Source organism: Pacificoceanicola algae (assembly GCF_049341065.1).
GTDB lineage: Bacteria > Pseudomonadota > Alphaproteobacteria > Rhodobacterales > Rhodobacteraceae > Pacificoceanicola.
Genome location: NZ_JBMPIX010000002.1, coordinates 229,108 through 339,057 on the forward strand (window position 1 = coordinate 229,108; position 109,950 = coordinate 339,057).

At 61.6% G+C, this 109,950-nt stretch carries 114 protein-coding genes, 2 tRNA genes and 1 other RNA gene (2 of these 117 cut by a window edge); 63 read left to right on the top strand and 54 right to left on the bottom strand.

Annotated features, from left to right (window positions below):
• Nucleotides 1-434 carry the 3' end of an alpha-hydroxy acid oxidase gene (locus ACOYQJ_RS03610; protein WP_422904638.1) on the top strand. 715 nt of this gene lie to the left of the window's left edge, so 434 of the gene's 1,149 nt are visible here — the last part of the coding sequence; its start codon lies off the left edge, out of view; its stop codon occupies nucleotides 432-434.
• Between the two features lies 1 nt (nucleotide 435).
• On the opposite strand, the gene ACOYQJ_RS03615 is transcribed toward ACOYQJ_RS03610, so the two are convergent.
• Complete coding sequence (locus ACOYQJ_RS03615) at nucleotides 436-888, bottom strand: BLUF domain-containing protein (RefSeq protein WP_422904639.1); 453 nt, start codon at nucleotides 886-888, stop codon at nucleotides 436-438.
• 114 nt (nucleotides 889-1,002) lie between these two features.
• Nucleotides 1,003-1,440, bottom strand: a complete 438-nt coding sequence (locus ACOYQJ_RS03620) for a BLUF domain-containing protein (protein ID WP_422904640.1) — start codon at nucleotides 1,438-1,440, stop codon at nucleotides 1,003-1,005.
• Nucleotides 1,441-1,653: 213 nt separating this feature from the next.
• On the opposite strand from ACOYQJ_RS03620, the gene ACOYQJ_RS03625 reads away from it, so the two are divergent.
• The 7 genes from ACOYQJ_RS03625 (at nucleotide 1,654) to ACOYQJ_RS03655 (ending at nucleotide 8,057) form a co-directional block, all read left to right on the top strand.
• Entirely contained in the window at nucleotides 1,654-5,097 is a 3,444-nt protein-coding gene (locus tag ACOYQJ_RS03625; RefSeq protein ID WP_422904641.1) for a pyruvate carboxylase, read from the top strand.
• Nucleotides 5,098-5,191: 94 nt separating this feature from the next.
• Nucleotides 5,192-5,596: a rhodanese-like domain-containing protein gene (locus tag ACOYQJ_RS03630; protein ID WP_422904642.1), complete on the top strand. Its 405-nt coding sequence runs from the start codon at nucleotides 5,192-5,194 to the stop codon at nucleotides 5,594-5,596.
• A gap of 116 nt (nucleotides 5,597-5,712) precedes the next feature.
• A tRNA-Gly gene (locus ACOYQJ_RS03635) sits at nucleotides 5,713-5,787 on the top strand.
• A gap of 87 nt (nucleotides 5,788-5,874) precedes the next feature.
• A tRNA-Gly gene (locus ACOYQJ_RS03640) sits at nucleotides 5,875-5,949 on the top strand.
• Nucleotides 5,950-6,079: 130 nt separating this feature from the next.
• Nucleotides 6,080-6,667, top strand: coding sequence for an imidazoleglycerol-phosphate dehydratase HisB (gene hisB / locus ACOYQJ_RS03645; protein WP_422904643.1), 588 nt, complete (start codon nucleotides 6,080-6,082; stop codon nucleotides 6,665-6,667).
• Nucleotides 6,668-6,750: 83 nt separating this feature from the next.
• Entirely contained in the window at nucleotides 6,751-7,386 is a 636-nt protein-coding gene (gene hisH / locus ACOYQJ_RS03650; RefSeq protein WP_422904644.1) for an imidazole glycerol phosphate synthase subunit HisH, read from the top strand.
• Nucleotides 7,383-8,057 carry a Dph6-related ATP pyrophosphatase gene (locus ACOYQJ_RS03655; RefSeq protein ID WP_422904645.1) on the top strand — a complete coding sequence of 225 codons (675 nt, stop codon included), beginning with the start codon at nucleotides 7,383-7,385 and terminating at the stop codon, nucleotides 8,055-8,057. Before hisH ends, ACOYQJ_RS03655 begins: the two co-directional genes overlap by 4 nt.
• Here ACOYQJ_RS03655 and ACOYQJ_RS03660 read toward each other — a convergent pair.
• A complete protein-coding gene (locus tag ACOYQJ_RS03660; RefSeq protein WP_422904646.1) occupies nucleotides 8,050-8,439 on the bottom strand; it encodes a DUF2147 domain-containing protein in 390 nt (129 codons plus the stop codon). The two genes, ACOYQJ_RS03655 and ACOYQJ_RS03660, sit on opposite strands and share 8 nt — an antisense overlap.
• Nucleotides 8,440-8,561: 122 nt before the next feature.
• Nucleotides 8,562-8,945, bottom strand: coding sequence for a DUF2147 domain-containing protein (locus ACOYQJ_RS03665; protein ID WP_422904647.1), 384 nt, complete (start codon nucleotides 8,943-8,945; stop codon nucleotides 8,562-8,564).
• A gap of 174 nt (nucleotides 8,946-9,119) precedes the next feature.
• Here ACOYQJ_RS03665 and hisA point away from each other — a divergent pair, with 174 nt between their 5' ends.
• The gene (hisA, locus tag ACOYQJ_RS03670) at nucleotides 9,120-9,842 is read left to right on the top strand and encodes a 1-(5-phosphoribosyl)-5-[(5-phosphoribosylamino)methylideneamino]imidazole-4-carboxamide isomerase (protein WP_422904648.1); all 723 of its coding nucleotides are present in this window, start codon (nucleotides 9,120-9,122) and stop codon (nucleotides 9,840-9,842) included.
• A gap of 41 nt (nucleotides 9,843-9,883) precedes the next feature.
• On the opposite strand, the gene ACOYQJ_RS03675 is transcribed toward hisA, so the two are convergent.
• On the bottom strand, nucleotides 9,884-10,327 hold the full coding sequence (locus ACOYQJ_RS03675; protein WP_422904649.1) for a DUF302 domain-containing protein: 444 nt from the start codon (nucleotides 10,325-10,327) through the stop codon (nucleotides 9,884-9,886).
• Between the two features lie 184 nt (nucleotides 10,328-10,511).
• Nucleotides 10,512-10,790 carry an SDR family NAD(P)-dependent oxidoreductase gene (locus ACOYQJ_RS03680; RefSeq protein WP_422904650.1) on the bottom strand — a complete coding sequence of 93 codons (279 nt, stop codon included), beginning with the start codon at nucleotides 10,788-10,790 and terminating at the stop codon, nucleotides 10,512-10,514.
• Nucleotides 10,791-10,979: 189 nt separating this feature from the next.
• On the opposite strand from ACOYQJ_RS03680, the gene hisF reads away from it, so the two are divergent.
• Nucleotides 10,980-11,738: an imidazole glycerol phosphate synthase subunit HisF gene (gene hisF, locus ACOYQJ_RS03685; protein ID WP_422904651.1), complete on the top strand. Its 759-nt coding sequence runs from the start codon at nucleotides 10,980-10,982 to the stop codon at nucleotides 11,736-11,738.
• A complete protein-coding gene (locus ACOYQJ_RS03690) occupies nucleotides 11,735-12,046 on the top strand; it encodes a phosphoribosyl-ATP diphosphatase (protein WP_422904652.1) in 312 nt (103 codons plus the stop codon). Before hisF ends, ACOYQJ_RS03690 begins: the two co-directional genes overlap by 4 nt.
• A gap of 151 nt (nucleotides 12,047-12,197) precedes the next feature.
• On the opposite strand, the gene ACOYQJ_RS03695 is transcribed toward ACOYQJ_RS03690, so the two are convergent.
• The 4 genes from ACOYQJ_RS03695 to ACOYQJ_RS03710 all read right to left on the bottom strand — a co-directional run bounded on the left by ACOYQJ_RS03695 (nucleotide 12,198) and on the right by ACOYQJ_RS03710 (nucleotide 17,386).
• Complete coding sequence (locus ACOYQJ_RS03695) at nucleotides 12,198-12,665, bottom strand: CoA-binding protein (protein WP_422904653.1); 468 nt, start codon at nucleotides 12,663-12,665, stop codon at nucleotides 12,198-12,200.
• 201 nt (nucleotides 12,666-12,866) lie between these two features.
• Nucleotides 12,867-13,913, bottom strand: a complete 1,047-nt coding sequence (locus tag ACOYQJ_RS03700) for a T6SS phospholipase effector Tle1-like catalytic domain-containing protein (protein WP_422904654.1) — start codon at nucleotides 13,911-13,913, stop codon at nucleotides 12,867-12,869.
• Complete coding sequence (locus ACOYQJ_RS03705) at nucleotides 13,894-16,185, bottom strand: xanthine dehydrogenase family protein molybdopterin-binding subunit (protein WP_422904655.1); 2,292 nt, start codon at nucleotides 16,183-16,185, stop codon at nucleotides 13,894-13,896. The genes ACOYQJ_RS03700 and ACOYQJ_RS03705 overlap by 20 nt, the downstream gene beginning before the upstream one ends.
• Nucleotides 16,186-16,225: 40 nt before the next feature.
• Nucleotides 16,226-17,386, bottom strand: coding sequence for a type III PLP-dependent enzyme (locus ACOYQJ_RS03710; RefSeq protein ID WP_422904656.1), 1,161 nt, complete (start codon nucleotides 17,384-17,386; stop codon nucleotides 16,226-16,228).
• A 109-nt stretch (nucleotides 17,387-17,495) separates the two neighbouring features.
• On the opposite strand from ACOYQJ_RS03710, the gene ACOYQJ_RS03715 reads away from it, so the two are divergent.
• A complete protein-coding gene (locus ACOYQJ_RS03715) occupies nucleotides 17,496-17,933 on the top strand; it encodes an Lrp/AsnC family transcriptional regulator (protein WP_422904657.1) in 438 nt (145 codons plus the stop codon).
• Nucleotides 17,934-17,962: 29 nt separating this feature from the next.
• Here the strand turns inward: ACOYQJ_RS03715 and ACOYQJ_RS03720 are convergent, their stop codons facing one another.
• The 3 genes from ACOYQJ_RS03720 to ftsY all read right to left on the bottom strand — a co-directional run bounded on the left by ACOYQJ_RS03720 (nucleotide 17,963) and on the right by ftsY (nucleotide 21,005).
• On the bottom strand, nucleotides 17,963-18,577 hold the full coding sequence (locus tag ACOYQJ_RS03720; RefSeq protein ID WP_422904658.1) for an inner membrane-spanning protein YciB: 615 nt from the start codon (nucleotides 18,575-18,577) through the stop codon (nucleotides 17,963-17,965).
• A 42-nt stretch (nucleotides 18,578-18,619) separates the two neighbouring features.
• A complete protein-coding gene (locus tag ACOYQJ_RS03725) occupies nucleotides 18,620-19,522 on the bottom strand; it encodes an EamA family transporter (protein WP_422904659.1) in 903 nt (300 codons plus the stop codon).
• A 91-nt stretch (nucleotides 19,523-19,613) separates the two neighbouring features.
• Nucleotides 19,614-21,005, bottom strand: coding sequence for a signal recognition particle-docking protein FtsY (gene ftsY, locus ACOYQJ_RS03730; RefSeq protein WP_422904660.1), 1,392 nt, complete (start codon nucleotides 21,003-21,005; stop codon nucleotides 19,614-19,616).
• Nucleotides 21,006-21,116: 111 nt separating this feature from the next.
• Between ftsY and ACOYQJ_RS03735 the strand changes: the two genes are divergently transcribed.
• Nucleotides 21,117-21,989 carry a lytic transglycosylase domain-containing protein gene (locus ACOYQJ_RS03735; RefSeq protein ID WP_422904661.1) on the top strand — a complete coding sequence of 291 codons (873 nt, stop codon included), beginning with the start codon at nucleotides 21,117-21,119 and terminating at the stop codon, nucleotides 21,987-21,989.
• Here the strand turns inward: ACOYQJ_RS03735 and ACOYQJ_RS03740 are convergent.
• Both ACOYQJ_RS03740 and ACOYQJ_RS03745 read right to left on the bottom strand, forming a co-directional pair.
• Entirely contained in the window at nucleotides 21,986-22,645 is a 660-nt protein-coding gene (locus ACOYQJ_RS03740) for a lysoplasmalogenase (RefSeq protein WP_422904662.1), read from the bottom strand. The genes ACOYQJ_RS03735 and ACOYQJ_RS03740 overlap by 4 nt on opposite strands.
• Nucleotides 22,642-24,327 (bottom strand): NAD(P)H-dependent oxidoreductase subunit E, encoded by a 1,686-nt coding sequence (locus ACOYQJ_RS03745; protein ID WP_422904663.1) that lies wholly within the window; start codon nucleotides 24,325-24,327, stop codon nucleotides 22,642-22,644. Before ACOYQJ_RS03745 ends, ACOYQJ_RS03740 begins: the two co-directional genes overlap by 4 nt.
• Before the next feature lie 172 nt (nucleotides 24,328-24,499).
• Between ACOYQJ_RS03745 and ACOYQJ_RS03750 the strand changes: the two genes are divergently transcribed.
• Both ACOYQJ_RS03750 and ACOYQJ_RS03755 read left to right on the top strand, forming a co-directional pair.
• Entirely contained in the window at nucleotides 24,500-25,516 is a 1,017-nt protein-coding gene (locus ACOYQJ_RS03750; RefSeq protein WP_422904664.1) for an alkane 1-monooxygenase, read from the top strand.
• 60 nt (nucleotides 25,517-25,576) lie between these two features.
• Nucleotides 25,577-25,984 (top strand): hypothetical protein, encoded by a 408-nt coding sequence (locus ACOYQJ_RS03755; protein WP_422904665.1) that lies wholly within the window; start codon nucleotides 25,577-25,579, stop codon nucleotides 25,982-25,984.
• Nucleotides 25,985-25,990: 6 nt separating this feature from the next.
• Here ACOYQJ_RS03755 and ACOYQJ_RS03760 read toward each other — a convergent pair whose 3' ends face one another.
• The gene (locus ACOYQJ_RS03760) at nucleotides 25,991-26,839 is read right to left on the bottom strand and encodes a LysR family transcriptional regulator (protein ID WP_422904666.1); all 849 of its coding nucleotides are present in this window, start codon (nucleotides 26,837-26,839) and stop codon (nucleotides 25,991-25,993) included.
• A 125-nt stretch (nucleotides 26,840-26,964) separates the two neighbouring features.
• On the opposite strand from ACOYQJ_RS03760, the gene ACOYQJ_RS03765 reads away from it, so the two are divergent.
• Together ACOYQJ_RS03765 and ACOYQJ_RS03770 are read left to right on the top strand one after the other, a co-directional pair.
• Nucleotides 26,965-27,171, top strand: coding sequence for a DUF1127 domain-containing protein (locus ACOYQJ_RS03765; protein WP_422904667.1), 207 nt, complete (start codon nucleotides 26,965-26,967; stop codon nucleotides 27,169-27,171).
• Between the two features lie 125 nt (nucleotides 27,172-27,296).
• Complete coding sequence (locus ACOYQJ_RS03770; protein WP_422904668.1) at nucleotides 27,297-28,040, top strand: Bax inhibitor-1/YccA family protein; 744 nt, start codon at nucleotides 27,297-27,299, stop codon at nucleotides 28,038-28,040.
• 223 nt (nucleotides 28,041-28,263) lie between these two features.
• Here the strand turns inward: ACOYQJ_RS03770 and rpmG are convergent, their stop codons facing one another.
• The 13 genes from rpmG to ACOYQJ_RS03835 all read right to left on the bottom strand — a co-directional run bounded on the left by rpmG (nucleotide 28,264) and on the right by ACOYQJ_RS03835 (nucleotide 38,795).
• Entirely contained in the window at nucleotides 28,264-28,431 is a 168-nt protein-coding gene (gene rpmG, locus ACOYQJ_RS03775) for a 50S ribosomal protein L33 (RefSeq protein ID WP_050927593.1), read from the bottom strand.
• Nucleotides 28,432-28,530: 99 nt separating this feature from the next.
• Nucleotides 28,531-28,955: RNase P RNA component class A (gene rnpB / locus ACOYQJ_RS03780), an RNA gene on the bottom strand.
• A 197-nt stretch (nucleotides 28,956-29,152) separates the two neighbouring features.
• The gene (locus tag ACOYQJ_RS03785) at nucleotides 29,153-29,863 is read right to left on the bottom strand and encodes an alpha/beta fold hydrolase (protein ID WP_422904669.1); all 711 of its coding nucleotides are present in this window, start codon (nucleotides 29,861-29,863) and stop codon (nucleotides 29,153-29,155) included.
• Nucleotides 29,864-30,037: 174 nt separating this feature from the next.
• Nucleotides 30,038-31,087, bottom strand: a complete 1,050-nt coding sequence (locus tag ACOYQJ_RS03790; protein WP_422904670.1) for a transporter substrate-binding domain-containing protein — start codon at nucleotides 31,085-31,087, stop codon at nucleotides 30,038-30,040.
• Nucleotides 31,088-31,090: 3 nt separating this feature from the next.
• Complete coding sequence (locus ACOYQJ_RS03795) at nucleotides 31,091-32,203, bottom strand: LysM peptidoglycan-binding domain-containing protein (protein WP_422904671.1); 1,113 nt, start codon at nucleotides 32,201-32,203, stop codon at nucleotides 31,091-31,093.
• A 126-nt stretch (nucleotides 32,204-32,329) separates the two neighbouring features.
• Nucleotides 32,330-32,938, bottom strand: a complete 609-nt coding sequence (locus ACOYQJ_RS03800) for a class I SAM-dependent methyltransferase (RefSeq protein WP_422904672.1) — start codon at nucleotides 32,936-32,938, stop codon at nucleotides 32,330-32,332.
• Nucleotides 32,935-33,924: a nuclear transport factor 2 family protein gene (locus ACOYQJ_RS03805; RefSeq protein WP_422904673.1), complete on the bottom strand. Its 990-nt coding sequence runs from the start codon at nucleotides 33,922-33,924 to the stop codon at nucleotides 32,935-32,937. The genes ACOYQJ_RS03800 and ACOYQJ_RS03805 overlap by 4 nt, the downstream gene beginning before the upstream one ends.
• A gap of 127 nt (nucleotides 33,925-34,051) precedes the next feature.
• Nucleotides 34,052-34,828 carry a hypothetical protein gene (locus ACOYQJ_RS03810; RefSeq protein ID WP_422904674.1) on the bottom strand — a complete coding sequence of 259 codons (777 nt, stop codon included), beginning with the start codon at nucleotides 34,826-34,828 and terminating at the stop codon, nucleotides 34,052-34,054.
• Nucleotides 34,829-34,900: 72 nt separating this feature from the next.
• On the bottom strand, nucleotides 34,901-35,509 hold the full coding sequence (locus tag ACOYQJ_RS03815) for a hypothetical protein (protein ID WP_422904675.1): 609 nt from the start codon (nucleotides 35,507-35,509) through the stop codon (nucleotides 34,901-34,903).
• Nucleotides 35,510-35,536: 27 nt separating this feature from the next.
• Nucleotides 35,537-35,965 carry a VOC family protein gene (locus ACOYQJ_RS03820; protein WP_422904676.1) on the bottom strand — a complete coding sequence of 143 codons (429 nt, stop codon included), beginning with the start codon at nucleotides 35,963-35,965 and terminating at the stop codon, nucleotides 35,537-35,539.
• Between the two features lie 49 nt (nucleotides 35,966-36,014).
• On the bottom strand, nucleotides 36,015-36,755 hold the full coding sequence (locus ACOYQJ_RS03825; protein WP_422904677.1) for an alpha/beta hydrolase: 741 nt from the start codon (nucleotides 36,753-36,755) through the stop codon (nucleotides 36,015-36,017).
• 61 nt (nucleotides 36,756-36,816) lie between these two features.
• Entirely contained in the window at nucleotides 36,817-37,488 is a 672-nt protein-coding gene (locus ACOYQJ_RS03830) for a DNA-3-methyladenine glycosylase I (RefSeq protein WP_422904678.1), read from the bottom strand.
• Between the two features lie 62 nt (nucleotides 37,489-37,550).
• Entirely contained in the window at nucleotides 37,551-38,795 is a 1,245-nt protein-coding gene (locus tag ACOYQJ_RS03835; RefSeq protein WP_422904679.1) for an MFS transporter, read from the bottom strand.
• A 167-nt stretch (nucleotides 38,796-38,962) separates the two neighbouring features.
• Between ACOYQJ_RS03835 and thrS the strand changes: the two genes are divergently transcribed.
• From thrS to ACOYQJ_RS03860, 5 genes are all read left to right on the top strand, one after another.
• Complete coding sequence (gene thrS / locus ACOYQJ_RS03840) at nucleotides 38,963-40,909, top strand: threonine--tRNA ligase (RefSeq protein ID WP_422904680.1); 1,947 nt, start codon at nucleotides 38,963-38,965, stop codon at nucleotides 40,907-40,909.
• Between the two features lie 241 nt (nucleotides 40,910-41,150).
• A complete protein-coding gene (locus ACOYQJ_RS03845; RefSeq protein ID WP_422904681.1) occupies nucleotides 41,151-41,453 on the top strand; it encodes a BufA1 family periplasmic bufferin-type metallophore in 303 nt (100 codons plus the stop codon).
• Between the two features lie 60 nt (nucleotides 41,454-41,513).
• Nucleotides 41,514-42,362: an MNIO family bufferin maturase gene (gene bufB / locus ACOYQJ_RS03850; RefSeq protein ID WP_422904682.1), complete on the top strand. Its 849-nt coding sequence runs from the start codon at nucleotides 41,514-41,516 to the stop codon at nucleotides 42,360-42,362.
• The gene (locus tag ACOYQJ_RS03855) at nucleotides 42,359-43,207 is read left to right on the top strand and encodes an HvfC/BufC family peptide modification chaperone (RefSeq protein ID WP_422904683.1); all 849 of its coding nucleotides are present in this window, start codon (nucleotides 42,359-42,361) and stop codon (nucleotides 43,205-43,207) included. Before bufB ends, ACOYQJ_RS03855 begins: the two co-directional genes overlap by 4 nt.
• Before the next feature lie 10 nt (nucleotides 43,208-43,217).
• Nucleotides 43,218-43,796: a DoxX family protein gene (locus ACOYQJ_RS03860; RefSeq protein ID WP_422904684.1), complete on the top strand. Its 579-nt coding sequence runs from the start codon at nucleotides 43,218-43,220 to the stop codon at nucleotides 43,794-43,796.
• Nucleotides 43,797-43,799: 3 nt separating this feature from the next.
• Here the strand turns inward: ACOYQJ_RS03860 and ACOYQJ_RS03865 are convergent, their stop codons facing one another.
• On the bottom strand, nucleotides 43,800-44,168 hold the full coding sequence (locus ACOYQJ_RS03865; protein ID WP_422904685.1) for a hypothetical protein: 369 nt from the start codon (nucleotides 44,166-44,168) through the stop codon (nucleotides 43,800-43,802).
• Nucleotides 44,168-44,485: an arsenate reductase family protein gene (locus ACOYQJ_RS03870; protein WP_422904686.1), complete on the bottom strand. Its 318-nt coding sequence runs from the start codon at nucleotides 44,483-44,485 to the stop codon at nucleotides 44,168-44,170. The genes ACOYQJ_RS03865 and ACOYQJ_RS03870 overlap by 1 nt, the downstream gene beginning before the upstream one ends.
• 231 nt (nucleotides 44,486-44,716) lie before the next feature.
• Here ACOYQJ_RS03870 and ACOYQJ_RS03875 point away from each other — a divergent pair, with 231 nt between their 5' ends.
• Both ACOYQJ_RS03875 and ACOYQJ_RS03880 read left to right on the top strand, forming a co-directional pair.
• Complete coding sequence (locus tag ACOYQJ_RS03875; protein WP_422904687.1) at nucleotides 44,717-44,923, top strand: cold-shock protein; 207 nt, start codon at nucleotides 44,717-44,719, stop codon at nucleotides 44,921-44,923.
• Between the two features lie 170 nt (nucleotides 44,924-45,093).
• A complete protein-coding gene (locus tag ACOYQJ_RS03880) occupies nucleotides 45,094-45,405 on the top strand; it encodes a hypothetical protein (RefSeq protein ID WP_422904688.1) in 312 nt (103 codons plus the stop codon).
• Here ACOYQJ_RS03880 and ACOYQJ_RS03885 read toward each other — a convergent pair.
• A complete protein-coding gene (locus tag ACOYQJ_RS03885; RefSeq protein WP_422904689.1) occupies nucleotides 45,402-46,307 on the bottom strand; it encodes a LysR family transcriptional regulator in 906 nt (301 codons plus the stop codon). The two genes, ACOYQJ_RS03880 and ACOYQJ_RS03885, sit on opposite strands and share 4 nt — an antisense overlap.
• A gap of 87 nt (nucleotides 46,308-46,394) precedes the next feature.
• Between ACOYQJ_RS03885 and metF the strand changes: the two genes are divergently transcribed.
• Nucleotides 46,395-47,261, top strand: a complete 867-nt coding sequence (gene metF, locus ACOYQJ_RS03890) for a methylenetetrahydrofolate reductase [NAD(P)H] (protein WP_422904690.1) — start codon at nucleotides 46,395-46,397, stop codon at nucleotides 47,259-47,261.
• Nucleotides 47,262-47,356: 95 nt separating this feature from the next.
• Here the strand turns inward: metF and ACOYQJ_RS03895 are convergent, their stop codons facing one another.
• Nucleotides 47,357-48,088: an aspartate/glutamate racemase family protein gene (locus tag ACOYQJ_RS03895; RefSeq protein ID WP_422904691.1), complete on the bottom strand. Its 732-nt coding sequence runs from the start codon at nucleotides 48,086-48,088 to the stop codon at nucleotides 47,357-47,359.
• 75 nt (nucleotides 48,089-48,163) lie between these two features.
• Here ACOYQJ_RS03895 and ACOYQJ_RS03900 point away from each other — a divergent pair, with 75 nt between their 5' ends.
• Complete coding sequence (locus ACOYQJ_RS03900; protein ID WP_422904692.1) at nucleotides 48,164-49,858, top strand: thiamine pyrophosphate-binding protein; 1,695 nt, start codon at nucleotides 48,164-48,166, stop codon at nucleotides 49,856-49,858.
• Between the two features lie 75 nt (nucleotides 49,859-49,933).
• On the opposite strand, the gene ACOYQJ_RS03905 is transcribed toward ACOYQJ_RS03900, so the two are convergent.
• Nucleotides 49,934-50,845 carry a LysR family transcriptional regulator gene (locus ACOYQJ_RS03905; RefSeq protein WP_422904693.1) on the bottom strand — a complete coding sequence of 304 codons (912 nt, stop codon included), beginning with the start codon at nucleotides 50,843-50,845 and terminating at the stop codon, nucleotides 49,934-49,936.
• 104 nt (nucleotides 50,846-50,949) lie between these two features.
• Between ACOYQJ_RS03905 and ACOYQJ_RS03910 the strand changes: the two genes are divergently transcribed.
• The 11 genes from ACOYQJ_RS03910 (at nucleotide 50,950) to ACOYQJ_RS03960 (ending at nucleotide 61,610) form a co-directional block, all read left to right on the top strand.
• Nucleotides 50,950-52,071: an enolase C-terminal domain-like protein gene (locus ACOYQJ_RS03910; protein WP_422904694.1), complete on the top strand. Its 1,122-nt coding sequence runs from the start codon at nucleotides 50,950-50,952 to the stop codon at nucleotides 52,069-52,071.
• The gene (locus tag ACOYQJ_RS03915) at nucleotides 52,068-53,327 is read left to right on the top strand and encodes an NAD(P)/FAD-dependent oxidoreductase (protein ID WP_422904695.1); all 1,260 of its coding nucleotides are present in this window, start codon (nucleotides 52,068-52,070) and stop codon (nucleotides 53,325-53,327) included. Before ACOYQJ_RS03910 ends, ACOYQJ_RS03915 begins: the two co-directional genes overlap by 4 nt.
• Before the next feature lie 60 nt (nucleotides 53,328-53,387).
• Nucleotides 53,388-54,365 carry a TRAP transporter substrate-binding protein gene (locus ACOYQJ_RS03920; RefSeq protein ID WP_422904696.1) on the top strand — a complete coding sequence of 326 codons (978 nt, stop codon included), beginning with the start codon at nucleotides 53,388-53,390 and terminating at the stop codon, nucleotides 54,363-54,365.
• 57 nt (nucleotides 54,366-54,422) lie between these two features.
• Nucleotides 54,423-55,229: a class I SAM-dependent methyltransferase gene (locus tag ACOYQJ_RS03925; RefSeq protein WP_422904697.1), complete on the top strand. Its 807-nt coding sequence runs from the start codon at nucleotides 54,423-54,425 to the stop codon at nucleotides 55,227-55,229.
• Nucleotides 55,226-55,747, top strand: a complete 522-nt coding sequence (locus ACOYQJ_RS03930; protein WP_422904698.1) for a TRAP transporter small permease — start codon at nucleotides 55,226-55,228, stop codon at nucleotides 55,745-55,747. Before ACOYQJ_RS03925 ends, ACOYQJ_RS03930 begins: the two co-directional genes overlap by 4 nt.
• Before the next feature lie 6 nt (nucleotides 55,748-55,753).
• Nucleotides 55,754-57,064, top strand: a complete 1,311-nt coding sequence (locus ACOYQJ_RS03935) for a TRAP transporter large permease (protein ID WP_422904699.1) — start codon at nucleotides 55,754-55,756, stop codon at nucleotides 57,062-57,064.
• Nucleotides 57,061-57,975 carry a hypothetical protein gene (locus tag ACOYQJ_RS03940; protein ID WP_422904700.1) on the top strand — a complete coding sequence of 305 codons (915 nt, stop codon included), beginning with the start codon at nucleotides 57,061-57,063 and terminating at the stop codon, nucleotides 57,973-57,975. The genes ACOYQJ_RS03935 and ACOYQJ_RS03940 overlap by 4 nt, the downstream gene beginning before the upstream one ends.
• Nucleotides 57,976-58,063: 88 nt before the next feature.
• The gene (locus ACOYQJ_RS03945) at nucleotides 58,064-58,915 is read left to right on the top strand and encodes a transketolase (RefSeq protein WP_422904701.1); all 852 of its coding nucleotides are present in this window, start codon (nucleotides 58,064-58,066) and stop codon (nucleotides 58,913-58,915) included.
• Nucleotides 58,912-59,961, top strand: a complete 1,050-nt coding sequence (locus ACOYQJ_RS03950; RefSeq protein ID WP_422904702.1) for a transketolase family protein — start codon at nucleotides 58,912-58,914, stop codon at nucleotides 59,959-59,961. The genes ACOYQJ_RS03945 and ACOYQJ_RS03950 overlap by 4 nt, the downstream gene beginning before the upstream one ends.
• Nucleotides 59,954-60,853, top strand: coding sequence for an L-threonate dehydrogenase (gene ltnD, locus ACOYQJ_RS03955; RefSeq protein WP_422904703.1), 900 nt, complete (start codon nucleotides 59,954-59,956; stop codon nucleotides 60,851-60,853). Before ACOYQJ_RS03950 ends, ltnD begins: the two co-directional genes overlap by 8 nt.
• Nucleotides 60,854-60,857: 4 nt before the next feature.
• Nucleotides 60,858-61,610 carry an SDR family NAD(P)-dependent oxidoreductase gene (locus ACOYQJ_RS03960; protein ID WP_422904704.1) on the top strand — a complete coding sequence of 251 codons (753 nt, stop codon included), beginning with the start codon at nucleotides 60,858-60,860 and terminating at the stop codon, nucleotides 61,608-61,610.
• Nucleotides 61,611-61,643: 33 nt separating this feature from the next.
• Here the strand turns inward: ACOYQJ_RS03960 and ACOYQJ_RS03965 are convergent, their stop codons facing one another.
• From ACOYQJ_RS03965 to ACOYQJ_RS03975, 3 genes are read right to left on the bottom strand one after another with little or no spacing between them, the layout of a single operon-like run.
• Nucleotides 61,644-62,621, bottom strand: a complete 978-nt coding sequence (locus ACOYQJ_RS03965) for a LysR family transcriptional regulator (RefSeq protein ID WP_422904705.1) — start codon at nucleotides 62,619-62,621, stop codon at nucleotides 61,644-61,646.
• Between the two features lie 54 nt (nucleotides 62,622-62,675).
• Nucleotides 62,676-63,521 carry a fumarylacetoacetate hydrolase family protein gene (locus ACOYQJ_RS03970; protein WP_422904706.1) on the bottom strand — a complete coding sequence of 282 codons (846 nt, stop codon included), beginning with the start codon at nucleotides 63,519-63,521 and terminating at the stop codon, nucleotides 62,676-62,678.
• A gap of 34 nt (nucleotides 63,522-63,555) precedes the next feature.
• The gene (locus ACOYQJ_RS03975; RefSeq protein WP_422904707.1) at nucleotides 63,556-64,242 is read right to left on the bottom strand and encodes a GntR family transcriptional regulator; all 687 of its coding nucleotides are present in this window, start codon (nucleotides 64,240-64,242) and stop codon (nucleotides 63,556-63,558) included.
• Between the two features lie 228 nt (nucleotides 64,243-64,470).
• Between ACOYQJ_RS03975 and ACOYQJ_RS03980 the strand changes: the two genes are divergently transcribed.
• From ACOYQJ_RS03980 to ACOYQJ_RS04025, 10 genes are all read left to right on the top strand, one after another.
• Nucleotides 64,471-65,493, top strand: coding sequence for a TRAP transporter substrate-binding protein (locus ACOYQJ_RS03980; RefSeq protein WP_422904708.1), 1,023 nt, complete (start codon nucleotides 64,471-64,473; stop codon nucleotides 65,491-65,493).
• A gap of 104 nt (nucleotides 65,494-65,597) precedes the next feature.
• Nucleotides 65,598-66,410 (top strand): TRAP transporter small permease subunit, encoded by an 813-nt coding sequence (locus ACOYQJ_RS03985; RefSeq protein WP_422904709.1) that lies wholly within the window; start codon nucleotides 65,598-65,600, stop codon nucleotides 66,408-66,410.
• Entirely contained in the window at nucleotides 66,410-68,005 is a 1,596-nt protein-coding gene (locus tag ACOYQJ_RS03990; RefSeq protein WP_422904710.1) for a TRAP transporter large permease, read from the top strand. The genes ACOYQJ_RS03985 and ACOYQJ_RS03990 overlap by 1 nt, the downstream gene beginning before the upstream one ends.
• Nucleotides 68,006-68,128: 123 nt before the next feature.
• A complete protein-coding gene (locus ACOYQJ_RS03995; RefSeq protein ID WP_422904711.1) occupies nucleotides 68,129-69,214 on the top strand; it encodes a mandelate racemase/muconate lactonizing enzyme family protein in 1,086 nt (361 codons plus the stop codon).
• Nucleotides 69,211-70,161 carry a phytanoyl-CoA dioxygenase family protein gene (locus tag ACOYQJ_RS04000; RefSeq protein ID WP_422904712.1) on the top strand — a complete coding sequence of 317 codons (951 nt, stop codon included), beginning with the start codon at nucleotides 69,211-69,213 and terminating at the stop codon, nucleotides 70,159-70,161. Before ACOYQJ_RS03995 ends, ACOYQJ_RS04000 begins: the two co-directional genes overlap by 4 nt.
• Nucleotides 70,162-70,217: 56 nt before the next feature.
• Nucleotides 70,218-71,708, top strand: coding sequence for a UxaA family hydrolase (locus tag ACOYQJ_RS04005; RefSeq protein ID WP_422904713.1), 1,491 nt, complete (start codon nucleotides 70,218-70,220; stop codon nucleotides 71,706-71,708).
• The gene (locus tag ACOYQJ_RS04010; RefSeq protein ID WP_422904714.1) at nucleotides 71,708-72,769 is read left to right on the top strand and encodes a Gfo/Idh/MocA family protein; all 1,062 of its coding nucleotides are present in this window, start codon (nucleotides 71,708-71,710) and stop codon (nucleotides 72,767-72,769) included. Before ACOYQJ_RS04005 ends, ACOYQJ_RS04010 begins: the two co-directional genes overlap by 1 nt.
• Nucleotide 72,770: 1 nt before the next feature.
• On the top strand, nucleotides 72,771-73,661 hold the full coding sequence (locus tag ACOYQJ_RS04015; protein WP_422904715.1) for an NAD(P)-dependent oxidoreductase: 891 nt from the start codon (nucleotides 72,771-72,773) through the stop codon (nucleotides 73,659-73,661).
• Nucleotides 73,658-74,380 carry an SDR family oxidoreductase gene (locus tag ACOYQJ_RS04020; RefSeq protein WP_422904716.1) on the top strand — a complete coding sequence of 241 codons (723 nt, stop codon included), beginning with the start codon at nucleotides 73,658-73,660 and terminating at the stop codon, nucleotides 74,378-74,380. The genes ACOYQJ_RS04015 and ACOYQJ_RS04020 overlap by 4 nt, the downstream gene beginning before the upstream one ends.
• Before the next feature lie 48 nt (nucleotides 74,381-74,428).
• On the top strand, nucleotides 74,429-75,340 hold the full coding sequence (locus tag ACOYQJ_RS04025) for a DMT family transporter (RefSeq protein WP_422904717.1): 912 nt from the start codon (nucleotides 74,429-74,431) through the stop codon (nucleotides 75,338-75,340).
• 78 nt (nucleotides 75,341-75,418) lie between these two features.
• On the opposite strand, the gene ACOYQJ_RS04030 is transcribed toward ACOYQJ_RS04025, so the two are convergent.
• Nucleotides 75,419-76,156 carry an SDR family oxidoreductase gene (locus ACOYQJ_RS04030; RefSeq protein ID WP_422904718.1) on the bottom strand — a complete coding sequence of 246 codons (738 nt, stop codon included), beginning with the start codon at nucleotides 76,154-76,156 and terminating at the stop codon, nucleotides 75,419-75,421.
• A gap of 111 nt (nucleotides 76,157-76,267) precedes the next feature.
• Entirely contained in the window at nucleotides 76,268-78,049 is a 1,782-nt protein-coding gene (locus tag ACOYQJ_RS04035; RefSeq protein WP_422904719.1) for an IlvD/Edd family dehydratase, read from the bottom strand.
• Nucleotides 78,050-78,162: 113 nt separating this feature from the next.
• On the opposite strand from ACOYQJ_RS04035, the gene ACOYQJ_RS04040 reads away from it, so the two are divergent.
• Together ACOYQJ_RS04040 and ACOYQJ_RS04045 are read left to right on the top strand one after the other, a co-directional pair.
• Nucleotides 78,163-78,651 (top strand): hypothetical protein, encoded by a 489-nt coding sequence (locus ACOYQJ_RS04040; RefSeq protein ID WP_422904720.1) that lies wholly within the window; start codon nucleotides 78,163-78,165, stop codon nucleotides 78,649-78,651.
• A 1-nt stretch (nucleotide 78,652) separates the two neighbouring features.
• On the top strand, nucleotides 78,653-79,348 hold the full coding sequence (locus ACOYQJ_RS04045; protein WP_422904721.1) for an RraA family protein: 696 nt from the start codon (nucleotides 78,653-78,655) through the stop codon (nucleotides 79,346-79,348).
• A 93-nt stretch (nucleotides 79,349-79,441) separates the two neighbouring features.
• Here ACOYQJ_RS04045 and ACOYQJ_RS04050 read toward each other — a convergent pair whose 3' ends face one another.
• The 4 genes from ACOYQJ_RS04050 to ACOYQJ_RS04065 all read right to left on the bottom strand — a co-directional run bounded on the left by ACOYQJ_RS04050 (nucleotide 79,442) and on the right by ACOYQJ_RS04065 (nucleotide 83,336).
• Entirely contained in the window at nucleotides 79,442-80,338 is an 897-nt protein-coding gene (locus ACOYQJ_RS04050; RefSeq protein ID WP_422904722.1) for a phytanoyl-CoA dioxygenase family protein, read from the bottom strand.
• A gap of 72 nt (nucleotides 80,339-80,410) precedes the next feature.
• Complete coding sequence (locus ACOYQJ_RS04055; protein ID WP_422904723.1) at nucleotides 80,411-81,331, bottom strand: NAD(P)-dependent oxidoreductase; 921 nt, start codon at nucleotides 81,329-81,331, stop codon at nucleotides 80,411-80,413.
• Between the two features lie 14 nt (nucleotides 81,332-81,345).
• Complete coding sequence (locus ACOYQJ_RS04060) at nucleotides 81,346-82,740, bottom strand: FAD-binding oxidoreductase (RefSeq protein WP_422904724.1); 1,395 nt, start codon at nucleotides 82,738-82,740, stop codon at nucleotides 81,346-81,348.
• Nucleotides 82,737-83,336: a LysE family translocator gene (locus ACOYQJ_RS04065; RefSeq protein ID WP_422904725.1), complete on the bottom strand. Its 600-nt coding sequence runs from the start codon at nucleotides 83,334-83,336 to the stop codon at nucleotides 82,737-82,739. The genes ACOYQJ_RS04060 and ACOYQJ_RS04065 overlap by 4 nt, the downstream gene beginning before the upstream one ends.
• Before the next feature lie 173 nt (nucleotides 83,337-83,509).
• On the opposite strand from ACOYQJ_RS04065, the gene ACOYQJ_RS04070 reads away from it, so the two are divergent.
• The 5 genes from ACOYQJ_RS04070 to ACOYQJ_RS04090 all read left to right on the top strand — a co-directional run bounded on the left by ACOYQJ_RS04070 (nucleotide 83,510) and on the right by ACOYQJ_RS04090 (nucleotide 88,154).
• Nucleotides 83,510-84,271: an SDR family oxidoreductase gene (locus tag ACOYQJ_RS04070; protein ID WP_422904726.1), complete on the top strand. Its 762-nt coding sequence runs from the start codon at nucleotides 83,510-83,512 to the stop codon at nucleotides 84,269-84,271.
• Between the two features lie 12 nt (nucleotides 84,272-84,283).
• Entirely contained in the window at nucleotides 84,284-85,435 is a 1,152-nt protein-coding gene (locus ACOYQJ_RS04075; RefSeq protein ID WP_422904727.1) for a fumarylacetoacetate hydrolase family protein, read from the top strand.
• The gene (locus tag ACOYQJ_RS04080) at nucleotides 85,432-86,349 is read left to right on the top strand and encodes a sugar kinase (RefSeq protein ID WP_422904728.1); all 918 of its coding nucleotides are present in this window, start codon (nucleotides 85,432-85,434) and stop codon (nucleotides 86,347-86,349) included. The genes ACOYQJ_RS04075 and ACOYQJ_RS04080 overlap by 4 nt, the downstream gene beginning before the upstream one ends.
• A complete protein-coding gene (gene denD / locus ACOYQJ_RS04085) occupies nucleotides 86,346-87,308 on the top strand; it encodes a D-erythronate dehydrogenase (protein WP_422904729.1) in 963 nt (320 codons plus the stop codon). The genes ACOYQJ_RS04080 and denD overlap by 4 nt, the downstream gene beginning before the upstream one ends.
• A 90-nt stretch (nucleotides 87,309-87,398) precedes the next feature.
• Nucleotides 87,399-88,154 carry an SDR family NAD(P)-dependent oxidoreductase gene (locus ACOYQJ_RS04090; RefSeq protein ID WP_422904730.1) on the top strand — a complete coding sequence of 252 codons (756 nt, stop codon included), beginning with the start codon at nucleotides 87,399-87,401 and terminating at the stop codon, nucleotides 88,152-88,154.
• A 100-nt stretch (nucleotides 88,155-88,254) separates the two neighbouring features.
• Here ACOYQJ_RS04090 and ACOYQJ_RS04095 read toward each other — a convergent pair whose 3' ends face one another.
• From ACOYQJ_RS04095 to ACOYQJ_RS04110, 4 genes are all read right to left on the bottom strand, one after another.
• Nucleotides 88,255-89,199: a 2-hydroxyacid dehydrogenase gene (locus ACOYQJ_RS04095; protein WP_422904731.1), complete on the bottom strand. Its 945-nt coding sequence runs from the start codon at nucleotides 89,197-89,199 to the stop codon at nucleotides 88,255-88,257.
• Nucleotides 89,200-89,210: 11 nt separating this feature from the next.
• The gene (locus ACOYQJ_RS04100) at nucleotides 89,211-90,380 is read right to left on the bottom strand and encodes a pyridoxal phosphate-dependent aminotransferase (protein ID WP_422904732.1); all 1,170 of its coding nucleotides are present in this window, start codon (nucleotides 90,378-90,380) and stop codon (nucleotides 89,211-89,213) included.
• Nucleotides 90,381-90,516: 136 nt separating this feature from the next.
• Entirely contained in the window at nucleotides 90,517-92,118 is a 1,602-nt protein-coding gene (locus ACOYQJ_RS04105) for an acyl-CoA dehydrogenase family protein (RefSeq protein WP_422904733.1), read from the bottom strand.
• The gene (locus tag ACOYQJ_RS04110) at nucleotides 92,115-93,956 is read right to left on the bottom strand and encodes a feruloyl-CoA synthase (protein WP_422904734.1); all 1,842 of its coding nucleotides are present in this window, start codon (nucleotides 93,954-93,956) and stop codon (nucleotides 92,115-92,117) included. The genes ACOYQJ_RS04105 and ACOYQJ_RS04110 overlap by 4 nt, the downstream gene beginning before the upstream one ends.
• Nucleotides 93,957-94,063: 107 nt before the next feature.
• On the opposite strand from ACOYQJ_RS04110, the gene ACOYQJ_RS04115 reads away from it, so the two are divergent.
• The 8 genes from ACOYQJ_RS04115 to ACOYQJ_RS04150 all read left to right on the top strand — a co-directional run bounded on the left by ACOYQJ_RS04115 (nucleotide 94,064) and on the right by ACOYQJ_RS04150 (nucleotide 101,225).
• A complete protein-coding gene (locus ACOYQJ_RS04115; RefSeq protein WP_422904735.1) occupies nucleotides 94,064-94,864 on the top strand; it encodes a crotonase/enoyl-CoA hydratase family protein in 801 nt (266 codons plus the stop codon).
• Nucleotides 94,857-95,336 carry a MarR family winged helix-turn-helix transcriptional regulator gene (locus tag ACOYQJ_RS04120; RefSeq protein ID WP_422904736.1) on the top strand — a complete coding sequence of 160 codons (480 nt, stop codon included), beginning with the start codon at nucleotides 94,857-94,859 and terminating at the stop codon, nucleotides 95,334-95,336. The genes ACOYQJ_RS04115 and ACOYQJ_RS04120 overlap by 8 nt, the downstream gene beginning before the upstream one ends.
• Nucleotides 95,337-95,345: 9 nt before the next feature.
• Nucleotides 95,346-96,221 (top strand): amidohydrolase family protein, encoded by an 876-nt coding sequence (locus ACOYQJ_RS04125; RefSeq protein WP_422904879.1) that lies wholly within the window; start codon nucleotides 95,346-95,348, stop codon nucleotides 96,219-96,221.
• 74 nt (nucleotides 96,222-96,295) lie between these two features.
• Nucleotides 96,296-97,420, top strand: coding sequence for a C4-dicarboxylate TRAP transporter substrate-binding protein (locus ACOYQJ_RS04130; protein ID WP_422904737.1), 1,125 nt, complete (start codon nucleotides 96,296-96,298; stop codon nucleotides 97,418-97,420).
• A gap of 89 nt (nucleotides 97,421-97,509) precedes the next feature.
• Nucleotides 97,510-98,031: a TRAP transporter small permease gene (locus ACOYQJ_RS04135; RefSeq protein WP_422904738.1), complete on the top strand. Its 522-nt coding sequence runs from the start codon at nucleotides 97,510-97,512 to the stop codon at nucleotides 98,029-98,031.
• Complete coding sequence (locus ACOYQJ_RS04140) at nucleotides 98,028-99,329, top strand: TRAP transporter large permease (protein WP_422904739.1); 1,302 nt, start codon at nucleotides 98,028-98,030, stop codon at nucleotides 99,327-99,329. Before ACOYQJ_RS04135 ends, ACOYQJ_RS04140 begins: the two co-directional genes overlap by 4 nt.
• A gap of 24 nt (nucleotides 99,330-99,353) precedes the next feature.
• Complete coding sequence (locus ACOYQJ_RS04145; RefSeq protein WP_422904740.1) at nucleotides 99,354-100,637, top strand: flavin-dependent oxidoreductase; 1,284 nt, start codon at nucleotides 99,354-99,356, stop codon at nucleotides 100,635-100,637.
• A gap of 171 nt (nucleotides 100,638-100,808) precedes the next feature.
• A complete protein-coding gene (locus tag ACOYQJ_RS04150; RefSeq protein ID WP_422904741.1) occupies nucleotides 100,809-101,225 on the top strand; it encodes a CBS domain-containing protein in 417 nt (138 codons plus the stop codon).
• Between the two features lie 2 nt (nucleotides 101,226-101,227).
• Here the strand turns inward: ACOYQJ_RS04150 and ACOYQJ_RS04155 are convergent, their stop codons facing one another.
• From ACOYQJ_RS04155 to ACOYQJ_RS04165, 3 genes are all read right to left on the bottom strand, one after another.
• Nucleotides 101,228-101,971 (bottom strand): Crp/Fnr family transcriptional regulator, encoded by a 744-nt coding sequence (locus ACOYQJ_RS04155; RefSeq protein WP_422904742.1) that lies wholly within the window; start codon nucleotides 101,969-101,971, stop codon nucleotides 101,228-101,230.
• A 78-nt stretch (nucleotides 101,972-102,049) separates the two neighbouring features.
• Nucleotides 102,050-103,996, bottom strand: a complete 1,947-nt coding sequence (locus ACOYQJ_RS04160; RefSeq protein WP_422904743.1) for a PIG-L family deacetylase — start codon at nucleotides 103,994-103,996, stop codon at nucleotides 102,050-102,052.
• 348 nt (nucleotides 103,997-104,344) lie between these two features.
• On the bottom strand, nucleotides 104,345-105,373 hold the full coding sequence (locus ACOYQJ_RS04165; protein WP_422904744.1) for a hydroxyacid dehydrogenase: 1,029 nt from the start codon (nucleotides 105,371-105,373) through the stop codon (nucleotides 104,345-104,347).
• A gap of 109 nt (nucleotides 105,374-105,482) precedes the next feature.
• On the opposite strand from ACOYQJ_RS04165, the gene ACOYQJ_RS04170 reads away from it, so the two are divergent.
• Nucleotides 105,483-106,106, top strand: a complete 624-nt coding sequence (locus ACOYQJ_RS04170) for a nucleoside triphosphate hydrolase (protein ID WP_422904745.1) — start codon at nucleotides 105,483-105,485, stop codon at nucleotides 106,104-106,106.
• A 7-nt stretch (nucleotides 106,107-106,113) separates the two neighbouring features.
• Here ACOYQJ_RS04170 and ACOYQJ_RS04175 read toward each other — a convergent pair whose 3' ends face one another.
• The 4 genes from ACOYQJ_RS04175 to ppk2 form a co-directional block, all read right to left on the bottom strand.
• Entirely contained in the window at nucleotides 106,114-107,091 is a 978-nt protein-coding gene (locus ACOYQJ_RS04175) for an SLAC1 anion channel family protein (RefSeq protein WP_422904746.1), read from the bottom strand.
• A gap of 206 nt (nucleotides 107,092-107,297) precedes the next feature.
• Nucleotides 107,298-108,395, bottom strand: coding sequence for a redox-regulated ATPase YchF (gene ychF / locus ACOYQJ_RS04180; protein ID WP_422904747.1), 1,098 nt, complete (start codon nucleotides 108,393-108,395; stop codon nucleotides 107,298-107,300).
• Between the two features lie 37 nt (nucleotides 108,396-108,432).
• On the bottom strand, nucleotides 108,433-109,803 hold the full coding sequence (locus tag ACOYQJ_RS04185; RefSeq protein WP_422904880.1) for an MATE family efflux transporter: 1,371 nt from the start codon (nucleotides 109,801-109,803) through the stop codon (nucleotides 108,433-108,435).
• 130 nt (nucleotides 109,804-109,933) lie between these two features.
• On the bottom strand, nucleotides 109,934-109,950 hold the end of the coding sequence (gene ppk2 / locus ACOYQJ_RS04190) for a polyphosphate kinase 2 (protein ID WP_422904748.1). It continues 955 nt past the right edge of the window; only the last 17 of its 972 coding nucleotides appear in the window; its start codon lies off the right edge, out of view; it ends in the stop codon at nucleotides 109,934-109,936.

The following is a 109,950-nucleotide window of genomic DNA, read 5'->3' on the forward strand; positions in this document are numbered from 1 at the left end:
CGCTGAAAGCGCTGCGCGAAGATTGGGACGGCGATATGCTGGTCAAGGGCGTGATGTGCCCCGACGCGGCCAAACGATTGGTTTCCGAAGGGGTCGACGGGCTCTGGGTTTCGAACCACTCGGCCCGTCAGTTCGAGGCCGGTCCCGCCGCCATCGACGAATTGCCCAAGGTCAGGGCCGCCGTGGGACCGGAGATTCCGATCCTTTTCGACAGCGGAGTGGCGTCGGGGATGGATATCTTGCGCGCCCTTGCCCTTGGGGCTGATTTCGTGATGCTCGGCCGAGCCTGGCACTACGCCGTGGCGGCCTTGGGTGAACAAGGCCCGGCGCATTTGATGCATATCCTGACGGACGACATGAAGCTGAACATGGCGCAGATGGGCACGCACCGGTTGCAAGACCTCGCAGGGCGGCTGATCCGAGCCACGGGGTGATCTAGCCCGAGATGCGCAGTTCGCGGAAGCTGTTGAGGAAACTGGTCAAGAGCACACCCACCCGGCGATCTTCAATTGCGTCGGGCATACGGTCGGCCATCAGTTCGCGCAGATCGTCAACAGCGCCCGCGTGATCCTCAATCAGATCCTCGGGGCGAGCATAGCCCATGGTCCATTGGCCAAAGACCCGCTCGGACGCCAGCAGCCTCGACAGAACCGTCACGGCGCAATGTCTCGGGTCGCGCGAGATCGCGCCAAAAAGCGCCTCCACATCGCCGATCGGCCCCTCCAGTACCTGAAAAAAACTATCTTCGTGACAAACAAGGAAACCGGTAATCCCAAGCTCCAAATTTTTTTTGCGGGCTTTGGCCAAAAGCACCTCGATGTCCGCAGAACGGAAATGCTCGATTGCGGTGCTCAGATAAACAAGTCGCAAGATTTCTGGTTTCGACATGACTGGCCCCCGAATTTGAAAAGACTCTAGCAGTCAAAGTTTACCGCACTGCTAAAGACGCTCCCCGCTGTCACGGGCGCGGTCTGGCGGATTCCTTTCCGGAAACGATTGGCGTCACGCCGCGATCGAGCAATCGCGCACACCGCGCAGAAAACTTGTCATCAGTACGCGAAGCCCCGGGTCCGAGGTCTGCTTGCACACCATGTTCCGGAGCGCAGCAAGATCCGTTTGCAGCCCCTCGCTTAGCATCGAGGGGTTGGCCCAGCCCATCGCCCAGTCGCCGAACAGGCGTTTGTCGGTGTCGTCACGGACCGCCGTGACAACACTGCAGTGACGTTGATCGCACAAAATCCTGCTGTAGACAGCGTCGACCGCTTCCTTCGGGCCTTCCAAGGTCTGCAGGAAATTTCTGTCGTGATACAACAGCATGCCGGTCACGCCGACCGCCACGTTGTTGCTGCGTGCCTTGACCAAAAGCTCATCCAGTTCCTGAGGTCGAAAGGGCCGTGTGGCCACGCTGAAATAGGTGATCCTGAACAATCGTTGTGACATCGCGTGCTCTGACTAGGAAGTGACACCCGGATTGTTCCCGAAATTTCTTTCAGTTCCGCTAACACCCCTCCCTGCCATGTCTAAGTGGTTGCAGAGCGAACCGTTATCGCTAACATAGCTGCAGCGCGGCATGACTACCCACTCTCCCTAATTTACCCTATGACTGGAAAGATCTATGCCCTGTCCAAACTGCCTAATCGGGGGACGACCCATATGACCAGCTTTAACAAGATCCTGATCGCAAACCGTGGTGAGATCGCCATTCGCATCATGCGCGCAGCCAACGAGATGGGGAAAAAGACGGTGGCCGTCTATGCCGAGGAGGACAAGCTGGGCCTGCACCGTTTCAAGGCAGATGAAGCGTATCGCATCGGCGAAGGGCTGGGGCCGGTACAGGCCTATCTGAGCATCGACGAGATCATCCGCGTCGCCAAGGAAAGCGGCGCTGACGCGATCCATCCGGGCTATGGCCTGCTGTCGGAAAACCCCGATTTCGTCGATGCCTGCGAGGCGAACGGGATCACCTTTATCGGCCCCAAGGCGGCAACCATGCGCGCCCTTGGAGACAAGGCCAGCGCCCGCCGGGTCGCGATCGAGGCTGGCGTGCCAGTCATCCCGGCCACCGAGGTTCTGGGGGATGATTTCGAAGCGATCCGGGCAGAGGCGGACGAGGTTGGCTATCCGCTGATGCTCAAGGCCTCCTGGGGCGGCGGCGGGCGCGGCATGCGCCCGATCGAAGGCCCAGACGAGCTGAAGGAAAAGGTGCTTGAAGGCCGCCGCGAGGCCGAGGCCGCCTTTGGCAACGGTGAAGGTTATCTGGAAAAGATGATCATCCGCGCCCGCCATGTCGAGGTGCAGATTCTTGGCGACAGCCACGGCAACATCTACCATCTGTACGAACGCGATTGCTCGGTCCAACGGCGCAACCAAAAGGTGGTCGAGCGCGCCCCGGCCCCCTATCTGAGCGAAGCCCAGCGCGAGGAAATCTGCGAGCTCGGCCGCAAGATCTGTGCCCATGTGAATTACGAATGCGCCGGCACCGTCGAATTCCTGATGGATATGGACACCGGCGCCTTTTATTTCATCGAGGTCAACCCGCGCGTGCAGGTCGAACATACCGTCACCGAAGAGGTCACCGGCATCGACATCGTGCAGGCGCAGATCCTGATCGCCGAGGGCAAATCTCTGGCCGAGGCCACTGGTAAGGCCAGCCAGTACGACATCCGCCTGAACGGCCACGCCCTGCAGACCCGGATCACCACCGAGGACCCGGCGAACAACTTTATCCCAGACTATGGCCGCCTGACCGCCTATCGCAGCGCAACCGGCATGGGCATCCGTCTGGACGGCGGCACGGCTTATGCGGGCGGCGTGATCACACGCTATTACGATTCGCTGCTGGTCAAGGTCACCGCATGGGCGCAGACGCCGGAAAAAGCGATCTCTCGGATGGATCGAGCCCTGCGCGAATTCCGTATCCGCGGCGTGACCACGAACATCGAGTTCGTCATCAACCTGCTCAAGCATCCGGTGTTCCTGAACAATCAGTACAGCACCAAGTTCATCGACACGACGCCAGAGCTGTTCCATTTCCGCAAGCGCCGAGACCGGGGCACCAAGGTGCTGACCTATATCGCGGATATCACGGTAAACGGACACCCCGAGACCGAAGGCCGGGTGCGTCCCGCAGCCGATCTCAAACCTGCACGCGCGCCAAAGCTGCACGTCGAAACGCCCGTCCCCGGCACTCGCAACCTGCTGGAGGAAAAGGGTCCACAGGCCGTGGCCGACTGGATGCTGGCGCAGAAACAGCTGCTGATTACCGACACCACCATGCGTGACGGGCACCAATCCCTGCTGGCAACCCGCATGCGCTCGATCGACATGATCCATGCGGCACCGGCCTATGCCCACAACCTGCCGCAACTGTTCTCGGTTGAATGCTGGGGCGGCGCGACCTTTGACGTGGCCTATCGCTTCTTGCAGGAATGCCCGTGGCAGCGGCTGCGCGATCTGCGCGCCCGCATGCCCAACCTGATGACCCAGATGCTGCTGCGCGGCGCCAACGGCGTCGGCTATACCAACTATCCCGACAACGTGGTGCAGTTCTTCGTAAAACAGGCCGCCGAGACCGGAGTCGACGTCTTCCGCGTATTCGACAGCCTGAACTGGGTCGAGAACATGCGCGTCGCGATGGACGCTGTGCTGGACACCGGCAAGGTGCTAGAAGGCACGATCTGCTATACCGGCGATATCCTTGACCCTGACCGCGCCAAGTATGACCTGAAATACTATGTTGCCATGGGCAAGGAGCTGAAGGCCGCAGGCTCGCATGTGCTGGGTCTCAAGGACATGGCCGGACTTCTCAAAGCCTCGTCCGCCGGGGCACTGGTCAAGGCACTGAAAGAAGAGGTCGGCCTGCCGATCCACTTCCACACGCATGACACCTCGGGCGCGGCAATTTCGACCATCATGGCAGCGCAGGCCGCTGGCGTGGACGCGGTTGACGCCGCGATGGACAGTTTCTCGGGCAATACCTCGCAGCCGACGCTGGGCTCGGTCGTTGAAGCCCTGCGCTTTACTGAACGCGACACCGGGCTGGACATCTCGGCGATCCGCGAGATCTCGAACTACTTCGAAGCGGTGCGCGGCCAATACGCGGCCTTCGAATCCGGCCTTCAGGCCCCGGCCTCCGAGGTTTACCTGCACGAAATGCCCGGCGGCCAGTTTACCAACCTCAAGGCGCAGGCACGCAGCCTTGGGCTGGAGGAAAAGTGGCACGAGGTCGCCCAGACCTATGCCGATGTGAACCAGATGTTCGGCGATATCGTCAAGGTCACGCCCTCGTCCAAGGTGGTCGGGGATATGGCCCTGATGATGGTGTCGCAAGGGCTGACACGGACTCAGGTCGAGGATCCGAAGGTTGATCTGTCGTTCCCGGATTCGGTCATCGACATGATGAAAGGCAACCTTGGCCAGCCCCCGGGCGGCTGGCCCAAGGCGATTCAGAAAAAGATCCTGAAGGACGAGAAACCCTTTACCGAACGCCCCGGCCTGAAAGCCGCGCCGGTGGATATCGAAGCGGCTCGGGCCACTTTGTCCAAAGAGCTGGAGGGGATGACGATTGATGACGAGGATCTGAACGGCTACCTGATGTACCCGAAGGTCTTCCTCGACTACATGGGCCGCCACCGCCAGTACGGCCCGGTGCGCACCCTTCCGACCAAGGCCTTTTTCTATGGCATGGAGCCGGGCGAGGAAGTCACCGCCGAGATCGACCCCGGCAAGACGCTGGAAATCCGCCTCTCAGCGGTGGGTGAAACGCAGGAAGACGGCAATGTGAAGGTCTTCTTCGAGCTGAACGGCCAGCCCCGCACGATCCGCGTACCCGATCGCAAGGCTGCGGCCAGCACCGCCGCGCGCCCCAAAGCCGAACTTGGGAATGCCAACCACGTCGGCGCACCGATGCCCGGCGTCGTCGCCTCGGTCGCGGTGCAGGCGGGGGCCAAGGTCAAGACTGGCGATCTGCTGCTGACCATCGAAGCGATGAAGATGGAAACAGGCATGCACGCCGAACACGACGGGGTCGTCAAAGCGGTCCACGTCACACCCGGTGCGCAGATCGACGCAAAAGACCTGCTGATCGAGTTCGAGTGAAATGAGCCGGGGTGAGTGGATTTCGAAGCCAGAAATCCACTCACCCTGCTGAATGGCGGGGACTTCTTGAAGCAAGTGCAACGGGAGGAAAATGATGAGCGGTTTGAAAAAATCCTCGGCGCAGCTGGTCGCCGAGGCGCGCGCCCGCATTCAGGAGGTCACGACCGACGAGGCGATGGCGATGCTGGACGATCCGGATGTGGTGATCGTTGACATCCGTGATATCCGCGAGCGGCAAAAACTGGGCTATATTCCCGGCGCCGTCCACGCCCCGCGCGGCATGATCGAATTCTGGGTCGACCCCGAAAGCCCCTATCACAAGCCGGTATTTGCCCAAGAGGGCAAGCGCTATGTCTTTCACTGCGCGTCGGGCTGGCGGTCAGCTTTGACCGTGGCGGCTCTGGCCGGGATGGGATTCGAGGCAGCGCATATGCGGGACGGCTTCTCGGACTGGGTGAAACAGGGCGGAGCCGTGGAAAAGGAAAGCCAATGGGGCTGAGGGTTTCCCTGCGCTTGCGGCGCATGGAAGCCTCGTTTGCGGCAGAGGCAAAATTGTTCATTTTTCCTCTTGCACCCATGCGCGCCCCGGCTTAAATCCCCCTCACCATTTGGCACGCGGGCGTAGCTCAGGGGTAGAGCATTACCTTGCCAAGGTAAGGGTCGGGCGTTCGAATCGCCTCGCCCGCTCCAAATGGTTGGCCTTTTTAGGGGTCCAAAGACAAAGCCTTTGAATGGTTGGTTTTTGGGGAAACCTGAGAAGTCAGAAGAAAATGGTTTGCGGGCGTAGCTCAGGGGTAGAGCATTACCTTGCCAAGGTAAGGGTCGGGCGTTCGAATCGCCTCGCCCGCTCCATTTTCTCTTTTCTCTTCGGAACATTGGTAAGATCGACACGAACCGCATCCGAGCGGGCCGTGTGCTATTGGCGCGGGCGGGTGCAAGCCCTATAAGGCCCGCGATGCCCGTGACGCCAAGGAGACTTCGAATGCGCAAGGCCAAGATCAGCCGCAAGACCGCTGAGACCTCGATCGAGGTCGAGATCGATCTGGACGGCAGCGGGACCTATGAAAACCAGACCGGTGTGGGCTTTTTCGACCACATGCTGGATCAGTTGTCGCGCCATGCCTTGATTGACATGACCGTGCGCGCCACGGGCGATCTGCACGTCGATGACCACCATACGGTCGAAGATACCGGGATCGCGCTGGGGCAGGCCCTGTCGCAGGCGCTGGGGGACAAGCGCGGCATTCGGCGTTACGGCTCTTGCCTGCTGCCGATGGACGACGCGCTGGTGCGTGCGGCGCTGGATTTGTCGGGCCGCCCCTTCCTTGTTTGGAACCTTGACCTGCCCTCGCCCAAGATCGGCACCTTCGACACCGAATTGGTGCGCGAGTTCTTTCAGGCGCTGAGCACTCACGGCGGGATCACCCTGCACGTAGACGCACTGCACGGGATCAATTCGCACCACATTACTGAGGCGGCCTTCAAGGCGGTGGCCCGGGCGCTGCGCGAAGCCGTAGAGCCCGACGCCCGCAAGGGTGATGCGATTCCCTCCACCAAAGGCGCGCTCTGACAATCCGGTTGGCAGCGGGGGTCCGCCCCCCTGCTGGCACCAGAGTATTTTGAACACCAAGAAGACAGGGGTCTGAGCAAGACATGCTGACGGCGATCATTGATTACGAAAGCGGAAATCTGCACTCAGCCGAGAAAGCCTTTCAACGGATGGCGGCAGAGGCTGGCGGCAGCGAGGTGGTGGTGACCACCGATCCCGATGTCGTGTCCCGGGCCGATCATATCGTGTTGCCCGGTGACGGTGCCTTTCCGTCCTGTTCCCGCGCTTTGCGGGCCTCGGGCTGTTTCGAAGCCATGGTTGAGGCGGTCGAGACGCGCGGGCGCCCATTCTTGGGGATTTGCGTCGGCATGCAACTCATGGCACGCATGGGCCATGAGTACGAAGAATGCGAAGGGCTGGGCTGGATCGACGGGGAAGTGATGCATATCACACCGAACGATCCGTCGTTGAAGGTGCCACACATGGGCTGGAACGATCTGGTGATCGAGCGCCCGCATCCGGTGTTGGACGGCATCCAAACGGGGGATCACGCCTATTTTGTGCATTCCTACCAGATGCGTCTGGCCGACCCGGCCCAGCGCATTGCGCATGTAGACTACGGCGGTGACGTCACGGCCATTGTCGGACAGGACAATCGCATCGGCCTGCAATTCCACCCGGAAAAAAGCTCGGACACCGGCCTGCGGATGATCGCCAACTTTCTCAAGTGGCGCCCATGAGCGCCGCCCCGCGCGCGGTTCTAAGCTGGTCCTCGGGCAAGGATTGCGCCTATGCCTTGCATATCTGCCGCCAGCAGGGACTGGCTCAGGTCGAGGCGCTTTTGACGACGGTAAACGAGACCCACGACAGGGTTGCCATGCACGGCACGCGGCGGGCACTGTTGCAGGCACAAGCAGCGGCCCTGGGTCTGCCATTGATCGAAGTGCCCCTGCCCTTTCCTTGCCCAAACGAGGTTTACGAGGCACGCATGGCCGAGGCCACGCAAGAGATCGCAGCGCGCGGGATCACTCACATCGTCTTTGGCGATCTGTTCCTTGAAGATATCCGGCGCTATCGCGAGGAAAAGCTGGAAGGCACCGGCCTGACCGCGATCTTCCCGCTGTGGGAGCGCGAGACGCTTGGCCTGGCGCGTGAAATGCAAGAGGCCGGGATCAAGGCGCGCATCGTGACCTGCGATCCAGCGCGCGTTCCCGAATCGCTGTGCGGCCAGCCTTGGGACGCGGCATTCGTCGCGGCCCTGCCCGAAGGGGTCGATCCCTGCGGTGAGAATGGCGAATTTCACACGGTTGTTACAGACGGGCCGGGGTTTGCCGCCCCCGTCGCCCATGAACTGGGCGAAGTCGTACTGCGCGAAGGCTATGCCTATGCGGACGTGATCCCGCTTACTTGAGCCGGGTCCAGACCTGACCGTCGCAAATCGCGCCTTTGCAACCGATCACCTCAAGCGTGTTGCCGGTCAGTTCTGCCTTGGCCTTGGCGGTCACGTTGAGCAGCGGCACAAAGACCGTTCCCCCGGCATAGCGGCCCGCGCCCAAAGCCTTGAGATCCCAGAACAAAGGTTTGCCGACATTCGGTGTCATCACTTCGCGGCCTTGTTGATCGAAGGCCTTGATCACCCGGCCACAAAGCGCCGCCCCGCAGGGGGCAATCTGGATATGACTGGTCAGTTTCTTGCGGTCCGGCTCGGTTTTCCAGAGACCCTCGGCAGGGTCAGAGGCCAGCACCGGAGATGCCAGAACCGCACAAATAGTGGCAATGGCGAGGGGTTTCATGGTTGGTTTCACCTTTCATGAAGGCAGCGCCCATTCGGGCCTGACTTCAATCAGGTAACCAGTCTTTGGCGCTTTACCAGTGGGCTGACCGCAATCAGCCCACTGGCTCGGCACCGTTCCGCTTACTGCACGCGGGTCCATGTCTGGCTGGAGCACAACAGCCCACCGGCTACGCAGCCTGAAAGCTTTAAGATGTTGCCGCTCAGGCTCATCTTGCCGATGTAGACCTTGTCATTGGAGGGGCGCCAGACCTTGCCCTTGTACTTGCCGCCGCCCTGAGGCGCCATGTTCCGCACCAGCATCTTGCCCTTGTTGGGCGAGTTGTATTCGGCCCCGCCCTCAAAGGACCGGCTGATCACGCCGCAGACATTTGGTCCACAGGGCTGCATGGTGACATAGGCATAGCGGCCATCGTCGACCTCGGTCTTCCAGACGCCTTCGATAGGGTCGGCATGGGCCAGTCCGGCCAAAACCGAAAGCCCAAAGCCCAGCATGAATGCCTTCATGATTTCTCTCCTCCCTGAGTGATGAGGTCAGCTTGACGCGCCTAACCCTTGTGGATCAAGCTTTACGTGAGGGCCTAAAAGGTCATGACGTCACGGCGCGGTGAACTTCTGCGGCTTGTGCATGCCGCTACGTCAGAATAAAGGGCAGGCAAGTATTTGGAAGGGCAATCAAAAATGATCCTCTATCCCGCTATCGATTTGAAGGATGGCAAGGCCGTGCGCCTGCTGCGCGGCGACATGGACAAGGCCACTGTCTTCAACGACGACCCCGCCGCGCAAGCGTTGGAATTTGTTGCCGCCGGTTGCGAATGGCTGCACCTTGTCGATCTGAACGGCGCCTTTGCCGGAGAGCCTGTGAATGGCGCCGCGGTCGAGGCGATCTTGTCCCAAACCCAGACCCCGGCACAACTGGGCGGCGGCATCCGCGACATGGCGACCATCGAAATGTGGCTGTCCAAGGGGCTGGCGCGCGTCATCCTCGGCACTGTCGCGGTCGAAAACCCCGATCTGGTGCGCGAGGCCGCCAAGGCCTTTCCCGGCAAGATCGCCGTCGGCATCGACGCTAGGGATGGCCGCGTCGCCACCAAAGGCTGGGCCGAAGTCACCGATGTGGACGCCACCGATTTGGCGAAATCCTTTGAAGATGCGGGCGTTGCAGCGATCATTTACACCGACATCAACCGTGACGGCGCAATGCAGGGGCCGAACGTGGCCGCGACGGCAGCGCTTGCCCATGCCGTGACGATCCCGGTGATCGCCTCGGGCGGCGTTTCCTCGCTCAAAGACCTGAAGGCCCTGCGAGACTGCGGTGCTCCTCTGAACGGCGCAATCTCGGGCCGGGCGCTTTATGACGGCGCATTGGACCTGAACGAGGCGATCAAGGCCCTGCGCGCCTGAGCCAATCAACCTGCCCCGCGTTTGGGGCAGGTCAACGCGCGTTATTGCCCGGCCGCCTTGGCTGTCAGTTTGGCCAGCGCCCCGGCCATCACCGGCAAATAGCCTGCCTCTGGCCCGACACCATCCAGAGCCGTCAGCATTTCGGCGGGATCCTCGTAGGCCAGCCAGACCTTCCCGGCGTCCTCGTAAACCAGAACCCGCAACGGCAGTAAAAGCCCCGCCTGAATATCGTCCTGCATGGCGGGTGTGCCCAACTTGGGGTTGCCAAAGATCAACAGCTGCGCAGGTTGCAGATCTTCGCCGATGCCTTCGGCGCCCTTGGCATGATCCACGCGGGCAAAGACCGTGGCCCCCGCCCCTTTGACAGCTGCGACAAGGGCATCCATCGTCTCGGGCACATCCGCCGAGGCCGGAACCTTGACGACCTCCGCCCCTGCAGCAAGCGGCAGAAGCGTCAAGCACAGAGCGGCAATGGCAGATTTCATGGCGGCCTCCTTCGACAGATCCAAAGGCGTCATGCTCTCGCATTGCCAGAAGCATTCATAGGCACAATCCCGCGAGCGCGCGTGAGCGCAGCCTTCAGATCGACCCGGCCTCGATCATATCCGGCACCACGGACTGGATGGCAAAGAACATGTGCCGCAGGTTGGTGTCCTGCCGGTCGTCCCATTAGTCGGGCTCCACTTCGCGCCAATCGTGGCGGTCATCGCGGGCGGCATTGTTGTCCAGTACCTGCACCGGGCCAAGCTGATCCTTCAACGATTGCATCGCATTGCGCAGCGCCGCGATATCGCGCAGATCGGCGATCGCATAAGCGTGCTTGCCCTCCAAAGCGCCGACCAGCGCCTTTGACGCGCTTTCATCCAGATCGACAAAGCCAACCCGCGCGCCCTGCGCCGCAAATCCTTTGACAATCTCGGCCCCGATCCCCGAGGCGCCCCCGGTCACAGAGACCGCCTTACCCTTCAGGCTTGGATAATTCGCGAAATTACGGCTCTTGGTTGTCTCTCCTATTTGCCTTTCACGAAACATACCGCGGCAGAAATGGACAGCCTTCGCCGGTCTGCGTGCACCAAATGCTCAATTCCTGCCCGAGGCATCTTCACAAACCCCGCTGTTTCGCGCTACCTGAACCGCATGTTGAAAACCCGTATCATCCCCTGCCTTGATGTCGCCGATGGCCGCGTCGTCAAAGGCGTGAATTTCGTCGATCTCGTCGACGCCGGCGATCCGGTTGATGCCGCCCGCGCCTATGACGCCGCAGGCGCGGACGAGATTTGCTTTCTCGACATTCACGCCACCCACGAAAACCGCGGCACCATGTTCGACGTGGTCACCCGCACCGCCGAACAATGTTTCATCCCGCTGACCGTCGGTGGCGGCGTGCGTACCGTGGCTGACGTGAGGGCGCTTTTGCTGGCCGGGGCGGACAAGGTTTCGTTCAATTCCGCCGCCGTCGCCAATCCTGATGTGGTGGCCGAAGCTGCCGACCACTTCGGCTCGCAATGTATCGTCTGCGCGATTGACGCCAAAACGGTCGAGCCGGGCCGCTGGGAGATTTTCACCCACGGCGGACGCAAGTCCACAGGTATCGACGCCGTGGAATTCGCCGTGATGATTGCCGCCAAGGGCGCCGGGGAAATCCTGCTGACCTCGATGGATCGCGACGGCACCAAGGCGGGCTTCAACCTGCCCTTGACCCGCGCCATTGCCGACGCGGTGGATATTCCCGTCATCGCCTCGGGCGGTGTCGGCACGCTGGACCACCTTGTCCAGGGCGTCACCGAAGGACATGCGAGCGCCGTTTTGGCAGCCTCAATCTTTCACTTCGGGACTTTCACCATCGCCGAAGCCAAGGCCCATATGGCCGCAGCTGGCGTGCCGGTGCGCCTATGACCCTCGAAGAGCTTGAACAAATCGTCGCTGCCCGCGCCGAAGCCTCACCCGAAGAAAGCTGGACAGCCAAGCTGCTGGCCAAAGGTCCGGAGAAATGTGCCGAGAAATTCGGCGAAGAGGCGATAGAAGCCATCATCGAAGCGGTCAAGAACGACCCGGACAAGCTGGCCTCAGAGGCTGCGGATGTGCTGTTTCATCTGCTTGTGATGCTGCGCGCCCGAGGCGTCGCCTTGGCGCAGGTCATGCAGGTTCTTGAAAGTCGGCAATCGCAATCGGGTCTGGCAGAGAAGGCCTCGCGAAAAGGCTGACCCCACCGGCGCGACTTTTCTTTATCCTGCGGTATGACATCCTAGAACAGCGCGGGATCGGTTCACTTGGGTGGAAGTAAATCGGTTACCTCAGACGCCAAGGGACGGTGGGCGGGGCGTCTTTGCCAAAGGCAAACAGCGCCGCACAGCGTCACAACTTGGAAGAAATCACCCCGGTGTTGAATCCGCCCATGCGCAATTCGCCAAACAGGCGCTGATATTCGATCTTGGGGCAACGGTTCTGGATTACATCAATGCCGCGTGCCTCGGCCAGTGCCGCGGCTTCCGCGTTCTCGACGCCAATCTGCATCCAGACCGTGCGCAGCTCCGGAAACACCTGCAACGCTTCTTCGACGATAGGGGTCACATGTTCCGAGCGTCGGAAAATATCGACCATATCCACCGTGTCAGGGCAGTCCGACAGGCTCGCCCGCACCTCTTGCCCAAACAGCCGTTGCCCGGCGTTCCCGGGATTGACCGGAACCACCTTGAACCCTTTGAGTGTCAGATACCGCGCCACATAATAGCTGGGCCGCACCGGGTTCATCGACACACCAACGACAGCCACCACTTTGGTGCGGGTCAGGATATCTTTGAGAAAAGCGTCAGAATACTGCATGAGCGCAGTCTATCCCCCTTTTTGAGAAAGAAAAAGCGCCCGGGGCAAAACCCGGGCGCCAGTCACGGAACGAGGGACAGTGAAGGTTTCGCGGGGGTTCCGGCCCCGCGACCTGATAGGAATATAGGCGGGAATGTCACAGTTAAAAGGGTTGTCAAGAAACTGTGAACATTTTTCTTGACGATCAGCCAAAGGCAAATCTCACGTCTCAGCCAAGGGCGGTTTGGGCATAACTCGTTGCAAGGTTGCATGGACATGCTCTGACGGATCGCGCCCAATGGCCCGGGCGTGGCGCAGCAGAAACAGTTTCGCGATCCCTGACCACGTCCCCACCGAAGGCGCATTGGGATCGCAGGGAAAGCGTGCGCGCCAGCCTTCCGGCAACTCAACGCCGCAGCCTTCCAACCGTTCCAGCATCCAGACCAGCGGAATGTTCGACAAGCCGCGCGCCTCGGTGAAATCCCCCAATTGCCCACCGACATCGCCGTGGGTGCCGCGGAACCAGACCTGTTCAATCTGTCCCGTCCATTCCTTGGGGCTGGACCAGAGCACAGGCGCATAGGCCATGCGCGTTTCGTCATAGGCCAACGCCTGATAACCGCGCCGGACCGACGCGCCCAGTTCGTGGTTGTGAAACGCGTGTTCGTCCCGATACAGCCGCCAGAAGATCGGCAGGCGCAGACCAAGCGCTTTGACCGTATCCCAAACGCCCACCATTTCGATCGGTGCGGACTCGTGGCAAAACGCGCGCTTGAAATCTTCCGCGACCTGTCCCCCCGTATCGTATTGGTACAGCCTGTACGCCTGGCGGACATTGCGCACCGTGGCCTGATCGGCGCGCACCAGTCCCACCCGGTCGATGATCCCGGCCAAGGAACGCACCGCATAGGCCCCGCGCGAATAGCCCATCAGGATGATCCGGTCACCGCTGCGGTAACGCGAGGCGAGATAGCCATAGGCCCGGCGGATTTGTCGATTGATCCCGCGCCCCATGATCACATCCGGGGTCGAGCGCCAGTCAGACCATTGCACACCGGCCTCATAATACAATGAGGCATGGCCCACTTCGCTGAGCAGGCGAAAAGTCAGACCGGCATTGGTTTCCTCGCCCGGTTTGAGCGAGGACATGGTGCCATCAAGAATGATCACATGGTCTACAGGTCCGCGACGCGGCGCATAGGCAGAGCGTCCGGTGGAAAAGCGCCGCCGGATCCACCCTAAAAGCTTATCACTCAGCCGCGACCGCATTGTCCTTCAACATTTCCCACACCCTCTGAGGTGTGAATGGCATATCCACCTGTTTCACTCCACGCGCCCATAGCGCATCCTGCACTGCATTGCCCATCGCCGCCATAGCGCCGACGGTTCCAGCTTCGCCACAGCCCTTCATGCCCATGGGGTTGGCGGTTGACGGCACCGGCTCGGTCTCGAAATGGACCCAAGGCATATCATCCGCGCGCGGCATACCATAGTCCATGAACGTAGCGGTCAGCAGCTGGCCTTCGTCGTCATAGACGACATGTTCGACAAGCGCCTGACCAAGCCCCTGCGCCACACCGCCGTGCACCTGCCCTTCGGCCAGCATCGGGTTGATCAGATTGCCGAAATCATCGACCACGTGATAACGATCGCAGATCACCTTCCCGGTTTCGACGTCGATTTCCACCTCGGCAAAATGCGCCCCGTTGGGATAGCTGCGCGCGGGCAGTTGTTCGCGCGCTTTCCAGACCAGCAGATCCTCGCGCCCAGCTTCGCGGGCCATCTGCGCCGCCTCCAGCATGGTCGGGTGCAGGTTGGACCCTTCGGCGCGGAACCGTTCGTCGTCGAACGAGACATCTTCGGGCGCGACGCCCATCTCATCAGCAAGAAACGCGGAAAAGCCTTCAACCATTTCGCGCACGGCCTTGAGCGTCACGTTTGTTTGCGTCGTGACCGAGCGCGACCCGCCGGTGCCGCCGCCTTGGGCGATCAGGTCGGAATCGCCCTGAATGACCTGAATCTTATCGGCCGGAATGCCCGTCTGATCAGACAGGAACTGCGCAAAGACGGTCTCATGTCCCTGCCCGTTCGACTGTGTGCCCACGTAGATCAGCGCGCCACCCTCCTCGGTGAAATCAACCTGAACGCCTTCGGAAGGATCGCCCAGAATACTTTCAATATAGTAACACAGGCCAAGGCCGCGCAATTTGCCTGCCGCCTCCGAAGCGGCCCGGCGCGCGTCAAAGCCCGCGATGTCGGCGGTTTTCATCGCATGATCCAGCACACGAGGGAAATCGCCCACATCATAGGTTTCTCCCGTCACAGTCTTATACGGAAACTCTTTGATGAAATTGAGGCGGCGCAATTCCAATGGATCTTTGCCCAATTCCCGCGCAGCGCGGTCCATGATGCGTTCGAGCACATAGATCGCCTCGGGGCGGCCAGCGCCGCGATATGCGTCGACCTGCGTGGTGTTGGTCAGGATCCCCTCGCAGCGCAGATAAGCCGTCTGGATGTCGTAGGTGCCGGTCAGAACGCGGGCGAACAGGTTGGACTGGATCGCCTGCGCGAAGTTCGAACAATAGGCCCCGAGGTTGCAGAAATTATGCACCCGGTAGGCGGTGATCTTGCCAGCGGCGTCAAAACCCAGCTCGGCCATGGTCACCAGATCGCGGCCCGCGTTGTCGGTCAGCATGGCCTCGGTCCGGTCGGACATCCAGCGCACCGGGCGGCCCAACATCCTGGCAGCCAGCGGGACGGTGAAATATTCAGGGTACGGCATGCCCTTCATGCCAAAGCCGCCACCGACATCGGGGTTGGTGACGCGAATTTGCTCGCCCTCCAGATCGAAGACGCGGGCCAATTCGCCCTTCATGCCCCAGACGCCCTGCCCGTTGAAAGACAGGTGCACCTTGCCGTCAGTCCATTCGGAAAAGCAGCCGCGCGGCTCCATCGAATTGACGATGATCCGGTTGTCGCCAACCTCAAGCCGGATCACGCGATCCGAAGCCTCTAGCGCCTTGGCGGTGCCCTCTTCGTCGCCCAGACCAAAGTCAAAGGCGCGATTATCGGGGGCTTCGGGATGCAGCGGTTCGCCTGCGGCGACCAGTTCCATGTGGACGGGCAGTTCGTCGTAGTCCAGCTCGATCAACTCGGCGGCATCTTTGGCCTGCTCAAGCGTTTCGGCCACCACAAGGGCCACCGGTTCGCCGACAAACCGCAGCCGGTCTTCGGCCAGAAAGGGGCGGCGCGGCTTGGCGCCATCCGAACCGTCGCGGTTTTTCATCGTGGCAAAGGACATGCCCTCGGTCACGCCTTCGGCTTTGATATCCTCGGCGGTCATCACCAGATGCACGCCATCCGCCTCGCGCGCCGCCGAGACGTCCAGCGAAGTGATCACCGCATGCGCCACAGGGGACCGGAAATAAAACGCCCGAAGCGCCCCCTGAGGCGCAATATCGTCGACATACTTCCCCTGCCCCGTCAAAAATCGGCTGTCTTCCACTCGAGTGACTGACTGGCTTTTCCCGAACTTGTCCATGACCTGTTCCCCGCGCAAGAATGACTGTTTGCGAAGGACTTTAGATGGCGCGGCGCCAGTGTCCAGCCACCCGCCGCGATTGTTGATCCGTCGGGACCACAAGTGCCGTACCGTAACCGTTGAACCCGGTGGACAGGCATTGGCTGTAGGCGCCCATGGCGTCGATCAACAGGTAATCGCCGTCTTGCAGATCATCTGGCAAAGGCAGCGGCGCCGGCAGCCGGTCAAGGCTGTCGCAGGTGGGTCCAAAGACGATCTTTGGCGCTGGCTGGCCGCGCCTTTGCCGGCCTTCCGGGCCAAGCACCCGGATGCGCTGCGAAGGCGGCAGATCGCGCCACTCCATCAAGCTGCCGTACAGGCCGTCATTCAGAACGACAGCCTCGCCGCTGACGGCCTTGACCTGCAGCGCAAGAGTAAAGGCCTCGGCGACCATGGCGCGGCCCGGCTCGCACACCAGTTGCGGCGGGCTGTTGCCGAAAGCCTCGCGGACGGTTTGGCCGATGCCGCGAAAGACCTCTCCAAGATCGGGCGGTATCGCGCCGCGAAAGGCCGCAAAACCGCCCCCGACGTTCAGCCTTGTCAAGCGGACGCCAGCGCGCCCGGCGATCTCGGCGCAGGCCGTGATATAGCGCTGCCAAGGCGCGGGATCATCGCATTGCGTGCCCGGATGAAAGGTCATCGAGGTCACAGCGCCGCGCGCCTGAGCCGTGCGCAAAAGCGCGATGGCGGCCTCTGGCTCGGCGCCGAATTTGTCACCAAAATCATAGGCCGCGCCTTTGACCGGCAGCTTCAGACGTACGGCGATCTCTTGCCCCGCAATCGCGCCAAGCTTATCCAACTCGCTGGCCCGGTCGATTGACCAAGAGGTGATGCCAAAGCTTTCGGCCTCGCGAATTTCTGCGTTCGAGCGTATCGGGTTGTGATAGTGCAACCGCGCGTTAGGATTGACCGCGCGCACCTGCGCCATTTCAACGGGCGAGGCCACATCAAAGGCCTGCATTCCGGCGCCTGAAAGGGTTTGCAGCACCTCATGCATCGAATTGGCCTTGACCGCATAGGTCACTTCGCCGGGAAACCCCTGCTGAAACTGCGCCGCAGTCGTCGCCAGCGTCTTGGCCGAGAAGAAGAAAACGGGACCGTCCGGGGCCTTGCGGCGCAGCCAGATGGCAGGGTCGATCGGGATATCGGTGTGAATGCTCATTTCGCGCGCCTCATGCTCTTTTCTTTCAGCTTGGCTGCGTATGGGTACAATTGCACTCGTCAAAAGAATCACATTGCGTCATAATATTCGTCATATCGCAGGAGCTTTCATGCAGATTGACGAAACGGACCGCGCCTTGATTGCCTTGCTGTCAGACGACGCCCGCCTGCCTGTGGCAGACCTTGCCCGCCGCTTGGGGATCGCGCGAACGACGGTTCAGGCGCGGATCGACCGGTTGCAGGCGCGCGGCGCGGTGGCTGGGTTTACCATCCGGCGCGGTCCCGCCCTGCGTCCGGCGCTGCGGGCCACCGTGCTGGTCAGCATCGAACCGCGCTCTGGTCCCGCGGTTCTGGCGCGGCTCAAGTCGATGCCGGTTGTCGAAGCGGTGCATACCACCTCTGGCAGGGTGGATATGATCGTGACCTTGATTGCGCAGACCACGGAAGAACTGGATCGCACGCTGGACCTGATCGGCGAGGCGAAGGGGGTCAAAAGTTCGGAAAGCCTTATCCACCTGAGCACCAAGCTGGACCGGGGCGGCGGGTAAGCCTTTGCGCGCCCACGGCCGGTGGCACCTCAGGAGGCGTCGGCGCCCTTGTCTTCTTCGATGCCGTAGGTCTTGAACAACCGGCTTTGCAAAATGAAGAACAGAAAGATCGCGGCAGTCAGGCCGAAGGTCTTGAAATAGACCCATGTTTCGGTCGACATCGTGCGCCAAATCACTTCGTTCAACACCGCAAGCCCGAAAAACAAGAGCATCACGCGGCGGGTCAGGATCATCCAGCCTTTGTCCTGTAAGGGCATCAGCCCCTCCATCACCGCCCGAAGCCAGCTTTCGCCGCGCAACAGGCCAATGGCCAGCGCGCCGCCGAACAACAGATAAATCAGCGTCGGTTTCATCTTGAAGAACCGATCGTCGTTCAGCCAGACCGACAACCCGCCGAACACCACGATGAGCACCGCCGTCACAGCTTGCATCCGGCTGAGGTGACCGGTCAGTTTCCAAAGAATTCCGGTGGCGATCAGGAAGACCGGAATAAATCCGGCGGTGACAAGGATAAAGCCCTCGTACTCCGTCCCACCGATGATAAAGACGCGATCCTTCAACCAAAGGTAGGCCGCGAAGAAGGCAATGATCGGGCCCATCTCAAGAGTGGTCTTGAGGCCTGGATTGATCCGTTTTTGCGACATGGAGGGCTCCTTTGGCCGAATACTCAGCATCAGATAGGCGGTTCAGCCGCCAACCTCAACGATAACCGCCCCAAGAGCGATCAAAGCCATGAGAGCGATGCGGCGCGGACCAACCGTTTCCTTGAGCACCAGCCAGCCAATCAAGGCGGCAAAAACGGTTGAGGTTTCGCGTAAGACCGCCGCTTCGCCGACCTTGTCGAGCCGCGTGGCAAGCATGATTGAGCCGAAACTGAAAAAAGCAATCACTGCGCCGATTGTCCCTCGGGTCAGCAGGGGCGCCAGTTCAGGCGGCGCGGTCATGGCGCGATAACGTAGGGTTGCGATCACTGGCATGATCGCGCCATCGAACATGAAAAACCACGCGAGGAAGGTAAACGGGTTGGCCGTGGCGCGGATGCCATAGGCGTCATAGGTGGTGTAGAGCGCCACAAACAGCCCCGTCGCAAACGCGAAACTCAGGGCCGAAATCAGCGTATCGCGCGCCGTTATCAGGTAAATGTAGTTATAGACGGCAAGCCCGAAGATGCCCGCCAGCAAGGTTGCAACCCCAAGCCATTGGGTCAGCGTGAAGACCTCTCCGAAGATCAACCAGGCGCCGATAACGGCGAACAGCGGCCCGGTGCCACGCACCACCGGGTAGACAACGGTGTAGGCGCCGCGGGTGTAGGCGTAGGCCTGAAGCAGTTTGTAGACAGTGTGAATGGCAAAAGCGCCTGCGAAGATCGGCCACATATGCGGTTCGGGCCACGGCACGACAAACAGTGCAAAGGGCGCCGCCATCAGACCATAGGCGCCGTCGATCGCCCCGCGCGACAGCCAGGGATCGTGCCGCCCCTTTTGCAGCGCGCCAAAGACCGCGTGCAAAAAGGCGGCAAGCACGGCGAGGATCAGCGCCAGTTGGTGACCGGCCTCGGTCCCTTCGATGGAGATGAGCCAATCAGTCAAGGTTCGATTAGGGGCTCTGCCCCCGCGCAGCAGCGCTGCGCCCCCCCGGGATATTTTTGGACCAGTGAAACCAAAGGCTTTGCGCGCCGCGTCATTCGGTGTCGAGACCCGTCAAGGCAGCTGCGAATTCTTCGGGATCGAAAGGGGACAGATCGTCGATCTGCTCACCAAGACCGATGGCATGGATCGGCAGACCGAATTTATCGGCCAGCGCCACCAGCACCCCGCCCTTGGCGGTGCCGTCGAGTTTGGTCATCACAAGGCCCGTGACATCCGCGAGCTTTTGAAAGGTTTCGACCTGGCTCAGCGCGTTTTGACCGGTGGTGGCGTCAAGCACCAGCAGGGTGTTGTGCGGCGCCTCGGGGTCTTTCTTGCGGATGACGCGGACGATTTTCGCAAGTTCCTCCATCAGGTCGGCGCGGTTTTGCAACCGGCCTGCGGTGTCGATCATCAACAGATCGGCGCCATCGGCCTGCGCGCGGGTCATGGCGTCAAAGGCAAGGCTGGCCGGGTCCGAGCCCTCGGGAGCGGTCAGGACCGGCACTCCGGCGCGATCCCCCCAGACCTGAAGCTGCTCGACAGCGGCGGCGCGAAAGGTGTCGCCCGCCGCGATGACCACCTTCTTGCCCGCCGCGCGGAATTGCGAGGCGAGTTTGCCGATAGTCGTTGTCTTGCCGGAGCCGTTCACGCCGACCACCAGAACCACCTGAGGTTTCGTCGGATAGAGCGGCAGCGGGCGGGCCACCGGCTCCATGATGCGGGCGATTTCGCTTGCCAGAAGCTGCTTGATTTCCTGCACCGACAGCCTGCGACCCATGCGTCCCTCGGCGATGTTCGCGGTGACGCGCAGGGCGGTGTCCACCCCCATGTCCGACGCGATCAGCAACTCTTCGAGGCTTTCGACCATGTCGTCATCAAGCACGCGCTTGACGACTGGGGCGCCTTTGGCAGCGCCGCGGCCCAGCAGGCGGCCAAGGAAGCCGGGCTTTTGGACCGTGGGTTCGTCCGTTCCAACCGAGAGCGCCGCTGCCACCGCCAATTCATCCGGGCCAACATTGGGCATCGGATCGCCGGGACTGGGCAGTTCGAAGGGAGTCGTATCCGGAATTGGATCGCTGGGCTGAGGGGCCTCGCGCGGCGGCGCTTCGGGCGTCGGTTCGGGCGCGGGTTGGGGATCGACCGGTTGCGGCGCTTCTTGCGGGCGCGGTGTCGGCTCTGGCTCGGGCAGATCCGGCTGGGGCACTTCGCGCGGTGGCTCGGGCGGCGTTTCGGGGGCCGGATCAGGGGTGACGGGCGCGGGTTGCGGCGCTTCTTGCGGCGGCGTAGTAGGCTGTTCGCTGGGCGCCTCGGGCGGCAAGTCCGGCGCGGGGTGCGGCTCGGGCGTTTCTTCCTGACCGCCTTCCTCGACGATCGCTTCAAGCCCTTGATCGAGCTTGGAGGAGGATTTGAACAACCGGTTCTTGAGCTTGCCGAAAAGGGACATGGGTGGTCTCGTCTTTAGGATCCCTTTCCACCTAATACGGCCAGCGCTGTAATGAAAGTGTGTGTTGACCCTTTGTCCCGCCTGCTCCTTAACTTGGACATGCGGTTTTCTGTGTTGGTATTGCTTGTGGCCCTGTTGCCTGCCCCCCTGCGGGCCGAGCCCGGAACCCTGTGTTCGCCCGGCGCTTTTGGACAGGTTCAGTGCATTCGGCCCAGCCATTTCATCCATGATACCTGTCAGGCGATCAAGGCCTTTGCTGGCCAAAACGGGCTGGACGCGGGGTTTTTCGCCCGGCTGATCTGGCAGGAAAGCCGGTTTAACCCCAATGCGCTTAGCCATGCCAATGCGCAGGGGATCGCGCAGTTCATCCCCTCGACCGCGGCCCTGCGAGGCCTGCGCGACCCGTACAACCCGGCCGAGGCGCTTGAGTATTCGGCGGAATATCTTGGCGAGCTGACGCGCCGCTATGGCAATCCCGGGCTGGCGGCGGTGGCCTATAATGGCGGCGAACGGCGCGCTGATGGGTTGGTGGCCGGGACAGGCGGGCTGGCACAGGAAACCATCGACTATGTGCGCATCATCACCGGGATTCGCGCCGAAACATGGGCCGAGACGCCGCCAAAGCAGCATGACTACCGCCTGCAAATGGACAAACCCTTTGCCGAGGCTTGCCATGACCTTGCCCGCAAGCGGATCCTGACGGCCTACCCCGAACCGGAGCCTGAGTTGAAGAAATATGGGGTGCAGCTTGCCTTTGGCACAACGAAATCGCGCGCCATGTCGCAGTTCAAGGACAAGGTGCGCGCCTGCTCGGCGGTGGTTAAGAGCGAGACCCCCGATCTGGTCTGGCAGAAAAGCCGCGCCTCACCCAAAGGCGGCTATTACATGGCGCGGATCGGACGGGACAGCCGCGATGCCGCGTGGAAGCTGTGTGGGCAACTCAAGGCGCGCGGCTGCGTCTGTGCGGTCTACAAGAACCGTTAAGCCGTTGTTCCCAAAGCGGCGAGCGCAAGGAATGAGAGCAGAAACAGCGCCTGCGCCAGCCAATAGGTGCTCCAGACCACGTAAGGGGCGAATTTGCGCCAACGGCTATCGGGGCCGAGCAGGAACAGTTCAGCGGCAAGAACTGTATCGGATATCATGAACAACAAGGCGGCCCAAAGCACCGGTGGGCCTACCGATACGGCAGCCAGCCCCATACCGGCGATAACCGCGACATAGCCCATCACCGGACCGCGCAAATCGCCTGTCACTGGCCAAAGCCGCCAGCCCATCCAGAACGCCAACCCCAGCACGCCAGCGGTTGCGGGCAACGCGCCCAGCGACAGCAGAGCCGACAGATCACTGGCCGGATGGCGCAGAAATAGCGCCGCATAGGCCAGATGCGACAGGGCAAAACTGCCAAGCCCGGCCAGAAACGCCTTGTCCCCATCACGCGACAGGCAGGCGTCCCCCAAAGCCCCTAGCGCCAGCGCAAGGCTGAGAAGCATGGGCAACCCCGCCAAGACCGCGACCATCGCCAGCACGCCGACAGACAGCGATTTGATCACGGACTTGGCCAGTGACGGGAATTTGCCCGCAAATCGGATCAGATAGATCAACGCCGCAGCAGCGGCGAAGGACAGGCCCCAGTCGATCACACTTCGTCAGGGAAATGCTTTATCACCATGCGGATCGGGTTCGGCGCCGCCTGCCCAAGCCCGCAGATTGAGGCATCGACCATGGCGGTGCTCAGTTCTTCAAGCAGGCCCTGATCCCAGCGCTCGGCCATCATCAGCTTGACCGCCTTTTCACACCCCACCCGGCAGGGCGTACACTGGCCACAGCTTTCATCCTCAAAGAACCGCAGCATGTTCAACGCCGCGCCACGGGCGCTGTCCTTGTCGGACAAAACCACCACCGCAGCCGAGCCGATAAAGCTGCCATGCGGTTGCAGCGTATCGAAATCCAGCGGGATATCGTTCATCGAAGCGGGCAGCAGTCCCGAAGACGGCCCGCCCGGCTGATAAGCCTTAAAGCTGTGACCGTCCAGCATCCCGCCGGCCGCCTCGATCACATCCATGATGGTCGATCCGGCGGGCAACAGGTGTACCCCCGGCGCCTTGACCCGGCCCGACACCGAATAGCTGCGCAGCCCCTCGCGGCCATTCTTTTCAACACCGTTCAGCACCTCGGCGCCTTCGCGGCAGACCTTGGCGACCCAATACAGCGTCTCGACGTTGTGCACGAGCGTCGGCTGGTTGAAGACCCCGACCTGCGCCACAAAGGGCGGACGATGGCGCGGCATGCCGCGCTTGCCTTCGATGGATTCGATCATCGCGCTTTCTTCGCCGCAGATATAGGCGCCCGCACCGCGGCGCAGGTCGATATAGCCGGGCTGAACGATGCCCGCCTCTTCCAGCGCGGCGATCTCGCGCCGCAGAATCTCCAGAACGGCGGGGTATTCGTCGCGCATGTAGATAAAGCAGGTGTCCGCTTCGACCGCCCATGCGGCGATCAGCATCCCCTCGAGGAACAGATGCGGCGTGCGTTCAAGATAGAAGCGGTCCTTGAAGGTGCCCGGCTCGCCCTCGTCGCCGTTCACAGCCAGATAGCGCGGGCCGGGATTTGCGCGCACGAAACCCCATTTCTTGCCGGACGGGAAACCCGCGCCGCCAAGACCGCGCAGACCCGAAGCCAGGATCTGATCCTGCACCGCTTCCCAATCGCCGCCCGAGCGCAGCCGCGAAAGCGCCTTGTAGCCGCCTGCCTGCTGGTAGCCGGCAAAGGTCTCGTAGTCCGGGATATGGGCGTGGGTGTCACCCGCTGCAATGGCAGCCTTGACCTTGTCCACCGTGGCATTGTCGATGTGGTTATGCCCGATCTCAAGCACCGGGGCCGTGTCGCAGCGGCCCATGCAGGGCGCCCGCAGTACACGGACCTGCGCCGGGTCCATGCCGTCCTCGAGCGCGGCACGCAACTGTTCGGCGCTCGCCAGCTCGCAGGACAGCGAATCGCAGACGCGGATTGTCAGGGCTGGCGGCGGGGCCTCGCCTTCGCGGACCACGTCGAAATGGGCGTAGAAGCTCGCGACTTCATAGACTTCGGCCTGACTGATGCGCAGTTCTTCGGCCAAGGCGCGCAGATGGGCGGCTGACAGATGGCCATGGGTATCCTGAATGCGGTGCAGATACTCGATCAACAGATCGCGGCGACGCGGTTGATCCCCCAAGAGCACGCGCACCTCGTCCCATGCGCCGTCGTCCAGCTGCCGCCCTTTGGGCGTGTGACGTCCCTTGCCCTTGCCCGATTTCCAGACGCCCTTGCGTTCATCGAGTGCCATATCCGCATGTCTCCCATTCGCTTGCGGTCAATCTAATCGCGGCGCATCCGGTTGGGCAGGCGGAAAACGACTCAAAGCGGGGGTGAAGCGCCCCCAAATGCCCGCGCTTTTGCCCGATGGGTGACGGAAAGTTCCGATAGGGGTATTTGTGAAGGCGGATAAGGGGGCCGGGATGGCGCGGTTTACGGCAGTGACGGGCGGAATGGTGGTGCTGTTGGCGCTGGCCATGGCGTTTGGCGGGCTCTGGGCCGCTTTGGCGCTGCTTTATATCACCGTCTTCACCTATTTCATGGACCGGATCAGCGCAGCGGCGGTCCCGGATCATCCGGGGGCCGAGTTCCCGGCGGGCGACGGGCTGTCCGTTGCTTTGGGTCTGGCGCATTTTCCCTTGCTTTATGGCGGTGTCTGGGCGATTGCCGCCAGTGCCCTGCCCGCCATGGACAAACTATTGATCTTCTTCGCGCTTGCGCTGTTTCTGGGGCAAGTCAGCAATTCCAATGCGCATGAACTGATCCACCGGTCCTCGCGCCTGATGCGGCGGCTGGGGATGGCGGTCTATACCTCGGAACTTTACGGCCAGCACGCATCGGCCCATGTGCGGGTCCACCATGTTCACGCAGCGACAGATCGGGACCCGAACTCGGCCCGCAAGGGCGAGAATTTCTACGCCTTCGCCGCGCGCGCCTGGATGGGCGAGCTGGTCGAAGGGTTCCGCGCCGAATCGCGGTTTCGCAAGGGCAAGGGGCTGCATCCCTATGTCGGTTATGGGCTGGGGGCGCTGATCTCGGGCCTCTTGGCATGGGGCATTGCGGGTGGAGCGGGCATTGCGACATTGCTCGCCCTGTCCACCTATGCGCAGATCCAGCTATTGTTGTCCGATTACGTCCAGCACTACGGGCTGCGCCGCGCCGCAATCGCCCCCGGCAAATGGGAGCCGGTTGGCCCGCAGCACAGCTGGAACAGCCCACATGGCTTTTCCTCGGCCCTGATGTTGAACGCACCGCGCCATTCCGATCACCACGCAAACCCAAGCCGCCCTTATCCCGGCCTTGATCTGGACCGCGACCGCATGCCGATCCTGCCCCATTCGCTGCCAGTGATGGCGGTTCTGGCCCTAGTCCCGCCAGTATGGCGCAAAGTGATGGACAAACGGGCGGCGCCTTGGACCTCACCGGCAGAGGCGCGCTGAAATTAACCGTTTGGTAACTATCTTCTTCACCCTCCGGCGTGGCTCTGGCACCATATGGGCATGAAACAGATGCCCTCTCTGATTGCAGGCCTGATGCTGAGCCTCACCGCCCTGCCCGCCCTTGCCGCTGAGCCACTGACAGCCGGCGAATTTGAAAGTTATGTCGCGGGCAAGACGCTTTATTTCGGCCTCTCCGGCCAAGCCTATGGCGCCGAAGAATACCTGCCGGATCGGCAGGTGCGCTGGTCTTTTCTTGATGGCAAGTGCAAAGAAGGTCGCTGGTACGAAGACGCGGGCGAGATTTGTTTCGTCTACGAAGACAATCCGGAACCGCAGTGCTGGTCGTTCTTCCGCGAAGGTTCAGGGCTGCGCGCGGTCTTTGAAAACGACCCCTCCAGCACCGTGTTGTATGAGGCCAATCAGAACGATGAACCGATGATGTGCCTTGGCCCGGATGTCGGCGTGTAGCCGCGCTCAGAGCGCAGAAAACCCCTGCCGCAGATAATCCGCCATGGGCTGCACAAGCCCGCCCTTGCCGTTGCCAGCATAAAGGTTGATGTTCTGCATCCCCAGTTCCGGCAACTGGTTGCCCGCGTCAATGTGCACCAGTTGCGATGCCGCATGCCCTTCGAGCGAAGCCGTGACTGCCAGATCGGCGCTGACCGAGGCTTCGATCGTGCGGTCGTTTTCCGAACTCACCGCCATTTCCCACGCAATGCCCGAAGCATCCAGCGCCGCAATCGCCTTGCTGCTGAAAGCGCAATAGCTGCAAAACGCCAGACGCAGCGGCCGCTGTTTCCAGGCATGTCCTTCCGGCGCGCCAACCCAGCGCAGCGGCACTTTGGCCAAAGTTTCGCCGCCCTGATCCAACCCGGGCTCGGTGGTGAGGATCACATCGACCTCGCCCTTGTCGAACTGCGACTTGAGCCGCTTGGTCGATGAGCTGATCAACTCCACCCGTACCCTTGGATGGCTGCGCCCCATGCGTTTCAACACCTCGGGAATCACCGGATAGACGATGTCATCCGGCACCCCAAGCGCGATTTCGCCTTCCCAGCTTTGATCTGTGAGGCGGCTGTAAATCTCATCGTTGAGATCAACCATCTTCTGCGCATAGGTCAAAAGCTGCGCGCCCGCAGGCGTCAGGGATACGCCCCGCCCGGATCGGTCTAACAGTTGCAGCTCCAACAGCTCTTCGAGCCGCTTCAACTGCATCGACACAGCAGATTGCGTCAGGTTCAAGAACCCCGCAGCGCGGGTCACACCGCCCGATTGCGCCACCGCCACAAAGGACCGCAGCGTGGTGATGTCCAGATTGCGCATTCATCAAACTCCGTGATGCCATCACTCAAAAACATTCGTTTCACAAATGTATCCCGCAAAAGCATACTCATCAATATTCAACATGTCCAAACAAGAAAACATCACATACCGTGAAGGATAGCATCATGATCCGTGTTTCCCACCTTGCCCTGCCCCGCCTGCCCCGCTCGCCATTGCCGCTGCTTCGCCAGTGGCGGGCCCTTGCCCGTCAACGGCGCATCCTTGCAGGTCTGGACGAATCGGCCCTGCGCGATGTCGGGCTCAGCCGCCATGAGGCCCGCACCGAGGCCGAACGCCCATTTTGGGACGCTCCTGACAATTGGCGCATTTGAGACGCATCATTTCTTGGAAATCGCCCCGGAAATCCTTGAAAAGCGGCCACCCTTCCCCAATATTCCTATCACAACCCTCTGCGCGCACGCGCGTGAGGGGCATGGAGTTCAAAACGGAGGCTTAAATGGCTGAATATGACACGATCCGGGCGGCTGGCGTCTCTGGTGCCCGCGCCGCCCAGATTGATGAGGGGCTGCGCGCCCATATGAACAAGGTCTACGCGACGATGTCGGTCGGCACCTTGCTGACCTTCCTTGTCGCATGGGCCGTTGGCTCGAATGCGAACCTGTTGAGCGTGTTCCGCGATCCGGTGACCCTGCAACCCAACATTCTGGGCTGGATCGTGATGTTCGCGCCGCTGGGGATGATCTTCCTGTTTAGCGGATTGCTGAACCGCATCTCCGCCGCTGGCGCGCAACTGTTCTTCTATGGGTTTGCTTCCGTGATGGGCCTGTCGATGGCCTGGATCTTCGTGGCCTTCACCGGCATGTCGATCGCGCAGGTCTTCCTCGTGACCTCGATCGCCTTCGCGGGGCTGTCCCTTTGGGGCTACACCACAAAGAAAGACATCTCGGGTTGGGGTTCGTTCCTGATCATGGGCGTCATCGGCCTGGTCGTAGCGTCGCTGATCAACATCTGGCTGCAATCGCCGGCGATCTACTTTGCCGTGTCGATCCTTGGTGTGCTGATCTTTGCGGGGCTGACCGCTTATGACACCCAGAAGATCAAGAACACCTACATCCAGCACGCCGCCCATGCCGATCAGGAATGGCTGGGCAAGGCCGCGATCATGGGCGCGCTTGAGCTGTACCTCGACTTCATCAACATGTTCATGTTCTTGCTGCAACTGCTTGGCAACCGCGAATAACAGCGTCAGATCATGACAAGGTCAGGGCCGGTCGATTGACCGGCCCTTTTTCGTTGGCAGCCTCTGTCAACCGGTCGCGCCGAAACCCATCTCAACGTTGACGCGCTCTCGGCGCCCTCAGGTTCAGGCCCTGAGACATCAATGATTGGCCAACAGAAAAAAGGCCGTCGCAGGTTGCCCTGCGCGGCCCAATTTCAAATCCCCCGAAAGGGACAAGGCAAGATTACTTGATCTTGCCTTCCTTGTACTCCACGTGCTTGCGCGCAACGGGGTCGTACTTACGCACCGACATTTTCTCAGTCATGGTGCGAGCGTTTTTCTTGGTCACATAGAAGTGCCCGGTGCCTGCGGTCGAGTTCAGGCGGATCTTGATTGTGGTCGGCTTCGCCATGGGTCGTCTCCTGCAACAGGGCTCCGGCCCCGTGAAATTCCGTCGAGCCTGCCTTTTACCGTTCCCGCCCCCCGAGTCAACGGGGTTTGGACAAAAATCATGCGCGGAAGGCCTGTAAGCCGGATTCTGTTCCGGGCCGGGTTTCCCCGGCCCATCGACGACCATTCCTCTAGACGCACAGTTGCCTGCGCGCTCAAGCTGCCAACCCGGACTTCTCGGGCTGAAGCGGCCCTGCACCGATATCCCGCGAGGGATCAGACGTGCGCGAAGTCCCTATTTGGCATTGCTCCCGGTGGGGCTTGCCATGCGAGGTCTGTTGCCAGACCCCCGGTGGGCTCTTACCCCACCGTTTCATCCTGACCCGTACGCAGACCCCCTTGGCGAACCTCGGGTACGACGGGCGGTTTGTTTTCTGTGGCGCTATCCGTCAGGTTGCCCTGCCCGGGCGTTACCCGGCACCGATGCTCCAGCGAGTCCGGACTTTCCTCTCCCCCTTGCGAGGCAGCGGCCGTCCAGCCTTCCGCGCAAGGCCCAGTTAGAAAGCACGGCCGCCCGGGTCAATCCCTTGCGGTTTCTTTTTGCAAATACTCAAACCCTCGACTTGCCTGCCGCTGCTCAGACAGAGATACCGCCGACACAGGCGCCAACCCCGAGGACGCCGCCGCAGGCAAAGGACGAGACATCCAGCGCGCGCCGCAAGGCGCGCCCAATCAAGGAACAGCTAGCGCAGAACAAGCGGCGCAGACAGCCAGCCACGCAGCGCGTCCGCCACCTCTTCGGGCTGCTCCAGCGCCGGAAGATGCCCTGCCTCTTCAATGACGTGTAAATTCGCCCCGGGTATCAATTCCGCCATAAAGGTGTGGCGTTTGACCTCGAACAACCTGTCCAGCGCGCCGCACATGATCAGAGTGGGCACAGAAATCCGGCGCAGCGTCCCCTGCTGGTCCCGTCGCCGCTGCAAGGCGCGAATCTGGTGCAGATAGGTCTCGAGTCCGAGAACTGCGGCCATATCCTCTACCAAGGCCAGAATATCTGCCCGATATGGCCCTGCGGCCAGCGCCGAGGCAGGCAGTTCCTCTTTCAAGACCTCGGCCAGCTTGCCTGTCTTGGCCCGGATGATGCGCGGATCACGTTCCGCCGCCTGTTGCGGCGTCTCGGCCAATGGCGTGGTGTCCATCAAGGCGAGCCGCGACACCCGGTCCGGAGCGCGGCGCAGGATCTCCATCGCGACCATACCGCCAAGACCATGGCCGACCAACGCGCAGCGTTTGGGCAACAGGTCCAGCATCCCCGAGGCAATCTCTTCGATCCGCTCGCCACGCGTCGGCGGTACGCACATCACGCCAAAGTCCCGTGACAGGTCAGCGATTTGCGGCCCAAAGGCCCGCGCATCCGCCATCAACCCGGGGATGAAAACGACTACTTCACGCATGATGACCCGATCAGCCCCTGTTTGTCTGCCCGCGCCCTGAGGCACCACAGACAACAAAATCCTGTAGTCCCGGCACCCTAGCAGAGCCAGCAGCGGACGAAAGATGCAAACGAAAAACCGGCACGAATTCGCGCCGGTCCCTTGCTGGCTTTGACTCGCAGGACTGGCATCGCCTCAGTTCACCTTCATCCGATCCCAGAATATCCCGAGATGCTTGGCGACGATCTCGTTATAGCGGTCGCTTGCCTTGAGCGCCGCCAGCCCGGCGTTGAAGCGATACAGGAAGGTTGTTCCACGCCAATGCTTTTTCGAGATGATCACATGCAACCCTTCCGACGACAGTGGCTTTTGCAGCGGCACGACCGCGCCTCGCAGGCCCATCGCGTCGATGGTCTCGGCGCCGAGGAACACATTGACCGTCACCGCGTCCACCTTGCCCGCCCGCAACTGCTCGAAACAGGCCTGCGGCGTGTCGGCCTGCACCAAGGTGATCAGCCCCTTGCGGATCCATTCGCGACCTGCGCGGTCCAGATCATGGGTGAAATATCCCTTGGGGCGGCACAGCGTCTTGCCAAGCACATCGGCATCGCTGTTGTAGTCGAACCCCGCCTCCTTGTTGACGAACAGCAGCACCAACACTTCGACCAGCGGGTCCGAGAAGTGGAAATTCGCGCAGCGGTCGTTGTCCGGCGTGGCGTCACAATCGGGCTTGTACCACGGAAATCCCATATCGAACTGCTTTTGATCCAGCATCGGGAACAAATGTTTGGACCAGTCATCCTCCCATGTGATGGAATAACTTACCGGATCCGGCGTCGCCTCAAGCGCGGCGTTGACCAATTCGGTCACCATGCCCTGCCCTTGCCAGTCACGGTCAGAAAAGGGCGCAAAGTTCGATCCGGTCAGCAATTTCAACTCGGCGTTATCGTCTTGCCGCAGCGGAGTTGCGTCGGCCTGGGCGCTTACGGTCTCGCAGGGGATGATCAGCATATCCCCCGGTTTGACCTGAAACACAGAAGCCGTCAGCGCCACTTCGTTGGCATAATAGATCAGCGTCCACTTTTCCGGATCGCCATAAACCGCCTCGGCGATGGTAAAGATCGTCTCGCCGGACTGCACCCGGTGCGCGGACGGGACGCAGCCTGTTTGCGCCTGCGCACCAGCCCCAAGCGTCCCCAGAACGGCCCCGGCAAGGGCCGCCGTCAGTGTCCTCCAGAGTGTCATCGCTTACAGCCCCGCCCAGATGCTGGACATATGGGTGTCAATCACCTTGAGATACTCGCCGCTGTCACGCATCTCGGCAAGACCGCCGTTGAAGGCCGCGATCAGCTCTTCGGCGCGCGGGTTGGATTTATGCGCCACCACGTGCAGCCCTTCGATGGCCAGCGGGCGGCGCAGCATCAGCTCGACCCGATCCGCCAGTCCCATATCCTTCAGGACCACCCGGCCAGTGAATTCGTTCATCGCCACCGCATCGGCGCTGCCCTTCACCAGCCTGTCAAAGCACGCCTCGGCCGACACCGGTTGCTGCAGGCGCGCGCCGACCTTGGTCAGATAGTTGGCACCGCCTTGCCGACTGCCCGCGTCGTAGCCCAGCGGGCTGCATACGCGCATCCCGGCCAGATCCGCCTCGGCGTTGAAAGTGACGGGGCGGTCTTTCGCGGTGAACAGCACCACCAGCATCTCGAACATCGGTTCGGAATAGACGTAATCGGTGCAGATCGCGGCGGTGTCACCGTCTTCGCAGCGCGGCTTTTTCCAAGGAAAGGCCAGATCAACCATGCCCTCGGACAGCATCGGGTCCAGATGCACCGAGCGGTCGTTCACCCAGTAGAACTTGTGCTGACCGGTGCTGTCATCGGCGATAAAGGCGCGGTTGACCAGATCGGTGATCATCCCGGAACTCATCTGAAGGCGGTTGGTGAAGGGACGGAAATCGTCGCCCGCCAGCAGCCGCACATCCACCCCTCGCGCGCTTTCCTGCGCGGCGCGCTGGCGCTCGGCCAGTTGCGCTTGGGCGGAAACCGTCCGCGCGGCGATCTTGGGCGCGGCAAAGCTGTCGACGACAGTGCCCCCCTTCAGGCCCGTCGGCAGCCCGTCGATACAGGGCATCCGGTAAGTCTGCCCCACGCGGATACTGTCCGGGCTGGGGATCTTGTCGATGTTATTGCGATAGATGGCCGACCACTGGCCGACGTTCTTGTAAAGTTTGTCGGCGATCACCGATAGACTGTCACCGCGCTGGACAGTGTAAAGACCACCGCAGGTTTCTTGAGCTGCCAGTGACACGGTCGTCGCCATCACCATCGCGGTTGCAAACATGCAAACACGTTTCAACATAATCCCATCCCCCAGATTTTATTCCGCAAAAACTGGCGCATGTAGTTGGTGTTCGTCAACCGTTACACAAGCAGTAGTGGCATCATCTCCCCCTATGCGAAGTGTTAACGATATATTAATGGCAGATTAGCCGCAGTTTTTCCGCGCCAACAGCAAGCTGTGCCCACGGCTTTCGGCGTCGTTGGGGGCAAATGCCTCGGTCTCGCAGCCCGCATTCACAAGAATCGATGTGTAATCCGCGCTAGAGAGCGAGGCGTGATAGACCTGCGACGCGCCGACCCGCCCCACCGCTTCACCAGCCTCGGGACCGACGGTCAACAGCAGCCTGCCGCCGGGCGCCAAATGGCCTGCAATGCGCGGCAAGGCCTCGCGTTGCTCGACCTCGGTCAAGTGAAAGAACGATCCCCAGCCGATGATCGCCGCGAAACGCTGGCCAAGGTCCAGAACCCGCATATCCGCCCAGACGGCGCGGGCTTGTGGCAGACGTTTGGCAAAGATTTCCAGCATGGCCGGCGAAAAATCCGCGCCGGTTACGTCCAGCCCCTGATCAACCAGATAGCGCCCAATCGGCTCACCCGCGCCGCAGCCAAGATCCAACACCGCGCCCCCCTTGGGCACGTCGGCCAAACAACGATCGAGCCAGCTGCGCTCGAACAGATCGCGGCTGCGGCTTTGGTCAAAAGCCTCGGCCTCGCGCTCATAAATCGCGCGGGTCTGCTCTGAAAGTTCGGTCATCCCTTCTGCGCGAGGATCTGCATCCAGATCGCCAGAGCATCATAAAGCGTCCATTCCCGGCGCAGCCCTTGCGGTCCGAATTCCGCATGGCTCATCCCCATGACATGAACAACTGCCCCCGAAGGCGCGCCAAACAGACCCCAGCCATCATGGGTGCCTTCCAAAGACCATCGGATCGCGGCCCGGGGCGGCATCAAGGCGTCGGCCACACCGATACAGTGATGCACCGTGAAGCGGGCCGAGGGGAAAGCCGCGCGCAGCGCCATCCAGAAAGTCGCGGCCTCGTCCGGGCCGTGCAGCGTACGCCCGCCCGGATAGTCAAGCTGGCAGGCCGGGTCGTACTGTTCGGGAATGGAATGCAAGGCCCCGTCCATGACCCCTGCCAGCAATTCGGCAAAGGCAATGCCCCATTGGTTTTCATTCCCGAGGCCGGTGTACGGCCCCTGACTGTCAACCGAGGGGCGAAATGGCGCGGTTTCAAGATCGGCCACGGCCAGCATCTTGCCGGCCTGTGCTTCCGGGTCCAACTCAAGATGCGCGCAGATCGCGCCGGTGTCGCGCAGACACCAGATATCACTGATCCGGTTGCCTTTTGCATAGGTCTCGGACATTTCGCGATAGCGCAGGACCCGGCCCGTTGGCGCGCCATAAGGCCCCGCCCCTTGGTGACGCCCGCGCAACAACAGCCGCTGCGCGCCCAGCAGTCCCAGTTCGTCACTGCCCGAGTAAAGGACATCCTCGGCCAGTGCCTCTTGGTCCGGGCATGCCAGCAATTGGCCATGCAGATCGGCCAGAACCGCCGGACGACCAAAACCGATGCCTTGCGCGTCGCGCCGGATCACTTGCGAATGGAAAGTAGACTGAAGCGTGCCATCCAGGCTGCGCTCCTTGCGCAAAAGCTGCGCGGTTTGATTCAAGAACGCCGGGAAGTCGGCATCATGATCTGCGGACTTTGCGATCTGGGGAAGAGCGGGTTCATGCTTCATCGTCCGCTGTTTCCGGACAGGACGATGACAAGAAGATCAAGCATAAGGTGCACTCCGGGGTGTCGGCACAATCAATAGGGTATGGGTCCGAATGCCCGCTGTCCAGTCGCGCGCTGGTCGGCTGATATCAAACCCGCCCTTCGCGAATTAACCTTACGATGGTTGTGAAAACGTTAATGCGAAAGCCTGCTTCGGTCAGATCGCCGGGGCGGGCCTGTCGCAACACGGTCCATCCGCCGGGGGTCCAGTGGCGTTTGAGCAGGTCGATCCCCGCCAGCCCGCCCTTGTTCAGGATCGTGCGCTGCAGATCGGCGCGCAACCGTTCGGGCAGACCTGTCAGAAATTGCCGCGCCTCGGCTTCTTCCTGTGCCACCCAGATCTCGGACAGGCATTGACCCTTGGCATCCCAGAGGATCGCCTGTTGCATGTAAGGTGTGATCTTTTCCGCCCAGATCACGCGGCTGCCATCGGCGACAAGATAGCCCGCCCGCAACAGCGCCGCGCCGATCCGGGCATGGATCTCGGGCAGATCAAAGCCCGCGCGGGTGTCTGGCAAAGTCGTGGCATGGCCAGCCGCATGGTCAACAAAGGCCTGAAGCGTCTGATCGAACTGCGAACGGCACAGGGCGGCGGCTTCCAGATGGGCGCGAACCTGCGACGCGGGCATCACCTGCGCCCACAGGGTTGGATGATCCGCCGGGGCGTAGATCCCCAAGGCGCCCAAAGCCGCGCAGCCGTTTTCAAATACCGAAGTGCCTGCCGTGTACAGCAGCCCCTCGGCATTGCGCTCCATTTCTTGCGGTAGCGCGCCCGCTAGGTACACCGCCGCTTCAAGGGCCACCCGCCGCTCGGGAAGTGTGACGGGATTGCCTTGCGCTTTAGGTCCTCTTTGCCCTTCGGACACCTGCCCCTCCGGTCGCCTTGTTCAGGCAGAACATGGCCCTCTTGCGACCGTCCCGCAACCGCTGCGGGCGCTTTATGGTAAATCAAGCCCCCGGAACGCCGGGAAATCCGCATAGCGCTGCGCCCGCTGATCCAGAGTCTCATCCGGTGTCGCCCCCGGCTTCAAAAGGCAGCCCTTGGGGGCCATATAGCTGTCGATGCGGCGCAAAGGCTTGGGCCGCCAGGCGATGTTGAAGGCGCAGAGCTTGGGAAAGAACCAGATTTCGGAATAGGGCAGATGGTCGTGCATCCACCACGCCAGATCGCGCCAGTCACGCCCCTGCGCATAGCGGTCGGCAAACCACGGGATCACCACCGAAGCGCCCGCGACGGGGACATCAGGGAAATCCCAGATATGGCATTCCAAGGGATAGTCGTTGCGCGCACAGTTCAGGCCGTTCTCATTGCCAAAGGCGTTCAGCGAAGGCGCGCGATAGCCCGAGCGCACAAAGATCCGGCCAAAGGTTTCCTCAAGCGGGTCAAGCAGCGTCTCGCACAGCGCCTTGCCCCGCGCGATCGCCAGATCCGGGTTGTCGGGGATGTTCTGGATCTGGTGCAGATTGCCGATTTCAGAATGCAGAAATTCGCGCATCCAGAAATGCCGAGACAGGCGCACCCGGCCCAGCGTTTCCAGCCCCCGCATGCTGCGCGGTGGTCTCAATGACAGGCCCTAACCATAACCGTTCCAGCGAAAGGCGCCCTCGGGCCCAAGCGGCGAAAAGGGGTTGTGGGCGAATTCCCAGACGTGCCCCTCGGGATCGGCGACATAGGCGATATAGCCGCCCCAGAACACCTCATGCGGGGCGCGCAGCACCTTGGCTCCGGCGCTTTCGGCGCGTGCGGTCAGGGCATCCACATCCTCGCGCTCCGGCAGATTATGCGCCAGCGTCATCGCACCGTTGCCCAGCTCGTCCACGCGCACCCCCATGTCGCGCGCCAGCATTTCGATCGGGTAAAGGCCCAGCGTCTGGCCGATCAGGTCAAAGGCCACGATCCCGTCCTGCGCCTCGACCCGGTGCCAGCCCAGCGCCTCGTAAAACCCAGCGGCCTCTTCAAGATCCCGCACACCCAGCGTTATCAGACTGATCCGTTGTTCCAACGCTCTCTCCTTGTTCAAACCCGTTTGCTGCGATGCCAATGGATCGCTGTCATCGCAGCACTTCGGCAATGGCTTGTTCGATCAGCGCCAGACATTCATCTGAGGAAAAGCGGTGATCGGCCCCTTTCACCAAGGTCAATCTGACGTCATCGCCTTCGATGTGATCCAGCAAGGCCAGCGCGGTTTCCCGCGTGACGGCCTCATCCTTGGTGCCCTGCAAAAGCCTTACCGGCCAGTTCATCGTCAAAGGCTGACGCAGCACCAGATGAGCGCGCCCGTCTTCGATCAACTTGCGCGTCACAATGTAAGGGTCCTCATAGGCCGAGGGCAGCTCGACCCCGCCTTCCTCCATGACGGTGCGGCGCTGCGCCTCGTCGAAGCCCGCCCAAAAGCCATCTTCGGTGAAATCCGGCGCGGCGGCGATCCCGACATAGCCGACCACCTCGGGCAAACGTCGCGCCAAAATGCAGCCGATCCAACCGCCCATGGAACTGCCCACCAGCACCACCGGACCCGGCGCCACGGCGCGGATCACCGCCTCGGCGTCGGCTGCCCAATCACCGATGCAGCCTTCTTCGAACACGCCCCCCGAAACCCCGTGCCCGGAATAATCCAACCGCAGAAAAGGCCGCTTTTGCGCCTTGGCCCAAGCCTCCAGATGCACCGCCTTGGTGCCCTCCATGTCCGAGCGGTAGCCCGACAGGAACACCACGCAAGGCCCCTCGCCCGGCGTATAGGCATAGCCCAAAAGCGTGCCGCCCGGGCCATCCATAAATGCAATTTCAGCCATCCAAGCCTCCTTCTTTGCGGCTCAGCATAATCCCCTTGGCAGAAACCCCAAGCCCCTCCCGCTATCCGTCGATGCTCTGCGCCAGCACGCGGGAAATTACCGTCAGGGTTTCACCGCTCTCTTCAGCCCAGGCGTTAAAGGCCGCCTGCACCGCGGCCCGTCCGGCCTTGGACGTTGGTGCCTTGTCGATCACGCCTTCGGCCTCCAGCCGAGCGACAACGCTGGGCGACAGGATATAGCCCTCTTTGCCCATCACCCGCAGCATATAGGCCCCGGTCGCACCGCCCAGCCGCGCCCCTTCCTTCTGCAGCCACTCCAGTAGCCCGCCGAAATCCGAGGCTGGCCACTCCCCGACACGGCGCCCGAACGAGCCATATTCCTCGGACACTTCGCGGATGAAGGCAGCATTCTGCTGGATCGCCCGCACCTTGGGCGGGCTGCGCACGATGCGCGGGTCGTCCAGCAATTCGTCGTACCATTCCTCGGACATCATCGAACACCGACCCACGTCAAAACCGTAGAACGCCTCTTCCATGTCGGGCCATTTGTTCTCGACCACCTGCCAGCTGATCCCGGCCTGCATGATGCCCCGCGCCATTTGCGACAACCAGCGATCGTCAGGAATCTGTGCCAGCGCATCCGCGCTTTTCGACGCTTCGATACCGTCCAGCACGGCGCTTCGTCCGCCTTTGCGATCTGCCGCGATGTCCAGAATGTCTTCAAAGCTGCGCATTGGTCCCTCCTGCGTTTTCGCGCGCAGCTTGGCACAGCCGGAACGAGCCGCCTAGAACAACCTCAGGCCTTTTCATCCCGCAAGCGCAACGCCAGCAGACCGCCGGCCAGCGACAAGACGGCAAAGCCGCCCAGTGCCACCACGGGCCCGGCCAGCGCCAGCACGCCGCCCAAGGCCCCGACCGCCAGCAAAAGCACCCCGATCGCCGTATTGGCCAGCGCCGCATAAGATGACCGCTGATCCTCGGGCGCCATGTCCACCAGATAGACCGAGCGTCCCCGCCGCACCCCCTGATAGGCCAGCATGAACCCGAACAGGATCACCGGGACGACGTAACCGCTCGTTGCCCAACCAAGGGTTTCGGCCAGCACCGCCAGCGCCGCAAATGCCGCGCCGCACATCCCGGAAATCGCCAGCACCAGCCGCGCCGAGCGATCTGCCAGCCGTCCCCAGATGTAGGAACTGGCAAAGCTCGCGCCGCTTGAGGCGAGCAGCAAGGCCCCGAGGCCCTGCAAAGCGCCCTGCCCGCCGCCGAGCATGACAAAATACGGCGGTGCCAGCGCCGTCACGGTCAACAAGCCACGCACTGCAATGAACAGGCGGAAATCCCTGTCCTCGCGCAGCGGCGACAGGTCAAGCTTGCTGGCAGCCGCGCGTTCGGACGGCTCTTCTTCGAGGGTCGAAAACAGTAAGCTGCCCGCCAGCCACAGCACCGCCGCCAGTCCAATCGCCACGATCACCGGCGCTTGTTCCCGCAACAGCCCCGACATCAGCAACAAGGCAAACCCCACCACTGCCAGCGAAGCCACGGCGCTGGCGGTCCCGGTCACGGCACCCCGCCGCCGCTTGGCGATGCTCTTGCCCAGAATATCCTTATAGCTGACCGAACAGGCTGCCCGGCTCAGCGCCAGCACCGCGAGAGCCGCGCAGATCGCAAGGCCCGCATAAAGGCCGGACAGGCTCAGCGCCGCCACGGCAATTGCCGCCGCCGCGATTCCCTGCCCGGCCGAACCCAGAACCCAAGCCCATTTGCGCTGCTCCATGCTCTGAACCCAGCCCGCCAGCGCGATCTGCGGCAACAGCGCGCCCGCCTCGCGGATCGGCACGAACAGGCCCGTCACTGCGGCCGGAGCGCCCAGCGCGTTGCCCAGCCAGCTGAGCACCAGCTTGGGGTCGATCAGCCCATCGGCCACCTTGGTCAGCGACAGCGAAAGAACGTGCCGCAGCCCATTGCGCGCTTCTGTGGCGGGAACGTCGTCATCGGCTCCGGTGACTTTGGCGTAAGCCTTTTCGACAGCCTCGTTCATCTCGTCTTTTCCCTTTCGCCCAAAGGCCCGTACCCAACTGGTGCAGGCCCATGCTTCTGCATCTGGCGATGACTTGACAGCCGTCCTTCGCGCGGCCAAAAGGCGGCCATCACATATTACCCGCAACCGGGCGTTCCGTGGGCGCCAAACCGACGAGGAGCTAGGCCATGAGCCAGATTTCCCTGACATTTCCAGATGGTGCAAGCCGCAACTTCGACAAGGGCATCACCCCCGCCAAAGTCGCGTCTGAGATCTCCAAGTCCTTGGGCAAAAAGGCGATTTCCGCAATGGTTGATGGCCAGCATTGGGATTTGCAATGGCCGCTTCAGTCCGATGCGCAGATCGCCATCAACACCATGGCCGACGATGCCGCAGCGCTGGAACTGGTGCGCCACGATCTGGCTCACATCATGGCCCGCGCCGTGCAGGAGATCTGGCCCGATGTGCGCGTCACCATCGGCCCGGTGATCGAAAACGGCTGGTACTACGATTTTGACCGCGCCGAGCCGTTCACTCCGGAAGACCTTGGCCTGATTGAGAAAAAGATGCGCGAGATCATCAACAAACGTGATCCCGTGACCACCGAAGTCTGGGAACGCGACCGCGCGATCAAGTATTACGAGGCCAATAACGAACCCTACAAGGTCGAGCTGATCGAGGCCATTCCCGGCAATGAACCGATCCGCATGTATTGGCACGGCCACTGGCAGGATCTGTGCCGCGGCCCGCACCTTCAGCACACCGGGCAAGTTCCGGGCGACAGCTTCAAACTGATGAGCGTGGCCGGGGCCTATTGGCGCGGCGACAGCAACCGCCAGATGTTGCAGCGCATCTACGGCGTGGCCTTCAAGAACAAGGAAGACCTGCGCAAGCATCTGAACATGCTCGAAGAGGCTGCCAAGCGCGACCACCGCAAGCTGGGCCGCGAGATGGACCTGTTCCACATGCAGGAAGAGGCCCCCGGCCAAATCTTCTGGCATCCGAACGGCTGGACCATCTACACGCAGCTTCAGGACTACATGCGACGCCAGCAACGCAAGGGCGGCTATGTGGAGGTGAACACTCCGCAGGTCGTGGACCGGCGTTTGTGGGAGAAATCCGGGCACTGGGAGAAATATCAGGAGAACATGTTCATCGTCGAAGTGGACGAGGAACACGCCCGCGAAAAGGCGATCAACGCGCTGAAACCGATGAACTGCCCCTGCCACGTAGAGATCTTCAAGGTCGGGCTGAAAAGCTACCGTGATCTGCCACTGCGCATGGCCGAGTTCGGCTCTTGTGCGCGGTATGAACCCTCGGGCGCCTTGCACGGCATCATGCGGGTGCGCGGCTTTACTCAGGACGACGCGCATATCTTTGCCGAAGAAAGCCAGATCGGCGCAGAATGCAAACGCTTCATCGAGTTTCTGTCCGAGATTTACCGCGATCTCGGGTTCGCTGAATTCCGCGTGCTGTTCTCTGACCGGCCCGAGACCCGCGCCGGATCGGACGAGGTCTGGGACAAGGCGGAAAGCGCCCTGCTCGAGGCAACCCGCGCGGCGGGCGTCGAGCCGGAAATGAACCCGGGCGAAGGGGCCTTCTATGGTCCCAAGCTTGAGTTCAGCCTGACCGACGCCATTGGCCGGGTCTGGCAGTGCGGCACCTTCCAGGTGGACTTTGTGCTGCCCGAGCGTCTGGACGCGACCTATATCGGCGCGGACGGGGCCAAGCATCGCCCGGTGATGTTGCACCGCGCGACCTTGGGCAGCTTTGAGCGTTTCATCGGCATCCTGATCGAAGAACACGCAGGGAAGCTGCCGTTCTGGCTGGCGCCGCGTCAGGTAGTTGTCGCCTCGATCGTGTCGGAAGCGGATGACTATGTGCACGAGGTCGTGGCCGCGCTGCAAAAGGCGGGCGTGCGGGCCGAGGCGGACATTCGCAACGAAAAGATCAACTACAAGGTCCGTGAACATTCGCTGGGCAAGGTCCCGGTGATCCTTGCCATCGGCCACCGCGAAGTCGAGGAACGCACCGTCACCGTGCGCCGCCTTGGCGAAAAGCAAACCTCTGTTACATCGCTGACGGAAATCGTGAGCACGCTGTCCAAAGACGCAACGCCGCCCGATCTTCTGTAACATTCCAGCGCTGGAAGCATCGATCAAGGCCCCGAAATGTTTCGGGGCCTTTTTCTTTGTGATTGATATCATTGATTTTCTGCGGGCGCAAAGTGTCACGCTGCTCTGCCGCGACCTGACAGGCGCGTGATGCACGGGGGCGTGAATAGCGCAAACCGCCCAGTCAGGTCAGCCTAGAGAGGCCTCAGGCACAGTGTCTTGAGGCCCCGAATTTCAAATCTCTCAACTGAAAGGAAGTCACATGTCCAAGACCCTCAAAACTGCCGCCCTCGTAGGTGTCGTTGCCGCCTCTTTCGCAGCCCATGGCGTTCAGGCGCAGGAAAAAGAGAAATGCTTTGGCGTGGCATTGGCAGGCCAGAATGACTGCGCAGCCGGGGCAGGCACCACCTGCGCCGGAACATCGAAAGTCGATTACCAGGGCAATTCCTGGTCGCTCGTCGATGCCGGCACCTGCACCGAGATCGAACTGCCGGCAATGGCCGATGGCAGTGCCCGTATGGGCAGCCTCGAAGCGTTGGATCGCGACCTGCCGATGGACGGCTGAGCTTTTCGCGGGGCGGGGGAACACCTCCGCCCCACCGTTTTTCCGCACCACGAGGCTGCCATGTTCGACCAGACCCAAAGCCTGCCGCCCCGGCCCGGTGTCGGCTACAAGCCCCAGCATTACGCGCAGATCCTGGCCGAGGCAGCGCCGGTTGGCTGGCTTGAAATCCATGCCGAAAACTACATGGGAGATGGCGGTCGCCCGTTGGCGCAATTGCGCGCCCTGTCTGAACAATTTCCGATTTCCGTGCATGGAGTCGGCCTGTCGATCGGCGGCGATGCCCGCCTTGATCCGAACCATCTTGCACGGCTGAAACATCTTGTCGGCTGGCTGAACCCTGCCAGCTTTTCCGAACATCTGGCGTGGTCGACACACGACAGCCATTTCTACAACGATCTTTTGCCCCTGCCCTATACCGATGCCACGCTCGCCCGCGTTTGTGCGCATATCGATGAGGTGCAGGAAACGCTGGGACGCCAGATGCTTCTGGAAAACCCTTCGTCTTATCTGGCCTTCGCAGAAAGCACCTGGGAAGAGCCCGCCTTTCTGCGCGAAATTGCCCGGAGGACCGGATGCGGCCTGCTGTTGGACGTGAACAATGTCTTTGTCTCGGCGGTCAACCTTGGGTTTTCGCCGCAGGGCTATATCGAGGCCTTTGATCTTGAGACAGTCGGAGAACTCCATCTTGGCGGTCATGATGAAGACGAGGACGAGCACGGCGCGCCGCTGCTGATCGACAGCCACGGGCGCGAGGTGGCGGATCCGGTCTGGGCTTTGCTGGAGTACACTCTGGCTCGGTCGGGAGCGAAGCCTGTGCTGATCGAATGGGACAATGACGTGCCAGATTGGCCGGTGCTACGCGATGAAGCGCGGCGCGCCGAAGCGGTTTTGTCCAAGGTTCTGGCATGACGGTTACCAATGCGCAGAAAGGGGGCTCTGCCCCCGTCGCCAAGGCGACTCCCCCGGGATATTTTTGGACCCGTGAAGGGGCTGAGGTCGCGTTGGACATCAGCGCTGTGGAGGCGGCATTCCGGCAGGGCCTGCTTGAGGCCGGAGGGCCCGTGCCGGATGGGCTGACCGACGGCGAAGGCCGCGCCGCCGGGCGCCGGTTTGCCGTCTATCGCAACAACGTCGCGGTATCGCTTCGCGAGGCCTTGGAAAGCGGTTTTCCGGCGGTACGACGATTGATCGGAGCAGAAAATTTCGCGCATCTGTCCGGGCTTTATTTGCGGCAAGCGCCGCCGAGCTCGCCCCTGATGATGCATTACGGCGCCGATTTTCCCGAGTTTTTAACAAATTTGGATGCCTTGAAAACAACCGGCTATCTGCCGGATGTGGCGCGCTTGGAACTGGCCCTGCGGCGCAGCTATCACGCGGCAGATGTGCCGCTGTTTGACGCAGCGCGCTTGCAGGGGCTTGAGGATGACGCGCTGATGGCGGCGCGGCTGGTGCTTGCGCCCTCGGTGCAGGTGGTCCGGTCAATATGGCCGGTTCTGTCGGTCTACCGCTACACCATGAGCAAAGGCAGCCCGAAGCCCGAGGCCCGCGCCGAGGATGTGCTGATTGCCCGCCCCGAGTTTGACCCCGTCCCGCATGCCCTGCCCCCGGAATGCGTGGATTTTGTCGCCGCCCTGCAGGATGGTCAGCGCTTTGGCTCGGCTTTGGAGGCTGTCAGCGAAGACTTTGATCTGGGCGCCACACTTGGGCTTTTGCTGCAAGCCGGGGCACTGAGCGACATTGAGTTTGATGGATAGGACCGCTGCCATGGATATGCTGATCACCCTTCACAGCCGCGTTTTCGGCTTTATCGAGCGCTGGGGCGACGCGTTGTTGCCGATTTTGGCGCGTTTTGCCTTTGCCGCAACCTTGCTGGGGTATTTTTGGGCCTCGGCCCTGACCAAGCTGGGGGAAGGTTTTTTTGGCTTTCTGATGCCGTCGACCGGGGCCTATGCCCAGATCTTCCCCAAGCAGATGGAGGCGGTGGTTTATGACACCTCGCAGCTGTCCGTCTTACATTGGCTGGTGGTGGTCGCCGGAACCTGGGCCGAATTTCTGCTGCCCCTGCTGATCGTGATCGGGCTGTTCACGCGTCTGGCGGCATTGGGCATGATCGGCTTTGTTGTGATGCAAACCCTGACCGACCTTTATGGCCACGGCGTGATCGAGCAGACAGCCACGTTTGGTGCCTGGTTCGACCGGGCCTCGGACAGCCTGATCATGGATCAGCGCACGTTTTGGGTGTTCATACTGGTGACACTGGTGGTCAAGGGCGCCGGAGTGCTGTCTGTGGATCGTCTTCTGGCGGGGCGACAGGCAATGGCCGCCGCCCCCAGCCGGGCCTGAGCCCTAGAAATGCGCCTTGGGTTCGTCCGGTTTGCCAGCGGCAAGGCCAAGCACACCGCCAAGCCCGGCAAAGGCGATTGGGAACATGGTGAAGACGTTGAAGCCAAAGGCCAGGTACATCCCCAAGGCTGAAATCAGCAGCAAGATCCCGCCCCAAAGCGCGCGCGCCTTGGCCATGGCGCCTCCGGCAATCGCCAGAAGCGGCGAGAGGATCGAAACCGCCCGCACCAAATCGGGATTGTCGAACATGCCGAACATCTGCTCGACCTCGCCATAGTTGCGGGCAAGTTCGGTATAACCAAAGCCAAAAAAGCCGACGAGCATGCCAAAGACGCCCGCGATGATCCCCAAAGTCAAAGCCGCGTTGCGCATCAGTTCACCCCCAGCGCACTTTGCGCGGCCTTGTCCCAGCCCAGAACCATACGGTCACCGTCCACAACCAAGGGGCGCTTCATCAAGGTTGGATGGGCTTCCAACAGTTCGGCCTGCGGGCGGGTGCGCTGATCTTCTGGCAGATCGCGCCAAGTTGTCGATCGGGTGTTCACCAGCTTGTCGCCGAACGCGGCCAAAGCCGCCGCGCGAACGGCCTTGGGCACACCGTCTTCGCGCACATCGACGAACTGGGCATCCGGCAGGGCTTTGCGCGCCTTGCGGCAGGTGTCACAGGTCTTCAGTCCGTAAAGGATCATGCTGTTTCCTTCGTCATTTTCGTTCACATAGTGGCCGGAACGCTGAAATACGAGCCGGTTTTGCTTGATTTTTACAAAACCGCTGCAAAACCTAAAACTGTGACCTTCGACGATCAGTCACAGAACATCGCGACTGAAAATCCCATGTTCTTTCCTGAAAGGCGAATGTGACGGCGTGGTCCTGCGCTCGGCAGGGCCTTCAATACTGACTGGGAAAGGAGCACGGGAACTATGCCGAACGGCACCGTGAAATGGTTCAATACAACCAAAGGCTATGGCTTTATTGCCCCGGATGAGGGCGGAAAAGACGTTTTTGTTCACATTTCGGCGGTCGAGCGGTCCGGTTTGACCGGCCTCGCCGACAACCAAAAGGTGAGCTACGAACTGCGTGAGGGGCGTGACGGGCGCGAAATGGCCTCGGATATTCAGCCGCTTTAAGGCGCTGGAGACGCCATCAAAACTTGGCAAGACCGATCCGGGCCGCTCTGCGCGGCCCGCGTCATTTGCGGCCAAGACCCCGCGCATTCTAGATAAATCCTAGACTGAAAGTCCTGCGTCTTTTCCCGGTTTTGGTCTATGATCAAGGCCCTTGTATGGAAGAGGCCATCATGACCAGCGAAGTCAGCATTGCCCTTGCAGTTCTATTCGGCGGCGGCCTGTTTATTGCGGGTGTCAGCCGGGTTGCTCCGCTGACCGCATGGGAATCGCCTGTGCCGACCCGACAAATATCCGAGAAGCACGAGGCCGCCAAAGACGGCGGTTACGCGCATTGCCGTGCCGAACTGTCCGGCGTCGACTGTGAGTGCTTTTCGCAAAAGGCCAGCCAGATCCTGCAGGAAGATAACCAGAAAATCGCCGGTTGGACCTATGCAGACAAATGGGACTTGGCCAAATCTCAGGCAACTGCGGCCTGCTCCTAGGCCTGCTGCAAGCGCCGTGCTTCGCGTCCGGCAAGGCCGATCAACTCTTGCATGTAGGGTTTTTCAAGGTCTTCGGTCCGGGTTGCCGCATAAAGGCGCCTTGTCACGCCATCTTTGGTCAGCGGGCGCGTGATATAGTCCGAGCTGTATTTCACTTCCCGAACCACCCAGTCCGGCAGCACCGAAACGCCCCGGTTCGATGCGACCAGCAGCAGGATGACTGCCGTCAGTTCGACCTGCCGGATCGCGGCGGGCTCTACCTTCGCAGGAGTCAGAAGCTGGCTGAAGATATCGAGGCGGGACCGCTCGACCGGGTAGGTGATCAGGGTTTCCCCGCGAAAATCCTCTGGCTCGATATAGGGTTTCTGCGCCAGTGGGTGCGAGGCGGCGGCCACGAAGACCGGGCTATAGTCAAACAGCGGAGTAAAGGTCACGCCCGCAAGATCCTCGGGGTCTGACGAGATGACCACATCCACATCTTCCTTCATCAGCGCGGGTAGCGCGTCAAAGGCAAGTCCGGGGCGAATATCGACATCGACATCCGGCCAGCTTTTGCGAAACGCCTCGAGGACCGGGAAAAGCCATTCGAAACAGGCGTGGCATTCAATGGCGATATGCAGGCGCCCGGATTTCCCGCTGCGCAGCCCACTGAATTCATCCTGAAGCGCCTCGACCTGCGGCAAGACCTGCTCGGCCAGCCGAAGCAGACGCATCCCGGCGGCAGACAGCCGCATCGGTTTGGACCTGCGAATGAACAGCTCGACCCCGGCCTGATCCTCCAGCCCCTTGATCTGATGGGACAAGGCAGACTGGGTGATGTTCAACTGATCGGCGGCCTTGGCCAGCCCGCCACAGTCGTGAATGGCCTTGATCGTGCGCAGGTGGCGAAATTCGATATGCATGCGAAACTCATAAAGGTGATGAGATTTATGAGTTTGTCTCACATTGCTGCCTGTGCAACAAGAGGACAACGCTAACGAGGTGCCAAAATGATCCGTCCCGAAGTTTCTTTCGAATTCTTCCCGCCCCGCAACATCGAGGCGACCTTTCGCCTGTGGGATACGGTTCAGGTGCTTGCGCCGCTGGACCCGCGCTTTGTTTCCGTGACCTACGGCGCTGGCGGCACGACCCGAGATCTGACCCGCGATGCGGTCTCGGCGCTGCACAAACATTCGGGCCTGCGCACCGCTGCGCACCTGACCTGCGTAAACGCCACCCGTGAGGAAACCCTTGGGATCGCAAGTGAATTCGCAGCGGCAGGCGTGACTGACATCGTTGCCCTGCGCGGCGATCCGCCCAAGGGTTCCACTGGCTTCGAAGCCCATCCCGAAGGCTTTGCCCACTCTGTCGAACTGATCGAGGCGCTTGCCGAGACAGGCGATTTCACCATCCGCGTCGGCGCCTATCCAGATCGTCATCCCGAAGCCGTCAGCGCCCAGGCCGATATCGATTGGCTCAAGCGCAAGATCGACGCGGGTGCCGCCGAAGCCCTGACCCAATTCTTCTTTGAAGCCGAAACCTTTTTCCGCTTCCGCGACGCCTGCGTGAAAGCGGGCATCGACGCGCCGATCATCCCCGGCATCCTGCCGATCGAAAACTGGAAAGGCGCGCGCCGCTTTGCCGAGAACTGCGGCACCCACATCCCGACATGGGTCCACGAAGCCTTTGAAAAGGCCGAGCGTGACGGCCGCGAAGACCTGCTTGCCACCGCCATCTGCACCGAGTTGTGCAGCGATCTGATCGACGGCGGCGTCGACAAGCTGCATTTCTATACGCTGAACCGCCCGGAACTGACGCGCGACGTCTGCTTTGCCCTTGGCGTCACCCCCGAGGTGAAGCTGGAGCACGTCGCCTGATCGCGCACAAACCTGCGCCTTTTATCAATCAAGCTTCCCCCCGCGCCGGTAAGACTGGCGCGGGGTCTTTTTTTGCCACGCCGCAGGGATCACTGTCAGAGGCGGAAATTTTGCGGGCTCAGGCCTGCTTGGAACCAGCTGACCAGTGTGACCATGGAGACACACGGCAAGCCAGTGGCCTTGGTGATGTCCGCCGCATAGGGGCACATGTTCGTGCACTCAAGAACGATGGCCCCCAGATCGGGATGCGCCGCTTGCAGATCCAATGCCGCCTGCACATTGTCCTGCCGCGCGAGATCGACATTCAGTTGCCATTCATTGCCCAAGATCGCCCGCGTGAATTCACGCCCGCCTTCGGTGGTGCCGATCGGAGTGCCTTGGGGCACGCGGGCACCGGTCAGGTGGGCTTCGGTCAGCGTGGAGGCTGAAATCGTCAACACCCCTGCCCGTCTGCCATGCGGCAAGATCCGGTTCACCATCTCGACCTGGCACAGCGACGAGGTCAGCACCGGCACCGGCAAGGCCCGCGCCAGCTCGTCCTGAAAGATCGACAGAAACCCGCAGTTGGTGGTGATCCCGTCCACACCATCGGCGACCAGATCGCGCGCCGCGTCGATAAACGCAGGCAGCATCCCCTGCGCGCCGCCGCGCACCACCCGGTCCGGCGAGGCATCGCGCACGATTCGGTAAAGCACCGGAAAATCCCATGTTTCGGCATTCCCCATATCGCCCGGAATGCGCGGGAATCGGGCATCCAGCATCAAGATGCCAACCGCGGCCCCATAGATCGACTTGCCCCCGGTCGCGACCCAATCCCCTTTGCCCATGCCAACCTCTCTTGCAATTCGGCGTCATTGCCCCGCACTCTGCACCCGAAACCGACCTGTGCAAAGGGGACAACGATGGGCGACAGCAACCAGATGAACGGCGCCGAGGCCATGGTCCGCATGCTGGAGGCGCAGGGCGTGACGCATATCTTTGGCCTGTGCGGCGACACCACCCTGCCGTTTTATGACGCGATGTTGCAGCTGGATCATGGCATCACCCATGTGTTGACCCGCGATGAACGTTGCGCCGCCTATATGGCCGATGGCTATTCCCGCGTGACAGGCCGCGTCGGGGTCTGCGAAGGCCCATCCGGGGGCGGCGCGACTTATATCCTGCCCGGCCTGATTGAAGCCAACGAAAGTTCTTACGCTGTGCTGGCGATCACCACCGACATCTCGGTCGGCAGCTATGGCAAATTCCCCCTGACCGAGGTCGATCAAGAGGCGTTGATGCGCCCGCTGACCAAGTACAACACCGTCATCAAACAGGCCGCGCATATCCCGCGCATGGTGCGTGCCGCTTTCCGCGCCATGACGTCCGGGCGCGCCGGGGCGGCACATCTGGGGCTGCCCTATGACATCCAGTATGACGCGGTCGAGGCGACGGACGTCTGGGGCGATCTCAGCTTTGCCAGCTACCCGGCCCATCCCACCGCGCCAGATCCGGCACAGGTCGAGGCGGCGGTGGCGGCAATCCTTTCGGCACAAAATCCCCTGATCGTTTGCGGCGGCGGCGTGATCATTTCGGGCGGATGCGAGGATCTCGCCCGGATCGCCGCGCGGCTGGACATCGCCGTGGCGACATCGATTTCCGGCAAGGGATCGCTGTCGGACGATCATCCGCAAAGCCTTGGCGTCGTGGGGTCGAACGGCGGCACCGATGAGACTTGGGAGATGATGCAAGAGGCCGATCTGGTGGTCTTCATGGGGTGCCGAGCAGGGTCGACCACCACATCGCGCTGGACCGCGCCGAAACCCGGCGCCCGCGTTGTGCATTTTGACAATGATCCGATGACGATAGGGGCGAATTATCGGACCGAGGTGGGCGTGATCGGCGATTTGCGGCTGGCCCTGAGCCAGATGAACGCTGTACTGGACGGACTGGACGACTTGCCCGGCTTTGGCGGCGCGGCCCGCGTCGCTGACATCAAGGCCCGTAAATTCGCGCGGTTCCAAACCCTTGCAACCAGCGCCGCGACCCCCATTCGCCCCGAGCGGATCATCGACACGCTCAATCGCCTGCTGCCCGAAGCCTCGGTTGTGGTCAGCGATCCCGGCACCTCTTGCCCTTATTACAACGCCTTTGGCTTCCGCCCCCAAGCCGGGCGGCACTATATCACCAACCGCGCGCATGGCGCGCTTGGCTATGCCATCGGCGCCTCGATCGGCGCGTGGTTCGGGCGCCCCGAGTCAAAGGTCGTTGCGCTGATGGGGGACGGCTCGTTCGGGTTCAGTTGCGGCGAACTGGAAACGGCGGTGCGTTACAACGTGCCGGTGACCTTCATCGTGCTGTCCAACGCCAGCTTTGGCTGGATCAAGGCCAGCCAGAAAGACGACAAGGACGCGCGATATTACAACGTCGATTTTGGCCGCACCGACAACGCCAAGGTCGCCGAGGGGTTTGGCGTCACGTCATGGCGGGTCGAGACCCCGGCGGATCTGGACCGCGTCATGGCCAAAGCTCTTGCGCACGAAGGGCCAACGCTGATTGACATTATCACCCAACCGCTGGAACAGAGCGCCGCGCCTGTGATGCGTTGGATGGGGTAATCAGACGCATCGCCCGAAGCTGCGGCAAAGGCTCCGGGGCGGCCTCTGGCCAGATCACGGGCTGGGCCCAAGTCTCTATGGCAGGTCGGTTTCCGGAGCGGCAATGGTCGCCAGTTCGGCCAACAGCATTTCAAGAAAGGCCTCACCGACGGCTGACAAAGGCCGCGCGCGCGAGGTGATCACGCACATGTCCATCAGGATGCGCGGCCGGAAGGGGCGAGAAACAACCCCGCCTTCGCCGTCGTAATCCAGCGCGAAAGGGTCCAGCAAAGCAACGCCCATACCTTCTTTGACAAAGCTCAGAAGGTTGCGGAACAGGTGCGAATGAACCCTAGCATGCAACATCGCGCCCGCCGCCTGAAAAGCCTCGCGGGTGCGGCGGTGGGTCATGTGTTCCGGCCCCATGACGATGAAGGGTACTCCATCCAGAAGTGCGGGTGTCAGCACATCGTGCCGGGCCAGCGGATGGCCTTCGGGCAGGGCCAACAGTGTTTCAAAGTAGAACGGATAGACGTTGAAGGCATCCTGCATCAGCGGGCGTTCGCAAATGCCGATCTCGAACAGGCCAGAGGCCACCCATTCCTGAATTTTCGTCGAATATTGTGATTGGAACGAGATCGCCATGTCGGGCCGCGTCTGGGCAAAGCGGGCAATCAGGCGCGGCATGAACCCAAAGGAAATCGAGTGTTGCGAGGCCACCTGCAACTGACCCGCCTGCTTGTTTTGCAGGTCGGTGACGGCCTGCGCCACATGGTCCAGCCCGCGCACAACGGTTTCCACCTCGCGAAACAGGATCTCGGCCTCGGGGGTGGGGATCAATCGCCCGCGCTGACGTTCGAACAGGCGAAAGCGAACTTCGCGTTCGAGTTGCGCCAGCAGGTTCGACAGACCGGGCTGCGAGATACCCAATTGGGCAGCCGCAGCAGTGACTGTGCCGGTCTCGATGATGGCATGAAAGGCCTGAAGTTGGCGAAAACGCAGGGACATAAACCCAAGTCATAAGTTTAGATGATGGGGGATGCAAATATTAGTATTTGAAATGATGGATTGCGCTTGGCAGGGTCGTAATTGGATTTGGGGGATGAAAAAGCGTGCTGGATCAAAAGATCGTCGCAATGGATTTGTGGCCGCTTGCCTTACCTGTGGTGTCGCGCCGCGATCATGGCATCGGCTCGGTCTCGGGCAGCGTCGAGGTGATCGTTGTGCGGCTGCGGGCCGAAGGCGGCGCCGAAGGCTGGGGCGAGGCCAGCCCTTGGGTCGTCTTCACCGGCTCGCCCGAGGCAAGTTTCGCCGCGCTGGATCGCTATCTGCGCCCCTTGGTTCTGGGCCGCCGGGTGGCGGATCGGGCGGCGATCATGGCCGATGCAGCGCGCGCCGTCGCCAATTGCCCCGAAGCCAAGGCCGCGCTGGACACCGCGCTTCTGGACCTGACCGGACAGATTTCGGGATTGCCCGTCTGGGCCCTGCTGGGCGGTCTGGCGCAGGCGCGTTTGCCGTTGTCGGTTTCCATCGCCGATCCGGATTTCGACGCCGACCTTGAACTGATGGCCCGGTTGCGCGCCGAGGGCGTCGGGATCATCAAGCTCAAGGCCGGGTTTGCCGGCCATGCCTTTGACATCAAGCGCCTTGAGAAAATCGCGCAGGATTTCCCGGAGTTCCGTGTCCGGGTGGATTTCAACCAAGGCCTTACGCCGGACGAAGCCGAACGCCGCGTGCGCGACGTCGCCAGCTTTGCGCCCGACTTCATCGAACAACCCGTTGCGGCGCATCAGTTCACGCTCATGGCAAGGCTGAGGGACTGCATCGACGTGCCGCTGCTGGCTGACGAGTCGGTCTTTGGCCCCGAGGACATGACCCGCGCCGCACGCGAGGGGATTTGCGACGGGGTCTCGATCAAGATCATGAAGGCGGGCAGCCTTGGCCGCGCCCAGACTGTGGCGCGCATGGCCGCAGCCAATGGGCTGAGCGCCTATGGCGGCGACATGTTCGAAACCGGGCTCGCGCATCTGGCGGGCGCCCATATGATTGCGGCCACCCCGGAAATCACGCTGGGGTGCGAGTTCTATCAGGCGCGCTATTACTTGCAAGACGACCTGCTCAGCGCGCCCTTCCCAATCGAGAACGGCCATGTCATCCTGCCGCAATCACCCGGTCTGGGGATTGCGCCGGATCTGGAAAAACTAAACCATTTCAAAGACAAGAGGGCCGCATGAGCGCCACACCCAAGACCATCGCCATTGTCGGCGCAGGGATTGTCGGAGTCTCCACCGCGATATGGCTGCAACGCGACGGGCACAAGGTCATCCTGATCGACAGGCTGGCCCCCGGCGAAGGCGCCAGCCATGGCAATGGCGGGGTGTTGGCCAGTTGCTCGGTCGTTCCGGTCACCGGCCCCGGTCTTTTGAGAAAGGCGCCGGGGATGCTGCTTGATCCGCGGCAGCCGTTATTCTTGAAATGGGGCTATCTACCCAAGCTGGCGCCTTGGTTGGTCAAATACCTGCGCCACGCCAACGCCAGCGACACGCGCCGCATTGCCACCGCCCTGACCGGGATCATCGGCGACAGTCTGGCCGACCATCAGGCGTTGAGCGCGGGCACCGGGGCCGAAGGCTATGTGGTGCCGGCCGACTACGTTTATCTCTACAAGGATCGCGCGGCCTTTGAAGCGGACAGCTTTGGCTGGGGTTTGCGCCGCGATCTGGGGTTTCGCTGGGACGAAATGAACGGCGAAGAGTGGCGCGCCTATGACTCCTCATTTTCCGAGCAAATCGGATTTGCCGCGCGTTTGGGCAATCACGGACGGATCAGCGACCCCGGCGCTTATGTCAAGACACTCGCGCGCCACGTCGAGGCGCAGGGCGGCCAGATCATCCGCGCCGAAGCCTCGGGGTTGGCGCAAGAGGGCGGCGTCGTGACCGGCGTCCGCGCGGGCGGCGAACTGATTGCCTGCGATGCGGCGGTGCTGGTAATGGGCGCATGGTCAAAGGGTTTGGCTGACATGCTGGGGCTGGACGTTCCTTTGGAGAGCGAACGCGGCTATCATCTGGAACTTTGGGAGCCTTCGGTCATGCCGCGCGCGCCCGTCATGGTGGCCAGCGGCAAATTCGTGGCGACCCCGATGGACGGGCGGTTGCGGCTGGCGGGCATTCTGGAATTCGGTGGGCTAAAGGCTGGCCCCTCGAAAGCGCCCTTTGATCTGCTGCGCCGAAACATCAAGACCGCCATGCCCGGCCTGACCTGGAAACACGAGGTTGAATGGATGGGCCACCGCCCTGCCCCGGCGGACTCAATCCCGTTGATCGGCGCAGTGCCGGGCGCCAAGGGCGCGTTCCTTGGCTTTGGCCACCATCATGTGGGACTGACGGGCGGCCCGAAAACCGGGCGCCTCTTGGCGCAACTGATCGCCGGGCGCACACCTAATGTTGACGTGACCCCCTATTCTCCGTCACGCTTCACCAAGACTGCATAAGAATTCCCCGGATCAACCGGGGGAGTGACTTCAACCACCACCAACAGGGAAGTGAAAATAATGAAGAAACTGACCAAATTCCTCGCCGCGACCGCGCTGACGACTGTCGCTGCCACGGCCGCCATGGCGGACAAGTGGGACATGCCGCTGGCCTATTCCGCCTCCAACTTCCATTCCGAAAACGCAGCGCAATTTGCGGCCTGCGTCGGTGAAAAGACCGGCGGCGCGACCGAAATCGTCACCCACCCCTCAGGCTCTTTGTTTGCGGGCAACGACATCAAGCGCGCTGTCCAGACCGGGCAGGCCCCGATTGGTGAGCGTCTGATTTCCGCACACCAGAACGAAAACCCGCTGTTCGGCATCGACAGCATTCCGTTCCTTGCGACCTCGTTCGACGACCACGAAAAGCTGTGGAAGGTCGCCGGGCCGAAGATCGCCGAAGTGCTGGCCGATCAGAACCTTGTCTACCTCTATTCCGTGCCCTGGCCGCCGCAGGGCCTGTACTTCAAGAAGCCGATCGAATCCGTGGCCGACATGAAGGGCATCAAGTTCCGCAGCTATTCCAGCGCAACCGCCCGCATGGCCGAGTTGACCGGCATGCTGCCGGTGCAGGTCGAGGCGGCGGAATTGAGCCAAGCTCTGGCGACCGGCGTGGCCGAGTCGTTCATTTCTTCGGGCGCAACCGGCTATGACCGCAAGGTCTGGGAACACCTGACCCACTTCTACGAGGTCGACGCCTGGCTGCCGCGCAATATCGTCTTTGCCAACAAGGACGCATGGGACGCACTGGATGACGCCACCAAGACAGCCATGACCGATTGCGCCGCCGAGGCCAAGACGCGCGGCCTTCAGATGTCCAAGGACTACACCCAGTTCACGCTGGACGGCCTGAAGGAAGGCGGCATGACGGTTGGCCGCGCTGGCGACAAGCTGGTCGGCGAGCTGAAAGCGATTGGCGAGACCATGACCGCTGAGTGGCTGGAAAGCGCAGGCGACGACGGCAAGGCCATTGTCGACGCCTACAAAGCGATGGAGTGATCGCACTCTGGCGGGCCAGTCCGATCTGGCCCGCCCCCTATCTGGACAGGACGAGATATGGAATTTGAAGCGTTTCGCGAAAGCGAGCGTATGGGGTGGAATGCGCGCGCCCGAGGGTATGACACAGCAACCGCAGGGGCGACCCTGCAATCCATTCCGATGCTTTTGCACATGGCACGGCTGCGATCCGGGGCACGGCTGCTCGATATGGGATGCGGACCGGGATATCTGGCCGGCGCGGCCGCAGCGCTTGGCGGTGTCTGCACGGGGATCGACTTTGCCGAAGACATGGTGACAGAGGCGCAGGCGCGCTTTCCCGGCGTGACATTTCACGGCGGCGACGCCGAGGCGCTGAGCTTTGACGACGCCAGCTTTGACATTGTCGCCAGCAATATCGTGTTGTTCCATTTGGCCAACCCCGAAAAGGCCATGGCCGAAGCCGCGAGGGTTCTGCGCCCCGGCGGGGTGTTTGTTTTCAGCCAGTGGCTGGGCCCGGACCAGTCCGACCTATACCGTGAACTGCAAAGCGTGCTGCGCGAACATGCGGATGTGACGCTGGGCGATGCGGCCCCCGATGCCTATGCGCTGTCTGAACCCGCAACCGCGCGCGCCGCCCTTGAAGCTGCCGGTTTCGAGGCTGTCGAAAGCCGCGTCGTGCATAACATTCTGGGCGCGGCGGACGAGGATTTCTTTGACTTTTTCATGCGGTTTGGCGTGCGCGTGCCGCTGATCGTTCAGGCGCAGGCGCCGTCAGTCCAAACCGCAATCCGCGAAGCAATGAACGAGCGCATGGAGGCCTACCGCACAGCGCGTGGCATCGAGGTGCCCATGCCCAGCATTCTTTATTCAGGACAAAAACCATGACCGCCATACGCCGCACGCTTGATACGCTTTATACCGCCGGGGGCGTCATTGCCGCCCTCTTTACCGTGCTGATCCTGCTGATCATCGTTGCCCAGATGGTGGCGCGCTGGACTGGGCAGGTCTTTCCCGGCGCCACGGATTACGCGGGCTATTGCATGGCCGGTGCGTCGTTCTTTGCCTTTGCCTATGCGTTGAACCACGGCACCCATATCCGCGTCAGCATCGCGCTGAATGCCATGGGCCGGTTCCGCCGCTGGGGCGAGACATTTTGCTTTGCGGTTGGCGCGGCGACGACCACCTTCCTTGCCCGCTATGCCATCAAGGTCACGCAGGAAAGCTACAAGTTCAAGGACGTCAGCCAAGGGCAGGACGCCACCCCCCTGTGGATCCCGCAGGTACTGATGGCTGTCGGCGCGGTGCTGCTGGCCATTGCCTTCTGGGACAACCTCATTCGCCTTCTCGCTACCGGCGGGACCAATGTCCGCGAGGACCTCGTCGATCAGTCACACGCGGAGTAAGGCGACATGGAACAATTTGCACCGATCCTCATCTTTCTGTTCGTTCTCTTTGCCTTGCTCGGCTCTGGCGTCTGGGTCGGCCTTGCGCTGATGGGGGTCGCCTGGGTGGGGATGGAGCTGTTCACCGTTCGCCCGGCGGGCGACGCGATGATCACGGTGATCTGGCGCTCTTCCTCGAGCTGGACATTGACGGCCCTGCCGCTGTTCATCTGGATGGGCGAAATCCTGTACCGAACGCGATTGTCCGAGGATATGTTTCGCGGCCTTTCGCCGTGGATGGCGCGCCTGCCCGGCGGGCTGGTCCATACAAATATCGTTGGTTGCACGGTGTTCGCCGCAGTCTCGGGGTCCAGCGCCGCGACCCTGACCACCGTCGGCAAGATGTCCATCCCGGAACTGCGCAAACGCAATTACCCCGAGCACATGGTCATCGGCACGCTGGCCGGGGCGGCGACGCTTGGCCTGATGATCCCGCCGTCGCTGACGCTGATCGTCTATGGTGTGACCATCAACGAAAGCATCACCAAGCTGTTCTTTGCCGGCATCCTGCCCGGACTTGTTCTGGCGCTGATGTTCATGGCCTACGTGGCGGTCTATTCCTTCACCTCGAAGAATTGGCAGCCCAATGCCGAGCCGCCCATGACCTTTATGGAAAAGGTCCAGAACTCGCGCTTTCTGATCCCGGTGATGCTGCTGATCATTGTCGTGATCGGCTCGATGTACATGGGCTATGCCACCGCAACCGAGGCCGCTGCCTTTGGCGTGATCGGTGCACTGCTGCTGGCCGCCTCCCAAGGCTCGCTCAACTGGTCGACCTTCAGCGAAAGCCTGATGGGCGCGGTGCGCACCAGCGCCATGATTGCACTGATCCTGTCGGGCGCATCCTTCCTGTCGCTGTCGATGGGCTTTACCGGGTTGCCGCGCGGGTTGGCCGATCTGATTGCCTCGTGGGATTTGTCGAAATTCCAACTGCTCATGGCGCTGTTGGTTTTCTACATCATCCTTGGCTGCTTTCTTGACGGCATCTCGAGCGTGGTGCTGACCATGGCCGTGGTCGAGCCGATGATCCGCGAGGCCGGGATCGACCTGATCTGGTTCGGCATCTTCATCGTGGTGGTCGTGGAAATGGCACAGATCACTCCGCCCATCGGGTTCAACCTGTTTGTGTTGCAGGGCATGACCGAACACCAGATGGGCTTTATCGCCCGCGCCGCGATCCCGATGTTCCTGATCATGGTGGTCATGGTCTTTGTGCTGATCCTCTTTCCGGATCTGGCGACGTGGCTGCCCGACAACATCCGACAGAGGCCCGTGTGAGTGATCCCCTGCGCGCTGCGGCGCGCCACGGCCAATGGGTGCTGATTGCAGGGCTGGTCTTCGGACTGGCCCTGCCCTCGTTTGCAGGTCTGCTGCGTCCCCACCTGCCGCTGATGGTCGTTGGCCTGCTTTTCGTCTCGCTGTTGCGTATGTCCTCGGTGGCCCTGTTGTCGTCCCTGACCGAGCTGCCGCGTGTCGCGCCAACCGCGCTGATCCTGCAACTGGGTTTGCCCATTGGGGTCATCGCCATCGCCCGCGTGACGGGCACGGCGACGACCCCGGTGGCCATGGCGTTGATGCTGGTGGCCTCAGCGCCGTCTATCGTCGGCAGCCCCAATATCGCAATGATCATGGGCACGGCGCCCGACCACGCCCTGCGGCTGATGGTGGCCGGTACGGTTCTGCTGCCGCTGACCGTCCTGCCGATCTTTGCGCTCTCGCCGGTTCTGGAGGGCGCGGGTCAGGTTGCCGCCGCCGCCCTGCGCCTGCTGGTGACGATTGCCCTGACTGGCGCGGCCGCCATGGCCATCCGTCGCCTGTTGTTTCCGCGCCCCTCGCCCGCCACCGAGGAACGCCTGCAAGGTGCCTCGGCCATCGCGCTGGCTGTCTTTGTCGTCGCGTTGATGCCCGCCGTGGCAAGCCTTGCACAGGCCTCTCTGGCGCAATTGGCCTTCTGGATCGCCGTGGCCTTTGCCGCGAATTTCGGTGCGCAGATCGTCACTTGGCGCTTGACCCAAGGCCAACCACGCGACCGTGCGCTGCCCCTGTCGCTGATCGCCGGGAACCGCAACATCGCGCTTTTCCTTGTCTCGCTTCCGCCTGAAAGCACCGCCCAGATCCTGCCTTTTGTCGGCTGCTACCAACTGCCGATGTATCTGACACCGCTTCTGATGCGGCGCATGTATACCTAACTAAAACTAAACAAACACATTAGCAAAACTCAATTGTCCCATCCCCCACGCAAGGTAGAACAGATCTATCACTGCGAGGGAGGGATCTATGCCAGACCAAAACCCACATCACGGCTCGAACATGAGCCTGGAGCGCCGCGCTTGGGCGATCCGCCGACACGCGCTGCGCATGGGCGAAGTTCAGGGCCAGGGATACATCGGACAAGCGCTTGGCGTCGCCGATGTGCTGGCGGTGTCCTACTTCCACGCCACGACCTACCGCCCGGAAGATCCGAACTGGGAAGGGCGTGACCGCTTTTACCTGTCGATTGGCCACTATGCCATCGCGCTGTATGCCGCGATGATCGAGGCCGGGATCCTGCCCGAGGATGAGATCGAAACCTACGGCATGGACGACAGCCGCATGCCGATGTCGGGCATGGCCAGCTACACCCCGGGGATGGAGATCACCGGCGGCTCGCTTGGTCACGGTCTTGGCATCGCTGTCGGCGCCGCCATGGGCCTGAAGCGCAAGAACAACCCCGCCTTTGTCTACAACCTGATGAGTGACGGCGAACTTGGCGAAGGCTCCACCTGGGAGGCGGTCATGTCCGCCGCCCAGCACAAGCTTGGCAACCTGATCTGTGTCGTCGATTTCAACAACCAGCAAGCTGATGGCCCGACCCGAGACGCGCTTGCCACCACCCCTGAAGCGCCAAAATGGCAGGCCTTTGGCTGGCACGCCCAAGAGGTGGACGGCAACGACCTTCCCGCCGTCGTCGCGGCCTTTGACGCCGCGCGCGCCCTGACCACCGATCAGCCGCGCGTGATCATCTGTAACACCAAGATGTGCAAAGGCGTGCCCTTTCTCGAAGCGCGTGAGAGCAATCACTTTGTCCGCGTCGATTCCGATGAATGGGCCAAGGCCATCGCCCACCTCGATCAGGAGATGCCGCAATGAATGACGTCCCCTTCGGCCCCAATTCGCGCCGCAAGTCCAAATACGCAACCCGCCGCGCGCCGGACACGAAACTGGCAACCTCAGCCATGATCGCCTCTCTCGATGCCGAGGGACGCGGGACCATCTCGGCCCCCTTTGGCGCGGCCCTTTGCGAATTGGCCGCCGAGCGCAGTGACATCGTCGGCCTGTCGGCGGACTTGTCGAAATACACGGACATGCATGTTTTTTCGGCCAAATATCCTGATCGTTTCTACCAGATGGGCATGGCGGAACAGGTGCTCTTCTCGGCCGCCGCAGGGCTGGCGCGCGAAGGGTTCACGCCTTTCGCCACCACCTACGCTGTCTTTGCATCGCGCCGCGCCTATGACTTCATCTGCATGGCGATTGCCGAGGAAAACCTGCCAGTCAAGATTGCCTGCGCCCTGCCCGGCCTGACCACCGGCTACGGCCCGTCGCATCAGGCCACCGAAGATCTGGCGATTTTTCGCGGCATGCCGAACCTGACCATCGTCGACCCCTGCGACGCGGTGGAAACGGTGCAAGCGACCAAGGCGCTGGCTGCCACGCCCGGCCCCACCTACATGCGCCTGCTGCGCGGCAATGTCCCGGATGTCTTGGGCGAATACGGCTATCAGTTTGAACTGGGCAAGGCAAAAACCCTGCGAGATGGCAATGATGTGCTCTTTATCTCGTCCGGGTTCATGACCATGCGCGCGCTCGACGCCGCCAAGGCGCTGGCCTCCGATGGCGTCGATTGCGCCGTGCTGCACGTCCCAACGATCAAGCCTCTGGACGAAGCCACGATCCGCGCCGAGGCCGCCAAGACCGGCCGCCTGATCGTCACCGCCGAAAACCACACAATCGTCGGAGGCCTTGGTGAGGCGGTCGGCGCATCGCTGATGCGCGCAGGGGTGCAGGCCCGGTTCCGGCAGATTGCCCTTCCGGACGAATTTCTTGACGCGGGCGCGCTGCCCACGTTGCACGACCAATATGGATTGTCCGTGCCGCGCATTGCGGCCCGCGTGAAGGAGTGGCTGGATGAATGAGACCTGTCTGATCGGCCTTGGCGCCATGGGTATGGGGATGGCCCGCAACATCCTGAAGGCTGGGATCGCCCTGCGCGGCTTTGATCTGTCGGAGCCAGCACGGGCGCAGCTGGTAGCTGAGGGCGGCACCACCGCCGAAACCGCCGCCGAAGCGGCCACTGGCTGCGATCTGCTGGTCCTGATGGTGGTCAACGCCGAACAGGCGCGGGCCGCGATCTTTGCCAGCGGCGTGGCTCAGGCGCTGACGCCCGGCGCCACCATCATGGTCTGCTCGACCATCGCCCCCGAGGACGCCCGCGCCCTTGCCGCAGATATCGATGCGGCGGGCCATATCATGCTCGATGCCCCCGTGTCGGGTGGTCAGGTTGGCGCCGAGGCGGGCACCCTGACGTTGATGACCTCGGGCTCCGAGACCGCCTATAGCCGCGCCGATGCGGTGCTGGGCGCCATCGCTGGCAAGGTTCACCGACTTGGTGATGCCCCCGGTCTGGGTGCCACCTACAAGGTTGTGCACCAGCTGGCCGCCGGGGTGCATCTGGTCGCCGCCGCCGAAGTCATGGCGCTGGGGGCCCGCGCGGGCTGTGATCCGGAAAAGCTGTTCGAGATCGTCAGCACCAGTGCCGGTCAAAGCTGGATGTTCGAGGACCGCGTGCCGCGCATTCTGGCAGGCGAGACCGCGCCGACCTCGACGGTCGATATCTTTGTCAAAGACCTTGGACTGGTGCTTCAGACCGGTCGCGATTGCGCCACGCCGCTGCCCCTGTCCGCCGCCGCGCACCAGATGATGCTGGCGGCCAGCGCCATGGGCTATGGCCGGCTGGACGATTCCTGCGTGATCCGCGCCTACGAGGCGCTCACCGGCTATGGCACAAAATCCCCCGAAGGAGAGTAAAACGATGCTTTTGAAGAACAAAACCGCCATCATCACTGGCGGTGCCAGCCCGCGCGGGTTGGGCAAGGCAACCGCGAAACTGTATGCCGAAAATGGCTGCCGCGTGGCGATCCTTGATCTTGACGCAGATCAGGCCGCCGCGGCCGCAGCTGATCTGCCGGGCAGCGGCCACATTGGCCTTGCCTGCAACGTCACCGACAAAGCCGCCTGCCAGTCCGCCGCCGATGAGGTCATCAAGCAGTTCGGTCAGGTCGATATCGTGGTGAACAACGCCGGGATCACACAGCCGCTCAAGCTGATGGGGATCGAGCCCGAGAACTATGACGCGGTCCTTGACGTGAACCTGCGCGGCACCCTGTATATGTCGCAGGCCGTCATCCCGCACATGCGCGAGCGCAAGACCGGCGCCTTCGTGAACATCTCTTCTGTTTCGGCGCAGCGCGGTGGCGGGATCTTTGGCGGGCCGCATTATTCGGCGGCCAAGGCGGGCATTCTTGGCCTGACCAAGGCCATGGCGCGCGAACTGGCGCCCGATGGCATCCGCGCCAATGCCGTTTGTCCGGGGTTCATTGCCACGGACATCACCGGCGGTATGCTGACCGATGAGATGATGACCCAGATCCTTGAGGGCATCCCCATGGGCCGCGCCGGTGAAGCATCGGACGTGGCCGGCTGCTGCCTGTTCCTTGCCTCTGACCTTGCGGCCTATGTCACCGGGTCCGAAGTCGACGTGAACGGCGGCTCGCTCATCCATTGATGCCGGGCGCGCCCTTTTCGAAAGGGGCGCGCTTTAACCTTCGGCGCCCGCCACCAACCAGTCGCCTGCGCTGACGGTTTCGACCGTCAGAGCATGCCCCGCGATGATCCGGCCAAGCGTTTTCTCGTGTCCGGCGGCCTCGCCCTCGAGCCAGGTCAGAAACAAGCGGACGGCGCGGCGTGACAAGTTACGCTCGGGGCACAGCGCCCAATAGGCCGGAAAGCGGATCACCGGCAGATGCGGCGTGACCGGCACCAGATGCCCGGCCTCGACCTCGGGCGCGGCAAGGGCAAGCGATTCAAGGCAGACCCCTGCCCCGTCCAGCGCCAGTTGCAGCGCCATCGAAGAACGATCCATCAGGATCGTCTTGCGATTTGCAACGGTCTTGATTCCCATGCGCCACAGCCAAAGATCCCACTGGCACAACGCTCGTGCGCTGTCGATCAGGCGCGCGGCATCCAGACGGGCTTCGGGCGCCTCGGGCAAAGCGGCCAGATAAGCAGGGCTGCACAGCGGCAGCACCAGATCGTCCAGAACCGCGCGTTCGGGGTAGCCTTGCCAGCCGCCCGCGCCATAGCGGATGTCCAGATCCATGATTTCGCGCTCGAAATCCGATGGATCGGGGGCTGCGTCGACGCGCAGATCCCAGTCGGGATGCCGGGCGACAAAGCCGGACAGGCGCGGACCAAGCCACCGCACCCCGAAACTGGGGGTGACGCGCAGGTTCAGCCGTCGCGAATCGCGGCTTTGGCCAAGATGCGCCTGCGCATCGCGCAACATGCGGATCGCGGCGGAACTGGCTTGGAAAAGCTGCTCGCCCTCAAGCGTCAGGCGCAGGGCGCGACCTTGGCGGCGAAACAGTTTGACGCCCATCTGCTCTTCGAGCTGGCGAATCTGCTGGCTTACCGCCGAGGGCGAAACCGACAGTTCTTCAGCGGCCCGGCTCAGAGAGCCGCGCCGCGCCACGCATTCGAAATGCAAAAAAGCGTTGAGGCTGGGGGGACGGGCCATGGGAAGACAGGAAACGGAATTTCGGGCCGAAACCCCGTTCCCCAATGTCGCGCCTTACGTGGCGGCGACCGTTACCTGACGCTGACGACCAAGGCCTTCGACCTCGACCTCCATCACGTCGCCGGGTTTCAGGAACCGCTGCGGCTTCATGCCCATGCCAACGCCGGACGGCGTGCCCGTGGCGATGATATCGCCCGGTTGCAGCTCCATGAACTGGCTCATGTAGCTGACGATTTCACGCACGGAGAAGATCATGTCCGAGGTGTTGCTGTCCTGAACCGTCTCGCCGTTCAGATCGAGGCTGACGCGCAGGTTTTGCGGGTCGCCAACCTCGTCCGCCGTGACAAGGTAGGGACCGGTGGGGCCGAATGTCGGTGCGGATTTGCCCTTGATCCACTGGCCCAGCTTTTCGATCTGGAATTCACGCTCCGAGACGTCGTTGATCGTGCAATAGCCCGCGACATGGTCCAGAGCGTCCTCTTCACTGACGTAGGACGCGGTCTTGCCGATCACCACGCCAAGCTCGACTTCCCAATCGCCCTTGGTGGATTTGCGCGGGATGATGACATCGTCAAAGGGGCCGGAAAGCGCCGAGGACGCTTTGGAGAACAGCACCGGTTCGGTCGGAGCATCCATGCCGCTTTCCTTGGCGTGCAGGGCGTAGTTCAGACCAACGCAAAAGAAGTTGGGGACCGACGCAAGGCAGGACCCGACGCGGCCCGGTTCTTCGACGACGGGAAGGCTGCTGACGTCGATGGCGCGAATGGCGTCCAGCGCTTCGAGCGACACCGCGGCCCCGGCAAAGTCATCGACTTTCCCCGAAAGGTCACGCACCTTGCCGTCGCTGTCCAGAATGCCGGGCTTTTCCTGTCCCTTTGGGCCAAAACGCAGTAGTTTCATGGGGGTGTCTTTCCTCTTGTCAGTTATACCGCTGTCAGGCGGCGGGTTCATGTGGCGATTCCGGGGGCAGCTCGGTCTGCCCAATCTGGAAATATTCCTGCACGTTGATCAGCAAATGTTCCAGATGGCTGTGCAAGGCCAGCTTGACCCGTTCGGGATCGCGCGCTTGCAGACCTTCCACGATATCCGTGTGCTGCCGCAAGACCCGATCGCGCGAGCGTTTGCGGGTCGCCGACAGATAACGCGCGCGCCAGAGACGGGCCAGAATGGATCGGTGGGTTTCGATCAAAACCGGATTGTTCGCGGCCCGGACGATTGCCAGATGGAACTCCATATCCAACTCAAACACATCCAACATGTCGATATCGTCATAGAGCGACGCCATGCGGTTCTGGATTTCGGCGATTTCCTCGATCTGCTCGTCCAGCGCGCGTTCGCAAGCCAATTCGCCCGAAAGCATTTCAAGAACGGTCAGCACCTCGATGTTGTCCGCCACTTCGCGAAGGGTCGGTTGCGCCACGACGGGGCTGCGCGCAGGGCGGAGAATCACCAGCCCTTCCTTCGCGAGAATCCGAATCGCTTCGCGCATAGGCGTCCGGCTGACCCCCATTTCCGCGGCATTGTCGCGTTCTTTTACTTGTGCACCGGGCGCGAGTTTCCCGCGTAGGATGTCCCGGCGGAGTTGATTCGCGATCTGTTCCGGTAACGTTTCTTCCGGCATTTGGCGGCCTTTTGACTATTGTTCTGCGTGGTTTCGCCGCGTTCGCCCGCCCCCGAAAGGACGGCCTCCCATACCTAAAATTTGGTATACCAAAAATCCTTGCCTGTCGACATTGGTTTGGTTAGCGTGGACCGGCAAGATGGTATACCATCTGAAACCGGTGGGGTGCCCCCCTGCCAAAATCGAAAATCCGGACAGCTTGAGGAGGCTGTCCATGGGGAGGAAAACATGAAGCTCAAGACTCTTTTGAAATCCGCGGCCGTCGCAGCCGTTGCAGTGACCGGCACCGCCGCGTTCGCTCAGGACGTAACGCTGCGCATCCAGACGCACTATGCAACCGAGCATCCCACCGGCAAGATGCTGGCCCAGTGGATCGACGACGTGCAGACCATGTCCGGCGGCGAGATCGCCGTCGAGATGTTCTACAGCTCGTCCGTGGTTGCCACGACCGAAACCTTTGACGCCGCAATCAACGGCATTCTGGACTGCGACGCCACCGGCGGTGCCTACCAGACCGGCAAGAACCCGGCTTTCCAGTTCGTCGGCGACATCATGGGTGGCTATGACACGCCCTGGCAGCAGTACTCCTGGTTGTACTACGGTGGTGGCTATGACGCCGCTCAGGAACTGTACAACGCCCAGAACATGCAGCTGATCGGCTGGTCCATCTATGGTCAGGAATCGCTGTCGTCCTCCAAGCCGCTGGCCGGCTTCGAAGACCTGAAGGGCTGGAAATTCCGTTCGCCTCCGGGCATGGAAACCGAGATCTTCGAAGGTATGGGCGCATCGCCCATCGTGATGGACTTCACCGAGATCTTCACAGCGCTTGAAACTGGCATCATCGACGGTGCTGACGCTTCGGGTCTGGCCAACAACGTCGGCCTGGGTCTGTATGACATCGTCAAGCATGCCACCTACCCCGGCTTCCACTCGATGCCGTCGGACCACCTGGCCTGTAACCTGGACGTCTGGAACGGCCTGAGCGAAAAGCAGCGTCGCATCATCGACACCGCGTGGCAGAAACTGTCCTTCCAGATCGCACTGTCGAACGAAAAGGCCAATGCCGAAGCCGCCGCCAAACTGCAAGCAGAGGGCGTGACGCTTTATGCATGGTCGCCAGAGGACCGCGCCGAGTTCCGCAAGGCCGCTCAGGTTGCATGGGAAGACTGGGGCACCCGTTCGCCCGAAGCTGCCGCCCTGCTGGAAAGCCACAAGACATACCTTTCGCAGCTTGGCCTGATCAGCAACTGATCTTTCGGGCCTGATAACAAGCCAAGAAACTGGCTTCTGGCGGGCCCCTACTTCAGGGGCTCGCCATTTTTTCAACTCCGCAAGGCAGGGGGAGGAGGCTGAAAATGCAAGATAACAGCCTATGGTTAGGGTCGCTCAGACGACCGGTAAAGATGGCGATGATCGGTTTCGCAGGACTGACAGCGCTTTTGTACGCCTGGCTCGTGATCAACAAGATAATCGATCACGAAGCAATCGGCATGCACGAGATGATCCGCCCGGCGGGCCGACCTTTGGTCACGGTGTCGCTGATCTCAATCATTGCGACGCTGCTGTTTGCATCGTTGTATCTGTCCGACACGAAGGGCGTGATTGAGTCGAAACCTCAGGGGTTCTTTGACACGCTGTCTTTGGTGACGTCGCGACTTGCGATGATTTCAATCGCCCTGATCGTGCTTGTCATGTTCTACGAAGTCGTCTCGCGCTATGTCTTTTCCAGGCCGACGCTTTGGGCAAACGAATTGTCGCTTTGGATCGCGGCCTTCCTTTTCCTGTTTGCCGGGCAATACGCCATGCAGCAGCGCAGTCACATCCGCATCTATATCATCTACGACCTGATGCCGCGTTGGATGCAAAAGACGGCGGACTGTATTTCGGTCGGCCTGATCTGCATCTTTACCTTTGCCCTTGTCTGGGGCGGTTATAACGACGCTCTGCGCCGGATGCTGCGGATGGAAACCTTTGGCACCGCGTGGGATCCACCCATTCCGGGCACTGTGAAGCCCGCCATTTTGTTCATCATCGTATTGGTGACCGTTCAGGCGATATCAAACCTGATTGCAGACTGGCACAAAGAGCCCGAGCATCATTCTGCCGCTGACGATATCGACGAAACCGAGATCGAAAACATCCGCCGCACCCTGGAGGAAAAAAAGTAATGGTCGATATCGGCACACTCTCACTTATCCTGTTGCTGGGCATGTTCGCATTGCTCGCCATCGGGATGCCTCTGGGCTTTGCCTCGGCCTTCCTCGCGGTGGTCACGCTGGTCCTGAAGTTCGACGTCGACATCCTGTTCCGGACCTTCGGACAGGGACCATTGTCCGTGCTTGGACAGGCGGTCTATCGCCAGATGACCAACTACGTCCTGATCTCTGTGCCATTGTTCATCTTCATGGCCGCGCTGCTGGAACGATCCGGCATTGCGCGGGACATGTATTCCTCGCTGAACCAATGGCTGTCCCGCGTGCGCGGCGGCATCGCCTTCGTGACCTCGATCATGGCCGTCATCATGGCCGCCATGTCGGGCATCATCGGCGGCGAAGTGGTTCTGCTGGGCCTGATCGCCCTGCCCCAGATGTTGCGTCTGAAGTATGACCAGAACCTTGCCATTGGCACGATCTGCGCCTCGGGCAGCCTTGGGACGATGATCCCGCCCTCGATCGTTCTGATCTTCTATGGCCTTGTCACGGAAACCTCGATCAAGGCGCTGTTCACCGCGTCCTTCCTGCCCGGGTTCATGCTGGCCTCGTTCTTCATCATCTACATCTATGTACGCACCCGGATAAACCCTGACCTTGCTCCGCTGCCGCCCGAGGATCCGAACGATCCCCAGGGGCGCGAAAAGGGCCTGATGTTCCTTGGCTTCGTGTCGCGCTTTGGCATGTGGATCGTCGGTGTGCTGATCTTCCGGAACCTGTTCTTCACGGTTCTGGGGCAGAACGTGGTGACCGAAGGTGTCGATCCGATCTTTCTTGGGATGGTGTCTGATCTGCCCTGGCTGATCGGGATATTCGTGCTGTTTGCCGTGACCATTTTCTTTGTGGTCGGCAAAGAGCGCACCGCCCAAGGCTGGGTGATGGGCAAAGGCCTGATCGCCCCGACCGTGGTGATCGGCGTTGTTCTTGGCTCGATCTATGGCGGCATCACAGGCATCACCGAAGCGGCCGGGATGGGCGTTGTGGCGGTCTTCGTCATCGGCGCCATCCGTCGCGAGATGACCTTTGACATCGTCTGGGACAGCCTGATGCGGACGCTGAAATCGACCGGCACCATCATCTGGGTGACCATCGGTGCGGCGGCGCTGGCGGCGGCCTATACGCTGGCAGGCGGTCCGACCTACGTGGCCAACATGATCGTGGGCGCAGACATGCCAACGATGGGCGTGATCTTTGTCATGATGTTCATCTTCCTGATCATGGGGATGTTCATGGACTGGGTTGGCATCGTGCTGTTGATCATGCCGGTGTTCCTGCCGATCGTGGTCAAACTGCCAGCCGAAGAGATTGGCTACCTTGGCCATATCGATGCGCGCTATATCCCGATCTGGTACGGTGTGGTGTTCTGTATGAACATGCAGGTCAGCTTCCTGTCACCGCCCTTTGGCCCTGCCGCCTTCTACCTGAAATCGGTGGCACCTCCGCATATCTCGCTTACGGATATCTTCCGCGGCTTCCTGCCCTTCATCGCGATCCAGTTGCTCGCGCTGTCGGTGCTGCTGATATGGCCGCCGATCATCACGATCTTCCTCTGATCAGAGGCACGACCGGGGCGGCGTTCTGTCCGCCCCGGTTCCTACGACAAAGTTTTTTCATGCTCCGGGACTGCCACAGCGGCAACGGGGGCCGCGCCCCCGGTGATCGCGCAAGAGGCCTCAATGTACCAAATCAACCAGATCCAGGCTGACCATTATCTGATCCCCCTGCCCCGTGCGCTTGAGGATTCGATGCACGGCGTCATGACCGGGTTCGAGGTGATCACCTGCCGCATCACGGACAGCGATGGCGTGACGGGTGTGGGCTATACCTATACCTGCGGCGAAAATGGCGGCGCGATTTCCGATATTCTGAGCCGTGAAATGGCGCCGCGCGTGATGGGCCGCGATCCTGCGCTGATCGAAGCGATCTGGACCGACCTGTGGTGGGGGTTCCACTATGGCGGACGCGGCGGCCCGACTGTTCTGGCCCTGTCCGCGTTGGATATGGCGCTGTGGGATCTCAAGGCGCGGCGCGCCAGCCTGCCACTCTACCGGCTGCTGGGCGGTTATGACCCGAAGGTGCCGGTCTATGCCGGCGGTATTGATCTGGATCTGAGCCCGCAGGAACTGGTGGATCAAACTCACGGCAATTTCGAAAAGGGCCACCGCGCAATCAAGATGAAAGTCGGGCGCGAACGCCTGTCCGAAGATGTCGCCAAGATCGACGCCCTGCGCAAAGCCTTTGGCCCCGACATGCCGCTGATGGCCGACGCCAACATGAAATTCACCGTCGACGGTGCGATCCGGGCGGCCCGGGCGTTTCGCGAATTTGACCTTGTCTGGTTCGAAGAGCCCATCCCGCCCGACCATCCTCAGGGCCATGCCCGGATCGCCACCGAAGGCGGTATTCCGATTGCCTCGGGCGAAAACCTGCGCTCGCTTTGGGATTTCCGCACTGCCATCGAAAATGGCGTAACCTTTCCCGAACCGGATGTGACCAACTGCGGCGGTATTACCGCCTTCATGAAGATCGCCCATCTGGCCGAGGCCTACCACCTGCCTGTCACCAGCCACGGAGCCCATGACGTGACGGTCCACCTGCTGGCCGCCTGCCCCAACCGCACCTTTATGGAAGCGCACGGCTTTGGGCTGGAAAACTACATCGAAACACCTTTGAACATTCAGCAAGGCATGGCCATCGCGCCCGATACCCCGGGCCATGGCATCGTGTTTGACTGGGACAAACTGGAAAGGCTGCGCGCATGACACTTGTACTCTCGCAAGACCAGATCGAATTTTTCGAAACCAAGGGCTATCTCGTGATCGAGGATGTTCTGGACAACGCAACGCTGGAGGCGGTGAAGGCGGAGTATACTGACCTGCTGGACGGCATGTACGACGACTGGCACGCCAAGGGCCTTGTTCCGCCCCCCGGCGATCAGGATTTTTACCAAAAGCTGCTGACCGGCTACCAAGCGAAATGCGAGTGGTTCCAGCCGATGGACATCACCCTGCCCGGCAGCAAGATCGAGGCCGATACGCCCTTTCACTTTGGCTCTGCGGTGTTTGACATGCTCACCAACGCCAGGCTGCTGGATCTAGTCGAGGATCTCATCGGCCCCGAAATCACCTCTAACCCTATTCAACATGTCCGGCTCAAGCCGCCCTCGAACACCCTGCGCGGAGATGAGACCACCGCCCACATCATGGCGACGGACTGGCATCAGGACCGCGCCGTCGCCCATGCCGAAGGCGACGCGACGCAGATCATCACCGTCTGGCTGGCGATCAACGACGCAACACCGGAAAACGGCTGCTTGCAGGTGATCCCGGGCAAACCGCAGATGTACCCGCATTGCCCGAAGAAACAGACCTCGATCGCCGATGGCATCCTTGATCTGTCCAAGGCCGTGCCGCTGCCGGTGAAAGCGGGCGGCGCGGTGATCTTTCACCCGCTGACGCCGCATGCCTCGCTGGACAATACCTCGGGCGTTTTCCGCTGGAGCTTTGACATCCGTTACAATGTCACCGGTCAACCCACTGGCCGCGCGCATTTTCCCGACTTTGTCGCCCGGTCGCGCAGCGCGCCTGAAACCGAATTCCGCGACTGGCAGGCATGGAAGCAAATGTGGCTGGAGACTCGCAGAAAACTTGCGCCAGAGCCCTATATCCCGATCCACCGCTGGACAGGCGACGCTCCGGCCTGCGCCTGACACCGATAGATTCTTCGCAGTAAAATTGTCTCTCCCTCAACCTAGCGAGACCTCGTATGAAAACCGTTCGCCTTTCTGATGCCGACAATGTCGTCACCGCCATCACCGCTCTGGAAACCGGGGCAGATGGCGCCATTCAGTTGATCCCGCGCGGCCACAAGATGGCAACGCAGGACATCGCCAAAGGCGCTCCGGTCTACAAATACGCGCAGGTCATCGGCTATGCTGCCCAGGACATCGCCAAGGGTGCCCATGTGCACACTCACAACCTCGAATTCCGCAATGTCGATACCGAGTATGAGTTTGGCACCAACCTGCGCCCCGTCGCCCCTGCTGCCAAGCAAGATACCTTCATGGGCTACCGCCGTGCCACGGGCCGCGTCGGTACGCGCAATTACATCGCCGTGCTGACAAGCGTGAACTGCTCGGCCACCGCCGCGCGGATGATCGCGAACCACTTCACCGAAGAAAAGCTCAGCCAATATCCCAATGTCGATGGTGTGGTGGCCTTTGTGCATGGCACCGGCTGCGGCATGGCGGGGTCAGGCGATGGTTTTGAGGCGCTTCAGCGCGTGATGTGGGGCTATGCGAAAAACCCCAACGTTGGGGCAGTTCTGATGGCCGGTCTGGGCTGCGAGATGAACCAGATCGACTGGCTGATCGAGGCCTATGGTCTGATTCCCGGCCCGCTGTTCCAGTCGATGAACATTCAGGATGTAGGCGGGCTGCGCAAAACCATCGAACTCGGCATCAAGAAGATCGAGGCAATGCTGCCGCTGGTCAATCAGGCTGAGCGGGAAGAATGCCCTGCCTCAGAGCTTATGGTCGCCCTGCAATGCGGCGGCTCGGACGCGTGGTCGGGCATCACCGCCAACCCCGCCGTCGGCTATGCCTGCGATCTGCTGGTCGCCCAAGGCGGCACCGGGGTTCTGGCCGAAACGCCCGAGATCTACGGCGCCGAGCACCTGTTGACCGCCCGCGCAGTCGACCGCGCCACCGGCGACAAGCTGATCGGCCTGATCAAGTGGTGGGAGGATTACACCGCCCGCAACAAAGGCAGCATGGACAACAACCCCAGCCCCGGCAACAAGAAGGGCGGCTTGACCACCATCCTCGAAAAATCTCTCGGCGCGGCGGCCAAGGGCGGCACCACGCCGCTGACCGGCGTCTACAAATACGCTGAACCGGTCACCGCCAAGGGTTTCACCTTCATGGACAGCCCCGGCTACGACCCTGCCAGCGTTACTGGCCAGATCGCCAGCGGTTGCAACCTTGTCTGCTTTACCACCGGGCGCGGCTCGGCCTTTGGGGCGAAGCCCAGCCCCTCGATGAAGGTCGCCACCAACACCGAGATGTATAACCGCATGACCGAGGACATGGACATCAACGCTGGCACCATGCTGAGCGATGGCAAATCACTGGAGGACGTCGGCCGCGAGATTTACGAGATGTGGCTGCGCATGGCGAGCGGGGAAAAGTCGAAATCCGAAGCGCAAGGCCTTGGGGATTATGAATTTGTTCCATGGCAAATCGGGGCCGTGATGTAATGGCAGCGCTTCCCTTATGCGTGATCGGCGCCGGCTCGATTGGTCAACGCCACATCGAGGTTGCCGGGCTGTCTGAGCATATCCACCTGACCGCGGTTGTCGAACCCCATGCCCCCCTGCGTGAAAAGCTGGCGCAACAGGGCCTGCCGATGGTCGCCTCGCTGGACGACGTCCCTGCAGACACCCGCGCCGCGATCATTGCCACTCCGACGCAGGACCATCACCCAAGTGCCCTCGCCTGCCTGTTGCGCGGCTGGGCAGTGATCGTCGAAAAGCCCACCGGAGCCACACTGGACGAAGCCCAAGAGATCGTGGCCGAGGCCGAGGCCAAGGGCCTGCCCCTGTTCACCGGCCACCACCGCCGCTGCCACCCCTTTTCCGTCGCAGCGCGCGATGCGCTGGCGGAAATCGGAGATCTGGTGGGCGTGCAGGGCCTGTGGTCCCTGCGCAAACACGACACATATTACGACGTCGACTGGCGCCGTGCGCCCGGTGCCGGGCCGCTGCTGACCAACCTCACGCATGAGATCGACCTGCTGCGCTTTTTCGTCGGCGAAATGACCGAGGCCAGCGCGCTGCTGTCCTCGGCCCGGCGCGGCTTTGTCATCGAAGATACCGCAAGTGTCGCCTTTCGCTTTGCCAATGGGGCGCTGGGGTCTTTCCTGATTTCCGACGCAGGCGCTTCGCCCTGGTCTTTCGAGGCGGCGAGTTACGAGAACCCCGCCATCGCCGGATCAGGCGAGGATTATTTGCGCCTTGTCGGCACGCATGGCGCGCTGGCGTTCCCGTCGCTGACCTGCTGGGGTCGCAGCGCACCGGGGGAAGTCGAATGGTCCAAACCGCTGAAGCGCTTCGAAGGCCAGCACTTTGACCGGATCGATCCGCTGCTGGCCCAGATCGACCGCTTTGCCGCCGTGGTTGCGGGCGGGCAAGACGATGTTCTGTGCACCGGCACGGACGGGATCAAAGCCATGGAAATGACGCTGGCCGCCGCCCTTTCGGGGCATCAGGGACACCCCGTCAAAGCGGGCGAGGTTCCCGGCGACTACAAAGGAGTATGAGATGAGCAAAGAACATATCGGTTTCATCGGTCTGGGCCTGATGGGTCGCGCCATGGTGGAGTGCCTGCAAAAGGCCGGACACCCCGTCACTGTTCTGGGCAACCGCGACCGCAGCGGTGTCGAAGAGGCGCTGGCCCGCGGCGGCAAAGAGGCCGCGACTGCGCAGGAACTGGCCGCCCAGACGGATATCGTCATGCTTTGCGTTGGCACCAGCGATCAGGTCGAAAGCCGCATCTATGGCGAGGACGGCGTGCTGGCAGGCGTCAAACCGGATCAGATCGTGATCGACTTTGGCACCTCCCTGCCCGGCTCGACGCTGAAAATCGGCGCCGATCTGGCGGCCAAAGGTGCGATCTATCTGGACGCGCCGCTGGGTCGCACCCCGGCCCACGCCAAAGACGGTCTGCTCAACATCATGTGCGCGGGCGACAAGGCGGCGTATGAAAAGGTAAAGCCCGTGCTTGATACGCTAGGCGAAAACGTGTTTCACCTTGGAAAGCTGGGCAATGGCCACACGATCAAGCTGATCAACAACTTTTTTGCCATGACCACCGCCAATGCCATGGCCGAAGCCTTTGCCATGGCCGATGCGGCGGGCATCGAACGCGACGATCTGTACGGCGTTATGGCGGCCGGGCCGAACCACTCGGGCATGATGGAATTCGTGCGCAACTACGCGGTTGACGGGAAAATCGACCTTGCCTTTTCCGTCGCAAACGGCGCCAAAGATGTAGGCTATTACCGCCAGATGGCGGCGGATCTGGGCAAGCAGTCACGTATGTCCACCGCCGCCGACGCCACGCTGCGCGAGGCCCGCGATGGCGGCGCCGGCGACATCATGGTGCCGGAAATGGTCGACTGGATGGTCGCAAACTTGGGAAAGAAAACATGAGACTAGCAGGAAAACGCGCTTTTATCACCGCTGCAGGCCAGGGTATTGGACGGGCGATTGCCGAAGGGTACATCCGCGAAGGTGCCAGTGTCGTGGCCACCGATCTGAACGGCGATCTGCTGGAGGGGCTGCCCTGCGAAACCTTTGCGCTGGACGTGACCGACAAGGCTGCCCTCACCAAGGCCGTGCAAGACGCCGCGCCCGACATTCTGGTGAATTGCGCAGGCTACGTGCATGGCGGCAATATCCTCGAGGCGACGGACGACGATTTCACCTTTGCGATGGAACTTAACGTGCGCTCGCAGTTCCATTCGATGCGGGCCGCCCTGCCCGGCATGATCGAGCGCGGCGGCGGAGCCATCGTCAATATCGCCTCGGTTGCGGGCAGCATTCTGGCCGCCCCGAGCCGCTGCATCTATGGCACCTCCAAGGCAGCGGTGATCGGGCTGACCAAATCCGTCGCCAAGGACTTTGTCACCCAAGGCATCCGCGTGAACTGCATCTGCCCCGGCACTGTGGACAGCCCGTCGCTGCACGATCGGTTGCGCGCCATGGGGGACTATGAGGCGGCCCAAAAAGCCTTTGTCGCCCGCCAACCCATGGGCCGCGTCGGCACGCCCGAAGAAATCGCCTATCTGGCGATCTACCTTGGCTCGGACGAAAGCGGCTTTACCACTGGACAGGCCCATATCGTCGATGGCGGCTGGGCGAACGGCTGACGCAAGGCTTGGCGGGGCATGAACCCGCCTCACAGGACCGGATAAACAATGTCGAAAGCCATTCCCCGAGAGGACCGGACCGCCGCTGGCGTGTTGCTGATGGCGCTGGCCGTGGTGTTCTTCACCTGCATCGACAGTTCCGCCAAATGGCTGATCATTGGCGGCTTGCCCGCGCTTCAGGTGGTTTTTGTCCGCTATTTCGGGCATTTCATCATCACCGTGGCGCTCTATGCCACGCAAGAGGGGCGTGAGGCGTTCCGCTCAAACGCGCCCGTCAAACAATTGCTCAGATCGTTTTTCCTGCTTGGCAGCACTGTGTTCAACTTTACTGCGCTGCAATACCTGCCGATCACGGTGACCACGACGATCATGTTCGCGGGGCCCATCGTCATCACACTATTGGCGATCCCCATTCTTGGCGAAACGGTTGGCTTGCGCCGGATCATCGCTGTTTGCTTTGGTTTTGTCGGGGTTCTGGTGGTCATGCGGCCATGGGGGGTGGATTTTCACCCCGCCATGTTCCTGTCGCTGGGCGCGCTCAGCATGGCCTCGATGTATTTCATCATGACCCGGCTGTTGGCCGGGATCGAGGGCAATTCCACGCAACAAATCTGGTCATCGGGCGTGGCCGCGGCGGCGCTGGTGCCGTTTGTCTTCCAAGACTGGGTCTGGCCCACCGGCGTGGACTGGATCGCCTTTCTTTTGATTGGCGGATTTGGCGCTGCGGGGCATATCGCGGCGACCACCGCGCACCGCCTGGCCGATGCCTCGATCCTTGCGCCGGTGATCTATATTCAGATCTTCCTCGCAGCAGTGGCAGGCATCTTGCTGTTTGAAACATGGCCGACGATCTGGACGCTGGGCGGCGGCGCGATCATCATCGCTTCGGGCCTTTATATATGGCAACGCGAACGCGCCGTGCGCGGCAGGGTGCGCCGCCCGGTCCCGGCAGAGCGCTAAGCAAGTCGAAGCCTCCCGCCAACGCAAAAGGCCGGACAAATTCGCCCGACCTTTCATTTCAAAATAGCGATTTCTGGATCAGCCGCGGCCGATATAAGGCATCGCCGTCGCCATCACCGTCATGAACTGCACGTTAGCCTCAAGCGGCAGCGACGCCATGTGCAGCACCGATTTCGCCACGTTCGAGACATCCATGACAGGCTCAACCGCGATCGAGCCATCTGCCTGCGGCACGCCCTTGGTCATCTTGGCTGCCATGTCGGTCAGCGCGTTGCCAATGTCGATCTGCCCGCAGGCGATGTTGTAGGGTCGCCCATCGAGCGAAATGGAGCGTGTCAGCCCAGTCACCGCATGTTTCGACGCCGTATAGGGCGCAGAGCCCCAGCGCGGCACATAGGCGCTGACCGAGCCGTTGTTGATGATCCGCCCACCCTGCGGGTCCTGTGCGCGCATCCGGGCAAAAGCCGCGCGTGCGCAGATGAACGATCCGGTCAGGTTGATGTCGATGGCCCGGCGGAAATCATCCACGCTGGTTTCGTCGATGGTTCCGCCCATGACGGAGATCCCGGCATTGTTGAACAGGCAGTCGAGATGCCCCCAAGCCGCAACCGCCTTGGCAAAGGCGGCATCGACGCTGGCCTCGTCGGACACATCGCAGGGCAATGCCAAGACGCCTTCATGTTCGGAGGCCAGCGCCTCCAATGGCTCCGCCCGGCGCCCCACGACGCCGACCTTCCAGCCTGCCTCTACGAAGGCCAGCGTGCAGGCCTTGCCGATGCCCTGCCCGCCGCCGGTGATGATGATTGTTTGCGCCATGAAACCTCTCCCTGTTTCTGTGGGCCAGAATTATCTTGAGCGAGACGAGTCTGCGACGGGGCGGCGCCCGCATTCACAGTTCCCGCAGTAAAATCTCCCCCTCGCTCGGGTCTAGTGATTGTCCCTCGGCAGATCGCGCGCAACTTTCTGATAGGCAGTTGCCAGTTCAAGACAACCGCCATCGGCCAATTGGCCAACGTGCTTGCGATAGATCTCTTGCCAAGGCGTCTGGTTGTGGATTTCCGGCGCCTCCCAGGCGTCGATCCGGGCCTGCCATTCCGCCTCATCGACCAGCGCATCCATGCGGCTGGCGTTCAGATCCAACCGCACCATGTCACCGGTTTTCAAATAGGCCAGACCGCCGCCCACAACCGACTCGGGTGAGGCGTTGAGGATCGAGGGGCTTTCCGATGTGCCCGACTGCCGACCATCGCCAACCGTGGGCAGATGGTTGATCCCCGCCTTGATCAGCGCGTCGGGTGGCTGCATGTTCACAACCTCGGCGCTGCCGGGATAGCCGACGCAACCAACATTGCGGATAAACAGGATGCAATGTTCGTCAATGTTCAAAGCCGGATCATTGATCCGATCGTGATAATCCTCGGGCCCTTCAAAGACGATGGCACGCGCCTCGTAGACACCCTCGTTGCCCGGCTCTGACAGGAACCGTTTCTGAAAGTCCTCAGAGATGACGCTGGTCTTCATCAGGGCGCTGTCGAACAGATTGCCCGACAAGACCTTGAAGCCCGCGTTCTGACGCATTGGCTCGGCGTAGGTCTTGATCACGTCCAGATCGACGCTTTGGCAGCCCGCAAGGTTCGCACCCATGCTGTTGCCCGTGGCGGTCATGGCGCCGGTGTTGATGCGCCCGGCCTTCATCAGCTCGCCCATGATTGCGGGTACGCCACCAGCACGGAAAAAGCTTTCGCCCAGATATTCGCCCGCAGGCTGCATGTTGAGCAGCAGCGGCACGTCGAAACCCACCGTCTCCCAGTCTTTCACGTCCAGATCGACGCCCGCATGACGGGCAATCGCCTGAAGATGCGGCGGCGCGTTGGTGCTGCCGCCAATGGCGGCGTTCACGACAATCGCGTTCTCAAAGGCTTCGCGTGTCAGAATGTCCGAGGGTTTCAGATCGTCCAGAACCATCTGCACGATGCGTTTGCCGGTGTCATAGGCCATGGCCATACGTTCGCGGAAAGGCGCTGGGATTGCGCTGTTGCCGGTCAGCGACATGCCCAGCGCTTCCGCCATGGCGTTCATCGTGCTCGCCGTCCCCATCGAGTTGCAATGCCCAAGCGAGGGCGCCGAGGAACAGACCCGGCTCATGAATTCTTCGTAGTCGATCTTGCCTTCAGCCAGCAGGCGGCGGCTTTCCCAGACGATGGTCCCCGAGCCTGCCCGCTTGCCCTTCCACCAGCCGTCCAGCATCGGACCGCCGTTCAGCGCGATGGCAGGCAAATCCGCTGTGGCCGCGCCCATCAGCATCGCTGGCGTGGTCTTGTCACAGCCCGTGGTCAGCACCACGCCGTCAATCGGATAGCCGTGCAGCACTTCGACAAGGCCCAGATAGGCAAGGTTGCGATCCAGCGCAGCGGTCGGGCGCTTGCCGGTCTCCTGGATCGGATGCACCGGGAATTCCATCGGAACGCCGCCCGCCTCGCGAATGCCCGCCTTGATCCGGTCCATCAGGAAGACGTGGATCTTGTTACAAGGGGCAATGTCGCTGCCCGTATTGGCGATGCCGATCACCGGGCGCCCGCCTTGCAGTTCCTCGCGGGTATATTCCTGGTTCTGGTATCGCTCAACATAAAGCGCGGTCATACCTGGGTTGTTCGGGTTGTCGAACCACTCTTGCGAGCGGAACCGCTTGTGTGCGCGTGTGTCTGACATGACGTCCTCCCTTTGGCCGAGTGCGATTCCCACATCTTTCGGCTGCTTGCAGCAGCATTTCAATTTGGTATACCAAATGCAAGAGATACTCACATCGCTTAGGGGAGGATGGGATGAGACGAGTCGCTTTTGCGGGGGTTTTGGCAGTGATATACTCCAGTGCCCTGCCCGCCTTGGCCGAGGTCGATCTGGCCACAGTCGACGCCTGCATCGAACAAGCCCGCAGCGACGGGCAAGTGCCCACCGCCTGCATTGACGCCGCCCAGGCGGATTGTCAGGCCGAAACCTCGGACAGCCACATGGTCGCCGCGCTTTGCTACACGAAGGCGCGCGAGGTCTGGGGAACAGGCATTCGCGACCGCATGCAACTGATCAGTGCGTCGGCCCCCGAAAACGTGGCCGCCATTGCCGGGATCGAAGTGAAATACGACCTTCTGGCCAACCTCACCCAATGCGACCGCATGGAAGAGCTGTCCCGCGTCGGTGAGGCCACAAACGAAGAAATCCAACGCCAGAAAGCCCGTTGCGAGGCCAGCGCCTCGGGGCTGGCCTATCTGCGCCTTGTCTGGCGCTCGGCTGACATGCCGCTCGAGGAGAAGTGAGATGATCGAAGACCCCGCCATCCTGACCATCGTCAAGGATCGCCCGCGCCCCAGCGCCGCGCAGATCGCCGCCTTTCAGGGCATTCCCACCGGTTTTGTCTGTGACGCCATGGACGGGACAGGCGCGCTGACCACCGCGATCAGCCCGGTCGACGGTGGCCTCGGGGATTGGCACGCTGCCGGCCCAGCCCTGGTCGCCGAAAACGGTCCGGCCGAGATCCTGGCCACCATGGCCGCCGTCAGCCTTGCCCAGCCCGGCGATATGCTGCTGGCCGCGGTCGAAGGGCATCAGGGCTGTTCCGCCTGCGGCGATCAGATCCTTGGCATGATGAAGAACGCGGGCGTCGCAGGCTTTGTCACTGACGGGCCGATGCGCGACATCGAAGGTATCCTTCAGGTCGGCCTGCCCGCGTGGTGCACCGGGCTGAATCCGGCCTCACCCTATGCCAAAGGCCCTGCAACAGTCGGCGGCGCAGCGATGATCGGCGGGCGCGTTGTGGCCACTGGCGACATGGTCATCGCAGACCGTAACGGCGTTGTAATTGTCCCCTTCGCGCGCATGGACGAGGTGATCAGCAAACTCGAAACCGTCAAACAGCTGGAGGTCGAGCTGGAAGCCAAGGTTGCCAGCGGCTTCCGCACGCCGCTGGACCTTGACGCGATGATTGCCGAGGGCAAAGCAGTCTCCCGCAGCTAAAGCACACCGCCAAGGGTTTCTTTGGGCCGAAAATACCTCGGGGGGCCGCGTCAGCGGCGGGGGCAGAGCCCCCATACAACGCCCCCCCGCCTGTCACATCTTGGCAAAGGCGCTTTTCGCGCCACCGCTTTCCTGTGTCTTGAAGATCGAGGTGTTGTCCTTGGCGGGCGGCAAAGGCATGCGCACCGGAACCTGCTCCAGCCGCGGTTCGATACAGGGGGCGCCGGTGATCATCCGGTCCTGCAAATCCGCCCAGAACCCACGCTGCCCCAGCGAATGGATATAGCTTGAGGCCCCAAGCAGCGGCCATGCATCCGCCGCGGCGCATTCATAGAACAGGATCAGCCGCGCCCGGTCGGACACATTGGGCGCCGAGCCATGCAGGGTGCGCACATGGTGCACCGTCATGCTGCCCGCCTTGCCGGTCAGCGTCACCGCCTTGTCCATCTCGAACAGCGGATCTTGCGGATCGATCGCCCCGCAGAACACGCCGTCGTTGTGATGGCTCAGCACCGGCCCCTTGTGGGTTCCGGGAATGACCATGAGCGGCCCATTGGCTTCGTCCACATCTTCGAGGTTCAAACCAAAGGCCAGCAAGCTGTCATTTGTGGCCGGGTAAAAGGCCCAGTCCTGATGCCACTCGACCGCCGCACCGCCACCGGGCGCCTTTGTGTTCAGCTTCGAGGTGTTGATGAAAGTGTCAGGCCCCAGAAGATCGGTGAGCACTTCGGTGACTTTGCTTTTCGCAAGGATATCCCAAAAATATGGATCGATCTTATGCGGCAGCTTGATCCGCGTCAGGCGCGGATTGTCTGGGCTGTGGCCCTTGTCCAGATCATACCGCTCATCGCTGTCGGTGACCGTGCGCGAGGCGTCGATCAGCCGATAGGTGATCTCTTGCAGGTGGGCCAACTGATCGGGCGTCACAACGTCTTCGACCATCAGATAGCCGTTGGTTTCGTAGAAATCCTTTTGCTGCTGGCTCAACATGGCACACTCCGGTTGCGCAGACTGGGGGAGCATTCGCGCTCCCCCGGGGTTAATGGGACAAGAAGACGTGGATCAAGCACCCTTTTTCACCTCTTCCTCCATGTCGATGCCGTTCATGCGCGCCACGTGATCGGTGAGGAAGGGCACATAGTCATCCGCATGGCCGATGGCTTCGACGTAAGTGAAATACTGCCGCGTGGCCGAGGCGATCAGGGTCAGGGCGCCCGCATCCGCAGCCATGGCGTTGGCATAGCGCACGTCCTTGGAGGCATTGGCGATACTGAACTTATGCGCATCCTTGTTGCGGTCCACGGCATAGCTCATGAAGGTGTCGAAAAAGCCATTGCCCAGCCGCGACGACCCGATGACCTTTTGCACCGTTTGCGGCGAGATGCCGACCTTGGCGCCCAGCACGGTCGCCTCGGCATAAAGGGCCGCGTAGGACATGGAAATCAGGTTCATCAGCAGCTTCATCTTGTGACCTGCACCGGTTTCACCGACGCGGTTGATGTTGCCAGCCCAGCATTCGATGATCGGCAGCACCTTGGCATAGCTTTCGTCGTCGGCGCCAACCATGGCGTCCAGAGTGCCTTCTTCGGCCTCTTTCGGAGTGCGGCCAAGCGGGGCATCGACGATCTTGCCGCCCTTTTCCGCCAGTTCAGCAGCCAGTTTCATGGTCGAGGTCGGATCAGCCGTCGAGGCATCAACAACGATCAGCCCCGGACGCGCGCCCGCCAGAATACCATCGGGTCCGTGATAAATCGCCTCGATCTGCGGCGAGTTGGACAGGCACAGGTGGATGACGTCGCAGGCCTCGGCCATCTCGCGCGGGGTTTGCACCTCAGTCGCGCCCATGCCAATCAGGCTTTCGACCGGAGCGCGGTTGCGGTTGCCCTTGACCACAAGGGAATAGCCGCCCTGAAGGATGTTCTTGGCCATGCCGTGGCCCATCAGGCCAACGCCGATAAAGCCCACTGTCGGTTTGTCTGTCATCTGTCTTTCCTCCCTTATTCGGCCGCTTTGTCGGTGTGCAAAGGCGGCAACATCTTACCCGGGTTAAGAATGCCCTTGGGGTCAAGCGCCTGCTTGATTGCCCGCATATAGGCCACGGCGGGGCCGTGCTCCTTTAGCATCAAGCCCTGTTTTCCGACGCCGATGCCATGTTCGCCGCTGACCGTGCCGCCCAGACGCAGGGCGGTGTCGGCAAGGGCCTTGGTGAATTTTTCGGCGCGGGCCATTTCATCGGGGTCATTGGGGTTGACCGAAACCCCGGCGTGGAAATTGCCATCGCCCACATGGCCGACAATCGTCGAGGTCAGGCCCAGTTTGACCGCGTCTTCCTGCGCCTGCACCACCGCCTCGGCCAATTGGCTGATCGGCACGCAGACATCGGTGGGCCAAAGGCTTTTTCCCTTGCCCAGCGCCGCGCTGGCGTAATGGGCGCTATGGCGCATCTTCCACAGGGCACTGCGATCCTCGGCGCGGGTGGCTGTGCGCCAGCCCGCCGCGCCGAAGTCATCGGCAATCTCGGCAAAGGTCGCCATCTGTTCGGCGACGCCCGCTTCGCTGCCGTGGAATTCCAGAAACAGATGCGGCATTTCCGGCAGACCAGCATCCGCATAGGCGTTGAAACCGCGCACCATCATATGGTCCAGCAGTTCGATCCGCGCCATGGGCAGGCCCGACTGGATCGTCAGGATCACGCAGTTCACCGCGTCTTCGACCGTTTCAAAACGGCAGGTCGCTGCGGCCGTTGCCTCGGGGATGCCCTGCAGCCGCAAGGTCAGTTCCGTGATGATGCCCAGCGTGCCTTCGGAGCCAATCAGAAGGTGCGTCAGATCATAACCGGTCGAGCTTTTGCGCGCCTTGGTGCCGGTGCGGATCACCGTGCCGTCGGCCATCACGGCCTCAAGCGCGAGAACATTCTCGCGCATGGTACCATAGCGCACAGCGGTGGTGCCCGACGCCCGCGTGCCCGCCATCCCGCCCATCGAGGCATTTGCGCCCGGATCAACCGGAAAGAACAACCCGGTGGCGCGCAACTCTTCGTTCAGGGCGATGCGGGTGATGCCGGGCTGGACTACGGCATTCAGGTCCTCGGCGTTGACCGCCAGCACCTTGTTCATCCGGTTCATATCCAAAGATATCCCCCCCGCGATCGCCAGATGCTGCCCCTCAAGCGAACTGGCCGCGCCATAAGGCGTGACCGGGCAATCCGCCGCGTGGCAGATGCGCAGGATCTCTGAAACCTCTTGCGTGGTTTCGGGATAGGCCACAGCGTCGGGCGGGGTGTTGGGATAATAGGTCTCGTTCTGGCCGTGCAGGCTGCGGTCGGCTTGCGTCGTCACAAGCCGATCGCCCAGTTGAGCGGACAATTGCACTATGGCGGTTTCGATCGTCATGTCTGTTTCAGTCCGGAATAGATGGCCAGCGCGACCACCAGCAGCATTGAGGCCGCCATCAGATAGTTGATACGGCGTTGGCCGCTTTCGCTCAGGTTCAGTTTGTGCAGGCTCGCCCCGGCCCAAAGCCAGCCAAGGTGGATGGGAATCCAGATGGCGTTGACGATCAGCAACTTGGCGAGGGTTTCGAACATCAGGTTGTCAGGGGCAAAGGCAAAGCCCGCGAACAGCGTGGTGTTGACCGCATAAGCCTTTGGGTTGATGGCCTGAAGCGCAATCCCAGCCAGAACGGCAGGCGGCGCCTTGGCCTCGATGAAGGCGATCTTCGACCCAGCAAAGGCGATGCGCGCAGCAAGGTAGATCAGATAAGCCACCGAGGCGACCATCAGCACGGTGCGGATCACCGGCACCGAAAGCACCACGGCCGCGACCCCCGAAATTACAGCCAAGGCCACCAGATTCGTACCGATGAACAGGCCCAGAACATAGCGAAGCCCGGCGCGCACGCCATAAGCCGCACCCAGACCGGCCGTCGACAAGACCCCCGGCCCCGGCGTGATGATCAGGAAAAGAACGGCGGCGGCAAAGCTCAGCATAGGCGCTGGCCTGCGGGCGCTTGGCGCAAAGGCATTGGATCCCCTCCCAAGGACATTGATCCGGCGACGCCTGCTTGCATCGCGGGATAAATGGTATACCATTTCCATCAAGTCGATTTTGCCCCGGAATGTCAACGCCCCGCAGCGGGCAGGTAAGGGGTTTGGGAGGACATATGAATTTGTTTGATCTGAACGGGCGCCGGGCGCTCGTGACTGGCTCGTCCATGGGAATCGGTCTGGCGCTTGCGCGCGGGCTGGCGCAGGCGGGGGCAACGCTGGTGCTCAACGCCCGCAACGCCGAGCGTCTCGAAGAAGCCGCAACAACGCTCCGGGCCGAAGGGGCCAGCGTCGACACCCTGCCCTTTGACGTGACCAATGCCGAAGCGGCCCGCACTGCCGTCGATGCCTATGAGGCGCAGCACGGTGCCATCGACATCCTTGTGAACAACGCCGGGATGCAGCACCGCACCCCCTTGGAGGATTTCCCGCCCGAGGCCTTTGACACACTAATGCGGACCAACGTGAACTCGGTCTTCTACGTCGGGCAAAGCGTGGCGCGGCACATGATCAAACGTGGCCGCGGCAAGATCATCAACATCGCCTCGGTGCAAACCGCGCTCGCCCGTCCGGGCATCGCTCCCTATACTACCTCCAAGGGGGCGGTTGCGAACCTGACCAAAGGCATGGCTACCGACTGGGCCAAGTACGGGCTGAACTGCAACGCCATTGCGCCGGGTTATTTCGACACCCCGCTGAATGCAGCGCTTGTCGCCGACCCCGAGTTTTCCGCTTGGCTGGAAAAGCGCACCCCGGCTGGCCGCTGGGGCAAGGTCGAGGAACTGGTTGGCGCCTGTATCTTCCTGTCCTCGGACGCCGCCAGCTTTGTGAATGGTCATACCCTCTTTGTTGACGGTGGCATCACCGCAAGCCTTTAAAGGAGCCCCCCAATGCTGCCCTTTTCGAACCCCGATCCCAAAGCCTGCCTTGTCACGCGCATCTGGCGGCCCGGTCTTGGCCCTGCGCTTGTCACCCTGCGCGGCGACACCGTGGTTGACATCACATCCCGCGAAGCACCCACCCTGCGTGACCTGCTCGAACGTGACGACGCCGCCGATTACGTCACCCATGCTGGCGGCGAAGAGGTTATCTCGCTTGCCGATCTGAACGACGCATCGACCGAAACCGCAAGCCCGGACAGCCTTCGCTTTCTCGCGCCGCCCGATTTGCAGGCCATCAAGGCCTCGGGCGTGACCTTCGCCGAATCCATGGTCGAACGGGTGATCGAGGAACAGGCCGCGGGCGACGCTGATCGTGCCGATGAGATCCGCCAAAAAGTGCAGGGCGTCATCGGCAACAGCCTGTCGGGGATCGAGCCCGGCAGCGCCAAGGCGATGGAGGTCAAGCGCGTTCTACAGGCCGAAGGGCTTTGGTCCGCCTATCTTGAGGTCGGCATCGGCCCGGACGCCGAGGTTTTCACCAAATGTCAGCCCATGGCCTCGGTCGGCTGGGGCGCGTCGGTCGGGCTGCACCCGATTTCCACATGGAACAACCCCGAGCCCGAGATTGTCCTAGCGATCAACAGCCGCGGCCAGATCAAGGGCGCGACCCTTGGCAACGACGTCAACCTGCGCGACGTCGAGGGGCGCTCGGCCCTGCTTTTGGGTAAGGCCAAGGACAACAACGCCTCTTGCGCGATCGGGCCGTTCCTTCGGCTGTTCGATGGGGACTATGGCATGGCTCAAGTCGAAAGCGCCGAGCTGACGCTGAAAGTAACGGGCGAGGATGGCTTTGTTCTGAACGGCCACAGTTCGATGAAGAAGATCAGCCGCCGACCTGCGGATATCGTCGCCCAGACCATAGGGCGCCATCACCAGTATCCCGACGGGTTCTTCCTGTTTCTCGGAACGCTCTTCGCCCCGATCCAGGACCGCGACGCGCCCGGGCAGGGCTTTACCCACAAGATGGGTGACGTGGTTTCGATCTCGGAGCCGGGCTTGGGCGAATTGCGCAACACCGTGCGCCTGTCGACAGAAGCGCCGGAATGGAGCTTTGGCACCGGACAACTGATGCGCAACCTGTCGGCCCGGGGCCTTCTATGAGCCGATTTCTCTGTCTGGGTGAAATCATGGTCGAAATGGCCCCGGCCGACGCGGGGTTGTTTCGCATGGGCTTTGCCGGGGATACCTTCAACTGCGCATGGTACGCCCGCCGCTTGCTGCCTGCGGACTGGACCGTGGGGTATGGCACCGCCGTCGGCACCGATGCGGTCTCGGGCGATATGATCGACTTCATCGCTGAGCAGGGCATCGAGACAAACGCCGTGCGCCGCGATCCCAGCCGGACCGTCGGTCTCTATATGATCCAGCTCGCTGGGGGCGAGCGCAGCTTTTCCTACTGGCGCGGGCAATCGGCGGCCAAGACGCTGGGCGACGATCCGGCATGGCTGGATCAGATCCTAGATGGGCAAGACGTCGTGCAATTTTCGGGCATCACGCTGGCGATCCTGCCACCCGAGGGGCGCACCGCGCTTTGCGCAGCCCTTGCGCGCGCAAGGGCGCGTGGCAGTCATATCGCCTTTGACACCAACCTGCGCCCGCGCTTGTGGGAGGACGCAGAAACCATGTCCAAAGGCCTGCTGATGGGCGCCGCGGTATCGGACACCGTCCTGCCCTCGTTCGACGAAGAGCAAATGGCCTTTGGCGACATCACGCCCGACGACACCATCGCCCGCTACAAGGGCCTTGGCGCCACCACCATTGCGGTCAAGAACGGGGCCGAGATTTGCCACGTCTGGTCACAGGCCGAAGGAGACTTCCGCTACGATCCCCCCGCCGTCCCGCAGGTGATCGACAGCACAGCGGCCGGCGACAGCTTTGGCGCGGGCTTTCTTGCGGCGCGGGCCACCGGGGCCACGGTTGCCGATGCGACAAAACAGGCGGCGCATCTGGCGGCGCAAGTCATTCAACAACGCGGGGCCCTCGCGCCCCAGATCTTTGAGGGAGGGACCCCATGAACATCCTGATTATCGGCGGCGGCGGCATGGTCGGCCAGAAACTCGCCCGCAAACTCGCCTCGCGCGGCGAATTGCGCGGCAAGGAAATCACCAAGCTGACCCTCGCAGACATCAACGACCCGGCCCGCATCGAGGCCCCCTTCCCGGTGGACTACACCACCTGCGACATTTCTGACCGTGCTTCGGTCGATGCCACGATCGCGGCGGATGTGGACGTGATCTACCTGCTGGCGGCCGTGGTCTCGGCCCATGCTGAAGAGGATTTCGACTTCGGCTACAAGATCAACATGTATGGCACCATCAACGTTCTGGAACGCGCCCGCGCATTGGGGACCAAACCGGTCTTGGTCTTTACCTCTTCGATCGCCGTGTTCGGCGGCGAAGTCCCGCAACCCTATACCGACAACTCCGCCCTCAACCCGCAAATTTCCTACGGCGCGCAGAAACTGATCGGCGAACTGCTGGTCGAAGATTACGCCCGCAAGGGATTCATTGACGGGCGCGGCTTTCGCCTGCCAACGATCTCGGTCCGCCCCGGCGCGCCAAACCGCGCGGCCTCGGGCTTCATGTCCTCGATCTTCCGCGAACCGTTGCAGGGCCAACCGGCCAACTGCCCGGTCGACAAGGATTTCCCGCATTTCTATCTCTCGCCCCGGCAATGCGTCGAAAACCTTGTCACCGCCGCGGAAATCGAGGCAGAAGCCTTTGGTAAGCGCCGTTGCATGACCATGCCGGGCAGGGTCTGGACCATTGGACAGATGATCGACGCCATGACCGCCGTCGCTGGCCCTGAACCTGCCAAGCTGATTACATGGAATGCGCAGCCGGAAATCCAGACCATCCTTGATGGCTGGCGGCTCGACGTGCGTCCGGAAAAGGCCGCCACGCTCGGCCTAAAGGCCGACAGCAGCTTTGAGGACAACATCCGATTCTTCCTCGAAGACGATCTGCCCGGCTAATCCGTCTTCACTGGTCTGAAAATATCACGGGGGGCGCAGCTTGCTGCGCGGGGGCACGGCCCCCTCCCCGCCCTGAACGGAGCGTCATACATGACCCAATTCGCCAAATACCCCGGCCTCAAAGGCACCTCGGTGATTGTCACAGGCGGCGCCTCGGGCATTGGCGCTGCCATTGTCGAGGCTTTCGCAGCCGAAGGCGCCCGCGTTGGTTTTGTCGACTTCGACGAAGCCAGCGCCGCCAAACTGCTTGAGCGACTCGACGGTGACATCGCTTTTGAACCCTGCGACCTGCGCGACATCGACCAATTGCAGTCTTCCTTCGCCAAACTGGCCGAGCGTATCGGCACGCCCACGGTTCTGGTCAACAACGCCGCGCGCGACGACCGCCATGACTGGACCGAAGTCACACCTGATTTCTGGGACGAGCGCATGAATACAAACCTGCGCCACCAGTTCTTTGCGATTCAGGCGGTGGCGCCGGGCATGATCAAGGCGGGCAAAGGCTCGATCATCAATATGGGATCGGTCAGTTGGATGATGCCGCAAGGCGGGATGCCCGCCTATACCACCGGAAAATCCGCCGTTCACGGGCTGACGCGCGGTATCGCGCAGGATCTGGGCAAGCACCGCATCCGCGTGAATACCGTCGTCCCCGGCTGGATCCTGACCGAACGCCAACGCGAATTGTGGCTGACCCCCGAAGCCGAGAAGAAACATCTTGAGCGGCAAATCCTGCCCGATCTGATCGAGCCAGTGTATCTGGCGCGGATGGTGCTGTTCCTGGCCTCTGACGATGCGGCGATGTGTACGGCGCAGGATTTCTACGTCGAAGCCGGGACAGTTTGAGCGAGTCGTTTTCCGGGCCAGCCCGCTACGTCGCCGCTGCGGTAAATTCCACGACAATAATCAGGCCGCCGGTGTACGATCCGGCGGCCTGTTTGCCGGGTCAGTTCACTGGCGTGACCAAGTCTTTGCCTTCAAGGTGGGCAGTGACGTTGTCCAGTTGCAGCATGGCCATCGCGCGGCGGGTTTCCACCGTGCCCGAACCTTGGTGCGGTTGCAGAACCACGTTGTCCAACGCGGCAAAACGCGGGTCGATGTTCGGCTCGTTCAGGAAGACATCCAGACCAGCGCCCGCAATTGTGCCATTCTCGAGCGCGTCCAGCATGGCGCCTTCGTCAATGGTCGTCCCACGCGAAATGTTGATGATCACACCGCGCGGGCCAAGCGCCTCGATCGCTTCGCGCGTGACGTAATTTTCCGTGGCCGGGCCACCCACAAGAGCGATCACCATGAAATCCACCGCCTGCGCCAGCGACACGACATCGGCATGAAAGGTCCAACCCGGCGTCTCTTTTTCGCTGCGGGCGTGATAATGGATGTCCATCTTGAAGGCCGCCAGACGATCAGCGATCTCGCGCCCGATGCGGCCAAGACCGACGATCCCGACGCTGGAGCCGCTGGCCTTGCGGTTCAGAGGCAGCTCTCCCTCTTTCGCCCATAGACCGGTCCGTGCACGCGCATCGCCTGCAATCATGTTGCGGCTTTGAGCCAGCAGCATGGCCACCGCAAGGTCCGCCACGTCGTCGTTCAGAACGTCCGGGGTGTTGGTCACCTTGACGCCGCGCGCAGAGGCGGCGCTGACGTCTATGGCGTCATAGCCGACGCCGAAATTCGCGATCACACCAAGGTTCGGGAAATGGTCCATCGCGTCGCCGCCAAAAGCCTTGTGGCCCTTGTAGGCAATGGCCCGCACCTGAGCGCGGGTTTCGTCGTCGAGCGCGCCCATCTCTTCGGGTCCGGCGACGTAGGTGCTGGAATGGGCGGCCTCCAGCCGGGCGCGTTCCTCGGCGTTGAAGGCACCGGCGATCAATAGGGGAGTACGGCTCATATCGTGTCCTTTCACAGAAGCTTGGCGATGCGGGACAGCGCCTCTTGGATGTTTTCCGCCGAATTGGCGTAGGAAAAGCGCAGGTAACCTTCACCCCATTTTCCGAATGAGGTGCCAGCGACCGTGGCAACGCCTGCCTCGTCCAGAAAGCGGTTCTGCGCCTCCATCGCGGTCAGGCCGGTGCCTTCGATATTCGGGAAAGCGTAAAACGCCCCCGCCGCATCGGCGCAGCGCACGCCGGGCAGCGCGTTCAACCCGTCAACGATGATCTGGCGGCGTTTGTCGAATTGTTCCAGCATGGCATAGACTGCATCCTGCGGCCCGTTCAGCGCGGCAATCCCGGCGTATTGGGTGGCGGCATTGACGCAGGAATGATCGTTGATGCACAGCCGCGTGACATGATCGACGCAGGCATCGGGCCAGACCGCATAGCCAAGGCGCCAGCCTGTCATCGCATAGGTCTTGGACCAGCCATCCAGCATGATCAGCCGGTCGCGGATTTCCGGATACTGCAAGAGCGATACGTGCTCGCGCCCGCCGTACAGCATGTTTGAGTAAATCTCGTCCGACATCAGGGCGACGTTTGGATGCGCCTCGAGGCCTTTGACCAGCTTGTCGATTTCTTCGCGCGGGGTGACGCCTCCGGTCGGGTTGGCGGGCGAGTTGATGATGATCAGGCTCGTGCGGTCGGTAATCTGGCCCAGCACTTCCTCGGCATTGAAGGCAAAGCCGTTCTCTTCCTTCAAAGCGATCGGCACCGGGGTGGCGCCGGAATATCTGATCACGCTTTCGTAGATCGGAAATCCGGGGTTGGGGTACATGATTTCCGCGCCGGGCTGACCAAACATCAGGCAGGCAAAGAACATCGTCGGCTTGCCGCCCGGCTGGATCACCACGTTGTCGGGGTTGACCTCGACGTTGTGGCGGCGGTGCAGATCGGCGCTGACGGCCTCGCGCAGCGCTGGCAGACCGTTGGCGGGGGTATAGCCGTGATGGCCATCGCGCAGTGCCTTGATCCCGGCCTCGACGATATGTTCGGGCGTCTGGAAATCGGGCTGGCCGATGCCAAGATTGATGATGTCGCGTCCTTCGGCGGCCAGTTTGCCCGCACGGGCCAGAACCATGAAGGCGGATTCGGTGCCGAGCCGTGACAGGCTATCGGCGAATTTCAACTGTGTCATAGGTGTCCCTCCCCGGGGCGCCCAAGGTCAGGTGGGGCGCTATGGGAATTTTGGTATACCAGAAGACACAACGTTTCCAGAGGGGGAATGCATCGCGTTCTGCGCAAGCTCTGTGCAATATGGTGCCCGAGTGGCCCTAGCCTTTCGCCAAGGCATAGGTCACCTGCGCCTCGGCCATGCCAAAGCGCGCGGGGGCCAAGGCCAACCAGTAGTCCGCCGCAGCTGCCCTTTCGCCGCCAAGCCCCGCGACACGCTGCGCCAGACAGGCTGAAACGGCGGCCCATCCAGCCCGCAGATAACCGTCAGCGGCCGCCAGTTGCGCCGATGCGCTTGCCTTTGCCAGCCGTTCCGAGAGCGCCTCGAACTGCGCCAGCAAGTCGATCCCCGGTCCCTCGCCCAACTCTCCGCGCATCCGGTCGCCAAGCGCTTTCAGCCCTGCGCCTTGGTCTTTCAACAGGCGCCGGAACAGGAAATCCTGCCCCTGCATACCTGTGGTGCCCTCGTAGATGGTGCAGATGCGGGCATCGCGGAACAGCCGCTCGGCCGACCATTCACGGGTATACCCTGCGCCGCCAAGAACCTGAATCGTCGCGCTGGTGGCCTCTTGCGCGCCCTCGCCACAGAACGTCTTGGCCAGTGGCAACAGGAAGGCGGCATAGGCCTGCATGCCCGCGTCGGTTCTGCCTTCTTCGACGGCCACGGCGGCCTCGAACATCAGTGCGGTTGTCACCGCCGCCTGCGCATCGATCGCCAACAATTGGCGCTGCACATCCGGGTGCGAGATGATCGGCACAGGGGGCGATTTTGGCGATCCGCCCTGTTTGCGATCCTCCGCATAGGCACGGGCGAGCGCGGCGCAACGCAGGATGATCCCCGCGCCCTGCCCGCCAACCTGAAGGCGCATCAATTCAATCATGGTGAACAGTTGCGCCAGCCCGCGACCGGGCGCGCCGATCATCGTGCCAAGCGAGTCTTCGAAGCGCATCACGCAGGTTGGTGATCCGTGCAGACCCAGCTTTTCCTCGATCCGTTCCACGCGAATGCCGTTGTCCGCGCCGTCATCGGTGATGTTGGGCACAAGGAACAGCGACAGCCCGCGTGTGCCCTCTTCAGGCGTGCCGGTGCGGGCCAAGGCCAGATGACCAATGCGATCTGTCATGTCGTGATCGCCAAAACTGATCCAGCATTTTGTTCCGGACAGCCGCCAAGTGCCGCCGTCCTTGACCGCCTTGGTGCGAATGCGCCCCACGTCCGATCCCGCGTCGGGTTCCGAGATGCAGATGGTCACAGCCCAGTCGCCCGCCGCCAGCCTGGGGCACCAGACATCGCGCAGGTCTGGCGCCAGTTCGGCAAGCAGATGCGCCCCGGCACGCGATGACCCCAGCGCCATCATAAAGGGCATGGCCGCGCCCTCGAACGGCAGACTGGCCGCAACGTGCAAGGCCAAAGGCAGACCCATGCCGCCAAAATCCGGGTCCAGATCGGCACAAATCCAGCCATCCGCGCCAAATCGTCGATAGGTTTCGGGATAGCCTGCCGGGGTCTTGACCCGTCCGCTTTCAATCCGGCAATGCTCGGCGTCGGCCACCCCGGCCAAAGGGTCAAGCACCGCCTCGGCCAGCTTGCGCGCCTCATCCAGAATCTGCGCCACGCCGGTGTCGTCCAGCCCTGCGCGGTCAGCCTGCGCTGCCCAACCCGGAGTGGCCTGAAGCAGCGAAAGGATCGTTTCGTCGGTCATGGATCAGGTGTCCCCAATTCGATCACGCGCGGGTCTTCGGACCACAAGGCCTCGGCCAGATCGGCGCGATGGCGCAGCACGGCACGCTGGTTGATGCTGCCTTTGTCGGTGACTTCGCCCTTGTCGAAATCCAAGGGCACGGCGAGATAAATCAACCGCTTGACCCGTGTGGCAGACCCGGTGGCCCGTTTGGCATGTTCCGCCAGCCGTTCGGCTGTTACGTGGCGCACCTTGGGATGAGCCAGCAAGGCTTCGCCCTCCAATGGCTCTCCCGCCAGATCGCGCAGGGCTGACCAGTTCGGAACCACCAAAGCGCCAAGTTCCAGATGCCCTTCCCCCGCGATCACCACGTCGCTGGCAAGACCGCCCAGCTCGTTGGTCAAAACAGCGCGCAGCGGCCCGACGGCAACCCAGGTTCCCGAGGCCAGCTTGAAATTCTCGGCCAGGCGTCCATCGAACAGGAACCCCTTTGAGGCATCCCCCGGCACGGCAAATTTGAAGGCGTCCCCGAAGGAGTAGAAGCCTTCCTCATCAAACGCTTTGGCGGTGAGTTTGTCGTTGTGCCAATACCCCGGCGTGATTGACGGGCTTTTGACGCGGCCTTCCAGCTTGTCCCCCTGCGGCACCAGTTTCAGCGTGACGCCATGTGCTGGCACCCCAAGGTTGCCGGATTTTTCCTGCCGGTCGGTATTGATCAAGGCAAAGGGGCCGGTTTCTGTGGCCCCGAAGCCGGTGGTCAACAGCACACCGCCGGGCACCATTTCTTCGCTGACCTTGGTCAGGCGGTCCCAAACCGGCTGGCTCATACCGGCGCCGGCGTAGAACAACATCTGGAGGTCCTTGAAAAAGGTCTCGCGCAGCGCCGCGTCGGTTTCAAAGGCGTCCAAGAGCATCTGAAACCCCAGCGGGACGTTGAAATACCATGTCGGCGACACGTCGCGCAGGTTTTCAATGGTCCGGCCTATGGCACCGGGCGTCGGGCGGCCATCATCAATGTAATAGGTGCCGCCATTATAGAGAACCATGTTGAAGACCTTGTTGCCGCTGGCGGTATGGTTCCACGGCGCCCAATCGACGACCACCGGCGGCGTTGTCTTCATGAAGGTAAAACACTGCTGAACGATCTGCTGGTTCGAGCACAGCATCTTGTGCGTTTGGATCACGGCCTTGGGTGAACCCGTAGTGCCTGAAGTAAAGAGAAACTTGGCAACGGTGTCGCCGGTGATGGCGTCATGCGCGACCTGCGCGGCGTCGCTCCACGCGGTTTGGGCAAGCTCATCAAAGGCGATGGTCTTGGTGCCCTCAACCACGCCGGTCAAGGAGACGATCGGAATATCACTGCCGAATACCTCAAGGATCGCCGGGGCAAACCTGGCCGCATCATCGGCAAAGATAACGCCGGGGGTCAGCTGATCTGCAATATCACGCAGTTTCAGGTAATCTCCGCCGGACAGCGCATAGGCTGGCGCCAGCGCCGCAGAGGGCACGCCCACATGCTGCGCGCCAAGCGCCATCAACGCGTGGGCAATCGAGTTGCCCGACAGGATCAAGACCGGGTGATCACGGTCCAGTCCCAGCTTGACAAGGCCAGCCCCGATGGACCGCACCTTTTGCGCGGCCTGAGCATAGGTCACTTTTCGCCAGTTGCGATCCTGGTCGCGTTCGGCAATCCAGTCTCGATCCGGGGTCTTTTCCGCCCAGCCGATCAGCGGTTCGGTGATGCAACGGGGATAGGCGGCCAGCGGCGTGTCCTGCCACACAAGGATAGAGCCATCGGCACGCGTTTCGCTGCGCACCTCGGGCGTCCAGAAGTCTACGGGTTTGCGCGCTTGGGTCATGACTCCTCCTCCACGGCCAGCTTGGATGCAAGTTGACTCGAATCGAAAAAATTGTCTACTAGGAAACAGAATGGCCGTCTGAAGAGGCGGAAACTGGGAGGAAATGCATGCCTAAGATCGTAGATGGGGCCGCGGGCTTTGTCACCTATGAGTTGCGCGGCGAGGTCGCGTTGATTGGTCTGAACCGTCCGAAAAAGCGCAATGCGATTTCCGACCGGTTTGTTGAGGCGATCAATGACTCTGTCGCGCGCGCGTCAGCCGAGGCGAAGGCTGGGGTGATCCATGGCCACGGCCCTCATTTCTGCGCTGGTCTGGACCTGTCCGAACATTCGGAAAAGCCGCTGTTCGAAGCGGTCAAAGGCTCGCGGCGCTGGCATGCGGTGTTCAACACGATCGAACGCGGGACCATCCCCTTTGTCAGTGCGCTGACCGGGGCGACCGTCGGCGGCGGCTTTGAGCTGGCCGCCAGCACGCAGATCCGTGTCGCGGACAGCACGGCTTTTTTCGCCCTGCCCGAAGGCCAGCGTGGTATCTTCGTAGGCGGAGGCGGCTCGGTCCGCATTGCCCGTCTGATCGGCCCTGCGCGCATGGGTGACATGATGCTGACCGGCCGGGTGCTGTCAGCCGATGCGATGGAGCGTTGGGGCGGCGTCACCTATGTGACCGAAGAGGGCAAGGCGCTGGAGCGCGCCATCGAGGTCGCCAGCCAGATGGCCACGAACGCCGAGTTCACCAATTACGCGATCATCAACGCCCTGCCCCGGATTGCCGATATGTCCGCCGAAGACGGGCTTTTTGCGGAAAGCATGGTCGCTTCGCTGGCCACCATGACGGATGATGCCAAGGACCGCTTGCGTGCATTTCTTGAAAAGCGCGCCGCCAAGGTGCAGGCTCCTGGCGATGGCTGATCTGCAAACCCCCTCGCGCACGACCGAGGATGTCCAGTTCGGGCAGCTTTCGGGTTCACTCGGATTTTTGTTGCGCCTCTCGCAGCTGCAAAGCTTTGCAGATTTCTATACCGGAATGGGGGATCTGAACGTCCGCCCCGGTGAAATCTCGGTGCTGATGCTGATTGCCCAAAATCCCGGGGTCCGGCAGGGCGTTCTGGCCCGCGCGCTGATGATAAAGCGCGCCCATATGACCAAGATGATCCGCGCCATGGAGGATGCGGACATCGTTTCGCGCACCGTGCCCGCAGATGACCGTCGCTCGATCGAGTTGTGGTTGACCGACAAGGGCCGCGCAAGGTTGGACGCCATGCAAGAGCCCTTTATCGCGCATGAATCCCGAAACACCTCCGGACTAAGCGACGCTGAAGAGGCCCAGCTCAAATCCCTGCTTCGCAAATATCTGGGGCTTGATGCCCCGAAGGACCTGTAGACCATGCCCATGAACATCGACGATCTTGTCGCCATCGACTTTCACACCCACGCGGAAGAGCCCTGCTGCGGGCCGCGCGATGATGGCTATGACGATTTTCAGGCCGGTATGGCCGCCTATTTCAAGAACCCGGCAGGCGCCTCTGGCATGTTGCCTTCGGTCCAGCAAACCGCCGAGTATTTCCGCGAACGCAAGATCGGCGCGGTGATCTTTCCGGTCGATGCCGAGCGCGAAACCGGCTTTCGCCGCTATTCCAACGAAGAGGTCGCACAGATCTGCGCCGAGAATGACGACATCCTGATCCCTTTCGCCAGCATTGACCCGGCCAAAGGCAAGGCTGGCGCCCGCGAAGCGCGCCGTCTGGTCCGCGAGTTTGGCGTAAAGGGCTTCAAGTTTCACCCGACCATGCAGGGCTTTTTCCCCAACGAACGCTGGGCCTATCCGCTGTATGAGGCCATCGCCGAGGAAGGTGGGATAATGCTGTTCCACACCGGGCAAACGGGTGTAGGTTCAGGCATGAAAGGCGGCATGGGCATGCGGCTGAAATATTCGAACCCCGTGCATATCGACGATGTCGCCGTCGATTTCCCGGACACCCCGATCGTGCTGGCACACCCGTCCTTTCCCTGGACCGAAGAGGGTCTGATGGTCGCTCAGCACAAACCCAACGTCTATATCGACATGTCCGGCTGGTCGCCCAAGTATTTCCCGCCGATCTTCGTGCAATATGCCAATACCATCCTGAAGAAAAAGATGCTGTTCGGCAGCGACTGGCCCGCGATCACACCGGATCGCTGGTTGGCGGATTTTGAAGAGATCGGCATCCGGGACAACGTCAAGCCTTTGATCCTGAAAGAAAATGCAAGACGGATTTTAAAGATGTAACAGAACCTGCGCCGTAGAAATCCAAGACAATTGTTAAGCGGCGCAGATCATGGAAACTCAGGGAGGAGAACCCCATGAAATTTACGGCCTTTACCACCGCCGCCGTTACGGCGCTCATGCTGGCCATACCCGGCACCTCGGACGCGCGCGATCTTCGCATCGCGTCGGGCGCCCCGCCGCCGCACCCCGCCACCTCGCATCTTTACAATGCACTGGCGGAATACCTGCCCGAAGAATCGAACGGCATGCTCAACGCCATCCAGCTTGGGCCAGAGGTTGTGGGCCTTGGCGGCATGAAGGACGGTTTGCAAACCGGCCTCGTGGATATCGGCAACCTGCTGCCTTTGTACTTCCCGGCGGAACTGCCGAACTTTGCTTTGGCGGGTGAGCTTTCGCTGTCCGCCAAAGACGCCCACGCCATGGGCGCGGCGCTGACCGAATACACGGTGAACTGCGCGTCCTGTCAGGAAGAACTGAAAAACTTCGGCATCGTCTTTCTGGGCTCGGGGTCATCCGATCCCTACATGCTGCTGACCAAGACCCCGGTCAAAACCGCCGAGGACATCAAGGGTCTGCGCCTGCGCTCGGGCGGCGCGCCTTACAGCCGCTGGGCCGAACATTTCGGCGCGGTTCCGGTCTCGATCAGCGTTCTGGACACTTTCGAAGCGATGAGCCAGGGCACCATTGACGGCTCCATGGCGTCGATCGGCGATTTGCTGGCCTTCCGCCTTGTGGAACTGGTCAAGGACGTGACAGCGATACCTTTGGGCACGTATTTCTCGACCTCCAACTTTGCCACGGCCAAACCGACTTGGGACGACATGTCCCCCGAGGAACGCCTTGGCCTGATGAAGGCCGCCAACAGGGCCAACGCGAATTTCACCCAGCGCTGGGGCTATGATTTCGCCGTCATCGCCCGCAAAGCCGCCGAAGAGGCCGGGATCGAATTCATCGACGCCGATCCCGCGCTGATCGAAGGGGCAACCAAGTTCGCCATGGGCGATCGCGCCACCGCCGCCGAGATCAGCAAGGAACGCTTTGGCATGGACGACGCCGAGGCCCGTGTCGAAGAGTTCATGGCCCTTGTCGCGAAGTGGGAGAAAATCTCGGACGAGGTGAACCACGACCGCGACGCCATGATCGACAAGATGTGGGAAGAAATCTGGTCCAAGGTCGACCCCGCAACCTACGGTATGTGACCTGTCTAACGGTGGCAGGCCCTCTGCCACCGCCCTTTCGGCGCGGCAAATTTCTTGAAAAGAAATTTCCAAATTCCTTTGAAAGGAATTTGTCCGCCCTCCTCATGGAAAAGCACCCCACCGCCATGCTCGACCGCCTGTTCGACCGCATATCGCAGGGTCTCGCCCTGATCGGCTCTGTCGGCCTTGTCGCCCTGCTCCTGCACGTCGGCGCCGAGGTGATCGCGCGCAATCTGCTCTCCAGCCCGATTCCCGCGACCAACCAGATCGTCAGCCATTACTATATGGTCCTGATCGCGTTTCTGCCTTTGGCCTGGGTCGAACGCAGCCGCGCCATGATCTCGGTCGAACTGATCGAAGGCTTCCTGCCCGCGCCACTGCGCCGTCTGTCCGATGCCCTTGTCGCGGCGCTGGCCTGCGTCATCTACGCGGTGCTCGCCTGGGTGACCTGGAGCGACGCACTGAAGAATTTCAAGGTCGGCTCCTTCGTCGATGTGCTGGGCCACCAACTGCCGACCTGGCCCACCTATTTCTTGCCGCCATTGGGCTTTGGCCTTGCGGCAGTCGTCACCGGCTTTCGCGCCATTCAAACCGTCGGAGGCCATAAATGAGCGTTGAAACCGGGTTTTGGGGCATTGGCGTTCTCTTTGCCCTGCTTTTTCTGCGTGTGCCCGTGGCCTTGGCGCTGATCGCCGTGTCTTTTGGCGGGATCGTATCGCTGCTGGGGGTGAAGCCCGCCCTCGGCATCCTGTCGAACACACCCTACAGCTTTACCGCGAGCTGGACCATGTCAGCGGTGCCGATGTTCCTGTTGATGGGCTTTGTCGCTTTTCACGCCAAGCTGACGGCTGGTCTGTTCGACGCCGCCAAGGCGCTGCTTCGGCGGGTGCCGGGCGCGCTGGCGGTCTCGTCGATCTTTGCCTGTTCGGGATTTGCGGCGGTGTGCGGATCCTCCATTGCCACGGCCGCCAGCATGGGACGCATCGCCATTCCCGAGATGGTCAAGGCCGGATATGCGCCCTCTATTGCGGCAGGCGCCATCGCGGCGGGCGGCACCATTGGCGCGCTGATCCCACCCTCGATCCTTATGATCCTTTACGGGGTCTTTGCCGAAACCTCGATCACCAAGGTCTTTTTGGGCGGCATTGGCATCGGCGTACTCACTGCATTCAGCTATGCGAGCATCGTCATGATGATCGCCTATCTGCGTCCGGATCTTGTCCCCCGGCGCCCCATCGAAGACGAACAGATCAGCGCCATGGAAGCCATGCGGCGCGTCTGGCCCGTGCTTGCCTTGATCGCGCTTGTATTCGGGGGCCTGTTCTCGGGCTACTTCACCGCGACCGAAGCAGGCGCCATCGGTGCGGGTGGCGCAATCCTTGTGTCCGCTGCCGTGAGAACCCTGAACTGGGAGGTCTTCAAGACCTCACTACTGGAGACGCTGCAAACCACCGCCTCCCTGCTGATCATCGGCATCGGTGCGATGATGTTCACCCGCTTTCTGGGCATCACAGGCCTGAGCAGTTTTATCGCCAAGCAGGTGGGTGCGGCGGACATCGGGTATTTTCAACTGATGTTCATGGTGGTGATCGTCTACCTGCTGCTTGGCATGGTGATGGAACCCTTTGGTGCCATGCTGGTCACATTGCCGGTGTTTATCCCGCTGCTGAACGCCGAAGGCATCAGCCTTGTCTGGTTCGGAGTGCTGGTCGTCAAGCTGCTGGAAATCGGAATGATCACCCCGCCCGTCGGCCTGAACGTCTTTGTCATTCGAAACGTCGCCAGCGAACATGTCACGACAGCGCAGATCTTTGCCGGAGTGCTGCCCTTCTTTCTGGCAGATCTGGTGGTTGTGGCCCTTGTGATCCTGTTCCCGGCACTGGTACTAACCATTCCGGACCTGATGTAGCGCGCCATAACAAGGAAACCGAAAATGAGCCAACCCCTTGTGATGATTGCCGGAGGCGGCATTGGCGGCCTGTCCGTCGCACTGACGCTGCACCAGATCGGTGTGCCCTGCGTGGTGTTCGAAAGCGTCCGTGACCTCAAGCCGCTTGGCGTCGGGATCAACCTGCAACCCAACGCTGTGCGCGAACTATACGATATGGGCATCGGGGCCGAAGCTTTGGATCGGGTCGGTGTGCCCGCCCTCGAGTGGGCGCTGGTCGGTTTGAACGGCAATGATGTCTACGCCGAGCCACGCGGCACCTTTGCGGGCTACGACTGGCCGCAGTATGCCGTGCACCGCGGCCAATTTCATATGCTCCTGTACCAAAGCTTTATCGAACGTGCCGGAGCCGAGGCCATGCGCCTTGGCCACAAGGTCACCGGTTATCGCAAGAATGCGGATGGCAGCGTAACCGCGCTGATCGACGGCCCGGATGGCGCGATCGAACAGACAGGCACCCTGCTGATCGACGCCGAGGGCATCCATTCGGCCTGCCGTGCGCAGATGCACCCCGATCAGCCGCCGATCCATTGGGGCGGCGCAATCATGTGGCGCGGCACCACGCGGGCGAAACCCATTCGGACCGGTAGCTCCTTTGTCGGGCTGGGCACGCACAAGCATCGCATGGTGATCTACCCAATCTCGCATCCGGATGAAGACGGGCTTGCCACCATCAACTGGATTGCCGAGATGACGCTGGACCCTTCCGAAGGCTGGAGCAAATCCGGCTGGTTCAAGCCGGTGGAGATTGACGAATTCGCCCACCACTTCGAGGATTTCAAATACGACTGGCTGGACGTCCCCGAAATGCTGCGCGGGGCCGACATCGCCTATGAAAACCCGATGATCGACCGTGACCCGGTGCCGACATGGGTCGACGGCCCGGTGGCTCTGATGGGTGATGCGGCCCATGCAATGTATCCCACAGGCTCGAACGGGGCCTCTCAGGCGGTGATCGACGCGCGGGCTCTGGGCGCCGCGATGGTGGACCATGGCGTGACCGAAACCGCGCTTCAGGCCTATGACGCGCAGTTGTGCGCCCCGGTGTCAGAGCTGATCCTGCGCAATCGCGGTGCGGGGCCGTTTGGCTTGTTGACACTTGTAGACGAACGGTGCGGCGGCGAATTCGACAACATTGACGACATCATCCCCGAGGCCGAGCGCACCGCCTTCATGGCGGCCTACAAAGCGGCGGCGGGCTTTGCCAAAGACAAGCTGAACGCGGCACCGCGCACGATTGCCGAGGACCTGCGCGCCAAAGGCCTTTAGCTGTTCTGCGCCCTCATTGGCGCCGGGATCACAGCGCCTGACATTTGTATGACGTCGCTGCGATTTGATCGCGGTTAATGACGCACTGGCGGGACAGACGCTATTATAGGTGTTTTACGGCCCGGCGACTTGCCTGTCGCAAATGGCCGCCATGCAGGAAAGCGTCCCAAGATGCTCATCTCTGAGATCATGCAGCGGCCTGTTATAAAGATCGCCTTTGACGCCACCGTCAAAGAAGCCGTCGTCAAAATGCACCATCACAACATCGGTTTTCTTCCCGTGGTCAAGGATGGCTGGGTGACCGGGGTCATAACAGATCGTGATATTCTGTGCCGATGTCTGGTGGACCACCAGTTGGACCTTGGTTCGACCGTCATGCACATCATGACCCGAAAGATTCACCAGTGCAGCCCGCAACAAAGCGTCAAAGACGCCGCCGCGATGATGGGGGACTTTCAGATTCGTCGGTTGCCCGTCTGTGATCCGCTTGGGTCTCTGGTTGGTGTTTTGTCCGTTGGTGATATCGCCGAGCATTGCTCGGAACTTCTTGCAGGCGAAGCGCTTGGCGAAATTGTCGAGTTTCGCTGATCTCACTTTGCGCCGGGCATGATTTCCCGGCGAAACATTTGCGGATCGAGCCCTGCGAGATCTGCCAACTTGTGCGGTTCCAGCACGCGAATGTCCATGTGATCCGTCAGCTCCAGAATGCCTGCGCGCGATAAACGCCGCGTCGTACGGCAAACATGAACCGAGGACAAACCCAGAAAATCGCCAAGCGCCTGCTGGGTCAGCGGGACATGAAAAACCTCGCCGCAACGATCCCCGAGACGAATGCAGAATTCGACAAGGGCATGGGCGACGCGCATCTCGGCCGAGCCCTTGCCAAGCCGTAGGGTCCGTTCCGCACGGCGGCTGCGCACGGCTGCCTCGGTCGCATAGACCAGCTGGGCCAGGGGCGGCAGGTCGTGCAACAGGGCCGACCAGACTGGCAGGGGAATGACAGCGGCCACCCCGTCGGTCTGGGCCTGAACATTGAAAATCGCTGTCCGGCCATCGCCTGCAGTCGGCTCGACGATGTCATTGTGCATGGCAAAGTCCAGGATCTGAACCTGCCCGGTGTCCAACGATTTCGACAGCGTCAGCCAGCCGTCCAGAACGCAGACCACGAAACTCCAGTTTTCGCCTTCATGCACGAAATGCGCGCCTTTTTCGAAGGCGCGCAGATGGCGTTGCAATGCGTCCTGCCAAAGCCGTTTCTGCGACAGGTCTGCGGTTGAGGATAAAAGGAAAGACTCCTCAAGAAACGTGGCCCGGTCGTTCAAGTTCGATTGCATTGTCAAGTTTCCCAACCTTTGGCCACAGCCTAGACGGCCTTGCGGGCGGCGTCCACAACCCCAAACGCTCGGGCGTGTTTATGCCAAGATTGGCTCGATCAGATCTTCGTCATCCTGGGCTGCTTCGGCGGCGCTTTCGATGTCGAACGAAGCGCCTTCCACCATCATGGCCTGAAGGGCCGTCGCCCCCGCCGAGGCATCATAGGTTTCGGTATATTCGGTCGAGATGTATTCGCGCATCAACCATTCGTCGTAGGCATCTATCAGCGACCCGTCGCTGCCAAAAACCTGCGGATCAAAAGCCGCGTATTCAAGGAAGGCGCTGCGCACCTCGTCCAATTCCGCGCCTTCGATATTCTCTTCAAAGCCCCATGTAGCATAGCCATAATAGCTGGTCAGGGTGTAATCCGCGTTATAGTCGCTGGCAGCATCCGCGGCAAAAAGCGAGGCGTGCACGTGGTCGGAATGCTCCAGATCCGTGTGCTCACTTTCGTGGTCCTGAATATGGATGTGATCTGGTTCGTGCAGATCCATGATTCCGGTGATTACGCTGCTCAGATCGTCGGCGGTATAGGTCGCGGCGCCATCCACTGTGTTCACGTCCGGGATCGTGCCATCCCAAAGCTTTTCAAGGCTTTCAAAGCCATAAGTCTCCGAGCCCGTGCCGTTGAAGCCGTCGGGCACACGCAGGAAATACAGCCGCACATCGGGCTGGCTGGCCAGATACGAGCTGTGGACATCATAGCTTTGCCCGTCATTTTCGATGGTGACGATCTCATCAACCCAATCACTTGGGTCGACCCCGGCCATTTCGGCATAGGCGGCCTTTTCGCCATCTTCGCGGGCGCCCCAATATTCTTCACCCAAGGCGAAATCCCCGGCTGTGATATAGATGGTCGTCACCGGCCCGCCGGACTCGATCTCATCCATCAAGGTGGGGTTCATGAACAGAAGGTCATCATCCTGATGGGCGACGATGAACATGTCTCCGGCCCCGGTGATCGGCGGTGTGGGTGCAGGGGGATCAACTGGATCGACCAGATCAACAGGGTTCGGTTCGTCCGCTTCATCCGGCGGATCAACCGGGTCTTCGGGCAAAGGATCGCCAAGGACAGTCAGGTCACTCACCGCACCGATCAAGGGCGTGTCGTCCGGCCAGTTGGATTCACCAACTAGCATGTTGGCGCGCGGCTCATCGGCAGGTATGACGCCCTGCGCCTCAGCCAGTAGAACGCCATCCTTTTCGATCCACATCATGCCGTCGGGATCGACCCCGGTGGTCCATGTGGCGCTTTCGCCCTCGACGATCGCGCCCTCTGCGACCACCCGGTAAACCTGCCCGTCCTGCCAGATTTCCAGCATCATGTCCGAAGTGTTCTCGACTTGACCGAGGATGATGTTGTTCGTCGCCGGACCGTTACCAAAGTCATAAACGCGTTGCCAATAGCCCCCCATAACATCGTCAAATCGCGCAGTTACCTCGATTTCAAAGGCACCGCCGATCTGTCCGGGCGTGGCTGGATCGCCGGGATCGGCAGGCGGTGGCACAGGAGGGTCGATCGGCTCTACCGGTTCCCCGCCCAGATTGGTGATCGTGAAATCGACGATCTCACCGTCAAGCGTACCGCCTCTGCTCCAGTCGGTCTGACCGATCAACTGGCTTTCCCGTTCGATATCCATCGGCAGGACGGCCTCGGATTCAACAATGATCTCATCGCCTTCGCCGATCCACATCGTGCCGTCTTGATCAACGCCAGCGGTGAAATTCTGCACCTGTCCTTCGATGAGCGCATCTTCGGCCACCAGTCGATAGGCCACCCCGTCCTGAAAGATGTAGAACAGCAAGTCATTGCTGTTTCCGTATTGCATCAAGCTGATGTTGTTGCTGCCCGTGGGCGTGCCAAAGTCAAAGACCGTCTGCCACGCCTCGCCCGCAAGATTGTCAAATCGCACCGCCACATCCAGCCGGAAAGCGCCATCGATGTCTGCGCCGTCATAGGACGCCAAAGGATCAATCGGGGGCATTGCAGCTCCTGTTGTCGTCTTTGTGCTGAACACGGTCGGGAAAAAGCCCGCCGCAACCAGAGACCACCACAAATTGCAGGAAACTCAATAATCTTGGCCTGCGCAGTGGCCAAAGCGCGGGCAATCAATACCTTAGGTTGTAGTAAACAACGAAGGTCAGAGGTAACGTAACCTTTTCCGGTTCCCAATAGGAAAAGCTGCGTTTCCAATCATGCGTCAATCCGGATCTATTCCCGTTATCAAAGGCTTACCCAAGGAAAGCTTGAATCTCGGAAACCCAACTTCTGCCACAATGGGCTGAGCCGGGACTTCGATTTCGCCCGTAAGCCAAGCCGCCAATGATTCGCGTCAGTTTCTATCAACCGGGCGCGACCGCATCCTGCGGGCGGTTTCGCGCTCGGCCCGTTTGCAGCGCAAGGGCGGCAGCTCGCGGTCCATCAGCGCCATGTCTTCCAGCACCATATCGCCCATCTGCTTGAAGGCGACATCCAGAGCGCCGGCGCGGTGGGCCGAGCGTAGAAATCCCCGAAGTCGGCGCACCGGGTGATCGGCGGGCAAGGGCTCTTGCGGGAAAACATCGCTGGCGGCCACGATATGACCGCTTGCCACCGAGGCCATCAGCGCATCGAAATCCACCACATCAGCGCGGGACAGCAGCAGGAACGCGGCGCCCGGTCGCATCTTTGCAAACTCATCCGCCCCGAGGAACGCACGGTTTTCGGCGGTGACAGCAGCCATGACAAACACGAAATCCGACGTGCCAAGAACTTCATCCAGCGTGGCGGGGGCAACCTGATGATCGCGCAGGATCGAGGGCGGCAACCACGGATCAAACACCTTCACCTTGCAACGAAACCCCGCCAGCAATCGGTTGAGCGCCCGGCCCAGATCGCCAAATCCGATAATGCCCACCTCCGCCCCGCTCAGCAGCCGCGAAGCCGCGTTGCCGTCGCCGCCCCACTGCTCATTTCCGCGCTGGAAATCGGCATCCGCCGCGCTGATCCCGCGCGCCAGATCAAGCGCAAAACCAAGCGCGATCTCGGCCACCGGCAGAGCAAAGACGGCGCCGGTGGTCAACACATGGATGCCGCGCGCAAAGACCTCCTCATATGGCATATTGTCTATCAGGTTGGATTCCACGTTGAGCACCGCGCGCAGCGATGTCATGCGCGCCAGAACATCTGAGGAAATCGGCGGCTGCCCCAGCACATAACGCGCCGCCGCAAGGGTCGCGTCGCCCAGATCACCCAGCCGTTCACCATCAACCTCGCGCAGGTCATAGCGCGCGTGTAATTCTGCCAGCGCCTCGGGCGTAAAGATCAGATCCAGGCTGCGTGGTTCGGGCGCGCAAAGGATCAGCGGTTTGGTTTCAGTCATCGGCTCCCCCGGTTTTCAAGCAGAATGGCGCGAAAGCCATGCGGGGTATATCCCCATCTTGGCTTACCTGGCTGACTCGGGCAGGATGGCCTGAAAAACAGGACACCTCATGACCCTTCAGGACAACGCCCGAACCTTGGTGCAAAAGATCACCGCCCTGCCCGCCCAAGACGGGCGTATGATGATCGCCGTTGCTGGCCCGCCCGGCTCTGGCAAGTCCACATTGGCTGAGCTTGTGGTCGAACAGTTGTGCGATCTGGGAAAGGCCGCTGTTCTGATGCCCATGGACGGGTTTCATCTGGACAACCGGCTGCTGGAACCACGCGGGTTGCTGCCGCGCAAGGGCGCGCCCGAAACCTTTGACTACGGCGGATTGGCCAGCGCTCTTGCCCGCATCCGCGCCGGGGAGACCGTTTTGATTCCGGTCTTTGACCGATCACGCGAAGAGGCCATCGCAGGCGCCGCCGAGATTGGCCCGGAAACCGAGATCGTCGTGGTTGAGGGCAACTACCTGCTGCTGGACGAAGCGCCTTGGCGCGCGCTTGCGCAGTACTGGGACCTTGCCGCCTTTCTCAGCGTGCCGATGGAGGAACTGGAGCGAAGACTGATCGCGCGCTGGCTGTCCTTTGGCTTTGACGATCAGGCCGCTGCGACCAAGGCACGCGCCAATGATCTGCCAAACGCCCGCCGCGTAAACGAAGCGGTTCACGCGGCGGATATAGTGCTGGAATAGCCTGCGCCTATTCAGGCTGACAAATCTCGCCGCGCGTTGCGGCCAGCATCGTGCGCCCGATCAACCCCACAACAATGGCCAGCAGCAGCGCAAGCAGCGCGCCGCCCAGCATGTCATGCCCCGCCGATCCCGCCAGCGCACCATAGCGCAGCGTCGCGATGGTCAAGGCGGCGACAGGAAAGCTCAGCGCCCACCACGACAGCGCGAAAGGCAGCCGTGCAAGGCTGGGCACCTGCATCGCCACAATGCCCGCAAAGGCGATGGACCCATAATACAGGATGCGCGCAAAGGCATCGAGCTGCCCACCGTTCAGTTGCAGCCATGCCAGAAAGCCCACCGCAGGCGGCGCGATCAGGATCACCAGCGTCGGATAAAGCCGTCCGGGCAAAGGGTCATGAAAGATCAGCCGGTTCATCACCAGTGTCAGCAGCACGATCCAAAAGATCAGGCCGGTCGCAAAGAACAGCCACGACAGCTCAATAAATCCCAAAGGCACCCCTGCGACCGGGGCCACCACATTGCCCACGGCCGGAATGAACCACGCGGGCGAGATGTGCATCGGCTGAAACGGTCGGCGCCCGATCCAACCCGATAGCACGGCAAGGAACAACACCGCCTGCGCTGCAGCTCCGATGCTCCAGACCACCACCGCAGCCTGCCCGAACTCGGCCCGCAGCGCCGTCGCAATCAGCATGAGAGAGATCGAGATCGCCGGGAAGAACGCCAGCTTGACCGGGTGGTTCCATTCGCCGGCGATGGCACCGGGATGGCGCAATGCCTTGATCCCATACAACACCGCCAACGCAGCAAAATCCACAATCGTCACCCATAGCGCAAGGTTTGAGGCCCGGTGCCCCCAGCCAAAGCGCGTCTCGGCCAGATGCAGCGCCAGGGTCAGGCCAGCAAGCCCCATGACGGTGGCAAAGAAGGTCACGGGAAAATGTGCGAGTCGCGGTTCAGTCTGATGAAGGGTCGCGTCGGTCATGATGGGCCTTTGGAGTCAAATACACATTGCATTTTTGCAATGTGTCTATATCCCCCGCGTTGACGCAGATCAAGCGGCGGCCAGCATTTCACGGCAAAGCGCATGGCAATAGCGGCGCCCTTCTGCAACGCGAAGCGCCCAGTGGCGCATCGTGCAAAGGACGTACCGAGCAAATATTGCGTATCAAGACCGTGTTGTGATCCGCATCACTTGCTGAACAGGAAATGCAGGACGTCGCCGTCCTTGACCTCATAGCTTTTGCCCTCGGCACGCATCTTGCCCGCATCCTTGGAGCCTTGTTCGCCCTTGCACGCTATGTAGTCGGCAAAGGCGATCGTTTCGGCGCGGATAAACCCCTTTTCGAAATCGCCGTGGATCACACCAGCCGCCTGAGGCGCCAGAGTGCCCGCTTTGATCGTCCAGGCGCGGGCCTCTTTCGGACCTACGGTAAAGTAGGTTTGAAGGTGCAAGAGCTCGTAACCGGCGCGGATCAAGCGATCGAGGCCCGCCTCGTGAAGACCCAGTTCCTCAAGGAATTCATTGGCTTCTTCGGCATCAAGCTGGCTGATTTCTTCTTCGATCTTGGCGGAAATCACAACGTGGGAATTGCCCTGCGCCGCTGCCATCTCAGCCACCTTTTCGGACAGGGCATTGCCGCTGGCGGCTTCGGATTCGTCAACGTTGCAGACATAGAGCACGGGTTTGGAGGACAGGAGTTGCAGCATTTTCCACTGCTTGGCATCCTCTTCGTCAACTTCGACAACGCGAGCAGGCTGGCCGTTTTCCAATGCCGCAAGGGCCAGCTTCATCAGGCGTTCCTGCTGAACCGCCTCTTTGTCGCCGCCGCGCACCTTGCGCACGATATTCTGCAGACGTTTCTCAAGGCTCTCGATGTCGGCGATCATCAGCTCGGTTTCGATGGTTTCAGCGTCGGCCACGGGATCGACCCGGCCATCGACATGGGTCACGTCGTCGTCTTCGAAACAGCGCAGCACATGGGCGATGGCGTCGACCTCGCGGATGTTGGCAAGGAACTGGTTGCCCAGCCCTTCGCCCTTACTGGCCCCCTTCACGAGACCCGCGATATCCACAAATGTCATGCGTGTCGGGATGATCTGTTTCGACCCGGCAATCTCGGCCAGCGTATCAAGGCGCGCGTCTGGCACGGCCACCTCACCGACATTGGGCTCGATCGTGCAGAAGGGAAAGTTTGCCGCCTGCGCCGAAGCCGTCTTGGTCAGCGCATTGAAGAGCGTCGACTTGCCCACGTTGGGAAGCCCCACGATGCCCATTCGAAAACCCATAATCCGCGCTCCTAAGCCTGAATAAGTCGCGCGCTGTCTAGTCCCGCAAGGCTTCGCGCGCAAGAGCAGGTTCAAGCGTGGCAACGCCAACCGTCCAGAAGCGCCAGGCCAGCGCCACCGCCGCCACCGCAAGACCCAGCGTCAGGCCCAGCCAGATGCCGACGCCGCCAAAGCCAAGTGCAATGCCAAAGACCCATGCGGCGGGCATGCCGACGCCCCAATAGGCAAAGGCCGCGGTGATCAGCGGGACACGGGTGTCCTGTAGGCCGCGCAGCAGGCCCAAATGGATCACCTGCGCCGCATCAACCAGCTGAAACAGCGCGGCCATGGCCAACAGCCCCCGGCCCGCGGCGATGATGTCGTCCCGGGCCGGGTCGTTCTTGTCCAGAAAGGCGCCGAGCAAAATATCGGGGATCAATAGGAAGGCGGCGATGGAAAAGGCGACGGCAATGCCGCCCATAACGATCACCACCTTGGCGCCAACCGCCAGATGCGCCGCGTCCCTACGCCCAACGGCATTTCCGGCGCGTATGGTGGCGGCATTGGACAGCCCCAACTGGATCATGAAAGTCCCAGTCGCGATCTGGATCGCAACCCCATGCGCCGCCAAGGGGATCGTCCCGATCCAGCCCATCAACACGGCGGATCCGGCAAACAGCGCGGCCTCGGCCAGCGTCGTCAAACCAATCGGCAGGCCCAGCGCAAAGACCCGGCCGAACATCTCCCAATCCGGGCGCCAGAACCGGACAAAGATCTGGTGGTCAGGCAAGAGCCGCAGGGCATAAAGCACCACCAGCGCAAAAGCCGCAGTATTCGAGACGGTCGAGGCCAGCGCCGCCCCGGCAATGCCCATTTCCGGCGCGCCCCAGTGCCCAAAGACAAAGCCGTAGTTGGCAAAACCGTTGACCACCGCCGCCGCAATCGTGACCCACAGCACGACGCGCGTAAACTCTAGCCCGGCAAGGTAATTCTTGAAGCACATCACGCCCAGCGCGGGCAGCATACCCCAGCCAGCGATGCGCAGATAGGTCTGCGCAAGAAGGGCACTTTGTTCGGGTTGTTTTAACAGCAGCAGGATCGGACCCGAAAACCAGAACAGCGGCATAACCGCCGCAAAAAACAGGATCGACCACCACAAGGACATGCGTGTCGCGCGGCGAATTTGCACCTCGTCCCCAGTGGCGGCGAAGGTGGCGACCATCGGCATGATCGCCCAAGCAAAGCCCGCCCCCAGCAGGAACAGCGTAAAGAAATACGAGGCCGCCAGCGTCAGCGCCGCCAGTTCCGGCACGCCATACCAGCCCATCATGACAGTATCCGTCAAGCCAATGGCGAATTGCGCCAAATGCCCGCCGACCATCGGCAGGCCCAGCGTCAGTATGGCCCGGGTGTGCCCGGCAATGCTCATCTGTGTGTGCGACATGGCCACGGGGATATGCGCGGCATCTGTTTCGGGCAAGCCCTCTTCACGACCTGCCAGAATGACGAAACGGCAGCCAAGGGGCCGCCGCTCGTAGGTTTGCACTCAGGTTCGGGTGTCAGGCACCGGCCTTGC

Coding starts and splice junctions, on each gene's coding strand:
- ACOYQJ_RS03765 (WP_422904667.1), top strand. CDS start 26,965: ATGATCCGTGTTTCCCACCTTGCCCTGCCCCGCCTGCCCCGCTCGCCA.
- ACOYQJ_RS03985 (WP_422904709.1), top strand. CDS start 65,598: ATGCAAGATAACAGCCTATGGTTAGGGTCGCTCAGACGACCGGTAAAG.
- ACOYQJ_RS04035 (WP_422904719.1), bottom strand. CDS start 78,049: ATGTCAGACACACGCGCACACAAGCGGTTCCGCTCGCAAGAGTGGTTC.
- ACOYQJ_RS04130 (WP_422904737.1), top strand. CDS start 96,296: ATGAAATTTACGGCCTTTACCACCGCCGCCGTTACGGCGCTCATGCTG.
- ACOYQJ_RS04095 (WP_422904731.1), bottom strand. CDS start 89,199: ATGAGCCGTACTCCCCTATTGATCGCCGGTGCCTTCAACGCCGAGGAA.
- ACOYQJ_RS04070 (WP_422904726.1), top strand. CDS start 83,510: ATGAATTTGTTTGATCTGAACGGGCGCCGGGCGCTCGTGACTGGCTCG.
- ACOYQJ_RS04090 (WP_422904730.1), top strand. CDS start 87,399: ATGACCCAATTCGCCAAATACCCCGGCCTCAAAGGCACCTCGGTGATT.
- ACOYQJ_RS04015 (WP_422904715.1), top strand. CDS start 72,771: ATGAGCAAAGAACATATCGGTTTCATCGGTCTGGGCCTGATGGGTCGC.
- ftsY (WP_422904660.1), bottom strand. CDS start 21,005: ATGTCCCTTTTCGGCAAGCTCAAGAACCGGTTGTTCAAATCCTCCTCC.
- ACOYQJ_RS04145 (WP_422904740.1), top strand. CDS start 99,354: ATGAGCCAACCCCTTGTGATGATTGCCGGAGGCGGCATTGGCGGCCTG.
- ACOYQJ_RS04030 (WP_422904718.1), bottom strand. CDS start 76,156: ATGGCGCAAACAATCATCATCACCGGCGGCGGGCAGGGCATCGGCAAG.
- ACOYQJ_RS03630 (WP_422904642.1), top strand. CDS start 5,192: ATGAGCGGTTTGAAAAAATCCTCGGCGCAGCTGGTCGCCGAGGCGCGC.
- ACOYQJ_RS03995 (WP_422904711.1), top strand. CDS start 68,129: ATGTACCAAATCAACCAGATCCAGGCTGACCATTATCTGATCCCCCTG.
- ACOYQJ_RS04065 (WP_422904725.1), bottom strand. CDS start 83,336: ATGCTGAGCTTTGCCGCCGCCGTTCTTTTCCTGATCATCACGCCGGGG.
- ACOYQJ_RS04115 (WP_422904735.1), top strand. CDS start 94,064: ATGCCTAAGATCGTAGATGGGGCCGCGGGCTTTGTCACCTATGAGTTG.
- ACOYQJ_RS03925 (WP_422904697.1), top strand. CDS start 54,423: ATGGAATTTGAAGCGTTTCGCGAAAGCGAGCGTATGGGGTGGAATGCG.
- ACOYQJ_RS03790 (WP_422904670.1), bottom strand. CDS start 31,087: ATGACACTCTGGAGGACACTGACGGCGGCCCTTGCCGGGGCCGTTCTG.
- ltnD (WP_422904703.1), top strand. CDS start 59,954: ATGAATGAGACCTGTCTGATCGGCCTTGGCGCCATGGGTATGGGGATG.
- ACOYQJ_RS03830 (WP_422904678.1), bottom strand. CDS start 37,488: ATGCGCAGCTTTGAAGACATTCTGGACATCGCGGCAGATCGCAAAGGC.
- ACOYQJ_RS03935 (WP_422904699.1), top strand. CDS start 55,754: ATGGAACAATTTGCACCGATCCTCATCTTTCTGTTCGTTCTCTTTGCC.
- ACOYQJ_RS03950 (WP_422904702.1), top strand. CDS start 58,912: ATGAATGACGTCCCCTTCGGCCCCAATTCGCGCCGCAAGTCCAAATAC.
- ACOYQJ_RS04150 (WP_422904741.1), top strand. CDS start 100,809: ATGCTCATCTCTGAGATCATGCAGCGGCCTGTTATAAAGATCGCCTTT.
- ACOYQJ_RS04185 (WP_422904880.1), bottom strand. CDS start 109,803: ATGAGCATTGCCGGGCACACCCGGGCCATACTGACGCTGGGCCTGCCG.
- ACOYQJ_RS03960 (WP_422904704.1), top strand. CDS start 60,858: ATGCTTTTGAAGAACAAAACCGCCATCATCACTGGCGGTGCCAGCCCG.
- ACOYQJ_RS03915 (WP_422904695.1), top strand. CDS start 52,068: ATGAGCGCCACACCCAAGACCATCGCCATTGTCGGCGCAGGGATTGTC.
- ACOYQJ_RS03845 (WP_422904681.1), top strand. CDS start 41,151: ATGTCCAAGACCCTCAAAACTGCCGCCCTCGTAGGTGTCGTTGCCGCC.
- bufB (WP_422904682.1), top strand. CDS start 41,514: ATGTTCGACCAGACCCAAAGCCTGCCGCCCCGGCCCGGTGTCGGCTAC.
- ACOYQJ_RS03920 (WP_422904696.1), top strand. CDS start 53,388: ATGAAGAAACTGACCAAATTCCTCGCCGCGACCGCGCTGACGACTGTC.
- ACOYQJ_RS03965 (WP_422904705.1), bottom strand. CDS start 62,621: ATGGCCCGTCCCCCCAGCCTCAACGCTTTTTTGCATTTCGAATGCGTG.
- ACOYQJ_RS04020 (WP_422904716.1), top strand. CDS start 73,658: ATGAGACTAGCAGGAAAACGCGCTTTTATCACCGCTGCAGGCCAGGGT.
- ACOYQJ_RS03815 (WP_422904675.1), bottom strand. CDS start 35,509: ATGCGGGGGCTGGAAACGCTGGGCCGGGTGCGCCTGTCTCGGCATTTC.
- ACOYQJ_RS03835 (WP_422904679.1), bottom strand. CDS start 38,795: ATGAACGAGGCTGTCGAAAAGGCTTACGCCAAAGTCACCGGAGCCGAT.
- ACOYQJ_RS03615 (WP_422904639.1), bottom strand. CDS start 888: ATGTCGAAACCAGAAATCTTGCGACTTGTTTATCTGAGCACCGCAATC.
- ACOYQJ_RS04160 (WP_422904743.1), bottom strand. CDS start 103,996: ATGCCCCCGATTGATCCTTTGGCGTCCTATGACGGCGCAGACATCGAT.
- ACOYQJ_RS03750 (WP_422904664.1), top strand. CDS start 24,500: ATGGCGCGGTTTACGGCAGTGACGGGCGGAATGGTGGTGCTGTTGGCG.
- ACOYQJ_RS03880 (WP_422904688.1), top strand. CDS start 45,094: ATGACCAGCGAAGTCAGCATTGCCCTTGCAGTTCTATTCGGCGGCGGC.
- ACOYQJ_RS04040 (WP_422904720.1), top strand. CDS start 78,163: ATGAGACGAGTCGCTTTTGCGGGGGTTTTGGCAGTGATATACTCCAGT.
- ACOYQJ_RS03625 (WP_422904641.1), top strand. CDS start 1,654: ATGACCAGCTTTAACAAGATCCTGATCGCAAACCGTGGTGAGATCGCC.
- ACOYQJ_RS04125 (WP_422904879.1), top strand. CDS start 95,346: ATGAACATCGACGATCTTGTCGCCATCGACTTTCACACCCACGCGGAA.
- ACOYQJ_RS04170 (WP_422904745.1), top strand. CDS start 105,483: ATGACCCTTCAGGACAACGCCCGAACCTTGGTGCAAAAGATCACCGCC.
- ACOYQJ_RS03930 (WP_422904698.1), top strand. CDS start 55,226: ATGACCGCCATACGCCGCACGCTTGATACGCTTTATACCGCCGGGGGC.
- ACOYQJ_RS03710 (WP_422904656.1), bottom strand. CDS start 17,386: ATGAGCATTCACACCGATATCCCGATCGACCCTGCCATCTGGCTGCGC.
- ACOYQJ_RS04155 (WP_422904742.1), bottom strand. CDS start 101,971: ATGCAATCGAACTTGAACGACCGGGCCACGTTTCTTGAGGAGTCTTTC.
- ACOYQJ_RS03700 (WP_422904654.1), bottom strand. CDS start 13,913: ATGCGGTCGCGGCTGAGTGATAAGCTTTTAGGGTGGATCCGGCGGCGC.
- ACOYQJ_RS03785 (WP_422904669.1), bottom strand. CDS start 29,863: ATGCGTGAAGTAGTCGTTTTCATCCCCGGGTTGATGGCGGATGCGCGG.
- ACOYQJ_RS03720 (WP_422904658.1), bottom strand. CDS start 18,577: ATGTCGCAAAAACGGATCAATCCAGGCCTCAAGACCACTCTTGAGATG.
- hisA (WP_422904648.1), top strand. CDS start 9,120: ATGATCCTCTATCCCGCTATCGATTTGAAGGATGGCAAGGCCGTGCGC.
- denD (WP_422904729.1), top strand. CDS start 86,346: ATGAACATCCTGATTATCGGCGGCGGCGGCATGGTCGGCCAGAAACTC.
- ACOYQJ_RS04055 (WP_422904723.1), bottom strand. CDS start 81,331: ATGACAGACAAACCGACAGTGGGCTTTATCGGCGTTGGCCTGATGGGC.
- ACOYQJ_RS03990 (WP_422904710.1), top strand. CDS start 66,410: ATGGTCGATATCGGCACACTCTCACTTATCCTGTTGCTGGGCATGTTC.
- ACOYQJ_RS04110 (WP_422904734.1), bottom strand. CDS start 93,956: ATGACCCAAGCGCGCAAACCCGTAGACTTCTGGACGCCCGAGGTGCGC.
- ACOYQJ_RS04045 (WP_422904721.1), top strand. CDS start 78,653: ATGATCGAAGACCCCGCCATCCTGACCATCGTCAAGGATCGCCCGCGC.
- ACOYQJ_RS03660 (WP_422904646.1), bottom strand. CDS start 8,439: ATGAAACCCCTCGCCATTGCCACTATTTGTGCGGTTCTGGCATCTCCG.
- ACOYQJ_RS03895 (WP_422904691.1), bottom strand. CDS start 48,088: ATGGGCAAAGGGGATTGGGTCGCGACCGGGGGCAAGTCGATCTATGGG.
- ACOYQJ_RS03980 (WP_422904708.1), top strand. CDS start 64,471: ATGAAGCTCAAGACTCTTTTGAAATCCGCGGCCGTCGCAGCCGTTGCA.
- ACOYQJ_RS03800 (WP_422904672.1), bottom strand. CDS start 32,938: ATGACCGAACTTTCAGAGCAGACCCGCGCGATTTATGAGCGCGAGGCC.
- ACOYQJ_RS04025 (WP_422904717.1), top strand. CDS start 74,429: ATGTCGAAAGCCATTCCCCGAGAGGACCGGACCGCCGCTGGCGTGTTG.
- ACOYQJ_RS03755 (WP_422904665.1), top strand. CDS start 25,577: ATGAAACAGATGCCCTCTCTGATTGCAGGCCTGATGCTGAGCCTCACC.
- ACOYQJ_RS03770 (WP_422904668.1), top strand. CDS start 27,297: ATGGCTGAATATGACACGATCCGGGCGGCTGGCGTCTCTGGTGCCCGC.
- ACOYQJ_RS03760 (WP_422904666.1), bottom strand. CDS start 26,839: ATGCGCAATCTGGACATCACCACGCTGCGGTCCTTTGTGGCGGTGGCG.
- ACOYQJ_RS03805 (WP_422904673.1), bottom strand. CDS start 33,924: ATGAAGCATGAACCCGCTCTTCCCCAGATCGCAAAGTCCGCAGATCAT.
- ACOYQJ_RS04120 (WP_422904736.1), top strand. CDS start 94,857: ATGGCTGATCTGCAAACCCCCTCGCGCACGACCGAGGATGTCCAGTTC.
- ACOYQJ_RS03900 (WP_422904692.1), top strand. CDS start 48,164: ATGGGCGACAGCAACCAGATGAACGGCGCCGAGGCCATGGTCCGCATG.
- ACOYQJ_RS04105 (WP_422904733.1), bottom strand. CDS start 92,118: ATGACCGACGAAACGATCCTTTCGCTGCTTCAGGCCACTCCGGGTTGG.
- rpmG (WP_050927593.1), bottom strand. CDS start 28,431: ATGGCGAAGCCGACCACAATCAAGATCCGCCTGAACTCGACCGCAGGC.
- ACOYQJ_RS04005 (WP_422904713.1), top strand. CDS start 70,218: ATGAAAACCGTTCGCCTTTCTGATGCCGACAATGTCGTCACCGCCATC.
- hisF (WP_422904651.1), top strand. CDS start 10,980: ATGTTGAAAACCCGTATCATCCCCTGCCTTGATGTCGCCGATGGCCGC.
- ACOYQJ_RS04080 (WP_422904728.1), top strand. CDS start 85,432: ATGAGCCGATTTCTCTGTCTGGGTGAAATCATGGTCGAAATGGCCCCG.
- ACOYQJ_RS04075 (WP_422904727.1), top strand. CDS start 84,284: ATGCTGCCCTTTTCGAACCCCGATCCCAAAGCCTGCCTTGTCACGCGC.
- ACOYQJ_RS03620 (WP_422904640.1), bottom strand. CDS start 1,440: ATGTCACAACGATTGTTCAGGATCACCTATTTCAGCGTGGCCACACGG.
- ACOYQJ_RS03795 (WP_422904671.1), bottom strand. CDS start 32,203: ATGTTGAAACGTGTTTGCATGTTTGCAACCGCGATGGTGATGGCGACG.
- ACOYQJ_RS03870 (WP_422904686.1), bottom strand. CDS start 44,485: ATGATCCTTTACGGACTGAAGACCTGTGACACCTGCCGCAAGGCGCGC.
- ychF (WP_422904747.1), bottom strand. CDS start 108,395: ATGGGTTTTCGAATGGGCATCGTGGGGCTTCCCAACGTGGGCAAGTCG.
- ACOYQJ_RS03745 (WP_422904663.1), bottom strand. CDS start 24,327: ATGGCACTCGATGAACGCAAGGGCGTCTGGAAATCGGGCAAGGGCAAG.
- ACOYQJ_RS04100 (WP_422904732.1), bottom strand. CDS start 90,380: ATGACACAGTTGAAATTCGCCGATAGCCTGTCACGGCTCGGCACCGAA.
- ACOYQJ_RS04140 (WP_422904739.1), top strand. CDS start 98,028: ATGAGCGTTGAAACCGGGTTTTGGGGCATTGGCGTTCTCTTTGCCCTG.
- ACOYQJ_RS03855 (WP_422904683.1), top strand. CDS start 42,359: ATGACGGTTACCAATGCGCAGAAAGGGGGCTCTGCCCCCGTCGCCAAG.
- ACOYQJ_RS04050 (WP_422904722.1), bottom strand. CDS start 80,338: ATGTTGAGCCAGCAGCAAAAGGATTTCTACGAAACCAACGGCTATCTG.
- thrS (WP_422904680.1), top strand. CDS start 38,963: ATGAGCCAGATTTCCCTGACATTTCCAGATGGTGCAAGCCGCAACTTC.
- ACOYQJ_RS04010 (WP_422904714.1), top strand. CDS start 71,708: ATGGCAGCGCTTCCCTTATGCGTGATCGGCGCCGGCTCGATTGGTCAA.
- ACOYQJ_RS04165 (WP_422904744.1), bottom strand. CDS start 105,373: ATGACTGAAACCAAACCGCTGATCCTTTGCGCGCCCGAACCACGCAGC.
- ACOYQJ_RS03905 (WP_422904693.1), bottom strand. CDS start 50,845: ATGTCCCTGCGTTTTCGCCAACTTCAGGCCTTTCATGCCATCATCGAG.
- ACOYQJ_RS03945 (WP_422904701.1), top strand. CDS start 58,064: ATGCCAGACCAAAACCCACATCACGGCTCGAACATGAGCCTGGAGCGC.
- ACOYQJ_RS03975 (WP_422904707.1), bottom strand. CDS start 64,242: ATGCCGGAAGAAACGTTACCGGAACAGATCGCGAATCAACTCCGCCGG.
- ACOYQJ_RS03825 (WP_422904677.1), bottom strand. CDS start 36,755: ATGGCTGAAATTGCATTTATGGATGGCCCGGGCGGCACGCTTTTGGGC.
- hisH (WP_422904644.1), top strand. CDS start 6,751: ATGCTGACGGCGATCATTGATTACGAAAGCGGAAATCTGCACTCAGCC.
- ACOYQJ_RS04060 (WP_422904724.1), bottom strand. CDS start 82,740: ATGACGATCGAAACCGCCATAGTGCAATTGTCCGCTCAACTGGGCGAT.
- ACOYQJ_RS03705 (WP_422904655.1), bottom strand. CDS start 16,185: ATGGACAAGTTCGGGAAAAGCCAGTCAGTCACTCGAGTGGAAGACAGC.
- ACOYQJ_RS04000 (WP_422904712.1), top strand. CDS start 69,211: ATGACACTTGTACTCTCGCAAGACCAGATCGAATTTTTCGAAACCAAG.
- ACOYQJ_RS03885 (WP_422904689.1), bottom strand. CDS start 46,307: ATGCATATCGAATTTCGCCACCTGCGCACGATCAAGGCCATTCACGAC.
- ACOYQJ_RS03690 (WP_422904652.1), top strand. CDS start 11,735: ATGACCCTCGAAGAGCTTGAACAAATCGTCGCTGCCCGCGCCGAAGCC.
- ACOYQJ_RS04175 (WP_422904746.1), bottom strand. CDS start 107,091: ATGACCGACGCGACCCTTCATCAGACTGAACCGCGACTCGCACATTTT.
- ACOYQJ_RS03655 (WP_422904645.1), top strand. CDS start 7,383: ATGAGCGCCGCCCCGCGCGCGGTTCTAAGCTGGTCCTCGGGCAAGGAT.
- ACOYQJ_RS03675 (WP_422904649.1), bottom strand. CDS start 10,327: ATGAAATCTGCCATTGCCGCTCTGTGCTTGACGCTTCTGCCGCTTGCT.
- ACOYQJ_RS03860 (WP_422904684.1), top strand. CDS start 43,218: ATGGATATGCTGATCACCCTTCACAGCCGCGTTTTCGGCTTTATCGAG.
- ACOYQJ_RS03665 (WP_422904647.1), bottom strand. CDS start 8,945: ATGAAGGCATTCATGCTGGGCTTTGGGCTTTCGGTTTTGGCCGGACTG.
- metF (WP_422904690.1), top strand. CDS start 46,395: ATGATCCGTCCCGAAGTTTCTTTCGAATTCTTCCCGCCCCGCAACATC.
- ACOYQJ_RS03865 (WP_422904685.1), bottom strand. CDS start 44,168: ATGCGCAACGCGGCTTTGACTTTGGGGATCATCGCGGGCGTCTTTGGC.
- ACOYQJ_RS03695 (WP_422904653.1), bottom strand. CDS start 12,665: ATGCAGTATTCTGACGCTTTTCTCAAAGATATCCTGACCCGCACCAAA.
- ACOYQJ_RS03970 (WP_422904706.1), bottom strand. CDS start 63,521: ATGAAACTACTGCGTTTTGGCCCAAAGGGACAGGAAAAGCCCGGCATT.
- hisB (WP_422904643.1), top strand. CDS start 6,080: ATGCGCAAGGCCAAGATCAGCCGCAAGACCGCTGAGACCTCGATCGAG.
- ACOYQJ_RS03715 (WP_422904657.1), top strand. CDS start 17,496: ATGCAGATTGACGAAACGGACCGCGCCTTGATTGCCTTGCTGTCAGAC.
- ACOYQJ_RS03875 (WP_422904687.1), top strand. CDS start 44,717: ATGCCGAACGGCACCGTGAAATGGTTCAATACAACCAAAGGCTATGGC.